Origin of the sequence: Enterobacter sp. IF2SW-B1, from assembly GCF_001743375.1 — a bacterium.
GTDB classification, from domain to species: Bacteria; Pseudomonadota; Gammaproteobacteria; order Enterobacterales; family Enterobacteriaceae; genus Enterobacter; species Enterobacter bugandensis.
Window position 1 is genome coordinate 115,344 of record NZ_MJAA01000004.1, and the last position, 115,088, is coordinate 230,431.

Here is a 115,088-nt window from a genome sequence, read left to right on the forward strand (position 1 = left end):
GTCGGGGCACTGATCATCACGTCGCTGCTGATTATCCCTGCCGCCACGGCGCGCCGTTTTGCACGTACGCCAGAGCAAATGGCCGGTATCGCGGTGATTATCGGGATGATTGCCGTCACGGGCGGGTTAACCTTTTCGGCGTTTTATGACACGCCAGCCGGACCGTCGGTGGTCTTGAGCGCGGCGGTGTTGTTTGTTTTCAGTATGATGAAAAAGACCGCGCAGTAGTGAGCATGTCCCCGGTGGCGCTTCGCTTACCGGGGCTACCATTTATCGCTACTTACGGCATCGCGGGCGGCGTAATACCGAAATGATTCCACGCCCGCACCGTCGCCATACGACCACGTGGGGTACGCTGTAAGAAGCCCTGCTGGATCAGATACGGCTCCAGCACATCTTCAATCGTCTCACGCTCTTCGCCAATTGCCGCCGCCAGGTTATCCAGCCCGACCGGCCCGCCAAAGAACTTGTCCAGCACCGCCAGCAGCAGTTTGCGATCCATATAGTCAAAGCCTTCAGCATCGACGTTCAGCATATCCAGCGCCTGAGCGGCGATCTCGGCGGAAATCGAACCATCGTGCTTCACTTCAGCAAAGTCACGCACGCGGCGCAGCAGGCGGTTGGCAATACGCGGCGTACCGCGGGAACGCTTCGCCACTTCATATGCCCCCTCTTCGCTCATATCCAGCCCCATGTAGCGCGCGCTGCGCCCCACGATATGCTGAAGATCGGGTACCTGATAAAACTCCAGACGCTGAACGATGCCAAAGCGGTCGCGCAGCGGAGAGGTTAGCGACCCGGCGCGCGTCGTGGCGCCAATCAGGGTAAACGGCGGCAGATCGATTTTGATGGAGCGCGCGGCCGGGCCTTCGCCGATCATAATATCCAGCTGGTAATCTTCCATCGCCGGATAGAGCACTTCCTCTACCACCGGTGACAGGCGGTGGATCTCATCGATAAACAGCACGTCATGCGGTTCAAGGTTGGTCAGCATCGCCGCCAGATCGCCCGCTTTCTCCAGCACCGGGCCGGAGGTGGTACGCAGGTTGACGCCCATTTCATTGGCGACGATATTCGCCAGGGTAGTTTTACCTAACCCCGGCGGGCCAAAAATCAGCAGGTGATCGAGCGCATCGCCGCGCAGCTTTGCCGCCTGGATGAAAATCTCCATCTGGGAACGTACCTGCGGCTGGCCGATGTACTCATCAAGCAGCTTCGGGCGGATCGCACGATCCACCACGTCTTCTGCCTGAAGGGTGCCTGCCGATACCAGGCGGTCTGCTTCAATCATCCTTTACCTCACAATGCAGCGCGCAGCGCTTCACGAATCAGAGTTTCACTGCTGGCGTCCGGTTTGGCAATTTTGCTCACCATCCGGCTGGCCTCCTGAGGTTTATAGCCCAGCGCCACCAGCGCGGCAACCGCTTCCTGCTCGGCGTCATCATCAGAGGCAGGCGCACCCGGAGCAGTCAGAACCAAATCGGCAGCCGGAGTGAACAGATCGCCGTGCAGACCTTTAAAGCGGTCTTTCATCTCAACAATCAGACGCTCTGCGGTTTTCTTACCAATGCCCGGAAGCTTAACCAGCGCCGCGGGATCTTCGCGCTCAACGGCATTCACAAACTGCGGAGCGGACATGCCGGACAAAATCGCCAGCGCCAGCTTAGGCCCCACACCGTTGGTTTTAATCAGCTCGCGAAACAGGGTGCGTTCCTGCTTGTTGTTAAAGCCGTACAGCAGCTGAGCGTCTTCACGCACCACAAACTGGGTAAAGACAATCGCCTCTTTGCCCGCGTCCGGCAGCTCGTAGAAACAGGTCATCGGCATATGGACTTCATAGCCCACGCCACCCACTTCCAGCAGCACTAACGGGGGTTGTTTTTCAATGATGATGCCTCTGAGTCTGCCTATCACGTGACGCTCCTGCGTTCTGGGAGAAATTAACTGCCGACATAATAAAAAAAGGCTGGATGTTTATCCAGCCTGATTTCTGATTATCGTAACCTGCCTCGCGCCAGATTGAGCCGCGACTCGCTCATTTGCATCGCGTTCTGGCTGACGTGGCAGTGGGTAATTGCAATCGCCAGCGCATCGGCGGCGTCGGCCTGCGGGTTCGCGGGAAGCTTCAGCAGGGTGCGCACCATGTGCTGCACCTGGCTCTTCTCCGCACTACCGATGCCCACCACCGTCTGCTTGACCTGCCTTGCCGCGTATTCGAATACCGGCAAATCCTGGTTCACCGCAGCCACGATGGCCACCCCACGCGCCTGACCGAGCTTCAGCGCCGAATCCGCGTTCTTCGCCATAAAGACCTGCTCAATGGCGAAATAGTCTGGCTGAAACTGGGTGATGATCTCCGATACGCCCGCATAAATAAGCTTGAGGCGCGACGGCAGATCGTCCACTTTGGTGCGAATGCATCCACTGCCGAGGTAGGTTAGCTGGCGTCCCACCTGACGGATAACGCCATACCCGGTGACGCGTGAGCCGGGGTCAATCCCGAGGATAATCGACATCACGCGTCTCCCGTAAACGGTTTACAGGCTCTCATCAGAGAGTCGCTGCAACCTCATCAGAGATTTCACCGTTGTGGTACACTTCCTGCACGTCGTCGCAGTCTTCCAGCATGTCGATCAGACGCAGCAGTTTCGGTGCGGTTTCTGCATCCATATCCGCTTTGGTGGACGGAATCATGGAGACTTCAGCGTTGTCCGCTTTCAGGCCCGCAGCTTCCAGCGCATCGCGCACGGCACCCATCTCTTCCCACGCGGTGTAGACGTCAATGGCACCATCATCGTAGGTCACCACGTCTTCCGCACCCGCTTCCAGCGCCGCTTCCATGATCGCATCTTCGTCGCCTTTCTCGAAAGAGATGACGCCTTTTTTGCTGAACAGGTAAGCTACGGAGCCGTCAGTGCCCAGGTTGCCGCCGGTTTTGGTGAACGCGTGGCGCACTTCCGCAACGGTACGGTTACGGTTGTCAGACAGGCATTCAACCATCACCGCAGTACCGCCAGGGCCGTAACCTTCATAAATGATGGTTTCCATGTTCGCGTCTTCATCACCGCCCACGCCGCGTGCGATAGCACGGTTCAGGGTGTCACGCGTCATGTTGTTAGACAGCGCTTTATCTACCGCCGCGCGCAGGCGTGGGTTAGAAGCCGGGTCGCCGCCGCCCAGACGCGCTGCTGTCACCAGCTCGCGAATGATTTTGGTAAAGATCTTACCGCGCTTGGCATCCTGTGCCGCTTTACGGTGTTTGGTGTTGGCCCACTTACTATGACCTGCCATAAAAAGTTCTCCAAAAATCGCGCCTTCTCAGGCCGCGTTAATTACAAATTCTTCAATCGCCTGCCGGTTGCTCCACGACTTGGTCAGTGCGGCGGCATCCGCCGCGTTCACCCAGCGGTAGTTCAGGTGTTCGGTAAACACGATCTCCCGCTCATGGGGGAGCGCGAGACAGAACCATGACTCCGTGTTGCGCTCAATGCCCGGCGCATAGCGATGACGTAAATGGCTAAAAATTTCAAACTCCACCGTGCGCTGACAGTCCTTCAGGGTCAGTTGCTCATGAGCAACGTCAATGGCGACCTCTTCCTTTACTTCACGCGCGGCGGCCTGCGGCGCGGTCTCCCCCTCTTCCAGGCTGCCGGTAACCGACTGCCAGAAATCAGGATCGTCGCGCCGCTGCAACATCAGCACCCGCTTCGTGTCTTCTGCATAAATGACCACCAGGACAGAAACGGGAAGCTTATATGCCATATCAGTTTTTCTCTTCCTTCTTCACCACTTCAATGCCCAGCTCGGCCAGCGCTGCCGGGTTGGCAAAGCTTGGCGCTTCGGTCATCAGACACGCTGCGGCAGTGGTTTTCGGGAAGGCGATAACGTCACGAATGTTATCGGTGCCGGTCAGCAGCATGGTCAGACGGTCGAGACCGAAGGCCAGACCCGCGTGCGGCGGTGTGCCGTACTTCAGGGCGTCCAGCAGGAAGCCAAACTTCTCGCGCTGTTCCTGCTCGTTAATACCCAGAATGCCGAACACGGTCTGCTGCATTTCACCGCTGTGAATACGCACGGAACCGCCGCCCACTTCATAGCCGTTGATAACCATGTCATAAGCGTTTGCCACTGCCTCTTCCGGCGCCGCTTTCAGCTCTGCCGCCGTCATCTCTTTTGGCGAGGTGAACGGGTGGTGCATCGCGGTCAGGCCGCCTTCACCGTCGTCTTCAAACATCGGGAAGTCGATAACCCACAGTGGCGCCCATTTGCTTTCGTCGGTCAGGTTCAGGTCTTTGCCGAGCTTCAGACGCAGCGCGCCCATCGCATCCGCAACGACTTTCTTGTTGTCTGCGCCGAAGAAGATCATGTCGCCGTCCTGCGCACCGGTGCGCTCAAGGATCGCTTCCACGATGTCCGCGTTCAGGAATTTCGCCACCGGGCTGGTGATCCCTTCCAGACCTTTCGCACGCTCGGTCACTTTAATATAGGCCAGACCTTTCGCGCCGTAGATCTTAATAAAGTTGCCGTAGTCATCAATCTGCTTACGGCTCAGCGCCGCGCCGCCCGGTACGCGCAGGGCAGCCACGCGGCCTTTCGGATCGTTAGCCGGTCCCGCGAATACCGCGAACTCAACGGATTTCACCAGGTCAGCCACGTCCACCAGCTCCATCGGGTTACGCAGGTCTGGTTTGTCGGAGCCGTAGCGACGTTCCGCTTCGGCGAAGGTCATGATCGGGAAATCGCCCAGCTCAACGCCCTTCACGTCATTCCACAGGCTACGCACCAGCGCTTCCATCACTTCACGCACCTGTTCGGCGGTCATGAAGGAAGTTTCAACATCGATCTGGGTAAATTCTGGCTGACGATCAGCGCGCAGGTCTTCGTCGCGGAAGCACTTAACGATTTGATAATAGCGGTCGAAGCCGGACATCATCAGCAGCTGTTTGAAGAGCTGCGGTGACTGCGGCAGCGCGTAGAATTTGCCTTTATGAACGCGGGATGGCACCAGGTAATCGCGCGCGCCTTCCGGCGTGGCTTTGGTCAGCATCGGGGTTTCAATATCGAGGAAACCGTGGTCATCCATAAAGCGACGCACCAGGCTGGTGATTTTCGCACGGGTTTTCAGGCGCTGAGCCATTTCCGGACGACGCAGATCCAGGTAGCGGTATTTCAGACGCGCTTCTTCAGTGTTGACGTGGTTGGAGTCCAGCGGCAGCGCTTCGGCACGGTTGATGATAACCAGATCGGACGCCAGCACTTCGATAGCGCCCGTCGCCATGTCTGCGTTAACGTTTTTCTCGTCACGCGCACGCACGGTGCCGGTGACCTGAATGCAGAACTCATTACGCAGCTCAGAGGCCAGCTTCAGCGCATCTGCGCGATCCGGGTCGAAGAACACCTGAACGATACCTTCACGGTCGCGCATATCGATGAAGATAAGGCTACCAAGATCACGACGACGGTTGACCCAACCACACAGGGTGACCTGCTGTCCGACGTGGGACTGACGCAGCTGCCCGCAATATTCTGTACGCATGAGATATCCCTTAATTAGCCGCAGGCTAAATGTCGCCTGGTATGCAGGCTACTATGTCGCAGCTTTCTGTATGTCACAACTGGATGAAAAAAGGCGGCTATTATACTGGAAATTCCGCCGGACGATAAGAGCGAACCACCGCCAGACGGTCGTTTGCTGCACTCTTATTGCGCATTCTCACAAAAATTAACAAAATTATCCGACCGATAACAGGTCATCACGTCGTAAGGTGTTACGGAAGTGATTAATTTACCTGGAGTGACGATGTTAACACTTGATGCCCGCAAAACCGCGCTTGTTGTGATTGATTTACAGGAAGGGATCCTGCCCTTCGCCGGTGGCCCACACGCAGCGGATGAAGTCGTCAGCCGCGCCGCTCGCCTGGCCGAGAAGTGCCGCGCCATCGGTGCCCCTGTGGTCATGGTGCGCGTAGGCTGGTCCGCTGATTTCGCCGAGGCGTTAAAACAGCCCGTTGATGCCCAGGCGCCCGCGCATACCCTGCCGGAAAACTGGTGGACGTACCCGGTGTCGCTGGGCAAACGCGACAGCGATATCGAAGTGACTAAACGCCAGTGGGGCGCGTTCTACGGGACCGACCTTGAGCTGCAGCTTCGCCGCCGCGGTATCGACACCATTATTCTGTGCGGCATATCCACCAACATCGGCGTGGAATCGACAGCCCGTAACGCCTGGGAACTGGGCTTTAATCTGGTGATTGCTGAAGATGCCTGCAGCGCGGCTTCCGCCGAACAGCATCAGGGCAGCATGACCCATATCTTCCCGCGCATCGGACGCGTGCGCAGCACGGATGAGATTTTAAGCGCGCTATGATGTACGTGGGCCTGCCCCAGTGGTCGCACCCGAAATGGGTGCGCCTGGGCATTACCAGCCTTGAAGAGTATGCCCGACACTTTAACTGCGTCGAGGGTAACACCACGCTGTATGCGCTGCCCAAAGCCGAGATAGTCGAACGCTGGCGGGAGCAAACGACGGACGATTTCCGTTTCTGCTTTAAGTTTCCGGCGACCATTTCCCACCAGGCCGCGCTGCGCAACTGCGGGGACTTAACGGAAGAATTTTTCACGCGCATGTCGCCGCTGGCGAACCGAATTGGACAATACTGGCTCCAGCTTCCCGCCACGTTTGGCCCGCGCGATCTGCCCGCCCTGTGGCAGTTCCTGGATGCCCTGCCCCGCGAATTCACCTACGGCGTGGAAGTCCGACATCAGGACTTCTTTGCGAAAGGCGAAGCCGAAAAAGCGCTCAACCGGGGCCTGCTGGATCGTTCCGTTAACCGGGTGATCCTCGACAGTCGTCCGGTGCACAGCGCGGTACCGCATAACGAGGCCATCGTTGATGCTCAGCGTAAAAAACCGAAAGTGCCGGTCCACGCCATCGTGACCGCACAGAACCCGATGGTCAGGTTCATCGGCAGCGACAATATGCAGCAAAATCAGGCGATGTTCGCCGTCTGGCTGCAAAAACTCGCGAGCTGGGAGCACACCACCACGCCGTACCTCTTTTTGCACACGCCGGATATTGCTCAGGCGCCCGAACTGGTCGATGCTCTGTGGCAGGCCTTGCAGGCAGCGGTGCCGTCCGTGGGCAGCGTCCCTTCCATCCCACAACAATCTTCTCTTTTCTGATATCACCCCCTATCATAGTGAAGTGCCATCTGCCAAAAAACAGGGAGTTTGTATGGTCAGCGCGCTGTATGCGGTGTTAGGTGCATTACTGCTGATTAAATTTTCGTTTGATGTTGTGCGCCTCAGGATGCAGTACCGCGTCTCTTATGGCGACGGCGGTTTCTCCGAACTGCAAAGCGCTATTCGCATTCACGGTAATGCGGTGGAATACATCCCCGTTGCTCTCATCCTGCTGCTGTTTATGGAGATGAATGGCGCGGAAACCTGGATGGTGCATATTTGTGGCCTGATGCTTATTGCCGGCCGGTTAATGCATTATTACGGCTTTCACCACCGTTTATTCCGCTGGCGTCGTTCCGGCATGAGCGCTACCTGGTGTTCGCTTTTGCTGATGGTGCTGGCTAACCTGTGGTATATGCCGTGGGAGTTGGTTTTCTCCCTCCATTAGCGCACAATACGCCACTTTATTTTTCCCGGATTTTTACGTTATGTCAGATCGCGACACGCTTTTTTCCGCGCCTATCGCCAGCCTGGGCGACTGGACCTTCGATGAACGGGTAGCCGAAGTCTTCCCGGATATGATCCAGCGCTCTGTTCCCGGTTATTCCAATATTATCTCTATGATCGGTATGCTGGCTGAGCGCTTCGTTCAACCCGGTACGCAGGTCTATGACCTGGGCTGCTCGCTCGGCGCGGCAACGCTGTCGGTACGTCGTAACATTCATCACGATGGCTGCCGAATCATTGCCGTCGATAACTCCCCGGCCATGGTGGAACGCTGCCGTCGCCATATTGACGCGTACAAAGCGCCCGTTCCGGTGGACGTGGTGGAAGGCGATATCCGCGAGATCGAGATTAACAACGCCTCGATGGTAGTGCTGAATTTTACCCTGCAGTTCCTGGTGCCTGAAGACCGCCAGCTGCTGCTGGACAAAATTTACCAGGGGCTGAATCCCGGCGGCGCGCTGGTGCTTTCTGAGAAATTCAGCTTTGAGGATGCCAAAGTAGGCGAGCTGCTGTTCAACATGCACCACGATTTCAAACGGGCGAACGGCTACAGCGAGCTGGAGATCAGCCAGAAGCGCAGCATGCTGGAAAACGTGATGCTGACGGACTCCGTGGAAACCCATAAAGCGCGCCTGCACAAAGCCGGTTTTGAGCACAGCGAACTGTGGTTCCAGTGCTTTAACTTTGGCTCTCTGGTGGCGCTAAAAGCCGGGGATGCCGCATGATTGAATTCAGCAACTTTTATCAGCTGATTGCTAAAAACCATCTTTCCCACTGGCTGGAGACCCTGCCGGCGCAGATTGCCGCCTGGCAGCGCGATCAGCAGCACGGCCTGTTAAAGCAGTGGTCAAATGCCGTGGAGTATCTGCCGGAGCTGACGCCGCATCGTCTGGATTTACTGCACAGCGTGACGGCGGAAAGCGCAGAGCCGCTCCCTGCCGGGCAGATCAACCGCATCGAAACGCTGATGCGTAATTTAATGCCGTGGCGCAAAGGGCCGTTCTCGCTGTACGGCGTGAACATCAATACCGAGTGGCGCTCAGACTGGAAGTGGGATCGCGTACTGCCGCACCTTTCCGACCTGACCGGGCGCACCATTCTGGACGTAGGCTGCGGCAGCGGTTACCACATGTGGCGCATGATTGGCGCGGGAGCCCATCTGGCGGTCGGCATCGACCCGATGCAGCTCTTCCTGTGCCAGTTTGAGGCGGTGCGAAAACTGCTCGGCAACGACCAGCGCGCTCACCTGCTGCCGCTGGGCATAGAGCAGCTCCCTGCCCTGAAAGCGTTCGATACCGTCTTCTCGATGGGCGTGCTGTATCATCGTCGTTCCCCGCTTGAACACCTGTGGCAGCTCAAAGATCAGCTGGTCAGCGGCGGCGAGCTGGTGCTGGAAACGCTGGTGATTGAAGGCGATGAGCATGCGGTTCTGGTGCCGGGCGATCGCTACGCGCAGATGCGCAACGTTTACTTCATCCCGTCCGCGCTGGCGCTGAAAAACTGGCTGGAGAAATGCGGATTTGTGGATGTGCGCATTGCCGATGTTTGCGTAACGTCTATCGAAGAGCAGCGCCGCACCGACTGGATGATCACCGAATCGCTGGAGCAGTTCCTCGACCCGGCCGACCACAGCAAAACCGTTGAAGGCTATCCTGCACCGATGCGTGCGGTGTTGATTGCGACCAAGCCGTAGTTTTTCCCTCTCCCCTGTGGGGTGAGGGGATAAAAAAAGGCCCCTGTTGAAATTGCAGGGGCCTGGTACAAGCAAGCATCATATTGGGCGACATGATGCGCGGTAAAAATCGGTACGTTGCTACACGTGATGACGCTCAATCAGCGACTTCATTTCCGCAACCGACTCTCCCTCTACGCCGTAGCGAGAATATTCATCCGCTTCAGCATCCGTCGACATTGACAGCCCTGTATTGCGATAACGCATGGGTGAAGGTATCCATTTCCCCGCAGAGCTGTGAAGCTCTTCCACCCCGGCGTTTAAAAACCGTTCCAGATTGCTGGCACGGACTCCCGCACCCGCCATTATTATTGGAACACCGGAATGTGCTTTTAGTTCCGTAATTAATTGCAGACCTTTTTCCGCCGAAGACTGCTGTCCCGATGTCAGGACGCGCGCCACGCCAAGTTCGGCAAGCGTATCAAATGCTTGCAGGGGATCTTTGCACATATCAAACGCACGATGAAAGGTGACGGCCATTCCTTTCGCGGCGTCCATCACCTTACGCATCCGCGGCAGGTCGACGTGACCATCTTCATCAAGCAGGCCGGTCACCAGCCCCGGGAAGCCCAGGTCACGAACCAGCGCGATATCTTCAAGCATGGCACTGAACTCGCCCGCCGTGTAACAAAAATCGCCGCCGCGAGGCCGAATAATCGGGTGGACCGGGATGGTGACGGCCTGGCGGGCAGACTTCAACACGCCGTATGAAGGCGTTAACCCCCCTTCTTTCGGGGCGGCGCATAGCTCAATACGGTCAGCTCCCATCTGTTGCGCCGTTACGGCACACGCCACGCTGTAACAACAAATCTCCAGCAGCGCCATCTGCTTCTCCTTAAAATCAGCTTAACGCGCCATCATGGCACGCCTCTCGTTTCGTGTCTCAGCGACGAATCACAACTCTCAGGCTTCGCTGGCAACGATCTGCTCAATGGTCCAGGGATGAAATTTCACGGTCACCTGCCCGTCCGTCACGGCCAGCGTCGGGTTAGGCAGACGCTCGCGCTCGCCTTTGGGTGAACTCGTCTTCACAAAAATCCCCGGCTTGCTTAACCCGTCATCTGACAGCAGGGCCAGGGCGCGCGCGTTCAACGTTTCCGGCTCACCCGGCAGGACGATTTCGATATGCTCCCAGCCTTCGTGCGGATAGCGTTTCTCGCCCGGCCACGGCAGTTCAACCACGGTGAACTGCCAGTGCGCCACGTTCACCGGCTCATGCAGTTTGAACAGGCAAATGGGGCGTCCATTGATGATGTTCTCAGAGAGCAACTCGCCGCACTGTTCAAACCCGCGACGCCAGCGCTCGGCGGTGGCATTCTGGTGGCAGCGCAAGGAAATGTGATCCGCCGCAAGCGGCACGATATCCAGACCAAGACGGGTGGCAAGTTCTGTGAACGCCTTTGTGAAGCGCGGTAAATCTGCGGAAATATCATGCAGTTCGTCAATGGATTGCCAGTTCGCCATAAGTCAGTCTCTTTTCGTGTCGCAAAGCCGCTAATTTACTCCGTTGCCCCGTTTTGACCAACCGCAGAATCCGGCTTTTTATGACTGCATGGTTATGCACGCTTTCTTAGCCTGGATTCTGAGCAATCTTCGGGCCCCGCAATGCTGACGCCAGAAGGCATTTGCAGTATACTCCCGCCCTAAATTCTTTAACTGGCGCGGGCGGTTGTAAGCCCGCATCAAAAACGTAAGGTATCCAGGTGAATATTCAGGCTCTTCTCTCCGAAAAAGTCAGTCAGGCACTGATTGCCGCAGGTGCACCTGCGGATTGCGAACCGCAGGTTCGTCAGTCAGCAAAAGTACAGTTTGGCGACTATCAGGCTAATGGCGTGATGGCAGTGGCTAAAAAACTGGGCATGCCGCCGCGACAGCTCGCTGAGCAGGTACTGACGCATCTGGATCTCTCCGGCATTGCCAGCAAAACCGAAATTGCTGGTCCGGGCTTTATCAATATTTTCCTTGAGCCTGCGTTCCTGGCGAGCCACGTTGACGCGGCGCTGAAGTCTGACCGTCTGGGCGTTTCCCAGCCGGAAGCGCAGACCGTGGTGGTCGACTACTCTGCCCCGAACGTGGCGAAGGAGATGCACGTAGGCCACCTGCGCTCCACCATCATCGGTGACGCCGCGGTACGCACCCTTGAGTACCTCGGTCACAAGGTGATCCGCGCGAACCACGTAGGCGACTGGGGTACCCAGTTCGGCATGCTGATTGCTTACCTGGAAAAACAGCAGCAGGAAAACGCGGGTGAAATGGCGCTGGCGGACCTGGAAGGGTTCTACCGCGAAGCCAAAAAGCACTATGACGAAGACGAAGCCTTTGCCGAGCGCGCACGCAGCTACGTGGTGAAGCTGCAGGGCGGGGATCAATACTTCCTCGAGATGTGGCGCAAGCTGGTTGACATCACCATGTCCCAGAACCAGCTTACCTATAACCGTCTGAACGTGACCCTGACTCGCGACGACGTGATGGGTGAAAGCCTGTATAACCCGATGCTGCCAGGCATTGTGGCGGACCTGAAGGCCAAAAACCTGGCGGTGGAGAGCGAAGGCGCAACGGTAGTGTTCCTTGATGAGTACAAAAACAAGGAAGGCGAACCGATGGGCGTGATTATCCAGAAAAAGGATGGCGGCTATCTCTACACCACCACGGACATCGCGTGTGCGAAATACCGTTACGAAACCCTGCACGCCGACCGCGTGCTGTACTACATCGACTCCCGTCAGCACCAGCACCTGATGCAGGCGTGGACTATCGTGCGTAAAGCCGGTTACGTGCCGGACTGCGTGCCGCTGGAACACCACATGTTCGGTATGATGCTGGGTAAAGACGGCAAGCCGTTCAAAACCCGCGCGGGCGGTACCGTGAAGCTTTCCGATCTGCTGGACGAAGCGCTGGAGCGCGCCCGTCGCCTGGTGGCAGAGAAGAACCCGGACATGCCTGCTGACGAACTGGAAAAACTGGCCAACGCCGTCGGTATCGGCGCGGTGAAATACGCGGATCTTTCCAAGAACCGCACCACCGACTACATCTTCGACTGGGATAACATGCTGGCGTTTGAAGGCAACACGGCGCCGTACATGCAGTACGCCTATACCCGCGTGCTCTCCGTGTTCCGCAAGGCGAACATTGATGAAAGCGTGCTGGCGAATGCGACAGTGACCATCACGGAAGATCGTGAAGCACAGCTGGCGGCGCGTCTGCTGCAGTTCGAAGAGACGCTGACGGTTGTCGCGCGTGACGGCACGCCGCACGTGATGTGTGCTTACCTGTACGATCTGGCGGGTCTGTTCTCCGGCTTCTACGAGCACTGCCCTATTCTGTCTGCAGAAAATGAATCGGTGCGTAACAGCCGCCTGAAGCTGGCTCAGCTGACGGCGAAGACCTTGAAGCTGGGTCTGGATACCCTGGGTATCGAAACCGTAGAACGTATGTAAAAAAGAAACCCGGCAAACGCCGGGTTTTTTATTATCAGAAGTATTTCCGCAAATACTCTGTCAGACAGAGAATCGCCATCGCCTGTCCATACGGCATCGACGTCAGCGGGATCTGGCGATAAAACTCAAGATCGCTGCCCATGCCCGTACCGAACGATGTTTGCAGCAACTCCCCTTCCGGCGAGATATTTTTCACGATGCCGCGAATCGCTTTTTCAGCAACGTCAGCATATTCAGGCTCAACATAGCGCTTCCGCACCGCTTTCAGGATCCCGTAAGCAAACCCTGCCGTGGCGGATGCCTCCAGGTACGAGTTCGGATCGTCCAGCAGCGTATGCCACAACCCGCTTTCGTCCTGACATTTTGCCAGCGCGGCAACCTGCGCCTTCAGCACCTGCACCAGATAACGGCGCACGGCGTTGTTTTCAGGCAGATCAACCAGTTCGAGGAAGTCGGGGATCACGATGGTGAGCCAGCTGTTGCCGCGCGCCCAGCGGGCCCGGGCAAAGTTATGATTGCCGTCGTAGCTCCAGCCGTGGAACCACAGCCCCGTCTCCCGGTCCATCAGGTTCTGCACGTGCAGCAGGAACTGATAGATCGCCTCCTCTACGTACTCCGGCTTATTCAGCAGCCTGCCGATTTTCGCCAGCGGCAGCACCGTCATCATCAGCGTGTCGTCCCACATCTGCTGATGATTCTCTTCCGCCAGCGTGATGTGCTGCATGCCGCCGTGTTCGGTGCGTGGCATTTCAGTCATCGCCCACTCCGCCCAGCTTTCCAGCCACGGCAGCCAGGCCGGTTTTTTGCTCTCTTCGTAGCGATAGGCCAGCGTCAGGAACGGCGACATCGTATTGACGTTTTTGGTGGTGGCGCCTTCCGCAAAGCGGTCGGCAAACCAGCTGTCGATAATGTTGCGCATCCCTTCGTCACCGGTCTGGCAGTAGTACTGCCAGATGCCATACAGGCCGACGCCGTGCGTCCACTCCCATCCGGCCCAGCCTTTGGTGTCGATCACACGCCCGTCGTCCAGCCGCAGCAAAAATTCACCCGTTTTATCGTGGATATTGACCAGATTGTGCGTCACTTTTTGAATCAGCGATTTCAGCTCGTCCCGGGCGATAAAGCGCTCTGGCTGACGCAATAGCGGGCTATGTTTGACAGGCCAAACTTTCATCATCTTAACCTCTGTTGTATGTCGAATTGAGTACCGCGCGATCCTTCAGCGAAGATGCCGCTGGCTTATTGCGATTCAGATAACCGATGTTGTTATTGCCCCAAAGTGACTCATAAGGCATACCGGCCAGCATCTCGACGGTGGCGCGGGCGTGTGGCGTCGCTGACTCCGGCATCGCATGACCACACTCACGCATTTTCGCGGTCTCCTCGCGCAGCGTGCGGTGGGTCTGCAAATTAAGCCTGAAGCGCAGGGAAACGAGGAAACCGCAGAACAGCACCAGGATGGTGCCCACGCTCAGGATCAGCAGAATGGTGTGGCTCACTTCCGCAGGCTGTACCTTCTGACCGCTGACAAAGCCGGACATTTGCATCACGATGCCTACCAGCATCACCGCACCGGCCTGTGACGCCTTACGGGTCAGGGTCATGATGCCAGCGAAAATCCCTTCCCGGCGCTGGCCGGTGATCGCTTCATCCACGTCAGCAATGTAGGTATAGGTATTCCATGGCACGTAGTTAATACCGCCGCGACCCAGCCCAGCCACCGCAGAGATCAGCAACAGCAGAGCGTAGACGTCGCTCAGACCGGCGTAATAGAGCATGGCGTAAGAGAGAGACGCCAGGCCAAACAGCACCACCACCATGCGGTAGGACGGCGCAGGTCCGAAGCGAATACACAGCGGGATCATCCCGATCACGGCGAGGAACTGGAAGATAGCCATCGTGCCCAGCAGGTTGGACGCCATTGACGCTTCCTGCATCAGCACAAACACCACGTAGTAGGTGAAGACTGCGTTAAATACGTCCTGTGCGATGTAGCCGCCGAGGTACATGCCAAGATGCTGGCGGAAAATCTTGATGCGCAGCGTAGAGCTTAATTCGACAAACAGACGATTGATGCTTTGCCCCAGCGTCAGTTTCTTCTTCTCTTCTTCGGCACGCAGCGCCGCTTCAGACCACTCCTCACGCGGGCGCTCCCAGGTAAAGAACCAGACAAAGGTCAGCATCAGGGCGCACAGCACGGAGAAAACCAGGCTTGCGTAAAAGAATGAGACGGCATTGTCTTTACCGAAGTGGGTGAGCAGGATCCCCGGCAGGAAGGAGGCCAGAATCGCTGACATCTGCGCCATAGAAATACGCGCCCCGGAGAACTTGGTTTTCTGTTTGAAGTCGTCGGTCATTTCCGGCACCAGCGTCTCGTAAGGCACCAGAATCATGGTGTAGACAATATCAAACACCAGATAGGTCAGCAGGTAGTACCAGAAATTCATGTCCCCTACCCACATCAACGAGTAGCTGAACACGCACGGAATGCCTAGCAGGATAAAGAACTTACGGCGACCAAAGCGCTTTCCAGGCCAGGTCGTACCGAAGTTATCCGTCAAAAAGCCCATTAACGGGCTGACAACAGCATCCAGCACCCTCGCAGCGGCAAAGATGAAGGTTGCTTCAATCGGTGTGAGTCCACAGAAGGTGGTATAAAAATACAAAAGCCAGGCCGCCGTCAGGGCGGTCGTACCAGCCCCGAGAAAATCGCCTGCCCCGTAAGCAAGATAATTTGCGAGTCCAATTTTACGTGTTTTCATTGCCGTCAACCCTAAGCAAATTTGGGAGACTCCCTGCAAGTAAGGCTCATCGGGGAGTTTTTACACGGCTACAGTAAATGCAACGACGTCCTGATACCTTTCTGTTTCTGCCATCACGGGCAGGGTAAATGGCAAAAATGCAAAGAGTCGCGTCACGCGTGTCACTAATTTATAAAACAGCGTTTCTGTTGCATCAAAAGGCGAGGTCAATTTTGCGAGGCAGCCATCAGAATTGACTGATGGCTGGTGACAAAGGCAGGCAGCTAGCGGTAGTTGACGATGACAGAATTGCTCTGCACCTTCAGCGCCGGGATCAAACGTCCTCCGCCCGGCACTTCCCAGATAAAACGTAAAGGTTCAATGGCCGGCACGCCGTTGAACGCCTGCGTTGTGCCATTTTCGCCGTCGATTTCCGTGCAGCGGGTCTGTGAGCAGAGACGCACCCGCAGTCCGGCTGGCGTTGGGCCAATGAGCCTGTAGTTCCACACCACCATCCCCATCTGACCAGAAACCGTTTCAGAGGGCGACAGCGGATTAGAAGACATGGCGACACCCCGGTTGCTGAGGGTCACGCCCATGCTGCTTGCCTGCCAGGTCCCTTCCCCGGCAGCCTGAGCCGCCAGCGGGAAGAGCAAAATCCATAGCCATTTCATTATTTTCCTCCAATCGTTGCCGTCATGCGGATATGGCGGTTATCCGACAACTCCAGATTCGACAGCACAACAAGCTGATTCAGGCTGCGGCGCAGGAAGCGCGACAGCAGCGGACGCAGCGCGTGGTTGACCAGCAGCACCGGCGGCGCGCCCAGCATCTCCTGACGCGCCAGCGCCTCCTGAGTTTGCTCCAGCAGGCGATCCGCCAGGCCAGGCTCGAGGCCGCCGCCGCCCTGCAGGGCCTGCAGCAGCAGGCGTTCAAGCGGTGTATCAAGGCCAATCACCTGGACTTCGCCGGTTCCCGGGAACCACTGCTGGGTGATCGCACGCCCCAGCGCCACGCGCACCACCGCCGTCAGCTCGTGCGGATCGCTCTGCAGCGGCGCATGCTCGGCAAGGGTTTCCAGGATGGTACGCATATCGCGGATCGGCACTTTTTCCTCAAGCAGGTTTTGCAGCACCTTGTGCAGCGTAGTTAACGTCAGCACGCCCGGCACCAGGTCTTCCGTCAGCTTCGGCATCTCCTGCGTCACGCGATCGAGAAGCTGCTGCGCTTCCTGACGGCCAAACAGCTCGGCCGAGAATTGCCCAATCAGATGATTAAGGTGGGTTGCCACCACGGTACTGGCTTCGACAACCGTATAACCCTGAATTTGCGCCTGCTCTTTCAGCGCGCTTTCAATCCAGATTGCCGACAGGCCAAAGGCCGGATCGACGGTCTGCTCGCCCGGCAGCGTGCCTGCTGCAGTGCCAGGGTTAATCGCCAGCCAGCGTCCCGGGTAAGCATCGCCGCTGCCAATTTCAACACCCTTCATCAGAATACGATAGCGCGCAGGCGGCAGGTCCATATTGTCCTTGATATGCACCACCGGCGGCAGGAAGCCCATGTCCTGGGCGAATTTTTTACGGATGCTGCGGATGCGGCCGAGCAGCTCGCCATCCTGCTGGAAATCCACCATCGGGATCAGGCGATACCCCACTTCCATTCCCAGGGAATCTTCCAGTTGAACGTCGTTCCAGGTCGCTTCTACGGCCTGGGTGTTCTCCGGCATTTTCACCGGAACCGGTTCCGCAGCCGGCCTGGTCTCACGACCACGCATCCACCAGGCCAGCCCCAGCAGCCCCGCCGTAAACAGCAGGAACACGAGGTTTGGCATCCCCGGCACCAGCCCGAGCAGCCCGAGCACCGCAGCCGCCAGCAGCATCACGCGTGGGTTACTGAAGAGCTGGCCCACCATCTGCTCGCCAACGTCCTGATCGGTACTGACGCGGGTCACGATAACGCCCGCCGCAGTGGAGATAACCAGCGCCGGGATCTGTGCGACCAGACCGTCACCAATGGTCAGCAGCGTATAGCTTTCCGCCGCGTGGCCCATGTCCATCCCGTGCTGCAGTACCCCCACCAGCAGGCCGCCGACCACGTTAATCACCATGATCAGGATGCCCGCGATGGCATCACCGCGCACAAACTTACTTGCACCGTCCATGGAGCCGTAGAAGTCCGCTTCCTGGGTCACTTCCGCGCGGCGCTTTTTCGCTTCATCTTCGGCGATAAGCCCGGCGTTCAGATCGGCGTCGATCGCCATCTGCTTGCCCGGCATCCCGTCCAGCACAAAGCGCGCGCCCACTTCCGCAATACGCCCCGCACCTTTGGTGATAACCATAAAGTTGATGATCACGAGGATAACGAACACCACGATCCCGATAGCGAAGTTCCCGCCCACCAGGAAGTGGCCGAAGGCCTCGACCACCTTACCCGCCGCTGCCGCGCCGGTGTGGCCCTCCATCAGGATGATACGCGTGGAGGCCACGTTCAGCGCCAGCCGCAGCAAGGTGGTAAACAGCAGAATGGTCGGGAACGCGGCGAACTCCAGCGTGCGCTGGGTGAACATCGCCACCAGCAGTACCATAATGGACAGCGCAATATTGAAGGTGAAAAGCAGATCGAGGATGAATGCCGGGAGCGGCAGTACCATCATCGACAGAATTAACAGGATGAGGATCGGCCCGGCAAGGATCTGCCATTGGGTCGATTTCAGGTTGCCGGGCAGGCGCAACATTGCCACCAGATTAGCCATCAGTGTCCTTCTCGTTCATAAAATCCAGCGCGGCAGGCACCGGAAGGTTCTCAGGTTTGACAGGCCGTTGACCGCCGGCCAGACGCCAGCGCTTCAACTGCCATACCCAGGCCAGCACTTCCGCCACCGCGGCGTAGAGCTGACCTGGGATCTGTTGTCCGATATCCGCGTGGCGGTAGAGGGCTCGCGCCAGCGGAGGCGCTTCCAGGATCGGCACGCGGTTTTCGGTACCAATTTCCCTGATGCGCAATGCAATCAGCCCCGCCCCTTTTGCCACCACTTTCGGCGCGCTCATTTTGTTTTCGTCATAGCGCAGCGCCACGGAATAGTGCGTCGGGTTGGTGACGATGACGTCCGCCTTCGGCACATCTTCCATCATGCGGCGACGGGCTGCGGCACGCTGCATCTGCCGGATGCGCCCCTTCACGTGCGGGTCACCTTCCATCTGCTTATATTCGTCGCGGATGTCCTGACGTGACATTCGCAGTTTCTTGAAGTGGGAATAGAGCTGGAAGATAACGTCAAAACCCACCATCGGAATAATGCTGAGCACCACCAGCAGCGCGCAAAGCCCAACCAGGTTCAGCGCATTGCTCATCGCGGTGAGGGGCGACTCGCTGATAAGGCGCATCATTTCGGGCCAGTGGTACCAGAGGAAAAACCCTGCAGAACTGCCCATCAGCACCGATTTGAGAATAGCCTTGAGCAGCTCGGCCCCGGTCTGCGCCGAGAACATTTTCGCAATGCCCGGCAGCGGGTTCAGTTTTGAAAATTTAGGTTGCAGCGATTTTCCGCTAAAAACCAGCCCGCCCAGCATCACCGGGGAGACCAGCGCCACCAGCACCACGCCGGTAATCAGGGGCAGTAGCGCAACCATGGCCCCTTTTATCAGCTGAATAATCTGGCTGAGGATCAGATTCGGGTCGTTGACCATGCTGTGGTCAAAACGTAAGCCGGTCGAGAGCATCCCCGCCAGCTTGCGGGCGAGCGACTCCCCGCCCCACCAGATAATGCACACGCCTACGATCAGGATCAGCAGGGAGGTCAATTCTCGGGATCGGGGGATCTGCCCTTCCTCACGCGCCTTTTCTAGTCGGTGGGGTGTGGGGGCTTCCGTTTTGTCGTCGTTCTCTTCTGCCACAGTGCATGCTCAGCCCATTACGTCACGGGTATCATGCCAGCGCAGCGGAAATCCAATGGCGGGAAAAGCCCGTTTATTCGGGCTCTTTTCGGTGATTTTGTCGTAAACCGCCTCAGGCGGCGTAACCCCCCTGAGGCGGAATGGACAATCAGAAGCCGAGGCTGTCCAGCAGGTCGTCCACCTGATCCTGGCTTGCCACGACGCCCGCCTTGCTGGCGTCGAGCTGCGGACCATTGAGCAGGCTTTCGTTCTCGCGTTTTGGACGGGCAGCCGGTTCCGGGATGTTCTCCAGCAGCACCATCAGCAGCTGGCGCTCAATCTCCTGAATCACATCCATCATGCGCTTGATGACCTGACCGGTCAGATCCTGGAAATCCTGCGCCATCATAATGTCCAGCAACTGGGCGTTGGTGAAGCTAGTGTGGCCCGGCACATCCCCCAGGAACTGACGGGTGTCGGTGACCAGCTCGCGGGCATCTGCCAGCTCGATGGGGTTCTCAAACCACTCATCCCAGCGTTGGGTCAGGGCTTTCGCGCCCTTTTCCATCGCATCCTGATGCGGCTGTGAGGCTTCAACGCTGTTCAGCGCACGCTCAGCTGCCTGAGCGGTCATCTGCACAACGTAGTCCAGACGGTCGCGAGCGTCCGGGATCGCTTCCGCCGCTTCGGCAATGGCCTGATCCAGCCCCAGTTCACGCAGGCTGTCACGCAGCATGCGCGTCAGGCTGCCGATGCGGACGATGATGTCGCTCGGCGAGTGTTCTTCAACGGGTTTCATTGCAGGTTGCATCATCACCAACACCTCACATGCCGAGTTTCTCGAAGATCTTACCGAGCTTCTCTTCCAGGGTCGCTGCGGTGAATGGCTTCACCACGTAGCCGCTTGCGCCCGCCTGTGCAGCGGCAATGATGTTCTCTTTTTTCGCTTCTGCAGTGACCATCAGCACCGGCATAGACGCCATGCCCGCGTCCGCACGAATGGTTTTCAGTAGCTCCAGACCGTCCATGTTCGGCATGTTCCAGTCGGAGATGACAAAACCAAACCCGCCAGCCTGCAGTTTGTTCAGCGCATCCACGCCGTCTTCTGCTTCTTCAACGTTGTTGAAGCCCAGCTCTTTCAGCAGGTTGCGCACAATGCGACGCATGGTGGAAAAGTCATCCACAACCAAAAACTTAAGCTCTTTATCCGCCATAAAATAATACTCCTGAGTCAAATACGTATTGCCTGTCCGGCACTGATTTTCGCCAGCATCTGCTGGCTTACCTGGCTAAGATCGACCACTTCGCTCACGCCACCCATATTGATGGCCTCGCGCGGCATGCCGAACACCACACAACTTGCTTCATTCTGCGCAATCGTCCAGGCGCCAGCCTGGTGCATTGCAAGCATTCCGGCGGCACCGTCGTTGCCCATCCCCGTCAGGATCACCCCAACGGCGTTGCGCCCCGCATGTTTCGCCACCGAATGAAACAGCACATCCACCGACGGACGGTGCCGGTTAACCGGCGGTCCGTCATGAATTTTGATTTGATAGTTAGCGCCGCTGCGCGCCAGCTCCATATGCTTGTCCCCCGGCGCGATATAGGCATGTCCCGGCAGCACGCGCTCGCCGTCTTCCGCCTCTTTCACGCTGATCTGGCACAGCTTGTTCAGACGTTCGGCGAAGGAGCGGGTAAAGCCAGGCGGCATATGCTGCGTGATCAGAATACCCGGACTTGAAAGCGGCAATGGCTGGAGTACATGGCGAATTGCCTCTGTTCCTCCGGTTGACGCCCCAATAACCAGCAGTTTTTCCGAGCTGAGTAACGGTCCGGCCTTCAGAGTTGCCGGCGCGGCCATCGGCTTGTGGGCCGCGAGCTTCGCGCGCGAGGCGGTGCGAATTTTCTCGGCGATCATCTCGCTGTACGCCAGCATCCCCTCGCGAATGCCGAGCTGCGGTTTGGTGACAAAATCCACCGCCCCCAGCTCCAGCGCGCGCAGGGTGATTTCCGATCCTTTCCCGGTCAGGGAGGAGACCATCACCACCGGCATGGGACGCAGGCGCATCAATTTCTCAAGGAAATCTATGCCATCCATGCGCGGCATCTCGACATCCAGCGTTAGCACGTCGGGGTTATATTTTTTAATTAAATCCCGCGCTACCAGCGGATCCGGCGCAGTGGCCACCATCTCCATGTCGCTGTGGCTATTGATGATTTCAGTCATGATCTGACGCATCAGCGCTGAATCATCGACAGACAATACCCTGATTTTACTCATGCTTTTTCCTTACTCAGCGCATATACCGTTTGCCCACGCAGGCTAAACTCACGCGCGAGGTTGCTGAAGTTTTCCGAGTGCCCGGCAAACAGTAAACCGTCAGGCTTGAGCAACGGAACAAACCGACGCAGAATGTCCTGTTGCGTCGTTTTATCAAAATAGATCATGACGTTACGGCAAAAAATGGCGTCGAAAGGCCCCGGCACGTTGTACTGCTTATCGAGCAGGTTAACGGGCGCGAATTCGACGCAGTTCGCCAGCTCCTGGCGTACGCGAACCAGGCCTTCATGCGGGCCCGTGCCACGCATGAAGTAACGCTGCAGCTGCTGCGGCGACAGCGTTTTCAGCTCGTCCTGGCGATACACGCCGTTACGCGCCTTCTCCAGCACTTCTGTATCGATATCGCTGGCGTAGACCTTCCAGCGTCCCGGCGCCATGCCCAGCGTATCGGCAAGGGTGATCGCCAGCGAGTACGGCTCTTCGCCCGTTGAGGCGGCCGCACTCCATACGCGATACTCCCCGGTGCGACGGCGCGCGTGCTCGGCCAGAACCGGAAAGTGGTGGGCTTCACGGAAAAAGGCCGTCAGGTTGGTCGTGAGTGAGTTAATAAAAGCCTGCCACTCCGCGCTGTTCTGGTTCGCTTCGAGCATGCTCAGATAGCGGCCAAAATCATCCAGCCCCAGCGTACGCAAGCGCCGCACCAGTCGGTTGTAGACCATGTCCCGCTTATGATCCGCAAGCACGATCCCCGCACGCTGGTAGATTAACTGACATATCCGACGAAAATGCGCGTCGGACAGCGCGAGGCGCTGTGTCATCTGCAACAATAATGACGTTTGCCCAGGGGGCATTGGTGATGTCATAGCGCCTTCTTAATTACATTCAGGATACAACTGGCACGGCCTGCGACCGCCCGACTTCTGTTACTGCTTCAACGTGCTCTTTCACATTAAATACCGCGACCAGCCCGGTGAGACGATCCGCCTGGCTGGCCAGCTGATCGGTTGCCGCTGCCGCTTCCTCAACTAACGAGGCATTCTGTTGCGTCACCTGATCCATCTGGCTGACGGCCTGAGCCACCTGCTCTATCCCGCGACGCTGTTCGTCCGACGCCGAGGCAATTTCGCCCATGATGTCGTTAACCCGCGTCACGGAGGTGACGATCTCGTGCATGGTATGCGCCGCCGTATCCACCAGGGCAGACCCCTGCTGGACGCGAGAGACCGACTCTTCAATGAGGGACTTAATCTCTTTCGCCGCGTTGGCGCTGCGGCTCGCCAGGTTTCGCACTTCACCAGCCACCACCGCAAACCCACGTCCCTGCTCGCCGGCGCGCGCCGCTTCCACGGCGGCGTTCAGCGCCAGGATGTTGGTCTGAAACGCAATACCGTCAATCACGCTGATGATGTCGCCGATCTTCTGCGAGCTGGCGGCAATCTCCTGCATGGTGCTGGCCACGTGAGAGGCCTGATCGCCCCCTCTCTTCGCCGTCAGCGCCGCCTGTTTTGACAGGTCAGACGCCTGGCGCGCGTTATCGGCGTTCTGGCTTACCGTCGCGGTCAGCTGTTCCATACTGGCCGCCGTCTGCGCCAGCGACGCCGCCTGCTGCTCGGTGCGGGACGAGAGATCGTTATTCCCCGCCGCAATCTCTGAGATCCCCGTATGCATGGCGTAACTGCCCTGACGCACGTCGGACACCGTTTCCCGCAGCGACCCCTGCATGGCCTTCAGGCTGGCAAAGATCGCCGAAATTTCGTTTTTGCCAAACACCGCCACCGGACGCGCCAGATCTCCCTTCGCAATACTGTCGAAGTGGCTGCTGATAATCGCCAGCGGCTGCACAATCATTCTGCGCGCCCAGAGCAGCGCCCCGCCGGTCAGCAGCCCCGCCAGAATCACAACGACGGCAAAGATAACGCCAGACATGTGATAGCTGGTGCGGCTTGCTTCACCGGCGCGCAGAACAGACTGATTGATATCCTGCTGCCATGCGTCAAAGCTGCCGTCAAACGCCGCCTGAGACGCCTGGACCGGAGCGGTCATGAAGTCCGAAAGCTGGTTGTTCTCAAGCCAGGTCGCCTGGTGGTCCAGATCGCTGTACCACTGCTCAAAGTTCTTTTTCATGGCCGCCTTCAGCGCTTTCTCTTTCTCGCCGTCGGCCGCCTGCGCCGTGAAGGCCTTAAACTGTGCGTCTGCCTGCTTCAGGCTGTCGCGCGCCGTTGCCATCAGCGCCTTAATGTCATCCGGCGGATAGCTGAGCGCGGTTAAGGTTCCTGCCTTGTTCAGCGCAGTGCTTGCCTGCAACAGCACGGCACGCGTTTGTGCCAGTGCGGAGCGCTGTTGATTACTCGCCTCAACGTCCTGCAAATTCTGATAGCCATCGCGAAACGCCCAAAAAGACAACCCGTTACTGCCAACCTGCAACACACCGCAAAGGATCAGAATCAAAAACAGTGTGGTCGAGATACGAATACGATTTAACATCCACGCTCCCATCAAGCGGCAAGCAGCCGCGGTTTAATTGTCAGTCAAAATGTTTCCCAGTTTTCATCTTGTCCGGTCGTTGCAGCACGCGTGCGGGTGACCGCCGTGTCGGCGGCTGGCGCGCGGTACGTAGCTTGCGCAGTGACCGTATTTCCAGCGAGTGAAGCGAGACGAAACGCCGAGACGGCCATCTTCAGACGGCTCGCCTGGTCTTCCAGTGCAGCGGCCGCCGCAGCGGACTCCTGCACCAGCGCGGCGTTTTGCTGTGTCACGCGGTCCATTTCCGATACCGCCAGGGCAACCTGGTCGATACCACGACTCTGCTCATCGGACGCAGAGGCGATTTCACCCATGATGTCCGTCACGCGGGTAACGGCATTCACGATGTCATTCATGGTCTCCCCGGCGCTTTCCACCAGCACGGAGCCGGTATCCACGCGGGAGACGGAGTCTTCAATCAGGGATTTAATCTCTTTTGCCGCGTTGGCGCTGCGGCTGGCAAGGTTGCGCACTTCCCCGGCCACCACCGCAAACCCGCGACCCTGTTCGCCCGCGCGCGCTGCTTCCACGGCGGCATTGAGCGCGAGGATGTTGGTCTGGAAGGCAATGCCGTCGATGACGCTGATGATGTCGGCGATTTTCTTCGAGCTGTCGGCGATTTCGTGCATGGTTTTCACCACGCCATCCACCACGCGACCGCCGCGCTGCGCGGTTTCGGAGGCGCTTTCCGCCAGCTGAGACGCCTGGCGGGCGTTATCGGCGTTCTGCTTCACGGTTGCGGTGAGCTGCTCCATGCTGGCGGCCGTCTCTTCCAGCGCCGACGCCTGCTGCTCGGTACGGGATGAGAGATCGTTATTCCCCATCGCGATTTCGCTGGTGCCGGTATAGATCGCCTCGGATCCGTTACGCACGTTAGCGACGGTCTCGATCAATGAACGCTGCATGTGGTCGACGCTGTTGGCCAGCTCGGTGATCTCGTTACGTCCGGAAACGGTCAGCGTTTTGGTCAGATCGCCGGAGGCAATCTCGCGAATATGGGCAATCACGCGGCCGAGAGGGTTCAGCAGGATGTGGCGAATGCCGTACCACACAGCAAACAGCACAATGACCAGCGCCAGGGCCAATACCGCCATCTGCCATTTCGCAAAGCGGTAGTCATTCTGGCTTTCAGTAAAGGCCGAGTGATACAGATCGCCGCTGGCCTTCGCATATTCCCCCAGCGCCGCGCCGAGTGCGTTTTGCATCCCCTGCGTCGGCTGTGCGAAGTAGGCATCCATGTTGCCGCTCTCCAGGAACTGGATCAGCTCCGTCAGCCCGGCATAGTAGGCGCTGTATTTTTCATCAATGTTCTGGCTCACCTGCGCCATAGCAGGCTGCGGTGCGATTTGCCTGAAGGCGGCGTAGTGTTTAGCCGCGTCGGCCAGCGTGGCCCGGGCATTTTTTAGCAGATCGGTTTTCGCGCTGCTCTGCTGATTGTTCGGATCCATCATCATGCGCGCGGACGAGCGGCTCAGGTTGATGCGCGTTTGCAGCATCAGATCCCACGTTGACGTGAGCTCACTCTGCTGCAGGCGGAGATCGTTCGAGGCGGCGAAGCTGTCCTGGTTCTGTTTTAACGACGAGAAAAAAAGCCCGCCGGAGATAAGCTGAAGTAGTGCGAAAATGACCAGCACCATCATTAGCATTGTGACAACGCGGATACGGTTCAACATACAACACCTTCTCATAGATTTATTAACGGTGTTATCGGCACAGGCCACAGGAACTTTACATTTGCGAAAGGGAAAAGCGCGGGGTTAAAACGCGACGTCAACAATCAGCGTATCGGTGTAGGTGCCGGCGGGCGGCGTGGCCTGACTGGTCAGAACTTTGGCGGTGTAGTTATAGGTACGCAGCAGGCCGTCGGCGCTGACCAGCGAGGAGGTCGCGCTGGTCCAGCGTTCGCTGCCGCTGCTGCCCCAGCGGTTAGTCGTGGCTTCTTTATAGATGTCATAACTCAGGGTGTTACTGCCGCTCACCATCCGGCGCACGTTATTCAGCGCGTTGGCACCATTGTTAATCCCGATGGTATAGGTACTGCCTTTGGTACAGGTGACGGCAATCGCCTGCGAGACCGTGGGGAAATTTTGCACCAGCGGCGCACTGCTAAAGTTGACGTCCGGCGTGGTCATGGCGCTGCAGTCGTTGGTGACGTTCATGTTAAGCAGAATGCTGGTCGTTGCGGTTCCCGACTGGGGAGATGTACACAGGCTTCCAAGACCGATGGCGCAGACGTTGTAGTTGATACTGAAGGTCAGCAGCACCTGGTAAGGCCCGGCGGTGACGTTTTGTCCGGCGACGGTGCGAAAATAGAGCGGTATGTTGTACCGTTTTGACCCGAGCAGCCCCAGCAGTGTGTTCCCGCTCCAGGTATAGGCTTTGCTTATCTGCACCTCGCTGCTGCTCGCGCACTGTGATAATCCGCACAGCCGGGTTGGGATCACGTCCGTGATGGCCGCGTTATCCGTACGCTTCATGGTGGCGCGGCTGTTGCCCGATACCGACGCTGCGGTGTAGTTCAGGGTCACCGAGTCGTTGGTCAGCACATTGAGCACAGCATCACACGCCACCACCAGCGTACCGGTGGTTTCCACCTCCCCGTTTCCGCTCAGCGCAAACGACGTGACGCTGCTGAACGACGCATTGACCGTGCTGACGGTACAGGCCGCCCAGCTGCCGCCGGAGAGCAGCAGCAGGAGCAACATCACCCAGCGCTTCATGGCCCCTCCCGGCAGACCAGCGGGCCGTAGGTTTGCAGCCTGTGGTCCGGGTTCGCGCCGATGGTCAGCGTTGCCCTGCAGCGTTTGCCTGTCGGCGTCGTGACGTCGAGCAGATTGACGTCGCTGAGGTTTTCCAGCCAGGCAATCCCGTCATATCCCACCACCGCATTGCTGCGCGAGGCGCGTCGAACCTGACTTCCCACCGGAATGGCCTCCCCCTGCGCGTCGTGCAGGATGACGCTCGCTACCCGCTCCTGTTCCATCGGGAAATCCACCAGATAACCGCTGTGGCGGCGGATCGCCACCCGCCGCTCGGTCTCTTTCAGCCGGGTGTCGGCAGGCAGGTTCAGGGTATTAATACTGTAGCTTGCCGGGTAATAGGCCGAGACGCCGCTCACCAGCAGATACCCGTTGCGGTTGGTTTTACCAACCGGCTGGTTTTCATAGCTGACGGGGACATCCGGCTGGCCATCGGTGCTGATGACCACAAACGCATCGTTGATTTTGTTTGCCGCAAACAGTTCGCCGTCCATCAGCACCAGGGAGCCCATCGCTTCGCTCCACCAGGTCATCATGCCCTTCTCGCCGTACCCGCCCCCCTGCAGCTCGATATTGTTATTGCGCCAGCCCACCGTTCCCTGCTGGTAGTTATTCGATCGCGACTGGTTCGCCCACGCCATATTCCAGCTGAAGCCGCCGTCGGAGGGCATCGAGTGGTTGTAGTTGATGCGCTGCGTGCTGCCTGCATCCGGGGTATTTTCCACGGTGAGCGCCGCGCTGTCGCGTTCGCCCAGCGGCACCTGGAATGACATCGCGACCGTCCAGTCGCCCCGCTGCTGGTCCCGGCTGGCGGCGAGGTAAATGCTGCTGGAGCCCCACAGATTTCGGCTCCAGGAGAGGTTAAGCAGCTCGGTTTTCTGGCTGTCAAAGCTCTCCACGCCGATCCAGGCCGCCCCGATGTTGCCATATTCCCCCAGGTTGAAGGTCAGGGAATATTGATCGGTATTGCGGCTAAAGCTGGCGATGGGGCGGTCATTTTCGTCGTACACCGTCGGCTGGTCATACAGGGCCAGGTTACCAAAGCCGCGATCGCGGCGGGTATGCTGGGTGGCGAGGCTGAACTCGCTGGTGCTGTACTGGTAGCCCCAGTTGATTTGCCCGCCGTCATCTCCGCGCATCCGGCTCTGGCTGTACGAGGTATTCACCACGCCAAAACGCCCCAGCTTGACCACCGTCCCCGCACCGGCGAGCGCCAGTTCCTCCGCGCCTTCGGCGTGCCCCTCCAGCGTCAGCCAGTCCGTCAGGCCGTAGCGATACGATCCGCTCCCCGCCGCCGGGCCGTAGTCAAAATTCTTAATGCCGTAGTTGCGCCGCAGGCTCCCCAGGGTAACGGCCCCATCGCTCAGCCCTTCTTTCAGCAGATCGCTGGTGACGTAAAACGGCAGCGTGGTACTCACCTGGCGCCCCAGCGCATCGGTGGTGACCAGCACCGCATCCCCGGCGCCGTTAATGTAGGGCAGGTTCGTCAGGGTGAACGGCCCGGGCTGCAGCTGCGTGGACCCGGAGCGGTAGCCGTTGATGAAGAGGTCGACCGAGGTCGGCACCGCCGCTTCACCTGAAAATTCCGGCAGCGGCCAGGTCACCAGGTCCGGACGCAGGGAGAAATCACGCCCATAGCTGATCCCGCCCATGCGGACGCTGCTGCTCCAGCTCAGGGCATCGCTGATGACATCCCCGGCGGTCCAGGTGGTGGCGTCCTCCTCGTTGGTCACCAGCAGGGTGGTGTCATAGCGGACATAGCCCTCCTGCTGACCGTCGTTGCCGGTGAAATTTTCGCGGGCGTAGCCGGTGGAGGAGAATGAACCGTTTTCATTGAAGTAGCGGAATTCATGCCAGAGCGAGGCCTGCCCGCCGACGTGCTCGGTATGGTTGGTATAAAAATCGTAATTGAGCAGCGCGCCTCTGCCATAGTGAGGCTTACTCTGCGTCGGCTGGCCGCCAAACGGGGTGACGCGGGAGGTTATCCACTCACGGGGCACGGTCAGCAGCAGACGCTGGGCGGGACTGTCGTACTCCACCCGCACCGCCGGAAGCGTGCTGAGATTGACGTCGCCGTTGGGCACATGTTCAGGCGGAAGCCCGGCGCGCAGCAAATCGGCGCTGGAGATATAGTAAGCGCCGTCGCGTTGCGTCACGGGAACCACCAGCCCGGTGTCGTAGTGGTTCAGTACCAGGGCGAGCTGGAAAACCGCCTCCCCGTTTATCGCCTGCGCTTGCGGCGGCGGCGGTAAGCTGTCATCACCCGGTTCGGCCCAGGTACTGGTACTCACGCAAAGCAGGATCATCATTGCGGGCTTCAGTTGACGGGCGTCGACTGCCATTGTGCATCCCTGGCATTAATCTGCGCGCTGATCTGGCTGGGCTGGCGGATCCCGGCCGGAATCGGCCAGCTGCGGGTGCTGCCCGGCAGCACATAGCCCAGCAGGCCATCCGCAATCATGCGCTTTTGTCCCCCCTGCTCCAGCGCCACCTGGCTGAGCCTGACGTGAACATCGCCCTGATTGCGCACTTCAATGGCAGGCTGGCCCGCCACCTGCGTGACGCGCCAGCTTAGGTTACGGGTATCCACGAGGGCATGATGCGCCCCCTCTTTTATTGTCGGTATCCCCTGTCCGTAAACGAACAGGGGTATGGAATAGCGCATCTGCAGTTTAAGGCCGATGGCGGGGTCGGCCTTCGCGTCCGGCTGGGGAATTTCATCCACGATAATGCGATAGGCTTGTTCAACGCCCATCGGAACGGTACCCTGTTTGATCAGGCGGATCAGCTGTTTACTGCCTTTGCCGATGGTGACGATGGGCGGGCTGGCGACCACGTCCTGCTGGGCGGTATAGCGCTCAAAGCCCCCCTCCTGCTTCCAGCGCACAATGCGCACCTGCATCGTTGTGGCACTGTTTCCCTGATTCTGGATCCACAATTCAGTCGCTTTGCTGTCGGCCGACAGCCACGGATCGATGGGCCATAACAGAATGGTCGCCGCCGCCTGCGCCTGTCCTGCCGCCATGGCGGTCACGCCCAACATACTCACCAGGTACCAATGCCTGAATAGTGGCTTCATCGAATGTTCTCCCTTTTTCACCATGACAAGGTCACGGTGAGCTGATCGGAATAGGTGCCTGCCGGGCTAAATCCCGTCAGCAGCGCTACGCCAAAAAGTGGTAGTGCAATATTGTTGCTGTTGGTGTAGGTCACCGGGATGGCCTGGTTGACCCCAATCTCACTGTTCGCCGCCAGTGAACTGCTGCTGTAAAGCCGGTAGCCCACCACGTCGGTGCCGCCTGAACGCGTCATGCGGCGCACCGAGGCGTAGTTTTGCCCGCCGTTGATGCTCATGCTCAGCGCCACGCCCGGCGTGCAGGCGATGGACAGCGCCCCGTTGGGCACAAAGCTGGTGCTGACCGAGGCACTCTCCACGCCGGTATGGGTTCCAAAATCCAGCGTCCCGAAGATCCCGCCGGTCCCCGTCGTGACAGAACATCCCGGCACGACGGTCGCGCTCACCTTAAACGACTGCGACGTCACAGCGCCGGCCCCGGAAACCAGGGTCAGCCCCAGCGCCAGCGCAAAAAAAGGCTGCACGATCCCCTCTGCGCAAGCGCGCAGACTTAAAAAGGAGGCCTTCATGGCTGGAGCTAGTAGGTGACGCTGACGTTGATCGTGTCGGTATAAGTGCCCGGCACCACCGTGACGCTGTTACCGCCGCCGGTGATGCGCCCGTAAAGGGTGTAGCTGTTGACCCCGCCCGCCGTCGACGCGACCGGCAGCGCCGCGTTGTTGGCGATGACGTTGTTAAATCCGCTGTCGCTGTACAGACTGTAAGCCACGCCCTGCGCCGCATTGGCGGTATTGATCAGATAGCGCGCAGGCGTGCCCGGCGTGCCGACCACGGTACCGGGTGCGGTGGAGTTAGTGTTGCCGGTGATCGCCACCGTATAGCTGGCGGTGGTGCACTGAATGGTGAACGTATTCCCGCCGCTGGCGCCGGTGAGCTGGGTGGTCAGCGTGGAAAACGTGGCGGGATGGGTACCAAAATCGAGTGTCCCGAAGTTAATACCGTTTTGCGTGGGCGATCCGTTAATCAGACACCCGTTTGTGAGGGTCAGCGTCGCACCGATGGTGCCGCTGCTGGTCACGGCCAGCGCAGGATGTACCGTTGTCGCCGCCAGTAACGCGCCAGCGCAGATTAAAAGGCGTTTTCTTTTCATTTTCCACCCTCCGGAAGTCAAACGCGTTCCCTTGCCACATTTTATTTATGCTGTTCAAGATGTTAGCCCCGCTTAAGGTTCCTCTGAGAGGGGTTAATGAGAATTTAGTTTACGGATATCGCTTCCACCACCCGCCCCAAAACGCATAATCCTTGTGTCCTATTGACTTAATATTCTTATAAATAACAATGAGTTAAAATTATTTAAGCCGCATTTTTATTTTTTCAGAAGAGAATATATCCCTTATAGTGTGATCACCATCACAATATATCGTTATGCCACCAACAACAAAATCAATAAAACTTAAAAACTTGTTGTAACCCCCTACGCTTTGCGTCAATTTATGTGCCGAATATTTTCCCGCGCAGTAATAAAAAATTTATATGTATCGGCGCGGGCGACATCTGATAGCGCATAGAGGGTCTTTTTTCGTGGCAAGTGCAAACAAACTTACACTCTTCATCGTGATATTCATGCTGGCGGGTATTCTTTCAGGGGCGGCAATTCACGAGTACGCATCTGCGGATGCCATCAAAGCCTGGTCGGATAATATTACCCTTCTGACCGATATTTTCCTCCGTCTGATCAAAATGGTTATTGCGCCGCTGGTCTTCAGCACGCTGACCGTAGGCATTATGAAGCTGGGAGAAACCTCCACCATAGGCCGGGTGGGCGGCAAAGCGATGGTATGGTTCATCAGTTCATCCGTGCTTTCTATTCTGGTTGGACTGTTTATCGTCACACTGGAGCGTCCGGGAAGCGGCCTGAACCTGACTATTCCAACCGAGGCGGTGGATACCGGTCTGGCCGTGGGCGGGATGACGCTGAAGGCGTTCCTGTCTCACACCATTCCTACCAGCATCGCGGGGGCGATGTCGAACAATGAGATCCTGCAGATAGTGGTGTTCTCGATGTTCTTCGGCATCGGCGGCGCGTCGCTGGGGCAGAAATTCAACGCGCCGCTGGTGGCCGCACTGGATGTGGTTTCCCATATCATGCTGAAGGTAACGGGTTACGTGATGTACGTTGCGCCGCTGGCCATCTTCGCGGCGATCTCCTCCGTCATTGCCACGCAGGGTCTGGGCATCCTGTTGAACTACGCCTCCTTTATTGGCGGCTACTACGTTGCCATTCTTCTCACCTGCATGGTGCTGCTGGCCGTGGGTTACATGGTGCTGAAAAAAGAGGTGTTTCGCCTGGTCAGCATGCTGAAAGATCCGGTGCTGGTCGCATTCACCACCAGCAGTTCTGAAGCGGCCTACCCTAAAACGCTGGAGCAGCTGGAGCGCTTTGGCTGCTCGCGCAATATCGCCTCTTTCGTTCTGCCGATTGGCTACTCCTTCAACCTCGTGGGGTCGATGGTGTACTGCTCGTTCGCCTCGATGTTTATTGCGCAGGCGTACAACATTCACCTGAGCTTCTCTGAGGTGACGGTGCTGATGTTAACCCTGATGCTGGCGTCGAAAGGCATTGCGGGCGTGCCGCGTTCTTCGCTGGTGGTGCTGGCCGCAACGATCCCGAGCTTTAACATTCCGGTGGCGGGGATCCTGCTGCTGATGGGGATCGACCACTTCCTGGATATGGGGCGTTCCGCGATTAACGTGCTGGGGAACGGGATTGCGACGGCGATGCTCTCGCAGAATGAAGGTGCGCGGGAAGCTGAAGCTGAGCTGGTAAAGCAGGAAGCATAATGGCATGAAAAAGCCGGGTGGCGTCAGCGTCACCCGGCTTTGTTTTATGCTACATGATTCGCCGCGATATCCAGCAGCGCCATCTCTTCGCTGTTCAGCAGCTTTTCGATGTTCACCAGAATCAGCATACGCTCGCCGAGCGCCCCCAGGCCGGTCAGGTATTCGGTCGACAGCGTGACCGCAAACTCCGGCGCAGGACGAATCTGGTCAGAGGTCAGGGAAAGCACGTCAGATACGCCATCCACCACGATACCCACCACGCGCTGTCCCAGGTTCAGGACGATCACCACGGTGTTGTCGTTGTAGTCAACGTCGCCCTGGCTGAACTTCACGCGCAGATCCACGATTGGCACAATCACGCCGCGCAGGTTGGTGACGCCTTTAATAAACGCTGGCGTGTTAGCGATGCGGGTAACCTGGTCGTAACCACGAATTTCCTGCACTTTCAGGATATCGATGCCGTACTCCTCATCGCCCAAAGTGAATACCAGGAACTCCTGCCCTGATGGCTCGCCCGCCAGTTTCGTTACATTACTCATACCGGTCATGTTATTACCTTCTACTTAATCAGGCGGCTGTGTACGCCACACGTTGTTCACGATTTAATCCCTGAAGCGCCGACACGTCGACGATCAGCGCCACGCTACCATCCCCCAGAATGGTGGCAGCAGAAATACCCGGCACCTTGCGGTAGTTGCTTTCGAGGTTCTTCACCACCACCTGGTGCTGACCAATCAGCTGATCGACCAGCAGCGCGTAGCGACGGCCCGCGCTTTGCAGGATCACCACGATACCCTGCGTGGCCTCGGTCTTCGCCCCGTCCACTTCGAACACTTTCCACAGCTCAACCAGCGGCAGGTACTCACCGCGCACTTCGAGAACGCGCTCGCCGCCTGCCAGCGGATGCAGATCTTCTTCACGCGGCTGGAGGGATTCCATCACCGCGTTCAGCGGCAGAATGAAGACTTCGTCCGCGACTTTGACCGACATGCCGTCGAGGATCGCCAGCGTCAGCGGGAGCAGGATGCGGATGGTGGTGCCGGAGCCCTGTTTAGACTGGATCTCAACGTGGCCGCCCATCTCCTGAATGTTACGTTTCACCACGTCCATGCCGACGCCGCGTCCGGAAACGTCCGTCACCTGCTCGGCGGTCGAGAAGCCCGGCGCGAAGATCAGCATGCCCACTTCTTCGTCGGTCATGTTTTCATTCACCGCCATCCCCTGTGAAATGGCTTTCGCCAGGATGCGCTCGCGGTTAAGGCCCGCGCCGTCGTCGGTCACTTCGATGCAGATGTTCCCGCCCTGATGTTCCGCAGAGAGGATCAGATTCCCGACCGGAGATTTCCCGGCGGCAATGCGGTTTTCCGGCAGTTCAATACCGTGGTCGAGGCTGTTACGCACCAGGTGCGTTAACGGGTCGATGATGCGCTCGATCAGGCTCTTATCCAGCTCCGTTGAGCTGCCCATCAGGGTCAGTTCAATCTGCTTATTCAGCTTGCTGGCAAGGTCGCGCACCAGGCGCGGGAAGCGGCTGAAGACATATTCCATCGGCATCATGCGGATGGACATCACCGATTCCTGCAGGTCGCGGGCGTTACGCTGCAGCTGGCCCATGCTGGTGATCAGATCGCCGTGCGTGACCGGGTCCAGTTCGTTAGAACGCTGCGCCAGCATGGACTGGGTGATCACCAGTTCGCCAACCAGGTTAATCAGCTGGTCAACCTTCTCAACGGCAACGCGAATGCTGGTGGACTCACTGGAGCGCGCGGCCGGTTTTTCACCACGGCCAGGCGCCGCGGCCTCTTTTGGCACCGCCTTCAGCACCGGGGCCGCTGGGGCCACAGCCGGTGCGGCGGCCTGGGCAACGACGGCAACCTCTTCTTCTGCAGCCGGAGCTGCTACCGCGGCGGCTTCCGTTTCGAAGGCGATCTGGTCGGCTTCAATGACAAAGCACAGCACCGCCACGATATCGTCCTGACTGATACCGTCATCGAGGGTCGCCGCGAGGCTGTCTTTGCCTTTCACTACGTTACTTAATTTCGCCAGGTTACCCAGCTCTTCTTCCAGCAGGTTAACTTCGCTCTCTTTCAGGCGTGACAGCACAACGCGCAGCTTGCCCGCTTGCGCGGCGGCTGGCGCGGCCTCTTCAGCAGCAACCGCATCGACAACGCTCAGCTTTGCCGCAGGGACAACGGCTGCAGCGACCTCACCTTTTGCTTCCAGGGCGAGCTGGCGCAGCGCATTGCAGATGTATTCAAAGCTGGCGGCATCAGGCTCTGCCGAACTTTTATAGGCGTCGAGCTGTTCCTGCATAATATCTTTGGTTTCCAAAAACAGGTTGATAATGTCGGTATTGAGCTGCATCTCACCGCGTCGTGCTTCATCAAGCAGGTTTTCCATTAAATGGGTCGTTTCCTGCAGGATGGTAAATCCAAACGTTCCGGCTCCGCCTTTAATAGAATGCGCCGCGCGGAAGATGGCATTGAGCTGCTCGGAGTCCGGTGCTTCGGGCACCAGATCGAGCAAATGTTGCTCCATATCCGCCAACAGTTCGTCGGCTTCATCAAAGAATGTCTGGTAAAAATCGCTAATATCCATGCTCACGCTATCACCTCGGATTGGCTGGTGGCGATGTTGGAACGGCAGCCGCAGGGACGGCCCCAGGCTGTTTTAAATCGTCCAGTGACTCATTCTGACTTTCGGCGTTTTCGTGCAGGATGGCCTGCTCCGCCTGCTGGTTCAGCACTAAAAGACTGATACGACGGTTGATGGCGTCATCCGGCCCGCGGTCGGAGACCCGCATGGTTGCTGCCATGCCGACCACGCGCAGTACCTTGCCATCATCAAGCCCACCTGCCACCAGCTCGCGACGCGAGGCGTTGGCACGATCGGCAGAAAGCTCCCAGTTGCTGTATCCCTTTTCCCCACTGGCGTACGGGAAGTCATCCGTGTGGCCCGAAAGGCTGATTCGGTTAGGAATGCCGTTCAGCACCGGCGCAATGGCGCGTAAAATATCGCGCATGTACGGCTCAACTTCCGCACTCCCGGTTTTAAACATCGGGCGGTTCTGGCTGTCGATAATCTGAATACGCAGCCCTTCCTGGACCAGATCGATTTTCAGGTGCGGTCGCAGCGCGCGCAGTTTAGGATCCGCTTCAATCAGCTGGTCGAGATCGCCACGCAGTTTTTTCAGACGCGCCTGCTCCATCTTGCGTTTCAGCTCGTCGATGTTCGGCTCTTTTTTCACCTCACCCTTCTGCTGGGTGTAATCATCGCCGCCGCCGGGGATCGGGCTTTCGCTGTTAGAGATACGCGGCCCACCGGTCACCGCCGTCGCCAGCGGGGTACGGAAATATTCGGCAATCTGGATAAGCTCCTTCGGGCTGGAGATAGAGATCAGCCACATCACCAGAAAGAACGCCATCATTGCGGTCATAAAGTCGGCGTACGCGATTTTCCAGGAGCCGTGGGAACCGTGCCCGCCGCCCTTGTGCTTGCGTTTTTTGACAATGACGATCGGATGGGACTGGTTTTTCATGCGTCCTCAGTTGTCGTCTGTTGGTTTGGGTTTTTCACCGCGCGCACGTGTTCTTCAAGCTCGATAAACGACGGACGCTCGCTGGAGTAAAGCGTTTTACGGCCAAATTCAACCGCGATCGGTGGCGCGTAACCGTTGAGGTTAGAGAGCAGCGTGATCTTCACGCACTGCATCATTTTGGTGGTTTCCGCGCTTTTCTGGCGCAGCACGCTTGCCAGCGGAGAGATAAAACCATAAGCCAGCAAAATACCGAGGAAGGTGCCCACCATCGCATGGGCAATCAGCGCGCCCAGTTCAGCCGCCGGACGGTCCGCCGAGGCCAGGGCGTGTACCACCCCCATGACCGCCGCCACGATACCAAACGCCGGAAGGGAGTCGCCCACCAGCGCCAGGCTGTTGGCCGGCACTTCAGATTCGCTCTCGTGGGTTTCGATCTCTTCGTCCATCAGCGCTTCGATTTCGAAGGTATTCATGTTGCCACTGATGATGAGACGCAGGTAATCGACGATGAAATCCAGCATCATGGCGTCCGCCAGAATGCGCGGATAGCTGGCAAAAATTTCGCTCTCTTTCGGGTTTTCGATATCCCGTTCAAGCGAGAACATCCCCTGCTGACGCGACTTCGCCATCAGGCGATAGAGCAGCGCCAGCAGATCCATATACATGCTTTTGGTGTATTTCGAGCGACGGAACAGCAATGGAATTGCCTTCAACGTGCCCTTGATCGATTTACCGTTGTTGCCAACGATAAAAGCCCCTACCCCTGCGCCGCCGATGATAATAAGTTCAGCCGGTTGATAGAGTGCTCCAAGGTGCCCGCCGGTCATCATGTAACCGCCGAAAACTGTACCGAGAACTACCAGGTAACCTAATAAGATAAGCACGACATCATCCTTCCGCTAGTGACTATGGCAAGGACGTCCAGCTCGCAGCGTTTACCGTTTGCGGGGTAAAAAAAAGCAGCGGTAATGACTTACCGCTGCTGGAATCTTGCCCACACGTTCGGGTTAAACAGCTTGTTCGATCTGTTCATCCAGCAGTTGTGGAATAATATCGGCAGCATCCCGGGAAAGTTTACGTCTTTTTACTGCGCGGGACGGCGGCTGACATAAACTACAGGCGAAGCTGCCTGCAGGCTGATGAGCATGGGTAATAAAATTGCCGTCGCAGCAATTGCAGCGCGACAGTTCAAGCATTCCGCTCTCAACAAAACGCACCAGCGTCCATGCGCGGGTCAGCGCCAGCAGAGGGCCTTCTTCCTGCTGTGGGCATTGTTCAAGGTAAAGTTTGTACGCTTTGATCACGGCGTCTACGCCGCTACACAAACCGGTTTTGAGAAGATACTGCCAGGCATTACAGAACATGGAAGCGTGGATGTTCTGCTCCCAGGTCATAAACCAGTCCGTAGAAAACGGCAGCATGCCTTTCGGCGGGGGACTACCGCGTAACTCTTTATACAGTTTGATGAGGCGACCACGGCTCAGCTGAGTCTCGCTTTCCAGCATTTGTAAACGAGCACCCAGCGTAATCAGCTCCATGGCCAGCTGTATGTCACGCGCTTCCTGAACAATGCTTTTTTCGCTCATTGCTAGGCCCTTTTCTTACGGGCTGCGTCATCAGGCTGACTGATGTCGCTAAGCAAGCGAGTGGAGAGCAGGATACCGGTATGGATCTGTTGCAGATCGTCCACGCGGGATTCCTGCGTCAGACGCGTTATCGTCTGCGGATTATCAAAACGGAACTGGCACACCAGTTGATTCGTTTCCGCCAGTTTTACCATCTGCGGGAGGGTTAATCCACCCAGCATGGTTGCCATTTCTTCGTTAATACCCAGACGAAACATCGCGGACGCTTTGTCCTGACTAATTAAACGCTGCGCGAGCAGTAAATATGACAAATTGATGTCATAGATATGTTTTAGCAACTCGGATGTATGCATTGTTCCCATCCCGAATAACCAACTATTATTTTTATGCGGAAAGACCGCACCCCGTGATGTCGCCGGGAAATCACCCGGTATAAAAAAGAAAAGGCTAAATGCATAGTTGAATCTAGGTTTGTATTCATCCAAACGCGTAAGGGATGCAACGCGGTTACATCTCTTACAGGTTTTATCATTTCTTACAAATAACTAAGATTTTTCCTAATTCGACGCAAACTCTACTCGCCAGATTTGACACATACAATGCAGCCACCCTCAAATTTAAAAAAAATGTGATCCACGTCACACAATTTAAGTGAATGTTACCCATAAATCCATCAGTATGACTTCTAATTTGATCATTTTTTAAGCAATCGGCACTGTTTTGTATTCTTAATCGACGAATACTCATGCATAAGCTTGAGAATAAGTGGCACGCAATGTGCTTTTACCCGTGCGTGCAGTATCAGCAATCGTTTACATCACGTATGCGTCAGGGACACATTTTGATTACTTCGATAAAACATAGAGTTATGCATTTCTGGCAAAAAAATTGTTTCATTGCGTGATCATTCGAAATGCGTTTATAACTTTTTAGAACGATTTAATAGTGAAAGCGAGGATTTGTGTGACTTACGTTAAGTTGTTAATTTTTTTCATTTAGGCGCATTTATCAGTTATTCTTCTTATAAGAATAATTAATGAATAATTATGATAAGCTTCACACTAATGTCGTATTCAAGTCTTGCGAAACCAGGAAATTCGCGGTAATGGTGATGAAACGCTGTCTGTTAGACATCTAAGGAGTGCGCCATGAGTTACTCCCATCTTCTTGTTTCTGTTGCCGTTTCCCCCGAAAGCCACCAGCTTGTCGCCCGGGCCGTTTCCATCGCCCGGCCGCATAATGCGCGCATCAGCCTCATTACCCTCGCGGCCGAGCCCGAGATGTACAATCAACTGGCGGCCCCGATGCTGGAAGATATTCGTGAGGTTTTGCAGGAGGAAACGCAGCAGTTTCTGCGAGAGCTTGTCGAAAAAGCAGAGTACCCCATTGATGAAACCGTTATTGCGACGGGGGAACTGAATGCCCATATTCTTAATATGTGCCGCAAGCAGAATATTGATTTAGTGATTTGCGGGAACCATAACCACAGCTTTATATCGAGGGCTACCTGCGCGGCAAAATCTATTATCGCCTCAAGCCAGGTTGACGTGCTGTTAGTCCCGCTTGGGGGGGCTTAACCCCCCCAGAGGAATATCAGGCGAGTTTAGGGAAGGTCGCGATCTTTTTTTGCAGATCGCCTTCGTGACTTTGCGGGGCTATTTCGCGTAGATCCTGAATAAAACGCGCCTGCCAGTGATTTATATCGTTATTCCGGATCGTCTCCATCATTTCGGCATGGCGGGAAATTCGCTCCGTCAGCGGCATGGTCAGCGCGCGGTTGAGTGCATTTGCCACATCATCCCGATCGTAAGGGTTAACGAGCAGCGCTGAGGTCAGTTCGTTCGCTGCCCCGGCAAACTGGGAAAGCACCAGCACGCCCGGATCCGCCGGGTCCTGAGCCGCCACGTACTCTTTTGCCACCAGGTTCATCCCGTCACGCAACGGCGTAACCAGGCCAACGTCGGCGTAGCGGAAGACCTTCATCAGGATCTTACGGTCAAAATGCTGATTCAGATAAAAGAGCGGCGTCCAGCCCAGTTGGCCGTAGCGCCCGTTGATGCGCCCTGCTTCTGTCTCCAGCTGATGACGAATATCCTGATAGGCCTGCACTTCCCCGCGCGACGTTGGCGCGATCTGGGTATAGCGGATTTTACCGTGGTGCTGAGGGTATTTATCCAGCAGCGTTTCATACGCCAGGAAGCGTTCCGGCAACCCTTTGGAATAATCCAGACGCTCTACCGAGAAGATATTCTTCACGTGCTTGAGTTCATTCTTAAGCTGGGCCAGCTTCGGCGGCAGCGGGCCCGAGGCCTGTTCCGCAATTTCGTCGGGTTCAATACCAATCGGATAGACCTCGGTGTGGAAGGTTTTGCCCCACGCCGTATGGGTTTTGCCGCCGTTGGTTACCAGGCGCGTTTTGCCTGACACGGAGTCCAGGAACGCGAGACGGTCATTTTCGGTCTGGAAGCCCAGCAGGTCATAATCACACAGCGCCTCCAGCAGTTCTTCATGCGGCGGCAGCGCGGTGAAAATTTCCGGCGTCGGGAACGGAATATGCAGGAAGAAGCCAATCCGGTTATTGACTCCCCTTTTACGCAGCTCTCTGGCGAAGGGGAGCAGATGATAATCGTGGATCCATAAAATATCGTCTTCCTCAATTAAAGGCAGCAGTTTATCCGCCAGCAGCGCATTCACCCGCGAGTAGCCCTCGAAGGATTCACGCTGGAATTTCACCAGGTCAAGACGATAGTGAAACGCAGGCCACAGGACCGCATTGGAGAACTGCGAGTAATACTCGTCATAGTCTTTCTCTTTGAGCGCAAATGATGCCCACGTAATGTTCCCGCGCGTCACCTTTTTAAGCGGTTTCTCTTGTTCATTGATTTCACCGCTCCAGCCAAACCACAGCCCGCCAGCAGCTTTTAAGGCACCTAATACCCCTACCGCCAGGCCACCTGCACTGGCTTTTTTATCATCAGGCGGTGCAATTCGGTTAGAGACGACGACTAAGCGACCCATAATGGTTTCCCCCTTTGTTTTGCGCTATTTGTTGTTGTTGCTGGTTAGCGATATCAGAAATCCACTGCCAGACGGCATCGACATTCGCCAGACGCCATTCAGCGACAGTGTCACCAGGCCCCACCTTGACGGCGATCCCTCCGGCCTGTTTCACCACGCGAAAACCGGCCTCATCGGTCAGGTCATCGCCAAAAAATACCGGTGTACGTCCCTTAAATGGCGGTTCCGCCATAAACGCCGCAATAGCGGCCCCCTTATTGATGCCCTCAGGTTTTATCTCAACGACACACTTCCCCGGCTGCAGCGCGAGCTGCGGATGTGCATCGGCCACGCTGCGGGCAATCGCAAAGATCGCCGCTTCGTGATGCGGAGCCTGCCGATAGTGCAAGGCGAACGCCATGCCTTTCGCTTCCAGTTCCGTGCCCGGGAGCGACGCCAGCGCCGAGGAGAGTTCAGTATGTAACGCCTGAATTAAGGTATCGGGGAGTGATACAACATGCAGTTGATCATGGATATCGCGGCGCTCCGCTCCGTGTACACCGGCCAGCGGAAAGTGGTAAGGACTGGCGAGCACGTCCAGCTCGGCCATTGAGCGCCCTGAAATCAATGCCAATGCGCCCTCGTTCAGTCGAGAGAGCTGCTGCAAATTCTCTAGCACCGTATCCGGTACGACCACGTCGTCAGGATGCGGCTGGATCCCGGCGAGCGTCCCGTCGAGGTCAAAAAAGAAAGCATATTTTCCGGGCAGTACAGGCGGTGCGGTTAACAAGTCAGCCACCCTAATCCTCCTTACGGTTTACGAGAGGTAAACGCCTTTACCTCTTTCATAGCCATGTAAGTATAGACAGTGTGATGGGCCTCGCCATTTGACAACCGCCCCGCCAGCAAAACTGGCGAGGCGGTTCAGAGGTCAACTATGGTTATTAGTTGAGCAATAAAAAGTCAGCGCTGGGGTTACACGGTACGCTTCGCTTTTTGCTTGTAACGGTCGAAAATCACGGCTGCCAGCAGGATCAGGCCGCGCACGACGTACTGAGAGAACGGCGAAATATTCAACAGGTTCATGGCGTTTTCCACCGTGCCCAAAATCAGGATACCGGCCACCACATATGAGATTTTTCCGATGCCTCCCTTGAGGGAAACGCCCCCTAAAACGCACGCCGAGATGACGATCAGCTCATAACCGATAGACGTCATTGGCTGGCCGCTGGTCATACGCGACGCCAGAATAATCCCCGCCGCGGCGGAGACCAGCCCGGAGAGCACGAAGATAATAATCTTGGTGCGTACAACCGGCACCCCTGCCAGACGGGCCGCTTCTTCATTGCCGCCGATCGCCAGCGTATTACGGCCAAAGGTGGTGCGGTTCAGCAGGAAGCCGAACAGGATCAGGCAGGCCACGGTGAGCCAGATAGGCGCAGGCAGGCCCAGCCAGTTGGCGTAGCCCAGCGTAAAGAAGCGCTCGTCTTCAATCCCTACCGCTTTACCGTCGGAGATGATATAGGCCAGACCGCGGACTATCTGCATCGTTGCAAGCGTGGTAATCAGGGCATTAATCTTCAGGCGTGCGATAACAAAACCGTTCACCAGGCCGCTGATCACGCCGAGCAACAGACCGGCAAAAACGCCAATCCACAGGCTTTCCGTCATATTGATCACCACCGCCGTGGTGACGCCCGCGCAGGCGATAACCGAGGCCACCGACAGGTCGAAATCACCGGAGGCCAGACAGAAGAGCATGCCGCAGGCCACCATGCCGGACATGGAAATCGCCAGTCCCAGCCCTTTCATATTAATGAAGGTGGCAAAATTAGGGACGAAGATTGCACAGGCGATGAAGAGTGCGGCAAAGACCACCAGCATGCCGTACTGATCCCAGATGCGTCCAAAACTAAAAGCCGACTTCGGCGCTCCGGATGTAGTAACAGAGGACATCATTAACTCCTTACTCAGGCGACAGCCTGGCTGACTTTAGGCATGGCGAGGTTCAACGCCTGTTGTTCATTCGCCTGTTCATGAAGTAATTCACCGGCGATTTCGCCTTCGCGCATCACTACAATGCGGTCAGCAACGCCAAGCACCTCAGGCAGATCGCTGGAGGCGAACAGCACCGCCACGCCGCGTTTTGCCAGTTCATATATCACGTTGTAAATCTCGTGTTTTGCGCCCACATCGATACCGCGCGTCGGCTCGTCCAGCAAAATGACCTTCATATCCTCCGACAGCCAGCGGCCTAAAATGGCCTTCTGCTGGTTTCCTCCTGACAGATTCATAATCAGCTGTTCCGGGCCCGGCGTTTTGATATTCAGCGAGCGAATATGATGGTCGGCGTTGCTCGACTCCCAGCCGTCGTTAATCAGGCAACCCGCGCGGATAAATTTACGCCGGGCGGAAATGTTGATGTTGTCGCGCACCGAATGCACCGGAATGATCCCCTCCGCCTTGCGGTCTTCCGGGCAGAGCATCATCCCGGCCCCGATTGCGTGGGCGGGTTTCTGGATATCCACCTGCTCGCCGTCAATGGAGACCTGCCCTGCGGTAATGCGTGTACCGCCGAACAGCCCTTTCATCAGCTCGCTGCGTCCCGCCCCAACAAGGCCAAACAGACCGACGATCTCACCGCTGCGTACGGATAACGAAACCGGCGTTCGCACGCCCGGCGCTTTGACGTTGTCCAGACGCAGACGCTCGGGGCCGTACTCGCGCGGTTTCCAGTGATAGATATCGCCCAGATCGCGCCCGACCATCGCCTGAACAAGCTGATCATGGTTAACCTGCTGCATATCGGTAAAGGTGCGCACATAGCGCCCATCCTTAAATACGGTGATGGCATCGCTCAGGGCAAATATCTCCTCCATGCGGTGCGACACGTACAAAATGGTGCGGCCTTCCTGCCGCAGCTCGCGGATCACGCGGAACAGGTTTTCGATTTCACGCGCGGAAAGCGAACTGGTAGGTTCATCAAAGGCAATAACCCTGGCGTTACGCGCCAGCGCCTTGGCAATTTCAACCATCTGCCACTGGCCGATGGAGAGGTATTTCAGCGGGGTCTGGGGATCGACGTCCAGACCAAGATGCTTAAGCTGCAGCCCCGCTTCATAATTAAGTAGCGAACGATTCACCACGCCGCTTTTGTGCGGAAGCTGGCCTAAATAGATATTTTCGGCCACGGTCATCTCAGGGATGAGGTGCAGTTCCTGATAGATAATGGCGACACCGGCGTTGAGCGCCGCCGTGGTATCGGCAAAGGCCACCTCTTCACCGCGAATGGCCAGCGTGCCGGTTGTTGGCGCGTAGTTGCCGCTGAGGATTTTTAGCAGCGTGGATTTCCCCGCTCCGTTTTCCCCCATCAGGGCATGAACCTGGCCGGCATAGCAGTCGAAGCTGATATCGGTCAGCGCGTTAACACCGGGAAACGTTTTCCCGATGCCGCGAAAAGAGAGATACGGATTAGACTGTTGCATAACGACTCCGTGATTCCTGTAGTGTGTACGTCTGGCCCCTTACGGCGAGTAAGGGGCACAATCACAGCGTATTACTTACCGCCCAGTCCCTTTTTCGCCAGTTCCTCTTTGAAGTTGTCGCGGGTAATCAGCACCACGTCGGTCACTTCGGTAAATTTCGGCGGTTCAGCCCCTTTGGTTACCCAGTTGTAGAGCATTTCACTGGATTTGTAGCCGTGAACGTCCGGGCTTGGCAGCAGAGAGCCGTAGAAGCCGGTGGCCTGCGCTTTGGACAGCTCGCTCACCGCATCCACGCCGTTGATGCCGATCCCGATAACGTCAGGCGCCTTGAAGCCCTGACCTTCCGTCGCGCGCACGCCGCCCAGCACGGTGTTGTCGTTCATGCCGACCACCAGCCAGTGCTTCACTTCCGGGTGCTGGACCAGCATAGAGTTCGCCGCGTCAAAGGCGCCCGGGATGTCGTTAGATTTGGTTGGCACTTTATAGATCTGTTTTTCAGGGAAGCCGGCCGCTTTCAGCGCGTCCATTGAACCGGTCGTACGACGACGCGCCGTGTCCAGCTCGTCTGCGGTGATGGCCATGACGGCGGTCTCTTTCACATCCCAGCCGCGTTTCTGCATCTCTTTATAAAGCTCCTGCCCCTGACGTTCCCCAATTTTGGTCGCCGCCATCATGACCAGCGGAACGCTGTCCATCGGTTTGCCTTTGGCGTTAACGAACTGATCGTCAACCGCAATAACCTTCATGTCGTAACCGCGGGCTTTCGCCGCGATGGCCGAACCGAGCTTTGGATCCGGCGTGCAGATCACAAAACCTTTCGCGCCGCTGGCCGCCAGGCTGTCGATGGCGTTCAGGGTTTTTTCACCGTCCGGCACGGCGATTTTAATCACTTCAAAACCTAAATCTTTTCCGGCTTTATCAGCGAATTTCCATTCGGTCTGGAACCAGGGTTCTTCCGGCTGTTTTACCAAAAAACCGAGTTTTAAATTCTCAGCGATAGCGGATTGTGACATAACGGCAGCCAGACCGATGGCCGCCAGCGCTTTAGTAAATTTGTGCATGGTAAACTCCAGCTTTAGCATTCTTTTCTGTAGGGAAGATTTGCGTGCTTCTTATTTAATCGGACTTAAAACAAGGCATTAGCGCTTACCTCGTCATAAGCGTTATTGCTGGTGATAGTTTTAGCGGGAAATTAATCATCCATAAGAGAGCCCCATCACACCGCAGAATTACAGTAATTGCGTACATAAATTCAGCGAAAAATGACATAAAAAAGGCAGGAATTGTCTGACAAATGAAAGCTGGGTAAGCAGAATTATCCATAAGATTAGCTAAGAAATCCCTGATGCCTTACGGCGGATGTCGCTGCGGCTCTCCCCTGACGGGGATCCATGCTTTTCATCAAAAAAACGAACGCATCATGAAAAGGCGTTATTCCGTTAAAATTGACTTAGCGCAAATTCAGCAACGCATCATATATTTGAAATGAATAATCTGTATTTATTTTTCTTACAGAGCAATATTCCGGCTAAATGTTCACGAAAGTAAATCAGTATCCCTCGAAAGACACTTAGCTTTTAATATCAAGAGGTTAAGAAAATCCCCTTTGATGACTATATATTTGTATTTTTGTACTATATTAAACTTTGTAATGTATGGTAAACACAGCCTAATTAAGAGTTTTCTTAATCATAAGACAAAGGTATGCTTATTTATATCGAACACAGGAAGTGAATTTTCGATCGATTTTAGTCACTGCAAAAATTGCAATTCTGTTTTTCTTCGTATTTGCCTGGCTGTCAGGTTAAGCAGCGGACATCACGTCCCACAGTCTATAAGGATATGAGTATGGCTACCCAAACGATGATGCAAAAACTTAACGCGCAGATGAACCTTGAGTTCTACGCCTCGAACCTGCACCTTCACTTAAGTGCATGGTGTTCTGAAAAAAGTCTCACGGGCTCTGCCACGTTCTTTCGTTCACAGGCACAAAGCAACGTCACCCATATGATGCGCGTCTTTAACTTCCTGAAGGCCGCGGGGGCTAACCCGGTTGTTAAAGCCCTTGATGGGATCAACGAAAACTACTCTTCTCTGGAAGAACTGTTCCAGAAAACTCTGGAAGAACATGAGCAGCGCTGTACGACGCTCAACAAGCTGGCCGATGAAGCCAGAGCACAGCATGACATCATCACTCTTAAATTTTTACGCGATATGGATAAAGAACAGCAGCAGGACGGTATGCTGCTGAAAACGCTGGCGGATGAGATCCACAATGCGCGCCAGGCCGGTTTACGCCCGGAGCAAGCCGACCGCCACCTGCTCGATCTTGTGACGGTGCAGCACCACTAAGCGTTTAACCTGCCTTGGCCCTGGTTCAGGGGGGCAGGTTCCTTCTTATTTCCCCAACCCTCTGCTTTTGCTGAAATTTAACAAATCAGATCTCGCTCTCAACGATTAACCTTACAAAATGTAATTATTTATTTAATTACATAATCATTGACGAGGGAAAAGCATGATCACCATTGAGTTTGTTGTCATTCTCCTCTGCCTGCTGACGGGAACACGTTTCGGCGGCATGGGGCTTGGGTTAATCAGCGGTATTGGCCTTTTTATTTTGTGTTTTGTCTTTGGGCTCCAGCCCGGCAAGCCTCCGGTTGACGTCATGTTAACCATTCTCGCGGTGATAGGCTGTGCCGCTACCCTGCAGACCGCGGGTGGCCTCAACGTCATGATGCAGTTTGCTGAACGCCTGCTGCGCAAACACCCGCAGCACATCACGCTTCTCGCCCCTTTTACCACCTGGATGCTGACCTTTCTGTGCGGCACCGGGCACGTGGTCTACACCATGTTCCCCATCATTGCGGATATCGCCCTGAAAAAAGGGATCCGCCCGGAACGCCCAATGGCGGTGGCATCGGTGGCATCCCAGATGGCGATCACCGCGTCTCCGGTTTCCGTCGCCGTTGTGTCGCTGGTCTCCATCCTGGCCGCACAGCATGGGATTGGGCACGCCTGGGGGATCCTGGAAATCCTCGCCGTATCGGTTCCCGCTTCGCTTTTCGGCGTCGCGATCGCGGCCCTGTGGAGTTTACGTCGGGGGAAAGATTTAGCTGATGACGGGGAGTTTCAGGAGAAACTGAAAGATCCCAAACAGCGCGAGTTTATCTATGGCGGCACGGAGACGTTAATGAACCAGCGTTTTCCGAAGCAGGCCTACTGGTCGACATGGATTTTCTTTGCCGGTATTGCGGTGGTAGTCCTGCTCGGGGCTTTCCCCGAACTGCGCCCGTCCTTCGAGCTGAAAGGTAAAATGACGGCCCTGTCGATGAACCTCGTCATTCAGATGATGATGCTCATCGCCGGTGCCGTGATGCTGATGGCCTGCAAGGTCAATGCCTCAGCCATCTCAAACGGTGCGGTATTCAAGGCCGGTATGGTGGCGATCTTCTCGGTGTTCGGGGTGGCGTGGATGAGCGATACCTTTTTCCAGGCGCATCTCGATGAGTTAAAGCTGGCGCTGGAAGGGGTGGTGAAAAGCCATCCGTGGACGTATGCCATCGTGCTTTTCCTGGTGTCGAAGCTGGTAAACAGCCAGGCGGCGGCCCTGACGGCCGTGGCGCCGATGGGATTGATGTTGGGCATCGATCCAAAAATGCTGATCGCCTTCTTCCCGGCGTCCTACGGCTATTTTGTTCTGCCGACCTACCCGAGTGATTTAGCCTGCATCGGCTTTGACCGCTCGGGAACAACCCGCATCGGCAAATTCATCATTAACCACAGCTTTATTCTGCCGGGGCTAATTGGCGTGAGCTGCGCCTGCGCGGCGAGCTACCTGTTGGTCCAGACCTTCTTTTAACGTTTTCAACGGGCGACACGCGCGGTCGCCCGTTCGCGTTTTAATGAGACTCGCCCTGCGGCGTAAAGCGCAGTTCAATCAGCGCGATGGCTTTCTGGATCGCGCGAAGCGTCACCGGGTCGGCAGCCGCGGGATGGCTGGCAAAATCGATGTTTTTCAGCTGCGTGGACATCTTCTCGCGCACTTCAACCGGTGCAATAACGTCCAGAACATCAAGAATTTGCTTGATAACCAACTGACAGGCGACAACGTCAGAGACCAGTTCCTGATCGGCGCTCAGGTTTTGTGACATGGGGCTTTCTCCTTATTCAAAGGCCGCCATAGTATCAAAACGTGGCCCGTGACATCTGCCCTTCATTGCCGCAGGACACAAAAAAACCCGCCGAAGCAGGTTTTTTTTATCAGAACATGGCGCCAGGCGGCACGTCTTTAAAAGTGCGGCAGTAATTGGCCCACATACTTTTCAGGATTTTGCGCAGTTTCATTGTGATGCTCCATTAACTTGTTATACAACTTTATAGTCAATGTGCCTATAATATGACCATCGTCACAAAAATCAATATTTTTGTGACGTATATCACAATTTAAACTGCGCAGTGCGCATTAACCCACGATACTGCGAACAAAATCCTCGATCGCCTTATCCTGGCAATTTTCAAAGAAGCACTGCTGGAAACGCGGGCCGGAAACAGCGGTCTTCACCAGCTCAGGATCGATGGCGCGCAGCGAGTCAAGATAGTTATCTTTTACCACGGCCGCTTTTACCTGGTTCAGAATACCGGCGTTACGCACCTGCGGCTCTTTACGCTCTGGAGGATAACCCTCCCCTTTTCGGCCGGTAAACGCCTTTTCAAAGATAAAGCGAACGTTTAGCTCCGCTCCCCAGCCAAACCCTTTGGCAAAAGGCAGCGAGAGCGCATTGCCGTTATTGATTTGCGCGAAGAGAAACGCGTCTGCGGGATCGATGCAGTAGCCGCATATCACGCCAGGGTGGATGTTTAACGACATCAGCGCCCCCTGCCCGGTGCCGCAGCCGGTGACCACAAAATCCACCGCTTTCGCATTCAGCAAAATGCTCGCCATAATGCCCAGGTGGATGTAGGTCAGGTGATGATCGTTTTCGTCGCTCATACCCACGTTGTAAACCGGGAACCCTTTTTCATCGGCTACCGTTTTCAGCTCTTTTAATATGACTGGGTTTTTAGCCGCCTGGCTGTTTTCCATCATCAGTGCAATTTTCATCGTGTCTCTCCAGAATGCGCTGCGGGCGCTCCCCGCCATGGATACCTGTTCCCGTTCATTCTGGCATCAAATAAACAGACTTTCAAAGTAATTGAAATGCAGTTTTAAAAACTAAATGCACGCTCACAATTTTGTGAAGGGGAGGATCTACGCCGTCCGTTGCAAAGAGTGAGGGTAGATCGTCCGGCTATTCCTGGCATTGCAGCGGGCATCTGCGGGTACGATAACGTATTTCCATCCACTCAGAGCGAACCATGAAAAGAGCCATCGTAGTCGCTACAGTCCTGCTGCTCGCGGGATGCAGCGTTAAACGCCAGGCGGAAATCAGCAGCCTCGACGCGCCGAACGGCATTGTCCGCCTCGACTATGGCCAGGCCGTGCTGCAAAACGCCTGGTCCGATGAATATGTTAATAACGGTACCGCGGTAAAAGCCTGTCAGAACATGGGCTATGCCACCGCCTCTGCCTACGGGCAGCCGGTCAAAACCTGTACCCTGACAAGCGGCTCTTTGTGCCTGAACGAGAGCGTTACTATCCAGTATAAGTGCATGGGGTATGCCGTTAACCCTAAGGCAAATAATCCCTGGTATTAATCAAAGCTGCCAGCGTTTGCTGGCGCTTTATTTAACTAAGAACAAAATAATTCGCATTAATAAAAAATAAATATCGCCAATGCGTTTTATTCCCATTCGTATTTTAAACGAACAAATATTTAATTTTACGTTTTGCAAATAATTAAATAACAAATTATAGTGTCGCTCATTATGAACCCGTAATAATAATCCGGAGCGCCACCATGCTGAAAACTGAAATGATCGACAAGCTCAATGCACAAATGAACCTTGAGCTCTATTCATCCCTTCTCTACCAGCAGATGAGCGCCTGGTGCAGCTATCACAGCTTTGAAGGTGCGGCCGCGTTTCTGCGTCGTCACGCCCAGGAAGAGATGACCCACATGCAGCGCCTGTTTGATTATCTGACCGATACGGGCAGCCTGCCGTGCATCGAGAACGTGGCATCGCCTTTTGCTGAATATAATTCTCTCGACGAACTGTTCCGCGCCACCTACGAGCACGAACAGCTGATCACCCAGAAAATTAACGAACTGGTTCATGCGGCAATGATCGGCCAGGATTATCCAACCTTTAATTTCCTGCAGTGGTACGTTGCGGAACAACACGAAGAAGAGAAGCTGTTTAAATCCGTGCTGGATAAATTATCCCTGGTAGGTAAATCCGGCGAAGGACTTTACTTTATTGATAAAGAACTGTCGACTCTCGATACGCAGAATTAATATCAGCGCGGTGCCGGTTTCCGGCGCCGCGTTAATTTACCTTTCCCGTGCATTAAAACACGCATTTTATTCCCCGTACGCCTTATTTACGTCACGCCTGACCGTCGCGCCACTCAGGATGGGCAGTAGCGCAGTACGTAAACCTTTCATTACACGTCTTGTAACGGTGGTTTGACGAATTACCGCTTTTGCCTTACTCTGCGCCGCAGATTTTGTTGCGGTTAAGCGTCGTTGTAGAGGAAAGCGTGAAGAACAGAACCCTGGGAAGTATTTTTATCGTCGCCGGAACGACGATTGGCGCAGGAATGCTGGCAATGCCTCTGGCTGCCGCGGGAGTGGGATTTGGGATGACCCTGCTGCTGCTTGGCACGCTCTGGGCATTAATGTGCTATACCGCACTGCTGCTGCTTGAGGTTTACCAGCATGTGCCCGCCGATACCGGGCTGGGTTCGCTGGCGGCGCGCTACCTGGGACGCTACGGCCAGTGGATCACCGGCTTTAGCATGATGTTCCTGATGTATGCCCTCACGGCCGCGTATATCAGCGGTGCCGGGGAGCTAATCGCCTCCAGCGTCAACGACTGGTTTGGCTCTGACATTACCCCTGCAACGGGGGCTATCTTCTTTGCGCTTATTGGCGGCGGCGTGGTCTGCGTGGGCACATCGCTGGTCGATCTCTTTAACCGTTTTCTGTTCAGCGCCAAAATTCTGTTTCTGGTTGTCATGCTGGCGCTGCTGGCACCACACGTGCACAAGGTGAACCTGCTGACGCTGCCGCTGGAGCAAGGGCTGGCGCTTTCCGCCATCCCGGTCATTTTCACCTCGTTTGGCTTCCACGGCAGCGTGCCGAGCATCGTCAGCTATATGAACGGTGATGTCCGCAAGCTGCGTCGTGTGTTTGTTATCGGCAGCGCCATTCCGCTGATCGCCTACATTTTCTGGCAGCTGGTGACGCTGGGTAGCATTGACTCTTCAACCTTCGTCGGGCTGATGGCGCAGCACGCTGGCCTGAACGGTTTTCTGTTGTCGCTACGCGAGGTGGTCACCTCGCCGCACGTGGAGCTGGCGGTTCACCTGTTTGCCGACCTGGCGCTCGCGACCTCGTTCCTGGGCGTAGCGCTCGGCCTGTTCGATTACCTGGCCGACCTGTTCCAGCGTCGCAATACTGCCGCCGGACGGTTACAGACAGGAGCCATTACCTTCCTGCCGCCGCTGGCGTTTGCGCTGTTTTACCCTCGCGGGTTTGTGATGGCGCTGGGCTACGCGGGGGTGGCGCTCTCTGTCCTGGCCCTGCTGCTCCCTTCCCTGCTGGCGTGGAAAAGCCGTCAGCAGCATCCTCAGCAAGGATATCGCGTCGCGGGGGGAAAACCGCTGCTGTGCGTTGTGTTTGGCTGTGGGGTAATGATTATTCTGGTGCAGGTGTTGATTGCAGCCGGGATGCTGCCGGAAGTGGGTTAAAGATAAAAGGGGCTATCATCAGCCCCTTTTTTTATCAGTGCAGGCAGCAGCTCTTAAACTTCTTCCCGCTGCCGCAAGGACACGGATCGTTACGCCCCACTTTCGTGCCGTTCACGACAGGCTTCTTCGCTTCCGGCTGCTGCGGGTTCTCCACCCAGTAGTTGTATAAGCGCAGGGCCGCAGGCTGGATGCTTTCGATGCTGGCGATATACTCCTCTTCGGACAGTTCATCCAGCTTCTCGCTGTTCTCTTCCGTTCCGTGCAGGGCAATCACGTCGAGATCGGCCTTCAGGGCTTCCGGCAAGGCTGACCAGTCCGTCAGCGCCACGCCGCGCATGTAGCCATAGCACCACTCTTCGACCACGGTGTAACTCTCACCGTCAACGTCGTTATAGCCGAACAGCGGCTCAAACTGATCCGGGTATTCACTCAGGCGCTCGGCAATATCGTTCATATGCTTAAAGCAGAGATCGATAAAACGGTTCATCTCGCGATCGTTTTTCCAGCGCGGGATGTACTTCTCCCCGCCCCACACCGCCACCAGCCAGGCATCTGGCTCAACGACAACAGGGCCGGAAAGCACTGCAGTAAGCATGCCGTCCAGTTCGGACACGTCAATTACGGACGCATCGTCATGACCGTAAGACATTAATGTCTCTTCCAGCCACGCCATTTCGCTTTCATTTAATGGACCTTCCGTCATCGCGGACACTCCTGATAAAAAAGGAAAGGATCCTACCACAGATCGCACGCCTGCCCTGGCTGAAGTTTAGGTCTTTATTGCTGCAAAAGTGTGCAAATCGTGACCGTTGCACAACTTATGGGCTTTATTGTTAACGATGTGTGATCTCCGCTGTAAATTCTTCTCCTGGCGCAGGGCGGGATAACGCGGCGCTCTATACTCAAACATGTCATAACCCCGTCAAGGGGTTAACCATTCTGGCAACGTTTTTGCTTGCTGTTCTTCGCGCGACGCTGCGCATGGAAACCTCGCCGTATCACGCAGGATGCCGTTCGTTTAGTGCATTTTGTTCTTGCTCGTGTTTTTGGATTGGCTGCGCCCTGGGCGTTCAGGCTTACGCCGTGGTGCAAAAACCTCTTTGCTAAGGACCATAATAATGTCGCTGAAATTTATCAAAACGCCTGTTTCTCTTGTGCTGGCCGGTTGTCTGGTAACGGCATTTTCCGCCCGGGCAGATATCGTGATCGGTGTCGCCGGACCGTTCACGGGCCCTAATGCCACCTACGGCGATCAGTACTGGCACGGCGCAACGCAGGCCGCCGAAGACATTAACGCCGCAGGCGGTATTAACGGTGAGAAGATCAAACTGGTTCAGGGAGATGACGCCTGCGAGCCTAAGCAGGCGGTGGCCGTCGCCAACCGCTTAGTCGACCAGGATAAGGTCAACGCCGTAGTCGGCCACTTCTGCTCCTCTTCCACCATGCCCGCCTCCGAGGTGTATAGCGACGCGGGCATCATCGCGATTACTCCCGGCTCAACTAACCCGCAGATCACCGAACGCGGCATGAGCGACATGTTCCGCATGTGCGGCCGCGACGACCAGCAGGGTCAGGTCGCCAGTGACTTCATCATCGACAAGCTGAAAGCCAAACGCGTGGTCATCATTCACGATAAAGACACCTATGGACAAGGGCTGGCAGACGCCACCAAAGCGGCGCTGGCGAAGCGCGGGGTCAAGGATGTGATGTATGAAGGTTTATCCCGCGGTGAAAAAGACTTTAACGCGCTGGTGACGAAGATCGGCGCGCAAAAACCGGACGTGGTGTTCTTCGGCGGCTGTCACCCGGAAGCTGGCCCGCTGGTTCGCCAGATGCGTGAACAGGGGGTGCAGGCGAAATTCTTCTCCGGCGACTGCATTGTCAACGAAGAGATGGTGACGGCAGCGGGCGGCCCGCAATATACCAACGGCATTTACATGACCTTTGGTAAAGATCCGCGCCTGATCCCGGACGGTAAAGCGGTTATCGACAAATTCCGCGCCGGTAAATTCGAGCCGGAAGGTTATACCCTCTACTCCTATGCCTCCGTACAGGCCATTGCCGCAGCCTTCAAGGCCACCGGCGGCAAAGATTCCGCGAAAGCCAGCGAGTGGCTGAAAGCCAATTCCGTCGACACGGTGATGGGCAAAAAATCCTGGGACAGCAAAGGCGACCTGAAAGTGTCTGACTACGTGGTTTACCAGTGGGACGACAAGGGAAAATATAAGGAAGTGCAGTAACGGGACGGAGTCACGCTCAACGTCGGCGGGCTTGCCCGTCGGCGCGTAATAAACATCAGGCTGCGCGCCTCGCGCAGCCTATAAAACGAGCGCGCTAAGATGAGTACATTCTTCCTGCAGCAGTTAGTCAATGGCTTAACGCTGGGCTCCGTCTACGGCCTGATCGCCATCGGCTACACCATGGTGTACGGCATTATCGGGATGATCAATTTCGCCCACGGCGAAGTGTATATGATTTCCGCCTATCTCTGCGCCATTGGTCTGGCGCTGCTCTCTTTCTTCGGGCTTGAGTCCTTCCCCCTGCTGATTCTGGGTACGCTGGTGTTCACCATCGCGGTAACTGGCGTGTACGGCTGGACTATCGAGCGTATCGCCTACAGGCCGCTGCGCAACTCCACGCGCCTGGCGCCGCTTATCTCCGCCATCGGGATGTCGCTTATCCTGCAAAACTACGCCCAGCTGAGCCAGGGCCCGCGCCAGCAAGGGGTGCCGACCATGCTCGACGGCGTGATTCGACTGCATCTTGGCGACGGGTTCGTGCAGATAACCTACACCAAAGTGTTTATTCTGCTCGCCTCGTTTGCCGGCATGCTGGTGCTTACGTGGATAATCAACCATACCCGGCTGGGGCGGATGTGCCGCGCGGTACAGCAGGATCGCAAAATGGCCTCTATTTTGGGGATCAACACCGACCGGATTATCTCCCTGGTCTTTGTTATCGGCGCGGCGATGGCCGGCCTGGCGGGCGTACTCATCACCATGAATTACGGCACCTTTGATTTCTACGTCGGGTTTGTGATTGGCATTAAGGCCTTTACGGCGGCGGTGCTCGGCGGTATCGGTTCCCTGCCCGGCGCCATGCTCGGTGGCCTTATCCTGGGCGTCGCAGAAGCCCAGTTCTCGGGCATGGTGAACTCGGATTATAAAGATGTCTTCTCGTTTGGCCTGCTGGTCATGATCCTGATTTTCCGGCCCCAGGGTCTGCTCGGGCGTCCGGTTGTGGCCAAAGTGTGAGGAAGAGAATGATGACATCGCACGGTTTTTCTCTCAAGCGCTGCGTTCTGGACGCGATTTTTTCCGGGCTGATTGCGCTGATTATCTTCGGCCCGATTGCTGGCGTGGTGCTGGACGGGTACAGCTTTAACTTTGCCGGACAACGGCTGGCCTGGATGGTCGGCATTGTAATGCTGGGGCGTTTTCTCTTGAGCGCTTTTTTGGGTACCGCCGCGGGCGCTCGTTTCCAGGCGCGCTTCGAAGCCGATAACGCGGGCGTCTATGTTAGGTCTCCGGACTACAAAAGCCGCATGCGCTGGATTATTCCTCTGGTGATTGCGCTTGCGGTTTGCTTCCCGTTTGTCGCCACCAAGTATGTGCTGACCGTCGCCATTCTCGGGCTGATCTACGTGCTTCTCGGTCTGGGGCTGAACATCGTCGTGGGGCTGGCCGGCCTGCTGGACCTGGGGTACGTCGCCTTCTACGCGATTGGCGCGTACGGTCTGGCGCTGGGGTATCAGTATCTGGGGTTAGGCTTCTGGAGCATGCTGCCGCTGGCGGCAATCATGGCCGCCGCCGCCGGTGCCCTGCTCGGCTTTCCGGTACTGCGCATGCACGGCGACTATCTGGCGATCGTCACCCTCGGGTTCGGGGAGATCATTCGCCTGATCCTGAACAACTGGCCGACCTTCACGGGGGGGCCAAACGGCGTGTCAGCTCCTCCCCCCACCTTTTTCGGCCTGGAATTTGGACGACGCGCGAAAGAAGGCGGCGTGCCTTTTCACGAGTTTTTCCACCTGACCTACAACCCGAACATGAAGTTTATCTTTATCTATACCGTACTGTTTCTGGTGGTGATGCTGGTGCTCTACGTCAAACACCGCCTGACGCGGATGCCGATTGGCCGGGCGTGGGAAGCCCTGCGAGAAGACGAAATTGCCTGCCGCTCGATGGGGTTGAATCATGTCCTGGTGAAGCTCTCCGCCTTTACGCTGGGCGCGTCGACCGCGGGGATTGCCGGGGTGTTCTTCGCAACCTATCAGGGGTTTGTGAATCCGACCTCCTTTACCTTCTTTGAATCCGCGCTGATCCTCGCCATCGTGGTGCTGGGCGGCATGGGCTCGACGCTTGGCGTGGTGCTGGCCGCCTTCGTGCTGACGGTAACGCCGGAGCTGCTGCGCAGTTTTGCGGAGTACCGCGTCCTGCTGTTTGGCATGCTGATGGTGGTGATGATGATCTGGCGTCCACGCGGCCTGATCCGCATTAACCGCAGCGGGTTTGCCGTGCGTAAGGGCGTGGCGCCATGAACGGGACGATATTGCGCGTGGAACATTTGATGATGCACTTCGGTGGGATTAAGGCGCTTAACGATGTAAATCTGGACGTGCAGCGCGGCTCCATTACCGCCCTTATCGGGCCAAACGGAGCGGGAAAAACAACCGTGTTTAACTGCCTGACGGGTTTCTATAAGGCCTCCGGCGGCAATATTTTATTTTCTACCCGCACTAAAACGACCAACGTTATTCAGGTCCTCGGACAAAAATTCCAGCCGGGCGACTGGATTAACCCCGCGCAGTTCGGGCAGCGCCTGTTCTACAAAATGTTTGGCGGAACGCACCTGGTAAACCGCGCCGGTCTAGCGCGCACCTTTCAGAACATCCGCCTTTTTCGCGAGATGTCTGTCGTGGAAAACCTGCTGGTTGCGCAGCATATGCGCGTTAACCGCAATCTGCTCGCCGGGATCTTAAACACGCCGGCATATCGGCGGGCGGAAAGCGATGCCCTGGACAGGGCCTTCTACTGGCTGGAGGTGGTGGACCTGGTGGAGTGCGCCAATCGCCTGGCGGGAGAGATGTCGTACGGGCAGCAGCGGCGTCTGGAGATCGCGCGGGCAATGTGTACCGGGCCCGAGATGATCTGTCTGGATGAGCCCGCCGCCGGGCTTAACCCGGTCGAAACGCATAAGCTGAGCAGCATTATTCGTTTCCTGCGCGATCGTCATGACATCACGGTCTTACTAATTGAACATGATATGGGGATGGTGATGGAGATTTCGGACGACATTATCGTGCTCGACCACGGCGATGTTATTGCCAGAGGGAAGCCCGAACAGATCCAGCATGATGAAAAAGTGATTGCTGCCTACCTGGGCACGGACGAAAGCGAGGTGACCCTATGACCGAACCGCTGCTGGCATTTCGCGAGGTGGATGTGTTCTACGGTGCCATTCAGGCGCTGAAGCAGGTCTCCCTGGAGGTCAATAAAGGTGAGACCGTGGCGCTGATTGGCGCGAACGGCGCGGGTAAATCGACACTGCTGATGTCTATCTTTGGCCAGCCGCGCATCCGGAGCGGGCAGATTCTGTTCAGTGGTGACGACATCAGCCATCAATCCACCCACTACGTCGCCTCCGGCGGCATTGCGCAGGCGCCTGAAGGCCGGCGTGTCTTCCCGGATATGACCGTCGAAGAGAACCTGCTGATGGGAACCATCCCCATCGGCAACCGGTTTGCGGCTGAAGATATGCAAACCATGTTCGACCTGTTCCCTCGCCTCAAGGAGAGGCGCAAGCAGCGCGCGATGACCATGTCCGGCGGGGAACAGCAGATGCTGGCGATCGCCCGGGCGCTGATGAGCCGTCCCAGGCTGCTGTTGCTGGATGAACCGAGCCTGGGCTTAGCGCCGATAGTGGTGAAACAGATCTTCCAGACGCTGCGCGAGCTGGCCCGCAACGGCATGACCATTTTTCTGGTGGAGCAGAATGCGCACCATGCGTTGAAGCTTTCCGACCGCGGATATGTGATGGTTAACGGGCAGATCCGGTTGAGCGGCAGCGGCGAGGAGCTGCTGGGAAATCAGGAGGTGAGGAAGGCGTATTTGGGTGGATATTAAAACGCCCGCGATAGCGGGCATAAAGATGCCGTATGGATTAACCAAACACCATTATACAAACAGATAGTGGTTTAATTCCGATCACCCTTATTTACAAAAAACTGCAACTTACAGGCGTAATGTTTCCCTTGTTAACCATTAGTTCTATAAGGGATTAAATTATGTGGAGTGCCCATAAAGCCGCAGTTTACGCCCGCCAGCATGCGGGCGAGCATAGCCAGAAAAGATGTGCAGAATTTGTTTCAAAAGCGATTCGCGCTGGCGGTGCTAATCTGCAGAACACACATTATGCTAAGGATATGAAAAGCAATTTGATTTTGGCTGGCTTCCATCAGATTTACGGCGAGCCTGTTGAGGGTGACGTGGCAGTGATTCAGCCTACAGCCCACCACCCCTATGGCCATGCATGCATCTATGGCGGGAACGGCATCTGGTACTCTGATTTTGTTCAGCGAACAATGTATCCGGGAAAAGAATACCGGGAAGTAAAGCCAGCGTATGCAATATACAGGCATGACTAACATGAAAAAAATAATTCTTGCTGCCCTGCTTCTGCCCACTCTCGTATCAGCTGCACAGAAGCTACCCCCTGAGGCATCCGCCGCCCTTCAGTTTAATAAGTGGTACATCTCGCAGATTCTTAGCGGGAAAGAGCCAATAAAAAACTATGAAGCGCTGAGCCGATACGTTACCCGCGAAACAATCAGCAAACTCAAAGCCATGGATAAGCTGGATCCGGATGAATATGACGTGCCTGACGTCGATATGTTCATAAAGGCCCAGGGATATGATGATGACTGGGGCATCGTCAGTGCGCGGGCATTAGATTACGATGCCGCATGCATGCAGGTGTATATATCATTCGGCAAAAAGCGGGATCACACCGTGATTGACTGCATGGTCAAAGAAAATGGCGCATGGAAAGTTCAGTCCGTGGCAAGCGTGAATATTTCTGACAACCTGAGCGCAGAATGATATCGGCGATATGACAGGGGTCCTGATGCAATGCATCTTCGCGAATCCCTGTCGTATCGCCGACAAATACACCTTCGCTCTGGATAACTGAATAATAACAATGATGCAAGAAAGTGGATTTCAGGCACAAAAAAACCACCTTTCGGTGGTTTCACGACACTGCTTATTGCTTTGATTATTCTTTGTTTCCCATGGTACCCGGAGTGGGACTTGAACCCACACAGCGCGAACGCCGAGGGATTTTAAATCCCTTGTGTCTACCGATTCCACCATCCGGGCTCGGGAAGAAAGTGGAGGCGCGTTCCGGAGTCGAACCGGACTAGACGGATTTGCAATCCGCTACATAACCGCTTTGCTAACGCGCCGTAAAACTTTTCTAACTGACACCCGCTATTGCGCATGTCTTTAATCTGGAGCGGGAAACGAGACTCGAACTCGCGACCCCGACCTTGGCAAGGTCGTGCTCTACCAACTGAGCTATTCCCGCATGTTATCAAGTTAACTGCTAACCACTTGATTTCATTATCGTCCGGCTTGCTGTGCCGCCGTTCGATGCGTTGCATTCTACTGATATGACGTGATGAGTCAACGTTATTTTTTGCTTGTCTGGATTGTTTGCTGAAAATTACGGCGAAACGATCACTGATCAAGCAAATCCCCGCGCGCAGCGTTCAAATATTGCAGCATTGACCACAGCGTCAGCACTGCCGCCACCCACAGGAGGCCAATCCCCGCCCACTCAACCCAGGCGTTTGGACGCCAGAGCATCCACACCAGCGAGGCCATCTGCGCGGTGGTTTTCACTTTACCAATCCAGGATACCGCGACGCTGCTGCGTTTCCCCAGCTCCGCCATCCACTCACGCAGCGCAGAGATGATGATCTCACGGCCAATCATAGTCGCGGCGGGCAGCGTCACCCACCAGGTATGATAGTGCTCAGCCACCAGCACCATCGCGATCGCGACCATCACTTTATCCGCTACCGGATCGAGAAAGGCGCCGAAACGGGTACTCTGGTTCCAGCGGCGCGCCAGATAGCCATCAAACCAGTCAGTTACCGCTGCAATAAGGAAGATCAATGCGCAGGCGAACGGTGCCCAGACGACCGGCAGGTAAAACGCCAGCACAAAGAACGGAATGAGTACAACACGAAAGAGAGTGAGCAACGTAGGGATATTATATTGCATAGTGACGGTAACTATTTGTTGTCAGTAAAATTTAGCTCTATGTTGCTACAGAGCCCTCAATGTTTCAACGAGTAGTAGATCTTTTCTGCCAGCCCTTGCGAAATACCCGGCACTTTTGCAATTTCCTCCATACTGGCGTTGAGTAATCCTTGCAATCCGCCCATATACTTCAGCAGCATCTGGCGGCGTTTTGGCCCAACGCCCTCAATAGTCTCAAGCGTGCTCGTGTTTTTGACCTTCGCCCGTTTTTTGCGGTGGCCGCTGATGGCATGGTCGTGCGACTCATCGCGAATATGCTGGATGACGTGCAGCGCCGGGGAGTCCGGCGGCAGGCTGAAGCCCTCACCTTCCGGCTCAAAAAACAGCGTTTCCAGACCGGCCTTACGATCGGCCCCTTTTGCCACGCCTAACAGCAGCGGATGGTTTTTGTCCCACTCAACGTCGAGCGACTCGAATACCGCTTTCGCCTGACCTAGCTGCCCTTTCCCACCGTCGATAAGAATCACGTCCGGGATCTTGCTCTCTTCAATCGCTTTACCGTAGCGACGGCGCAGCACCTGATTCATGGCAGCATAGTCGTCACCCGGCGTGATGCCGGTGATGTTATAGCGGCGATACTCGGCGCGCAGCGGGCCGTTGGCGTCAAATACCACGCAGGACGCCACCGTCTGCTCACCCATCGTATGGCTGATATCGAAACATTCCATTCGCTTCACTTCCGGCAACTTCAGGAGCGTCGCCAGCGCGGTTAGACGCTGGCTAACCGTCGATTGCTGGGACAGTTTAGTGGTGAGCGCCGTCGCCGCGTTGGTCCGCGCCAGCTTCAGATAGCGTGCACGGTCGCCGCGCGGTTTGGTTTGAACATTGACCCGACGCCCGGCCAGTTCGGAAAGCGAATCGGCCAGCAGGGTTTTGTCATCAAGGCTAAAATCGAGCAGGATCTCCGAGGGCAGCGTACGCATCTGGCTGCCCTGAAGATAAAACTGGCCAACAAAGGTTTCCACCACTTCACCCAGCTCAGTGCCGCCAGGCACCTTCGGGAAATAGCTGCGGCTGCCGAGCACTTTGCCCTGGCGAATAAACAGCACATGCACGCAGGCCATGCCGGCGTCGAAGGCCACGCCAATAACGTCGAGATCGTCGCCGGTATTTGAGACAAACTGTTTCTCAGTGACTCTGCGCACCGCCTGGATCTGGTCGCGGATCCGCGCAGCCTCTTCGAACTCAAGCGCGGCGCTGGCTTTTTCCATTCTGCCGATCAGCTGGGTTAAAACCTGATCGTCTTTGCCAGCTAAGAACAGGCGTACGTATTCTACCTGCTGCGCATACTCGTCTTCACTGACCAACCCGGCAACACAGGGGCCAAGGCAACGCCCAATCTGGTACTGTAAACACGGGCGCGAGCGGTTGCGGTAGACGCTGTTTTCACACTGGCGGATCGGGAAGATTTTTTGCAGCAGCGCCAGCGTCTCCCGCACGGCATAGCCATTCGGGAAGGGGCCGAAATATTCCCCTTTCGCGTGTTTTGCGCCGCGGTGCATCGCCAGACGCGGATGGGTGTCACCACTCAGAAAAATAAACGGATAGGATTTGTCGTCCCGCAGCAGCACGTTATAGCGCGGCTGGTAGAGCTTAATATAGTTGTGCTCAAGCAGCAGCGCTTCCGTCTCGGTATGCGTCACGGTGACATCAATATTCTGAATGAGTGAGACCAGCGCTTCGGTCTTACGGGAGGCAAGGTTACTGCGGAAATAGCTGGAAAGACGCTTTTTAAGATCTTTGGCCTTCCCCACATAGATAACCGTACCGCCAGCGTCATACATCCGATAGACGCCTGGCTGGCTGGTTACGGTTTTCAGAAATGCTTTTGAATCGAATACATCACTCACTGACTTAACAACGTCTCCGCGTTACATAAACCGTGCCGGATGGCCAGATGAGTCAGTTCAACATCACCATGAATGTTCAGTTTACTGAACATACGATAACGATAGCTGTTGACCGTTTTTGGGCTGAGATTCAGCTGCTCTGAGATCTCATTCACTTTCTGACCCTTGGTGATCATCAGCATAATCTGCAATTCACGCTCAGACAAACTGGCAAACGGTGATTCCGTTTTCTCGGGTTCGATCTGGCTCAGCGCCATCTGCTGCGCAATGTCGGAGGCAATGTAACGCTGCCCGGCAAATACAGAACGGATAGCATTGACGACCTCCTGCGGTGCGGCGCCTTTGCTCAGGTAACCGGCTGCCCCCGCCTGCATCACCTTCGCGGGAAGCGGATTTTCAGTATGCACGGTCAGCATGATGACTTTTGTATCAACAAAGGTACGCGCGATTTTGCGTGTTGCCTCAAGGCCACCGATACCGGGCATATTCATATCCATCAGCACCACATCGGCCGAGTTTGTGCGGCACCATTTTACGGCATCTTCCCCACAGCACGCCTCACCGGCAACTTTAATACCTTTAATATCTTCAAGAATGCGTCGTATCCCTGCGCGCACCAGTTCGTGGTCATCAACAAGAAGGACGTTGATCAAAGGAAATGTCTCCAGAATAGGGATAACGCTACTGAGTGATAATTTGGCTTATATTAACGGTTTTCATCACAAGATTAAAACGTTAAAAAATCGGCTATTCGATTTTGCTCTCGTTTTTGGAAATTAGCCTGTACAGTCCATGGAAAGAGAGCCCTTGCCATCAGAGCTTTTGCGGCTATTTTTAAGCATCTGTATTCAAAAAGTTACAAAAAGCTTGCACGCTTTCCTTGCGGAAAAACTGTTCTCAATTTTTGTAACAATAATTAACGGCAAGTAAACCTGGCGCAAACAATTAATAGCTGTACCAGAGCATCAGTTTACCGGCTGGCTCTGTTTACGCAAATAAACACTGGCGTAAAAGTACGAAAAACAACCGCTGCATTTTTTGCTGCAGCTTGTGGTATACTCCGCCGCCTTGACTTTCGTCGTCGCGCTTTAGCGCCGTTTAATAATGAGGAAAATAAATGAGCACACCTGAATTTGCCACTGCCGAGAATAACCAGGAACTGGCACAGGAAGTAAACTGCCTGAAAGCGCTGCTAACGCTGATGCTACAGGCGATGGGCCAGGCTGATGCTGGTCGTGTGATCATTAAAATGGAAAAACAAATCGCGCAGATGGAAGACCAGGCGGAATCGGCCGTATTTGCTAACACCGTTAAGCAAATCAAACAAGCGTACCGCCAGTAACAAAAAACGGCTGGATGCAGTGCATTCAGCCGTCCACTCGTCTGTCACGCAGAACGTACTCTCTAATCAGATCAGTCCTGTAGCCGCCGCATAACAGGCAATCTGCGTCTTGTTTGGCGCATTAAATTTTTTCTGCATATTCTTCTGATGGAAGTTAACCGTATTCTCTGAAATAGAGAGAATGATCGCTATTTCCGCCGACGTCTTACCTTCCGCGGTCCATTTCAAAATTTCTCGTTCGCGTTTGCTGAATTTCATCTCAGGCGGCATAACCATCTTATCTTCAAAACGCAGCAGCGCTGTTAATGCCATTTGCACCAGCATCTGCAGCCGCAGCTCTATTTCCTCGCCGGCAAACGGTCCTTCCTGCGCGCGAGTACGGGAAACAGAGAGGAAGCCGAGCGCATGATTAGGCAGCATCAGACACTGCGTTATTCCCGAACGTAGACCGAAGTCCTGCGCGCTACGCCATAATTCCTGAGCATCCGCAAATAATTCGTCCGTCCAGGGTAAATGCCCCTGAATGAAATTCTCCGGCTTTAGCACCGGATCGATGGTGAAATAGTTCTCTGATTGATATTGCGCCAGCCACTGTTGCGGATAAGTGGCATGCACAGCAATTTTAGGCCGCGTAAACGGCACCGGATGGCGCACACAGAGTGCGTAATAATCGAATTCCAGCGCCTGAGTTTGTCGCTGAAGTTCATGATATACCTCGGCGGCACAGGTCAATTCCTGAAACCGCAGGGAGCAATCCCGTCGCCAGGTGAAAAAGTCTGAATCCTTCATACTTACTAAAAGAAGCCTCTGAAAAGATAATCATTATTATGGTGAATATAACCTAACACATAAAACTTATTTCTAACTACAAAATATCGGCACTAGCACAATTAACTGTGCTATGGATAAGGATTATTCTGTTCGGGTGGAATAAAAGAACACCGTTTAAGGCGAAGAGCGAGAATAATTTGCTCCAGAAGAACTTTCTGGAGCAAATGAGTACATAAATGCTACTGCATAAGGAATTTTTCCAGGAACTGACGGGTTCGCGGCTGCTGGGGGTTAGCAAATAAGCTTTTCGCCGGTCCCTGCTCCACAATCCGCCCCTGGTCCATAAAGATGGCTCTGTCCGCCACGTCGCGCGCAAAACTCATTTCATGGGTCACGATAACCATCGTGCGTTTTTCCTGCGCCAGCTGGCGGATGGTGTTCAGCACCTCACCCACCAGTTCGGGATCGAGCGCGGAGGTCGGTTCATCAAACAGGATCACGTCAGGGCGCATCGCCAGCGCGCGCGCGATGGCCACGCGCTGCTGCTGCCCGCCCGACAGGCGGCGCGGATAGCTGGTCTCTTTCCCTGCCAGCCCGACTTTGGCGAGCAACTCGCGGGCGCGTGCCGTCGCTTCCTCTTTGGGTTCACCTTTTACAATGACCGGTCCTTCAATAATATTTTCCAGCACCGTGCGGTGCGGGAATAGATTGAAGCTCTGGAACACAAAGCCAATATGCTGACGCAGGCGGCGAATCAACCCTTTCTGCTGGCTGATGGATTTACCGGTATCAATCGTTATCTCCCCTACCCGAATGGTGCCCCCTTCCGGCTGCTCAAGCAGGTTGATACTACGCAGCAGCGTGGTTTTCCCCGACCCGCTCGGGCCAATAATCGCCACGACTTCGCCCTGCTCAACTTCCAGGTCGATGCCGTGGAGCACCGTTTGCCCGTGGAATTTTTTCACCAGGTTTTTGACGTCAATTGCACTCATTTTGGATCACGCTCCTGGCGGTTAAGCTGGTTTTCAAAGTAGTTTTGCAGAGCAGACAACACCGTCGCCATCACCCAGTAGATCAGCGAGGCGGCCAGATACATGGTGAAAACTTCAAGGGTGCGCGAGGTAATGAGCTGCGCCTGACGGAACAGCTCCGGCACCTGGATGGTTGCCGCCAGAGAGGTATCTTTTACCAGGCTGATGAAGCTGTTGCTCAGCGGCGGAAGCGCTACCCGCGCCGCCTGCGGCAGAATGGCGCGTCGCAGCGTCTGCCACGGCGTCATCCCGATACTGGCCGCCGCTTCCCACTGGCCTTTATCAATCGACGAGATAGCCGCGCGCAGGGTTTCGGAGGTATAGGCCGCCGTGTTAAGCGACAGGCCAATCATCGCCGCCGGGATCGGATCGAGCTCGATGCCGAACTGCGGTAAACCGTAGTAGATCATAAAGAGCTGAGCGATAAGCGGCGTACCGCGAAACACGGAAATATAAAAGCGCGCCAGCCAGCGTACCGGCAGGATGGGCGACATGCGCATTAAGGCCAGTACAAAGCCCAGCACAAGACCGAAGAACATCCCGCCGATACTGAGCTGTAGCGTGAATACCGCACCTTTCAGTAGGAATGGCAGGGAATCAATAACCAGTTGAATACTTTCTTGCATTATTATTTTTCGACCTGATTTTTAGACATGAGGATGATAAGCAAACAGCGCGGGCGCCCCGCCGGTGTGCACAAATAAAATCGGCCCTTCATCCTTAAAGCGTTTCTGCGCAATGCCATCGATAAGCCCGGCCATCGCTTTACCCGTATAGACCGGATCGAGCAGCATACCTTCAAGGCGCGCCAGCAGCTTAACGGCTTCCATCCCCTCTTCATTAGGCGTGCCGTAGCCCGGCGCAAAATAGTCATCCCAGAGCAAGATCTCGGCCCTGGCCTTCAGCTCCAACTGCTCTGCCACCGCCTGTTGCAGCGCTACTACTTTTGGCTTCTGGTCCGCGACGCTGCGGGAAACCGTCACGCCAATCAGCTCGACATCCGGCAGAAGCTGTTCCAGCCCCACCGCCAGCCCGGCATGCGTGCCCGCGCTTCCGGAGGCGACAACGACAGACGAGAGGCTAACGGCGCCCTCGCACTGCTGGGCGATTTCCAGCGCACTTTCCACATAGCCCAGCGCGCCCAGCGCGTTCGAACCGCCGACGGGAATAACGTAGGGGCGGAAACCCTGCGCTTCCAGACGCGTCGCCAGATCGTCGAGCTGCGCGGTCGGGTCGGTCAACGCATCCACCATCTCCACCTGCACGTTGAACAGGTCTAAAAGCAGACGGTTACCGTTGGACAGATAGTTTTCCGCCCGCGTGCCAATCGGGTTTTCCAGCAGAGCCACGCAGTGAAGCCCGAGTTTTGCCGCCACGGCGGCCGTCTGACGAACATGGTTGGACTGAATGGCCCCGGCAGTAATAAGCGTATCCGCGCCTTCGCGCAGCGCGTCAGCCGCCAGAAACTCCAGCTTGCGCAGCTTATTGCCCCCCATCGCCATCGGCGTCACGTCATCGCGCTTAATAAAAATATCGCGTCCCAGGTAATCAGAAAATCGCGGCAGGTACTCCAGCGGCGTCGGCGCGCCGATAAACTCCAGACGGGGAAAGCGCGTTAAATTCTGTAGTGACATGGACTCTCCGGTAACTCAGACAAAATGTGATATTTTTCATTATGCACGCAGACGCGTAAGAAATAAAAAAGGCGCTTTTAAAAGCGCCTTTTTCCAGGTCACCGACTTATTTGGTGACGTCGGCCCCGAACCACTTCTCAGACAGCGCCTTCAGGCTGCCGTCTTTCTGCATGTCAGCAATCGCGGAATCAATGGCTTTCACCAGATCCTCGTTGCCTTTACGGACGGCCACGCCGGATTCCTGACGAGAGAACGCATCACCCGCTACTGCCAGGGTATTGTTGGTTTTCTTCACCAGATCCAAAGCGGCCAGACGGTCAACCAGAATGGCGTCGATACGGCCTACGCGCAGGTCCTGATATTTCGTCGGGTCATCATCATAGGTGCGGATGTCCACGCCCTGAACGTTCTGGCGCAGCCACTCTTCGTAGTTAGTTCCCAGACCGACGCCGACTTTTTTGCCTTTCAGATCGGCAGCGGATTTAATGGAGCCTTCGTTACCTTTCTTCACCAGCGCCTGAATACCTGACACGGTGTACGGCGTGGAGAAGTCATACTTCTTCTTACGCTCGTCAGAAATGGTCACCTGGTTAATCACCACGTCAATACGTTTTGAATCCAGCGACGCCAGCATACCGTCCCATTTGGTCGGTTTCAGGGAGGCTTTAACGCCGAGGTGCTTCGCCAGTTCTTCTGCAAATTCCACTTCAAAACCGGTCAGCTTGCCGTCATCGCCCTGGAAACTGAAGGGAGGATAGGTTCCTTCCAGCCCGACCAGCAGCGTACCGCGCTCTTTTACTTTATTCAGCAGGTTTTCTGCGGCGAACGTTTTCACGCTCATGCCCGCAACCAGCGCGACGGCCATAACACCCATCAGCGCCTGACGACCCAGAAGTGCAAATTTCATAAATACCCCGATATAGTGGAATTTTTACGTAGTGTAGAGAAATCGCCTGCAACGTCAAAGGCGACTGCGCTACATCTTATTCTTTTTTAATATATATCAGAAGTTGTTCCGGCGAGCGCTTTCTGCTTCGCGGAACCCGGCATTTGCACCTTATATTGCGCATACTTGCGCAGCGCAATACGGTAGTTGTTGGTGCTGGTTGCAGGCAGCCACGGCTCCAGATTTTCATCCAGGTAACCGGTCTTCAGCAGATCGCGAGAGATATTGTTAACGCTCAGATGCTGCCCAAGACGGCGCAGGCGAACCACATATTCGCGCACGGTGCCGTGGCTCATCTCCGTTTGTTCAAACAGGAATTGTTTGAAGCCGATGATATCGAAGAAGTCGCTTTGCTCTTTGCAATGGAGATCGCCACAGAAACGGCAAAGCGCCACCCACTCTTTTTGCTCTTCGAGCCACGCGGCTTCATCCATTAACGTGTCGAGGCGAGAGATAGCGATTTTATTCACGATCTCGCCGCGGCGAACCAGCGTGATACGATCGAGTAATTTGTTACAGTGGGCGCAATGCGTCTGGCTGTGTTTAAAGTCTTTCAGGTAGCGGCTTAAAGGCCGTCTTTTAGATTGCTGCACCGTCATGATAACTCCTGGTTGTCAATACGTTGTGCGGCATTTTTCGGGTGATTGGATCACCTATAACTTACCCAGTTTGGTTCGTAAGCGTTTAATGGCCTGGCTGTGCAGCTGGCTAACCCGCGACTCCCCCACCTCCAGAACCGCGCCAATCTCTTTGAGATTAAGCTCTTCCTGGTAATAAAGGGTCAACACCAGCTGTTCGCGCTCGGGCAGAGCTTCAATCGCTTCCATTACGCGCTGGCGTAAATTCCCTTCCATTAAATGGTGTAACGGGTTTTCCTGCTGGTGCTCGTCCGTCACCAGCTCGATGCTATCGCCATGCTCTTCGCGCCACTCGTCATAGGAGAAGAGTTGGCTATTATTGGTATCGAGCAACATCTGACGATACTCTTCAACAGCAATACCAAGACGTTCCGCCACTTCGGTTTCCGTTGCGTTGCGTCCCAGTTCCTGTTCCAGCTGTCCCATCGCATGCGCCACTTCGCGCGCGTTGCGGCGAACGCTGCGCGGCACCCAGTCGCGGCTGCGCAGCTCGTCCAGCATCGCACCACGAATACGCTGAACTGCGTAAGTCGTAAATGCCGTTCCTTGCAGAGCGTCGTATCGGTCAACTGCATTCAATAACCCGATACCGCCCGCCTGTAGCAGATCGTCAAGTTCCACGCTCGCCGGCAAACGCACCTGGAGGCGCAATGCTTCGTGACGCACCAGCGGGACATAACGCTGCCACAGCGAGTGTTTATCCATTACACCTTCAGCGGTATAGAGTGAATTCACGATAAACAGCCCTGCGTTAGTTGAGTTATCGGCATGATTATCCGATTCTGCAGGGCGTTCAATTGGATGAAAAAGGGGGATAAAGTGAGGTTATTCTGAGGTTGCCCACAGCAGGGGCAACTTTTCTGACTAAATTAACAGTTGTAACAATGAAAGATCGTCGCCCAATTTGACGCTATCTATATGTTGATAAAAGAGCTTTCCGGCTTCCTGATTATGCTGGCTCAGAGAGTGGAAGCTGTAAATAACGTCAATAATATTGTCTTGTTCAATTTTCCCCGCCGCGATGGCCTGACCGGCAAGCAGCGATTTGAGAAAATAGAACTCCGCAACGATTAAATAAAGATTATTCAACATGCTGCGGCCATTGCTCTGCGGGAAGCCCTGCTCCCAGAGCTTGTATTTAAAAAAGTTCTTAAACAGGTGATCGTTTGCCGCTATGTAACCGCCCGCTACATCGCGCCAGACGGACTCGATGTTTTCCATGACCTTTTCTGCCGAAACGGTGTCATCGACAGATTCAAACTGTTTATAAAGCTGATCAAAATAACGGTTTAATACGGCGCCACCGCGGGCCGTCGCTTTCTTCGTAAAGTAGCTTTGGATGAGCGAGATTAACGCGAATTTCAGGCTGTAGTTCTGATTAAACCCGCCTAACTCCGTCTTGATTTTACCGCTCACCAGCTCGTTCACCAGCGAAAAATAAACCGTTTCGAGCATGCTGATATTCTCTTCCAGGTTTTCGAGCTTTTCAGCCACCATGAGGAATTTCACCACGGCATAAACTTGTTCTTCAACGCTCACCGCCTCAACGCTGAAGAGGTTCTGGCAGAAGAGATTGATGACCTTAATCTTCAAATCCATCGCTGGCGCATTATTCACGTCCTGCTGAACGCTGATGGATTCCATCATCGACATCGATGCCCGATCGTTCAACAGCAGACGGGTCACTTCCGGACACGAGAGATTAAGTGATTTTTCAATTTCATTTTTATAGACCCGGTTTGTCCGCGGGAACGTCGAACAGGTCGGGCTTAAGGCCTGAGCGCCCATGGCGCTATGAATAGAACAGAGCTTTTCCGTATCCATAAACGGGCAGTTTTTACTTTCCGTATGGAAAATCACTTCGCCCCAGTTGCCGTACTGTTTTTTTGTGACTTTTATCGCCGTTTTCGCAGTGTGACGAATGGCGGCATTTTTACTGTTCAGATAGCGGTTAACGGAGGATTTATCAAACGCAATGGTCCAGCCCTGACAACAATGTTCACGGCATTCCCCACCGACACAGGAAAAATCTGCGACCAGTTTAGGCTGGGTAATAACGATCTGTTTCACGGGCGGATCCTCAAAATTCAGAGACAAAAAAACCCCGCCGAAGCGGGGTTTGATGCGTAAAATTAACGCAGCAGAGACAGAACGGTCTGTGGAACCTGGTTTGCCTGGGACAGAACAGAAGTACCAGCCTGCTGCAGGATCTGCGCGCGAGACATGTTGGAAACTTCAGTTGCGTAGTCAGCGTCCTGGATACGGGACTGAGCAGCAGACAGGTTGTTAGAGGTGTTGTTCAGGTTGTTGATTGCAGAAGTGAAGCGGTTCTGCACAGCACCCAGACCGGAACGAGCGGTATCAACTTTAGCGATAGCTTTGTCAATGGTGTCCAGATCGGTCGCAGTCATTGCTTTCAGGTCGATAGCGTTCACGCCCAGAGTCGTGGTGTCAGCTTTAGCACCGCTCAGGTCCAGATCGATGGTGTCGCCGTCGTTCACGCCAACCTGAATTTTAACCACACCAGCAGTACCTGCAGAACCGTCCAGCAGTTTGATGCCGTTGAAGTCAGTTTTGCTGGCAACACGGTTGATTTCAGCCAGACGAGCGGTAACTTCATCCTGCAGAGAAGCCAGGTCAGACGTGCTGTTGGTGCCGTTGCTTGCCTGAACAGCCAGTTCACGAACGCGCTGCAGGTTGTTGTTGATTTCGTTCAGGGAACCTTCAGCAGTCTGCGCCATGGAGATACCGTCGTTGGCGTTACGTGCTGCCTGAGTCATGCCTTTGATCTGAGCGGTCATGCGGTTTGCAATCGCCTGGCCAGCGGCATCATCTTTCGCGCTGTTGATACGCAGACCTGAAGACAGACGCTCAATAGCAGTGCCCAGAGAAGACTGAGATTTGTTCAGGTTGTTCTGAGTAGTCAGGGACAACAGGTTAGTATTGATAACTGCCATAATTTTCTTTCCTTCAAAAATTGGGTTTTAGGTCCGGTGCCTAACACTCACAGCGTCTCTCACCGTCAACAAGGTTATCGACGGGTCCCGAAAAGACTTTAGAATCAATTTCGAAAAAATTATAACTCAATGATTATTAATGGTTTTATTTTTAAAAAATCAATTAAGGTTCATCATAAGGTTATTATTTACGGCTTTTTATTACGCGGAATATGCCAAAAAAGGCACACACTTATCTGTGTTATTGACGCACTAAAAATCGTCCCAAAGAGCAATCGTTTCATTTAACGCGCCAGGACATGCCTATTCTTTGGATTATTTTTTTCTCACCATCGTAAACTTTTACTATTCGAGGCCGATAAGAGTCCTGAACTACTTTCGTATTTAAGGAAAATATGCATGGCTACTATCAGTAACCTCGGGATAGGTTCTGCAGGACTCGGGGAATTATATAATCAGTTGGATGCAGCAGAACGAACCAAGCTGACGACGATTACTACCCAGCAATCAACGTATAACGCACAGTTAAGCGCGTACGGCAAGCTGCAGAGTGCCATGACCTCGCTGCAGACTGCGACCGCTGCGCTGGGTAAAGCGACCACATGGAACTCAACCGCCGTAAGCAGCACCAACACGGCCTTTACGGCAACCACGACCGCAGACGCATCCGTCGGCTCTTATGTGGTTAATGTCAACCAGGTGGCAAAAGCACAGGCGCTCACGACGGGCTCCTATGCCACCAACACGGAGCTGCTGGGCGATACGACCGGCACGACGCGTAAAATTACGATTACCCAGCCGGGGACAAAAACGCCTTTAGAGGTGAACCTGGCCGATGGCGATACGTCGCTTGCCGGGATCGCGAGCGCGATTAATAAAGCGAACGGCAACGTCACCGCCAGCGTAATCAAGGCGAAAGATGGCGATTACCGCCTGATGCTCTCCTCGAAAACCACCGGTACGGATGGCGAGATGACCATCAGCGTCACCGGGGACGACAAGCTGCAAAGCGTAATCGGCTACGACTCAACCGCCAAAACCGGCGCGCTGGCGGTAAATACCGCGGCCCAGAACGCGATTATCGTTGTGAACGACATCAAGATTGAGCGTCAATCGAACACCATTTCCGATGCGCTGCCGGGGATGACCTTCACCGTGAAGGCAGAAAGTAAAGCGGATGAAATGCTGGAAGTGACGCGCGCCACGGATGCAAACCAAAAAGCCGTAACGGACTGGGTAACCGCGTATAACTCGCTGCAGTCCACCATTAACAGCCTCACCAAATATGTGCCGGTCGACGCAGGTTCTGGCAGCCAGTCCACCAGCAACGGCGCGCTGGTGGGTGATGCAAACGTGCGCGGGATCCAGTCTCAGCTGCGCGGTCTGCTGACCGAAGTTCAGGCTGGCTCCGTTCAGATCATGGCTCAGTTGGGGATTACCCAGGATCCGGTGAAAGGTGCAGACGGTACGGTCGGTAACCTTAAAGTGGATTCCGATAAGCTGAAAAAAGCGCTGACCGACAACCCGACCGCCGTACAGCAGTACTTTATCGGTGACGGAAAGAAAACCGGTCTGGCGACCCAGATGAACAACACGCTGACCACCATGCTCAGCACCAGCACCGGCAGCGCGGGCGTGATCCAGAACGCGAAAGACGGTATCAACAAAACGCTGAAAACCCTGGGCGAACGTTACGACTCTATGGAAGCCTCTATTGATGCCACCATGGCGCGTTACAAAGCGCAGTTCACCAGCCTGGACGTATTAGTCACCAAAATGACCAGTACGGCCAACTATCTGACCCAACAGTTCTCACAAAAATAGTCGTAGCCTTCAGGAGTGGATATGTATAAGACCTCTGGTGTTCAATCCTATCAGCAGATAGGAGTAGAAAGCGCAGTTATGAATGCCAGTCCACACCAGCTGATTGTCATGTTGTTCGACGGGGCGCATAGCGCCCTCGTCCGCGCGCGTTTGTTCATGGAAGCCGGACAAATTCGTGAAAAAGGCGAAGCGTTATCGAAAGCCATTAACATCATCGACAACGGTTTAAAAGCAGGACTGAACATGGAGGTTGAGAGCGAGCTGTCCAGTAATCTTGCCTCCTTGTACGAATATATGGTTCGACGTTTATTACTGGCGAACGTCAGTAATGACGTAGACGCAATTGTTGAAGTCGAGGGTTTATTAAACAACATTGCGGATGCGTGGAAGCAAATCGGCCCCAATGCGTCCTCTATTTCAGGATAATTTTGATGAATAATCCCAGCGCAGCGCTTAGCCACTGGCAGGCGTTACATGCTCAGAGCATTGCTATGCTAAATCTCGCACATTCTGGTCAATGGGATGCGCTTATTGAGCAGGAAATGCATTACGTTCAACTGGTGGAAAGGATTTCGCAAACGCCCATCATGTCATGCCCCCCGGCTCAGGTTGAGCAAGCGCGTGCGCTGCTGGAGATGATCCTCGACAATGAGAATACGTTAAAGGCGCTGCTGAAAGTGCGGATGGACGAACTGCGTAATCTCATCGATCAGACCGGCAAACAGCAATCCATCACCTCTACCTATGGAAAGCTGTCAGGGAATATTCTTTATCCAGAAAGTGTTACCCGCGACACACAATTATGATTTCTTCATCCATACTCCAGAAGTCTGCCATATGGCTTCTGGAGCACGGACGATGAAAAACCCCACCCTGTTACAATGCTTTCACTGGTATTACCCCGCTGGCGGTGAATTGTGGCGAGAAGTCACGGCGTTAGCCCCCAATCTTAATGAAATCGGCATCAACATGATCTGGCTGCCGCCCGCGTATAAAGGGGCTTCCGGCGGATATTCGGTTGGCTATGACTCTTACGATCTGTTTGACCTCGGCGAGTTTGACCAGAAAGGCAGTATCGCCACGAAATACGGTGACAAAGCGCAGCTGCTGGAAGCCATCGACGCCCTCAAAAGCAACGAGATTGCCGTCCTGCTGGATGTGGTGGTGAACCACAAAATGGGGGCAGATGAGAAAGAGCCTGTCCGCGTGCAGCGCGTGAACGAACAGGACCGTACACAAATTGATGATGAAATTATCGAGTGTGAGGCCTGGACTCGCTACACCTTCCCTGCCCGCGCCGGGCAATATTCGCAATTTATCTGGGATTACAAATGCTTCAGCGGCGTCGACCATATTGAAAACCCGGATGAAGACGGGATCTTTAAAATCGTCAACGACTACACCGGCGAAGGCTGGAATGACCAGGTCGATGATGAGATGGGTAACTTCGATTACCTGATGGGCGAAAACATCGACTTTCGCAATCACGCCGTCACCGAGGAGATCAAATACTGGGCCCGCTGGGTCATGGAACAGACGCACTGCGACGGTTTTCGTCTGGACGCCGTCAAGCATATTCCCGCCTGGTTTTACAAAGAGTGGATTGAGCACGTCCAGGAAGTCGCCGAACAGCCGTTGTTTATCGTGGCGGAATACTGGTCTCATGAGGTGGATAAACTTCAGGCCTATATTGACCAGGTCGACGGTAAAACCATGCTGTTTGATGCCCCCCTGCAGATGAAATTCCACGAAGCGTCACGTCAGGGACGAGATTACGACATGAGCCAGATCTTCACCGGTACGCTGGTGGAGGCCGACCCGTTCCATGCGGTGACCCTCGTCGCAAACCATGACACCCAGCCTTTGCAGGCGCTGGAAGCCCCGGTCGAAGCCTGGTTTAAACCGCTGGCGTACGCGCTGATCCTGCTGCGGGAAAACGGCGTGCCGAGCGTCTTCTATCCGGATCTGTTCGGCGCAAGCTATGACGATACGGGAGGGGACGGTGAAACATACCATATTGATATGCCGGTGATTGAGCAGCTTCACGAGCTGATCCTCGCCCGCCAGCGCTTTGCCCACGGCGTGCAGACGCTGTTTTTTGACCATCCTAACTGCATCGCCTTCAGCCGCAGCGGCACGGAAGACGATCCCGGCTGCGTGGTGGTGATGTCGAACGGCGACGACGGCGAGAAGGTAATTTGCCTGGGGGAAAACTACGGCAACAAAACGTGGCGTGATTTTCTCGGCAATCGTGAAGAAACGGTCACCACGGCGGCGGATGGCGAAGGCACCTTTACCTGTAAAGGGGGAAGCGTCAGCGTGTGGGTGATTGAGGATGCGTTGTAGAACGGGAAACGTGCGGCCTGATGCCCTCACCCCGTCCCTCTCCCACAGGGAGAGGGCGCAAACACCAAAAACGGCAACGAGGTTGCCGTTTTGCTTTTACCCTTAGGGCAGTTTACTCTCCAGCGGATTCTTGCTCAGGTAATCCGCACATTCCACCGTTGGGCGGTCAACCTTCTGCAGCTCCATCCCGTCATATTCAAGCGTAGCGCCGTCGCGTTCCAGCGGATAGATATCCAGCTTGCGTGTGACGTTATAATAGCTGTCTGAACGCAGCATGATCTTACCCGGTACGGCAATCACACGCTGCCACTGGCGGCAGTCCAGCGTATCGCCCTCCTCCGTCACCACCAGGGTGGCAATCGCTTCAGGGCTGACCAGACTGCTCTGCGGCCCTTTCGACTGCCAGTATCCCGCCAGGTTCGCCGGGACGGGATGTTTGATCACGTCATTATAGTTATCGACCTGAACGCACCCGGTCAGTGCCAGCAGCGCGCCAGCAATTGCTATTTTTTTCATCATCTTTCCTGCATTCGAAGAAAAAAATATTGTGGCATTAAAGCGCTGAGGCTGCCAGCGAAGATCGAGGGGGCTTAAACCTGCATCCCCATCACTTCCTGATACGCCGACACCAGCTTGTTACGCACCTGGATCCCCATCTGCAGGGAAACCGAGGCTTTTTGCAAATCGGTCATCACATCATTGAGCGCCACGCCCGGCTCGCCGAGGGTGAACTTCTCCGCCTGCGTACGCGCAGCGGTCTGGGTATCGCTGATACGGTCAAGAGCGGCATGCAGTTGCCCCGCAAAGCTGATGGTCGGCTGCTGTTCTGCCACATTCTGATTACGGGCCGTCATCGCCGTTGCCTGCAACTGACTGATGACCCCCTCAATGCCCTGTATAGCCATGACTCTCCCCTGGATGGTTTTTTACGCGGTCAAGACTAACAGCTTGTCAATAAGATAATGGCGGTAAATAGCGTGAAAAAACCAGGTTATTTGACGCATAGAAAATCCGGAATCGTCAAATAATGGCAGGGCCATCAATATGGAACTTTTGTCGTGTTTGCCGACCCGGGAGTCAGTTTTGTTTCTCTACACGAATAACGTAAACCACCAGGATTTAAGAGGTGCGCAATGAGTGCAACAGCATCGACAGCGCCACAAAATAAATCACTCGAGTGGATGAACCGCCTTCGCGCGAATCCTAAAATCCCGTTGATCGTGGCAGGCGCTGCCGCAATTGCGATCCTTGTAGCGATGGTTTTATGGGCGAAAAGCCCTGATTACCGCACGCTCTACAGCAACCTTTCCGATCAGGATGGCGGCGCCATCGTCACCCAGCTTACCCAGATGAACATCCCGTATCGCTTTGCCGATAATGGCGGTGCGCTTGAGGTACCGGCGGATAAAGTGCACGAGCTTCGTCTGCGCCTGGCACAGCAGGGCCTGCCAAAGGGCGGCGCGGTCGGCTTTGAACTGCTGGACCAGGAAAAATTCGGCATCAGCCAGTTCAGCGAGCAAGTGAACTACCAGCGTGCGCTGGAAGGCGAGCTGGCCCGCACCATTGAAACGTTAGGCCCGGTAAAGAGTGCCCGCGTGCACCTGGCAATGCCTAAACCCTCTTTATTTGTTCGTGAACAGAAATCCCCTTCAGCTTCCGTTACCGTGAACCTCGAACCCGGCCGCGCGCTGGACGAAGGGCAAATCAGCGCGGTAACGCATCTCGTCTCCAGCGCCGTCGCCGGCCTGCCGCCGGGTAACGTGACGCTGGTGGATCAAAGCGGACACCTGCTGACGCAATCCAATACCGCCGGGCGTGACCTCAACGACGCGCAGCTGAAATACGCCGCCGACGTTGAAAGCCGTCTCCAGCGCCGTATCGAAGCGATCCTCGGCCCGGTGGTGGGTAACAGCAATGTGCACGCCCAGGTGACCGCGCAGATTGACTTCTCTAATAAAGAACAAACCGAAGAGCAATACAGCCCGAACGGCGATGCGGCTCAGGCGGTAATGCGTTCACGCCAGATCAACTCCAGCGAACAGATCGGCGGGGCCTACCCTGGCGGCGTGCCGGGCGCGCTCTCTAACCAGCCAGCACCGGCAAACGCGGCGCCGATTTCCACGCCGCCGGCCAACCAGCAGAACGGTCAGCAAAATAATCAGCAGACCACCTCAACGACCAATAACACCGGTCCGCGCTCCAGCAGCCGTAACGAAACCACGAACTATGAAGTGGACCGGACGATCCGCCACACTAAGCTGAACGTGGGCGATATTCAGCGTCTTTCCGTTGCGGTGGTGGTGAACTACAAAACCCTGCCGGACGGCAAACCGTTGCCGTTAACCGCCGAGCAGATGAAGCAGATTGAAAACCTGACCCGCGAAGCGATGGGCTACTCCGAGAAGCGCGGCGATACCCTCAACGTCGTGAACTCTCCGTTTAACTCGGTTGAAGAGACCGGCGGTGAACTGCCGTTCTGGCAACAGCAGGCGTTTATCGACCAGCTGATGTCCGCAGGCCGCTGGCTGCTGGTGCTGATTGTCGCGTGGCTGCTGTGGCGTAAGGGCGTTCGTCCTCAGCTCCAGCGTCGTGCGGAAGCCGAAAAAGCGGCGCGCGAGCAGATGAATACGCGTCAGGAAACGGAAGAAGCGGTTGAAGTTCGCCTCAGCAAAGATGAACAGATGCAGCAGCGTCGTGCTAACCAGCGCATGGGCGCTGAGGTGATGAGCCAGCGCATTCGCGAAATGTCAGATAACGATCCGCGCGTCGTGGCGCTGGTCATCCGCCAGTGGATGGGTAACGAACATGAGTAATACGCTTACGGGCACCGATAAAAGCGTCATCCTGCTGATGACCATTGGCGAAGATCGCGCGGCAGAGGTGTTTAAACACCTCTCCCAGCGAGAAGTGCAAATTCTCAGTGCGGCGATGGCCAACGTGCGTCAAATCTCCAACAAACAGCTGACCGAAGTGCTGTCAGAGTTTGAACAGGAAGCCGAACAGTTTGCCGCGCTGAACGTCAACGCCAACGACTACCTGCGCTCCGTGCTGGTCAAGGCGCTGGGCGAAGAGCGTGCCGCCAGCCTGCTGGAAGACATTCTGGAAACCCGCGATACCGCCAGCGGTATCGAAACGCTCAACTTTATGGAGCCGCAGAGTGCCGCCGACCTGATTCGCGACGAGCACCCGCAGATTATCGCCACCATTCTGGTTCACCTCAAACGTGGCCAGGCGGCGGATATTCTGGCCCTGTTCGAAGAGCGCCTGCGTCACGACGTGATGCTGCGTATCGCGACCTTCGGCGGCGTTCAGCCGGCCGCGCTGGCGGAGCTGACCGAAGTGCTAAACAACCTGCTCGACGGCCAGAACCTCAAGCGCAGCAAAATGGGCGGCGTGAGAACGGCGGCGGAAATTATCAACCTGATGAAAACGCAGCAGGAAGAAGCCGTCATTTCGGCGGTTCGCGAATTCGACGGCGAGCTGGCGCAGAAAATCATCGACGAGATGTTCCTGTTCGAAAACCTCGTCGAAGTGGACGACCGCAGCATCCAGCGCCTGCTCCAGGAAGTGGATTCCGAGTCGCTGCTTATCGCCCTCAAAGGCGCCGAGCAGCCACTGCGCGAGAAGTTCCTGCGCAACATGTCCCAGCGTGCGGCCGATATCCTGCGCGACGACCTTGCCAACCGTGGCCCGGTGCGTCTGTCTCAGGTGGAAAACGAACAGAAAGCCATCCTGCTTATCGTTCGTCGTCTGGCGGAAACCGGCGAGATGGTGATTGGCAGCGGAGACGACACCTATGTCTAATGAGCTGTCGTGGAAGCGTTGGACGCCGGACGATCTGGCCCCTCCCCTTGCCGAATTCACGCCCGCGGTGGTCTCGCCCGCAGAGCCCGACGCGGACGTTGAACAGCCCGAGCTGAGCGAAGAGGAGCAGCAAGCGCAGATGCTGGCGCAGCTGCAAATGCAGGCGCACGAGCAGGGCTATAACGCCGGTCTGAACGAAGGCCGCCAGAAGGGGCACGATCTGGGGTACCAGGAAGGCCTGGCGAAAGGGTTAGAGCACGGCATCGATCAGGCGCGCCAGCAGCAGGCGCCGATCCATGCCCGCATGCAGCAGCTGGTCAGCGAGTTCCAGCACACGCTGGACGCGCTGGACAGCGTGATTGCCTCGCGTCTGATGCAGATGGCGCTGGAGGCGGCGCGTCAGGTTATCGGCCAGACGCCCGTGGTGGATAACACCGCGCTGATCAAACAAATTCAGGGTCTGCTTCAGCAGGAACCGCTGTTCAGCGGCAAACCGCAGCTGCGCGTCCACCCGGACGATCTGCAGCGCGTTGAAGAGAGCCTTGGCGCAACGCTTAGCCTGCACGGCTGGCGTCTGCGCGGCGACCCATCCTTACACCACGGCGGATGCAAAGTCTCTGCCGATGAAGGCGACCTGGATGCCAGCGTCGCCACCCGCTGGCAGGAACTGTGTCGCCTGGCGGCACCGGGAGTCGTCTGATGACCGCACGCCTTACCCGCTGGCTCACCACGCTCGACAACTTTGAGACGAAGATGGCGCAACTGCCATCTGTTCGTCGTTATGGGCGACTGACGCGCGCCACCGGTCTGGTACTGGAGGCCACCGGCCTGCAGCTTCCCCTGGGTGCGACCTGCGTCATTGAGCGTCAGGATGGGCAGGAAACGCGTGAAGTGGAAAGCGAAGTGGTCGGGTTTAACGGCCAGCGCCTGTTCCTGATGCCGCTTGAAGAGGTGGAAGGCATTCTGCCCGGCGCGCGCGTTTACGCCAAAAACATCAGCGGCGACGGGCTGCAAAGCGGGAAACAGCTGCCGCTTGGCCCTGCCCTGCTCGGCCGCGTGCTGGACGGCAGCGGGAAGCCGCTGGATGGCCTGCCCGCGCCGGACACCACCGAAACCGGCGCGCTGATTACCCAGCCGTTCAACCCCCTGCAGCGTACCCCTATTGAGCACGTGCTGGATACCGGCGTGCGTCCGATTAACGCCCTGCTCACCGTAGGGCGCGGACAGCGCATGGGCCTGTTCGCCGGTTCCGGCGTCGGGAAATCCGTCCTGCTCGGCATGATGGCGCGCTATACCCAGGCCGACGTGATTGTCGTGGGGCTGATCGGCGAGCGTGGTCGCGAAGTAAAAGACTTTATTGAAAACATTCTGGGTGCGGAAGGCCGCGCCCGCTCGGTGGTGATCGCCGCGCCGGCGGACGTGTCGCCGCTGCTGCGTATGCAGGGTGCCGCCTACGCCACCCGTATCGCCGAAGATTTTCGTGACCGCGGCAAGCACGTGCTGCTGATCATGGACTCCCTCACCCGCTACGCGATGGCGCAGCGTGAAATTGCGCTGGCCATCGGCGAGCCGCCGGCCACCAAAGGCTATCCGCCTTCGGTCTTCGCCAAACTTCCGGCGCTGGTAGAGCGTGCGGGGAACGGTATCAGCGGCGGCGGCTCCATCACCGCGTTCTATACGGTGCTGACCGAGGGCGACGACCAGCAGGACCCTATTGCCGACTCCGCGCGCGCGATCCTGGACGGCCATATCGTGCTGTCGCGCCGCCTGGCCGAAGCCGGGCACTACCCGGCGATTGATATTGAAGCGTCCATCAGCCGTGCGATGACGGCATTGATTACCGAGAAGCACTACGCCCGCGTGCGTAACTTCAAACAACTGCTTTCCAGCTTCCAGCGCAACCGCGATCTGGTCAGCGTGGGGGCGTATGCCAAAGGCAGCGACCCGATGCTCGACAAGGCGATTAGCCTGTGGCCGCAGCTGGAGGCGTTTTTACAACAGGGCATTTTTGAGCGTGCCGACTGGGAAGATTCAATCCAGGCGCTGGAGCTGATTTTCCCGCAGGTGTAACACAGGTGGAGGGCGAAGGTCATGGCGCAAAACAGCGCGTTATCAACGCTGAAAGATCTGGCTGAAAAAGAAGTTGATGATGCCGCATTGCAGCTTGGCGCAATGCGACGCGGGTGCCAGCAGGCTGAAGAACAGTTGAAGATGTTAATCGACTATCAGCATGAATATCGCACCAACCTCAATACCGATATGACGCAGGGCATTGGCAGCCAGCGCTGGATTAACTATCAGCAGTTTATCCAGACGCTCGAGAAGGCGATAGAGCAGCACCGCCAGCAGCTAAACCAGTGGACCCAAAAAGTCGATACCGCGCTGAATTTCTGGCGCGAGAAAAAACAGCGGCTGCAGGCCTGGCAGACCTTACAGGACCGGCAGATAGCAGCCTCGACCCTGGCGGAAAACCGCCTGGATCAGAAGAAAATGGATGAGTTTGCCCAGCGCGCATCAATGAGGAAACCGGAATGATCACACTGCAACAACTGCTGATGAGCGACAGCGACCCGTCAGGCGGGATGCAAACAGGGAAAGGCACCGAGGGTGCACAGGACTTTCTCTCCCTGCTGGCGGGCGCCCTGACGGACGCAACGGGCAAGGGCAACGATGCGCCGCTCACCCTGGCGGATCTGAAAGCCGCCGGCAGCAAGCTGTCGAAGGTCGCGCAGGAGGCCAAAGGCGATACCGCTCTGCAGGCCAAAATTACCGACCTGCTCTCGCGTCAGCCTGCGCTGAATGGCGTTGAAACGTCGGAGTCCGCGCCGCTTGAAACGTTGGTCTCCGGGCTGGTACCGCTGTCAAAGAGCGACGCGCTTAAGACGCTCACTGCGGCCAACGGTAAAGATGACGCTAAAACCGAGCTGAGCGAAGAAGAGCTGGCGGGGCTAAGCGCGCTGATGGCGATGCTGCCGCACCAGCAGACGACCGCCTCTCGTGCGGCAGGCAGCGACGGCGTTCACGCCACCTCGGCGCTGAGTTCAGCAACGCTTTCGCAAAACGGTGCGGGACAGCCGCCGTCCCTGAACGCGCCTGCGGGAAGCCATGATAAAGCGCAGCTTTCTGCGTCCTATCAGAGCCAGGCGAAGAACAACGGTCCGGATCTCGCCGCCAACGCGCCAGCCACACCGGTCGTGGCCGCAGCCACTGAGAAGCAGGACTTCGCCAGCGCCTCCTCGTCATCTTCGCCGACCGCTACCCTGGCGCCGATTATCTCCAGCCATGCGGCCAGCCAGCCTGCCGCAACCGTTGCCACCGCCCCGGTGCTAAGCCAGCCTCTGGGCACACATGAATGGCAGCAGTCCCTGAGCCAGCACATCACCCTGTTCACTAAGCAGGGCCAGCAGACGGCGGAGCTGCGCCTGCACCCGGAGGATCTGGGCCAGGTGCAAATCTCGCTGAAGCTGGACGATAACCAGGCACAGCTGCAGATGGTCTCTGCGCACAGCCACGTACGCGCGGCGCTGGAAGCCGCGCTGCCGGTCCTGCGGACCTCGCTGGCGGAAAACGGCATTCAGCTTTCTCAAAGCAGCGTCAGCAGCGAGAGCTTTGCCGGGCAACAGCAGTCTTCATCCCAGCAGCACCATGCTTCACGCCCGGGCCAGCACGGCGGTTTTAATGAAGAGAGCGATGAGCTCCTGCCGACCCCTGCCGCCCTGCAATCCGCGGCGCGCGGTAACGGTGCCGTAGACATCTTCGCCTAAACGCCAGAGGTAGCGTGATTATCCCCGTCTTTTCCACGCTTTGACGACGGCAGGACACGGGATAATCACCTTATTAAGCTGTACCGAAACAGGAAGCTCGTATCAGATGACAGACTCCGCTATCACCAAAAAAAGCAAGCGTTCCATCTGGATCCCGCTGCTGGTGTTGATCACGCTCGCCGCCTGCGCTACCGCGGGCTATAGTTACTGGCGTATGCAGCAGGAACCTTCAACCGCTGCGGCCAAAGCCGAACCTGCCCCACCGCCGGCGCCGGTCTTTTTCCCTCTGGACACCTTCACCGTTAACCTCGGTGATGCGGATCGCGTGCTGTATGTCGGTATTACGCTGCGCCTGAAGGACGAAGCAACCCGCGCGCGCCTGAACGATTATCTGCCGGAAGTGCGTAGCCGCCTTCTCCTGCTGTTTTCTCGTCAGGACGCCTCCGCGCTGGCTACCGACGTGGGTAAGCAAAAGCTGGTCGACGCCATCAAGCAGACGCTGGCCACCCCGCTGGTAAACGGTCAACCTAAGCAGGAAGTCACTGACGTTCTGTACACAGCCTTTATTCTGCGGTAACGACATGGGCGACAGTATTCTTTCTCAGGCAGAAATCGACGCGCTGCTTAACGGCGACAGCGATAAGAGTGACGACCCGCAACCGGGTCTCACCGGCGACGATAATATTCGTCCTTACGATCCCAATACCCAGCGTCGCGTGGTACGTGAACGTCTGCAGGCGCTGGAGATCATTAACGAACGTTTTGCACGTCAGTTCCGTATGGGGCTGTTTAACCTGCTGCGTCGTAGCCCGGATATCACGGTCGGTGCGATCCGCATCCAGCCGTATCATGAGTTTGCCCGCAACCTGCCGGTGCCAACCAACCTTAACCTGATTCATCTGAAGCCGCTTCGCGGCACCGGTCTGGTGGTGTTTTCCCCAAGCCTGGTGTTCATCGCGGTGGATAACCTGTTCGGCGGCGACGGGCGTTTTCCGACCAAAGTGGAAGGTCGTGAATTTACCCACACCGAGCAGCGCGTCATTAACCGCATGCTGAAGCTGGCGCTGGAATCCTACAGCGACGCGTGGAAAGCGATTAACCCGCTGGAAGTGGAGTACGTCCGTTCTGAGATGCAGGTGAAATTTACCAATATCACCACCTCCCCGAACGATATCGTCGTCAATACGCCGTTCCACGTGGAGATCGGTAACCTGACCGGTGAGTTCAATATCTGCCTGCCGTTCAGCATGATTGAACCGCTGCGCGAGCTGCTGGTTAACCCGCCGCTGGAGAACTCACGCAACGAAGATCAGAACTGGCGTGAAAACCTGGTGCGCCAGGTGCAGCACTCGCAGCTGGAGCTGGTGGCGAACTTTGCCGACATTTCGATGCGGTTATCCCAGATCCTGAAATTACAACCCGGCGACGTTTTGCCGATAGACAAACCCGACCGCATTATTGCCCACGTAGATGGTGTCCCCGTACTTACAAGCCAGTACGGCACGATTAACGGTCAGTATGCGTTACGCGTTGAGCACTTGATCAACCCGATTTTGAATTCGCTGAATGAGGAACAGCCCAAATGAGTGACATGAACAATCCGTCCGATGAAAACAGCGGAGCACTGGACGATCTGTGGGCTGACGCGTTAAACGAGCAAAAAACGACTCCGACAAAAAGCGCGGCGGACGCGGTATTCCAGCAGTTAGGCGGCGGCGACGTCAGCGGCACGCTGCAGGACATCGACCTGATTATGGACATCCCGGTTAAGCTGACCGTTGAACTGGGACGCACCCGGATGACCATTAAAGAGCTGCTGCGCCTCACGCAGGGTTCAGTTGTGGCCCTTGACGGCCTGGCCGGCGAGCCGCTGGATATTCTGATCAACGGTTATCTGATTGCCCAGGGTGAAGTGGTGGTGGTTGCCGATAAATACGGCGTGCGCATCACCGACATCATCACCCCGTCTGAACGCATGCGTCGTCTGAGCCGTTAAGCATGAAAACCCAGGCAACAATATCACAGCCTTCCGCCGTTCCCGGCTCCCCGCTGCTCCAGGTGAGCGGGGCGCTGTTCGGTATTATTGCCTTTATTCTGATCGCCGCCTGGCTGGCAAAGCGTTTTGGCCTGGCGGGTAAAACGGCCGGCACCCGCGGCCTGAAGGTCAGCGCCAGCACGACGCTTGGGCCGCGCGAACGCGTGGTCATCGTCGATGTGGAAGATGCGCGTCTGGTTCTGGGCGTAACCGGCTCAAACATCAACGTATTACATAAACTGCCGCCCGCCCCGGTCACGGTGGACGAGCGCGCACAACCCCCTGCGGATTTTCAGTCCGTCATGAAGAGTTTGCTTAAGCGTTCCGGGAGAACCTGATGCGCCGTTTGTTATCCCTGACGCTTGCGGGCGTTGGCCTGTTTGCTCCTGCGGTTTATGCGCAGCTGCCCGGTCTGGTTTCCACGCCGATTGCGGGTGGCGGCCAGAGCTGGTCGCTCCCGGTTCAGACGCTGGTCTTCATCACCTCGCTGACCTTTATTCCGGCCATTCTGCTGATGATGACCAGCTTTACCCGCATCATCATCGTTTTTGGTCTGCTGCGAAACGCGCTGGGCACCCCTTCGGCGCCGCCAAACCAGGTGCTTCTGGGGCTGGCGCTGTTTTTGACCTTTTTCATCATGTCGCCGGTGATCGATAAGATTTATACCGACGCCTACCAGCCGTTCAGCGAAGATAAAATTTCGATGCAGGAGGCGCTGGAAAAAGGCGCGCAGCCGCTGCGAGAATTTATGCTGCGCCAGACGCGCGAGGCGGACCTGGCCCTCTTCGCCCGCCTGTCCAACACCGGCGAGCTGCAGGGGCCGGAAGCGGTACCGATGCGCATTCTGCTGCCGGCCTATGTCACCAGCGAGCTGAAAACCGCGTTCCAGATTGGCTTTACCATCTTTATCCCGTTCCTGATTATCGACCTGGTGATCGCCAGCGTCCTGATGGCGCTCGGGATGATGATGGTGCCGCCCGCCACCATTGCCCTGCCCTTTAAGATCATGCTTTTTGTGCTGGTCGACGGCTGGCAGCTGCTGGTCAGCTCGCTGGCGCAAAGTTTTTACAGTTAAGGAACGGCAATGACACCCGAATCGGTCATGATGATGGGCACGGAAGCGATGAAAGTCGCGATTGCCGTTGCCGCGCCGCTGCTGCTAGTCGCGCTGGTTACCGGCCTGATTATCAGTATTCTTCAGGCCGCCACGCAGATTAACGAAATGACGCTGTCGTTTATCCCGAAAATCATCGCCGTATTCGTGGCGATTATCGTGGCCGGGCCGTGGATGCTGAACCTGCTGCTGGACTATATGCGCAACCTGTTTACCAATCTGCCGTACATCATCGGCTGACCTGACGATGCTGCACTTCACCAGCGACCAGTGGGTTCAGTGGCTCGGCGTCTATTTCTGGCCGATGCTGCGCATTCTGGCGCTGATCTCCACCGCCCCCATTCTCAGCGAGAAATCGATCCCCAAGCGCGTTAAGGTGGGGCTGGGCATTATCATCACCATTATCGTCGCCCCTTCCCTGCCACCCGTGAATATTCCCATCTTCTCGGCTAACGCGGTATGGGTCGCTTTACAGCAGGTGATGATTGGCGTCGCCGTGGGCTTTACCATGCAGCTCGCCTTCGCCGCCGTGCGCACGGCCGGTGAGTTGATTGGCCTGCAGATGGGGCTATCGTTCGCCACGTTTGTCGATCCCGGCAGCCATCTCAACATGCCGGTGCTGGCGCGCATCATCGATCTGCTCGCCATGCTGCTGTTTCTGTCGCTCAACGGTCATCTGTGGCTCATCTCCATGCTGGTGGATACTTTCCATACGCTGCCGATCGGTGATAACCCGGTCAACAGCAATGCCTTCCTCGCGCTGACCCGCGCGGCGGGGCTGATCTTCCTCAACGGTCTGATGCTGGCTCTGCCGATCATCACCCTGCTGCTCACCGTCAACCTGGCATTAGGCTTACTGAACAGAATGGCACCGCAGCTCTCGGTGTTTGTGATTGGTTTTCCGCTAACGTTGACGGTCGGAATTTTATTAATGTCATTACTGATGCCACTTATCGCCCCCTTCTGTGAACATTTATTCGGCGAGATATTCAATCTGTTAGCGGATATTGTCAGCGAATTGCCACGTAAATAATAGTCCTCACGATCGCTATTGTCTTTCTGAGGATATTCCTAAAATAAAACGCGAAAAACATCTTCCAGGATATATCTGACGCGGTTTAAATGTTTCTAACCACCTCACAATACTTAATATTTACTTTACTTTAAGAAGATTCCTGGCAAATTATACGTAACTTTACGGGATAGTGAGTCCGCCTGAAAGTCTTTGTCATGCTCACAGGTTTATTATTTTTTTCCATCCCGTATGGCTGTTTTGAGCTCTCAGGCAGATGGTGAATTATCGTTACGCATTGAGTGAGGGTATGCCATGTCAACGATCATTATGGATTTATGCAGCTACACCCGGCTAGGGTTAACCGGGTACCTGGCAAGCAGAGGGGTAAGAAAGAGAGACATCAACGATGCACACACCGTTGAAGAACTCGCAGCCGCTTGTGACGAACTCAAACCAGGCGTGGTGTTTATTAATGAGGACTGTTTTATTCACGATCCAGCCAACAGTCAGCACATTAAGCAAATCATTAATCAGCATCCAAAAACCCTGTTTATTGTTTTTATGGCGATCGCGAATATCCATTTCGATGAGTATTTGTTGGTCCGTAAAAATTTATTGATCAGTTCTAAGTCGATTAAACCCGAGTCGCTGGATGACATTCTGGGTGATTATTTGAATAAAGAAGTTAAAAATGTAGGAGCGGTTAACTTACCCACCCTTTCATTAAGCAGGACTGAATCAAGTATGCTGCGAATGTGGATGGCTGGACAAGGAACTATTCAGATCTCTGACCAGATGAATATTAAAGCGAAAACCGTTTCGTCACACAAAGGAAATATTAAAAGGAAAATTAAAACGCATAATAAGCAAGTGATCTATCACGTGGTACGTCTGACCGATAATGTGACGAACGGGATTTTCGTCAATATGCGTTAGTGGCTTAAACCCCTTTGCACCCTACCTTTGATCTCTGGCCTGGCCAGAGATTTTTGCTTTTGCGGACGTGGTCGGGCACGCGCAATGCCACCCGACGCCGTACTACTCGGCTTTCTCAACAAAAATGCCGTCCGGATGCCCCAGTTCGTTAAAAAACCAGATGCCGAGCGGGTAGTCTTCCAGTGAGACCAGGTACATTGTGCCTTCACTAAACTCTTCAATTGCCAGCACCACCCCCGGGCGGCGCGGCCCACCGTCCGTTTTAACGGTTACCCGATCGTTGACCTTCATACATTCCTCCTCTGGTTTTGAGCCAGTGTAGAACAAAACGCAAAAACACACATCGCCGCACGGCGTGAATGGCGTTTTTATACACAGTCTATACTTACCGTGGACACGGTTTAATGAGGAGCCCCGTAATGAAGACCGATAAAGAGTACAGCGACACCATCAAACGCGAGGTCGAGGTGGATGTCGATGCCCTGCTGGCCGCCATCAATGAGATCAGTGAGTCAGAAGTCCGCCGCACGAACGATGGTTCGGACCACGTCATTGTTAACGGGAGGGATTATCACACCTACCGCGAGCTGGCGGAGGCCTTCGAGCTGGATATTCATGACTTTAGCGTGTCTGAAGCAAATCGTTAGCACGAAAAAAATCCCGGTCATGGGGATGGCCGGGATCAAAACTTGCTTATGCAAGAAGCACTTGAAAATTCGTTACACCAGGAAATCTGATGTACAAACAACACTATCCCCAACGATTTTGCATGACAAGCATATATTCTTACGGCGAATATAATATTTTTAACATAATCGTTTTGGTTATGAGCAACAACATACGCCGAATGCGGGTTTGGCTGGATCGGTTCTTCTCAATCCGGTTTAAGCCCATATATTTTTTTAGGAATATTCTTAGATTAAGGCTCATTCGTTTTCGGGAGTTACTATGCTTTCACTCCGGGGTCCCCTGCTGATTTTTTCCGATCTGGATGGATCGCTGCTGGATATTCATACCTATGAGTGGCAGCCCGCGATGCCGTGGCTGGATAAACTGCAGGATAACCAGGTACCGGTGATTCTTTGCAGCAGCAAGAGCGCAGCAGAGATGCTGGATATTCAGCAGGATCTGGGTCTGGAAGGGTTACCGTTTATCGCTGAGAACGGCGCGGTGATTCAGCCTGACGTGCGCTGGGAAATGGGTCAGCGCCACATCAACGGCATGACGCACCGGGAGATTCGTCCGCTTATTGAGCAAATCCGCCAGCAGGCGGGCTTCAAATTCACCACCTTTGACGACGTGGACGAACGCGTCATTAGCGAATGGACGGGGGTGACCCGCTACCGGGCGGCGCTTGCCCGCAAGCATGACGCCTCCGTCACGCTCATCTGGCGTGATTCCGACGAAGCCATGGCCCGGTTTGAAGCGGCGCTGGCGCAACGCGGGCTGAAATGCCTGCAGGGTGCCCGTTTCTGGCATATTCTCGATGCCGGCTGCGGTAAGGACGTTGCGGCTAACTGGCTAATCGCGCAGTACCGTGAACGGGAAAATATTGAACCCACGACCCTGGGGCTCGGCGATGGGCCGAACGACGCGCCGCTGCTGGACAGCGTGGACTTCGCGGTGGTGATTAAGGGGATAAACCGGCAGGGTATTACGTTACGGGACGATAACCCCCGCCGGGTTTATCACACCCGGCAGGCGGGACCGCTCGGCTGGCAGGAGGGGCTGGATCACTTTTTGTCATGATCGTGCCAGACAACCCGGTTACGTCCGTCCTGTTTAGCTTTATATAACCGGGCATCCGCCACGGACTGCAGCTGTTCGAAATCGTAATTTTCGTTTTCCCGGGCGCTGCTGACGCCGAGTGACGCGCTGATGCGCAGGGTCGTACTCTTCTTCACCAGAATCTCCTTGCTGTTGATTCGGCAGCGAATACGCTCCGCGACGCCTCTCGCCTCCTCAAGACCGAGCCCCGGCAGGACGATACAAAACTCTTCCCCGCCCACGCGTCCTGCCACGTCGTTTTTACGCAATGCGCTGGAAATCAGCCCTGCCGAGTGGGAAAGCACCTTATCACCGGCCTGGTGACCGAACCGATCGTTGACGCTTTTAAAATGGTCGAGGTCTAACTGAATGACCGAGAACGGCAACGACTGTTGATGACACTTCTTCGCCAGCAGTTTCGCGCGTTCGAACAGCGCGCCACGATTATTCAGGCGGGTTAGCGGGTCGTGCCAGGCCTGCCACTTGAGCGAGTGCTGCAGCGTATACATATTGCTGACCATCCGGCGGATCACCAGCCACGAAATCAGCAGCATCGCGGTAAAGAGTGCCCACAGTAATGCCAGTACGATACTGATGCTGCCGAAGTCGCCCTGTACCCCTTCCTGCAGAGTATGGACACGCAAAACCAGGCCATCAAAATGATCGAGCCGCTGCCAGCTGATGAAACGGCTGCCGAGGCGGATGCCACCACCAGTATCGTGCTCGATCGCCTGCGCTATCTGCGCGAGTTCGCGTTCATCGAAATGGTTCACCTGTTTATCTGTCTTTTCAGAGGAGGCAATCATATTGAGCCGGGAGTCGTACAGCTGATACTCCCCCTCCGTACGGTCGTCCGTCGCCTCTGCCAGCAGGCGTTGCATCGTATTCAGCGAGAAATCCATCGCCACCACGCCATACCAGTAGTGATTGAAATAAATGGGGACGCTGGCAGTGATCGTTCGCTCGTCACCGGTCCAGGATGACGGCGTGGAGATAAACCAGCGCACCGCGCGGGAGCGATTGTTACGTTCCGACTGCTGGGTAAACCAGGACTGCGTGACCAGGTGATAATAGCGGGGGATAATATCGCTCGCCTCTGTTAGCGTGTCCGTCGAAAGATAAAACCCGGCGCGTGAAACGTAGATCACCCGCGATTCACTATGCCTGCTCGACGTCGCCAGCCTGAGCAGATAACCCACTTCAAGCGCGGCTGAAATTTCATTGCTGATGCGTTCAGCGTCCCGGTTCAGAATCGACGTTTTTTCAACAAACGCATCCGAGACGCCGTTAATCGGAAGTGTGCGATTTCTGTCAACGAGGAGCTGCCAGGTGGGACGCATGCGTAATGCGTTAAAGTGCGATACTGCATCGTGCAAAACATTGAAGGCCAGCGGCGTCTGTAGCGCATCGCGCATGCTCTGGCGAAATAACAGCATTTTATCCACGCTGTACTGCAGCTGCCTGTCCAGCGAGCTGGCCACGGTTTCCAGGTGGTTGCGCTGGCTGGAGATATACGCCTCTTCGAGGACCACCACTTCACGCCAGGTCAGGAGGGTTGAAAACACCAGAACAGTGATAAAACAGAGGTTAACAATCAAACCCGGATTGCTACGCTTATGCAGCCATTGCAGAAAAGATCGTCTTACAACAAAGGTATCGCGCTGCACACACACTCCCTGATTACTGCCTTACACCCGGTACTTCAGTTAAAAACGCCCGGCAAAGCCGGGCGTTATGTGATTAAGCCTGATCGTGCTTGCGCTGGCCGTCACCCGGCTGAAGCTCATCTTCACGAAAGGCTTCCTGCTTAATGCTGTAGCCATCATGCCACCGACATTCCACCATTCCGCTGGAATACCCGGTGACAATCATGCGCGGGCCGCCCTTCTTAGGCTTAACTTCATCACTGACCAAAAAGACCATACCTGCCTCCTGTATCAGGGTGAAACTGTTTCAATTTAGACGAGGAATGGTCTTTTTGCACCCTGCGACGGGTAACAATTAGTGCGCCGTACCGCGCATTTTTTCGATCAGTTTCACCGCCGCCACCACGATAGCGCCAACGATAAAGCCCAGCACCAGATTAAGCAGCGTGGGCAGAATCGCTGCCACCACGCTCCCCTGCGCCGAGGCGAAATGTTCGATGGCATGGTGCAGCGGCGCTATGCCGTGGACCACAATGCCGCCGCCCACGAGGAACATCGCCAGGGTCCCCACCACGGACAAGCTCTTCATCAGCCACGGCGCCAGCGTCAGTAAGCCTTTGCCGATGCCTTTAGCCACCGCGCTGGATTTCTCCTCCAGCCAGTAGCCGATATCATCCAGCTTCACGATCAGCCCGACCAGGCCGTAAACGCCCACCGTGACCAGAATGGCGATCCCGGAGAGGATCAACACCTGATTCAGCAGCGGCGCATCGGAGACGATGCCCAGCGTAATGGCGACAATTTCAGCCGACAGAATAAAGTCGGTGCGAATGGCGCCTTTGATTTTATCGCGCTCGAAAACTTTCGGATCCTGCGCGGCAAGCGCTTCAAGGCGCTGCTGGCGCGCCTCCGGGGTATCCTTCTGCTTGCGAGAGCTCAAAGAGTGCAGGACCTTCTCCACGCCTTCGAAGCACAAGAATGCCCCGCCAATCATCAGCAGCGGCGTGATGGCCCAGGGGATGAATGCGCTGATCAGCAGCGCCAGCGGCACCAGGATCACTTTGTTCAGAAACGAGCCTTTTGCCACACCCCACACCACAGGCAGCTCACGGTTAGCCCGTACTCCGCTCACCTGTTGGGCGTTAAGCGAGAGATCGTCCCCCAGCACCCCTGCGGTTTTCTTCGCCGCCAGTTTCCCCATCACGGAAATATCATCCAGTAAGGTGGCAATATCATCCAGCAATGTTAATAAGCTACTTCCTGCCAAAATGGTGATCCTTCTTTTTTTGGTAATTAAGTGAATAGTATGGAGCAAAAGCGCAATCGCGGAAACAGGCAGCTTTCGTCAACAAAAAATTCACATCAACTACACAATTAAAGGGCTCGCCAGCGCGATAGTTTTCGCGTTTACTATCAGCGACCTTTTTATTTCGTCGTGAGGGATTATGCGTTTCCGGCAACTGCTTCCGCTTATCGGAGCACTTTTTTCGCTGTATATCATCTGGGGTTCAACCTATTTTGTCATTCGCATCGGCGTGGAAAGCTGGCCGCCGCTGATGATGGCGGGCATTCGCTTCCTCTCGGCGGGTGTGCTGCTGCTGGCCTTCCTGCTGCTGCGCGGGCATAAGCTTCCACCGCTCCGCCCAATGCTGAACGCCGCCCTGATAGGCCTGCTGCTGCTGGCGGTGGGGAATGGCTTTGTGACCATTGCCGAGCACCAGAACGTACCGTCAGGGATCGCCGCCGTGGTCGTTGCCACCGTACCGCTGTTTACCCTCTGCTTCAGCCGTCTTTTCGGCATCCGCACCCGCAAGCTGGAGTGGCTGGGGATTGGCATCGGCCTTGCCGGCATTATTCTGCTTAACAGCGGCGGTAACCTGAGCGGGAATCCGTGGGGCGCAGTGATTATCCTTATCGGCTCGATGAGCTGGGCGTTTGGTTCCGTATACGGTTCGCGTATCGAACTTCCGACCGGCATGATGGCGGGGGCAATAGAGATGCTTGCGGCTGGGATTGTGCTGCTGCTGGCCTCAGCCCTGACGGGAGAGGAGCTGACGACCCTGCCGCCGTTGTCGGGCTTCCTGGCGGTAGGCTATCTGGCGCTGTTTGGCTCCATCATCGCCATCAACGCCTATATGTTCCTGATCCGTAACGTCTCACCGGCGGTTGCCACCAGCTATGCCTACGTCAACCCGGTCGTGGCCGTGCTGCTCGGCACCGGGCTTGGCGGTGAAACGCTCTCTCCGGTTGAGTGGTTAGCTTTAGGGGTGATTGTTTTTGCCGTCGTGCTGGTGACCTTAGGCAAATATTTGCTGCCAGCAAAGCCCGTGGTTACGCCTTGCGAGGTGGAGAAACCGTAAGCGCGTGGATCCCCTGGGTGTCGATCTGCGCGGCCTGGCCGCCGCCGCAGATCCACTCTTCCAGCCGTTCGCTCAGATCGGCATCGTTCAGCTTTAACCGTCCTCTCAGCGCACACTCCCAGACGATCAGCACTCGCCAGCCCTGCGCGACAAGCGTGGCGAGATCCCGCGCGTCTCGCTCAACGTTCTTGCCAATCTTCTCCAGCCAGAAATCGGTGCGCGTCGCCGGGACTTTAAACAGGTAGCAGTCGTGATGATGCCAGAAACAGCCGTGGGTGAAGATAATGCACCGATACGCGTCAATGACGAAATCCGGGCGACCCGCAAGCGCGGGATCCTGCACACGAAAGTCGAAGCCCGCCTGCGTCAGCAGCCCGGCCAGACGCTTTTCAATCGCGGTGTCACGCGTGCCGATGGCACGCATGTTTTTGCTGCGCGTGGCCTTATCGTGAACGTCCGTCATTGACGGCCTCACCCTGGCGGAGCGCCACCGCCTGTCTGATGCGCGGGGCCAGCAGTTTTGCCACCGCCGCGAACGCGGGCACCACCACCGAGTTACCAAACTGACGGTAAGCCTGAGTGTCCGAAACCGGAATGCGGAAGCGGTAGCCCTGTGGCGTTTCAAAGCCCATCAGTCGGGCGCACTCCCGCGGCGTGAGGCGCCGCGGACGGTGACGCTGGTTTTGCGGATCGTCGAAATCTTTCTCGCCCAGCGCTTTATCCCAGCCTCTGTCGATCAGGATTTCCGCGCCGTCTTTGTAGTAGCGAGCGGACAGCGTGCGGGTCACGCTGTGCGGATCGTTTGGGTTCACCATGCCAAACCCGAAGCCGTTGCCTTTGGCCTGATGCTTTTTGGCATAGCGGTAGAGGTATTTCCACAGGATCGGGGTAAGGATAAATTTCGCGTCGACCACCGGCTCCAGCAGGTCGGCAATCGTTGGACGACGCTCGGGGTATAAGGAGGGAATATCCCGCAGGGTGAAATCCCCCTTCAGATTGAGATCGCGGCGGAAACCGACGAGCACAATGCGTTCGCGATGCTGGGGCAGGAAATGTTTCCCGTCGATAATTTTCGGGTCATCCGCGCCCATGTCCCCGGAATCAGCCACGTCATAGCCCAGCTCGTCCAGCGTTTGCATGATAATGCGGAAGGTCTTTCCACCGTCGTGGCTTTTTAAGTTCTTGACGTTTTCCAGCACGAATATGGCCGGGCGACGGGCGTCAATGATTCGAGCCACATCGAAAAACAGCGTTCCCTGCGTATCGCAGGCAAAACCGTGGGCACGCCCGAGGGCATTCTTTTTGGAGACGCCGGCCAGCGAGAAAGGCTGGCACGGGAAGCCCGCCAGCAGCACGTCATGCGCCGGAATCGTCTGGCGAATGTGCTCGGCGGCTTGTTCATCCGTGACGCCGCTTTTATGGCTCAGGGTAACGTCGCGGATATCGGCGTTGAAATGATGTTCATGCGGATCGCAGTACCAGTTCGCTTTATAGGTGCGTACCGCATGTTTGTTCCACTCGCTGGTAAACACGCACTGACCGCCGATAGCTTCAAAGCCGTGCCGGATGCCACCGATGCCGGCAAACAGATCGATAAAGCGGAAGGCATAGTTCGGGTGCGCGGCAGACGGCCGCGGAAGCAGGTCTTGCAGATAACGAAACTCGCTTTCGCTCAGGCGGCGCCCTGCCCGATCGCTGGTCAGCAGTCGCTTAAGGATGGCCGGGCTCCAGTGGCTCTCGCCGTGCGCCACCAGCTGGTTTGCCAGCGTTTTAGCGTCATAAATATCCAGCAGCTGGCGCAGTAATGCCTGCACCGTTGCCGTTGACTTCTCAGCCTGCTCTGGCGCGGGCTCTGTCACTGATCGATTTTCCTGCATTCTTTTAACCGGGCAATAAAGACTGGAAACAGATTACCACAGTTCACTTTCGCAAACTGCGACGGAAGCGGTGTTGAATCTGGCTATCCAGCCCGATGCAGTCGCCCTGTAATTCGGCACTGAGTTTCGCCATAAACTGAATCAGAAAATCGGCGTTGTGCTGCGCGAGCTCGCGCCCGACGTCGGTTTGCATTGTATCAGGCAAGCGCAGCAGCTTGGTCTGAAAATGATCGAGCGCAAACGCCCGGTCATCAAGCGGGCGCGCGTCGGCAAACGGATCGTCCGCGTCAAAAAGCGGTACGCCCAGCGCGCCTGACACGGCAAACACGCGCGCCAGGCCAATCGCCCCCAGCGCCTCCAGACGATCTGCATCCTGGACAATTTTGGCCTCAATCGTGTACGGCGTCAGGCCGGCGCTGAAACTGTGCGCCTCGATGGCGTGCTCCACGGCGGCATAGCGATCGGACGGGAAGTCAGGGAAATCGCGGTGCAGAATGTCCCGCGTTCTGCGCGCAGCCAGACGCGACGACTGGCTGCGTTCAGGATGATTTTTCGGCAGGCTAACGATGTCGTGAAAATAGCAGGCGGTCAGGATCGTCAGCGGGTCGACGTGGTGATGAACCATGATTTTCTGCGCCGTCAGCCAGACGCGACGGAAGTGTGAAATATCGTGCGCGGTGTCGTCGGTCGCGTGATGTTCATCAAGCCAGGATTCAAAGCGCTGCTGCCACTGTATGAGTTCCATCATCCTTTCCTGTTACGAAAATGGGCACTGAATTATAACATAGCTAAATAAAATAAATTAAAAAATAGAACCCCGAAATACTTAACAATAATTACCCGCAATACTTTCAAGCGATTAATTCATTTGAAAAATAAAGAGATTTTTGGAAATATTTTGTAATATTTTCACTGGTTTAATTACATTTATTTCTGAACCAAATTCACGAGCCATAGAATAGTATCAAACACGTAATTACGGAGGGTGATTACATATATTCATATAAATTATCTTTAAAGGGAATATATAATGAAAAGAAAAGTTCTGGCAATTCTTGTACCCGCATTATTAATGGCTGGCGCGGCAAACGCGGCTGAAATGTATAACAAAGACGGCAATAAAGTTGACCTGTACGGCAAGGTTGACGCGCGTCATACCTTCTCCGACAACGCGGGCGACGACGGCGACGAAACCTACGTGCAGATTGGTTTCAAAGGCGAAACACAGATTACCCGCGATCTGGTCGGTTACGGTCAGTGGGAATATAAAACCTACGCAAATGATACCGAAGACGCCGGGGATACCTCTTTCAACCGTCTGGCCTATGCGGGCCTGAAATATGGCGAATACGGTTCATTTGATTATGGCCGTAATTACGGCGTCGTGTATGACGTTGAAGCCTGGACCGATATGCTGCCGGTATTTGGTGGCGATTCCTACACCTGGACTGACAACTATATGGTTGGCCGTACCAACGGTGTTGCGACCTACCGTAATAATGATTTCTTCGGTCTGGTTGATGGCCTGAACTTCGCGCTGCAGTATCAGGGTGCTAACGAAGGCGCAAACGCTAACGAAGATCAGGAAGGCACCAAAAACGGTCACGACGACGTACGCTTCCAGAACGGCGACGGCTTCGGTATGTCTACCACCTATGACTTCGACTTCGGTCTGACGCTGGGTGCGGCGTATTCTTCCTCTGACCGTACCAACGATCAGGTTGCTTATGGTGCGGGCAACTATAACCGCTTCAGCAAATACGCAGGCGGTGACCGTGCAGACGCATGGACCGTTGGAGCAAAATATGATGCTCAAGGCGTCTACCTGGCGATGATGTACGCGGAAACCCGCAACATGACGCCGTACGGCAGCGACGGCATCGCCAACAAAACGCAGAACTTTGAAGCCGTAGCGCAATACCAGTTTGACTTCGGTCTGCGTCCATCCCTGGCGTGGGTCTATTCCAAAGGCATCGATCTGGGCGGTAACGATTATCACCCACGCAATGGCTATGACTATGTAGACCAGGATCTGGTTAACTACATCGACCTGGGCATGACCTACAACTTCAACAAGAACTTCTCCACCTACGTTGATTATAAAATCAACCTGCTGGACGAAGATGACGCCTTCTACAATGACAACGGTATTGCAACCGATGACATTGTTGGCATCGGCATGATCTACCAGTTCTGATCCCTGAAAATACTAAAGCCCGCATTTGCGGGCTTTTTTGTTTCAAGGGACACTATTTTACGGCGCTTCCTGCAGCGCCACGCGGATAAACCCGTTATTCTGCGCCAGCAGCTCATGGGCTTTCCACGCATCAAGGCCTGTCAGCACCATCAATACCGCGGTTTTACAGTGATGGTTACAGCTCTCCAGCGCGGCTTTTGCCTGCGCCCGGGTGCATCCCCCCGCCTCCATCACGATGGCGATCTGCCGTTCGGCCCATTTGGTATTGCTTGCCTCAAGATCCACGCGCAGGTTGCTGTAAACGCGCCCGGTGCGAACGGCCAGCGCGGTGGTAATCATCGAGAGGATCATTTTTTGCGCGATCCCCGCCCTGGTATTGCGATACCCGGCAACCACATCAGCCCCAAGCTCTGGGGCAATTACCATGCTTGCCAGCTGTGCTGCTTCACTTTGTGCATCACCGGTGATGACCGCAACCGGCGCTCCCAACGACCACGCATGCCGCATTGCCCCCCAGACCCACGGCGTTTTTCCGCTGACGGTCACGGCAAGCATCATATCGTGCTCATCAAATTTAATGGCCTGCAGGTCAGCCACCCCGCGCTCGTAGCTCCCATCCCCCTCTTCTGCCGTCACGGCAATTACCGGCGTTTTACCCGGCGCATACTCATCTGCAGCCTGTTGTGCGATGCAGCCTGACGGGCCCGCGCCGACAATCACCAGACGGCCGCCGTGGTTGAGCGCCGAGGCGGCGTTATCCACCGCGCGGGCGATTGTCGTTAAGCAGGGGGTTATTGCAGCAGAAATGCGTGCATCTTCCTCGTGGATAACCTTCAGCATGTCCAGCGTGGACAATCTATCTATATTCATCGTGCTGGCGTGCCGTCTTTCCTTGACTGAACCGGTAAGCGTAATGCTCATAAACAGCCTCCTTATTATGAGTACCCACACACTATAAAGTGTTTTATATAGATGACCTGCGAGTGAGGTCACGAAAAGAAGAGTAAATCGACGCTTTTACATGGCTTTAAGAAAAGCCCATCATCAGCGATAATCACTCCCTTTCTTAATCATCGCGGAGTGTTGATGAGCGATCTGCAGCCTTTCCCTCTGACGCGCAAGCGCCCCATGAAACTGTACACGCTGGTCACGTTGATGGTGTCCGCGATTATCGCCTCGGTGTTGCTGGTAGTTTTTGCGCTCTATTCCGTGCAGATCACCCGGGCGACCCGCGATGATGTAAAAGATACCGCTCTGGGCATCGCCCGCACGCTGGCCGACAGCCCGGAGATCCAGCGCGGCCTGATGCAGTCGCCGCAGGCCGACATCATTCAGCCCATCGCCAAAGCCGTCACCCAACGCAACGATCTGCTGCTTACCGTGGTGACCGACATGCGGGGGATTCGCTACTCGCACCCGAACGAGGCGCTCATCGGCCTGCATTTTATCGGCAACGATCTGGAACCCGCGCTGGAAGGCAAAGAGAATGTCTCAGTTAACCGTGGTGCCCTCGCCGAGGCGCTTCGCGTTTTCACGCCGGTCTATGACAGCCAGCACGATCAGATCGGGGTCGTCGTGGTCGGGATCTCCCTCAAAAAGGTGGAAGACCAGATAGCCCGCGGGCGGCTCAACGCGCTCTGGACGATTTTGTTCAGCATCTTTATGAGTTCGATGGCGATTTGGGGTCTGGTACGAGTGCTGAAGCGCATTCTTTTCGGGCTCGAACCCTATGAAATCTCCGCCCTGTTCGAACAGCGCCAGGCGATGCTGCAGTCGCTTCGCGAAGGGGTGCTGGCCGTCGACATTCACGGCCGCGTGACGATGATTAACCACGCTGCCAGAGAGATATTACTTCTTCCCTCCGGCAAGCAGACCGAAAACACCAGCGAGCCGCTGCTGGCAAGCCTGCGTGAGGTATCGAAAACCGGGGTTGCGCGTCAGGATCAGGAGATCAGCTGCAACGGACGACTGCTGCTCTGCAACATGGTGCCGGTCAAAAGCCAGAATCGGGTGATCGGTGCTATCAGCACCTTCCGCGATAAAACGGAAATCAGCCAGCTGATGCAGCGTATTGATGGCATGGTCAACTACGTCGACGCCCTGCGCAGCCACACGCACGAGTTTATGAATAAACTGCATGTGATCCTGGGCCTGTTGCACATGAAGCGCTACGACAAGCTGGAGGAGTACATCATCCAGACGGCGCATAATTACCAGACGGACATTGGCACGATCCAGAGCAAGGTAAAGTCCCCGGTCGTTGCCGGGTTCCTGCTGGGTAAAATCAACCGGGCGAAAGAGGCCGGCGTCACCCTGACCCTGGCGGATGAAAGCCTGATACCGGATACCGCCAGTGAAGAGCAGGTTGCGGTGCTGATCACCGCGCTGGGTAACTTAATCGAAAACGCGCTCGACGCGATGGCAGGACAGCAGGAAGGCGAGATTGGCCTGCTGCTGCATTATCAGAATGGCTGGCTCAGCTGCGAAGTCAGCGACGACGGCCCCGGCATTGATCCCACTCAGCTGGAGGCTATTTTTACTAAGGGGTTCTCAACAAAAGGTGAAAACCGCGGCGTTGGGCTGTTCCTTGCTCGCCAGCAGATCCAGAACCTGGGCGGCGATATTACCGTCGAGTCTGAGCCTGGCGTATTTACCCAATTTTTTGTTCACATCCCCTGGGATAGCGAGAGGAATATCGCGTGATAAATGTATTAATTGTCGATGATGACGCCATGGTAGCCGACCTCAACCGTCTGTACGTCAACCGTGTTGAAGGCTTCAGCTGCTGCGGCGTCGCCTCCACGCTCAATCAGGCCAGGGCCTTTATCAATAACCCCAGCCAGCCTGTCGATCTGGTGCTGCTGGACGTCTACATGCAGCAGGATAACGGGCTGGATCTGCTGCCCGATATTCGCGCGTCAGGCCGCCCGATTGATGTGATTATGATCTCCTCGGCCGCCGATGCCGCCACGATCCAGACCTCCATCCACTACGGCGTGGTGGATTATCTGATAAAACCGTTCCAGTTCCCGCGCTTTGAAGAGGCGCTGAATGGCTGGAAGGCAAAGCACAGCCTGATGGGCTCGCACCAGTATTACGAGCAGGCGGACGTCGACAGACTGATCCACGGCGGCGCGCCGGAGCTGGCGGACACTAAAAAATTGCCGAAGGGGTTAACGCCGCAAACGCTGCGCACGATTTGCCAGTGGATTGATGGCCACCCGGAGACGGAATTTTCCACCGACGATCTGGCTAACGCAGTCAATATCTCCCGCGTCTCCTGCCGTAAGTACCTGATTTGGCTTGCGCAGATCAACATTTTGTTCACCAGCATTCACTACGGCGCCACCGGGCGTCCGGTGTATCGCTACCGCTTACAGCCGGAACAGATCGGGCTGCTCAAACAGTACTGCCAATAACGCGGTAGCTCTCATCCAGAAGGGTAAAACGGAAGTGGTGCATCGAGGAGATCACCACTTCTTTTGTTTTGGTCACAAAGATAGCTTCAATATCGGGGCGCGCGCGCAGGGCGGCACAGCCCTTTTCTACCCCCATGCCGTACATCAGCGTGGTCCAGATGTCGCCGTCAATGGAGTCTTTTGAAATGATAGTGACGCTCTCCAGCTCGTTGTCGAGCGGATACCCGGTGCGCGGATCGAGAATATGGTGATAGCGCTTGCCGTTCTGCTCGAAGTAGCGCTCGTACGTTCCCGAGGTCACCACGGAGAGGTTCTCCACCGTCATCGCACCGATAAGCGCGTCACCGGCAAACGGTTTTTTTAGCCCCACGCTCCAGCCACCTTCCGGCGAGCCTAACGTCTGGATGTTTCCGCCGAGGTTGATCAGCCCCAGCTCAGCGCCCTCTTTGCGCAGGTAGTCCCGCACCCGGTCGGCGATATAGCCTTTGGCGATGGCCCCCAGATCAATCTCCATCCCCGATCTGGTCAGAAACACGCTGGTCTGCGCCTCATCAAGGATGACCTCCTCGGCCCGGGTTATCGCCAGCAGGGACGCAATGTCATCGGCAGGCGGAACGCTGTCTCCCTGAAAGCCAATCTTCCAGCGCTTCACCAGCGGGCCGATCGCCAGGTTAAACGCGCTGTCTTTTAGCAGGCTTGCCGCTTTGGCACAGCGGATCAGTTCAAACACCGGACGACTGACAGCAACCGGATGCTGGCCCGCCGCATGGTTGATGTCCATCACCTGGGAATGCGCCCGGTTAACGGTGAGGAGATCTTCGTACTGTTTGATCAGGCGGAAAACGCGGGACGCGAGGGCTTCGTCATGGGAGAAGAGCTTCAGGAGAATGGGCGAGCCCATCAGAACGGCGGAGTAGCTGTAAACGCGATGGCTATCAGGCATTGCATATGTCCTCAGATGTAGCCCCGGCAGGCACCGCGCCGCCGGGGAGACAGGAGCCTTACGTTCTTTTTGAGCGCATCGCCGCCTGATGTCCTGCAAGGGTACCAAAAATAATGATATCCGCCACCGCGTTACCGCCGATACGGTTGCCGCCGTGGATCCCCCCGACCACTTCACCCGCCGCAAACGCCCCCGGCAGTACGTTGTGGTTGCTGTCCAGCACGCAGGTTTCGGTGTTGATGGTCACGCCGCCCATGGTGTGGTGCACGCCTGGCGCAATCTGAATAGCGTAGAAAGGCCCTTCGTTGATAGGCGCACGCAGCGCGGTGGTACGACCAAAATCGTCATCGTGCTGTTTTTCAACGAAACCGTTGTAACGTTCCAGGGTCGCGAGGAAAGCGTGGTGATCCATACCGAGCGCTTCCGCCAGCGCTTTTGGCGAGCTGGCGCTGGTCACGAAGCCTTTCGCAATATACTCATCCGCGGCTTTGTTTTTGGCACGTACGTGCTCGTCAAAGACGATGTACGCGTATTTCTCCGGCAGCGCGATGATTGACGCCGAGACTTTATCGCGGGTCGACATTTCGTTGTAGAAGCGCTCCCCTTTCTGGTTGACCAGAATCGCCCCGCCCCCACGGATGGATTCGGAAATCAGGTACGAGGTGTTCTGCTCAACGGTTGGGTGAATTTGGATTTCGCCCATATCCACGGTGCCCGCCCCGATGCGCTCCAGCAGCGCGATACCGCCGCCGGTTGCCCCTTTGTGGTTGGTGGTGACGAACCCTTCCAGATCCGGACGGTATTTGACGACCATCTGGCTGTTGGCGCTGAAGCCGCCCGTCGCCACGATCACGCTTTTCGCTGCCACGGTGACGGTTTCGTTCTCTTCGGTGGTCAGACGTACGCCGGTCACTTCACCGTTCTCGAAGATAATGTCGCTGACGGAGGTATCCAGCATCACCTCGATGTTGCGTTTGTTGACGTTACGCACCAGGCCGCTGATCAGGTAGCCCCCCACCGCAGAGCCGTCTTTTGGACGGTGAGTACGGTCGATGCTCATCCCACCGGTGGTGGTGATGTCGTTCAGCATGATGCCGCGCGTTGCCAGCCACTCGATCGCCTGCGGCGCGTTCTCGACAAAGCGGCGCAGCAGTTCAGGGTTGTTCTTGTTGCCGCCGCCTTTCAGGCTTTCCTGGTAGAACAGCTCTTTGCTGTCCTGAATGCCCTTCACGCGCTGGAAGCGGGTTTCAGCGGCATTCATACCGGCAGAGGCTTTAATGGTGTTGCCGCCGATGGTCGGCATCTTCTCAACAATCAGCACGCTCGCGCCTTCGTCGTGAGCCTGAATCGCCGCCGCCAGACCGGCGCCGCCGCTGCCGACAACAACCACGTCCACGCTGCGGGTTTCGTTCGGGTCCACGCCCTCTTCCGCTGCCAGCGCTTTGCTGGATTTCAGCATCGCTTTAGAGACCGCTTTCTTCACCGCTTCACTCTGGCTGGTTGCACCGGTGATGGCATCCACGTGCGGGGTATTGGCGTCCAGAATGCGGGTACGGATCTCTTCAAAGCTGGTGACGAACTCAACGTCATCGCTCGGGCCAGAGGCCAGCTCGATGTCCGCAATGCGGTCGGTTTCCAGACTGACGTTAATCACCAGCTCGTTCGCGTCGTCCTGCACCTTCTCGGTGAACATGCCCGGTTTGAATTTCGATTCGCCCATGCTCATGTCGCGGATCATCGCTTCCACCAGCGAGAAGCGCCACAGGGGTTCAGGAATGCTCAGTTCCTCGCGTTTGGTGCTGTCCATAAACAGCTCAAGGCTTTCACCCGCCGCGATGCGGTCGGTCCAGTCCGGGTAGGCAATGGTAGCGCGGCCAACGGCAATCAGGTCGTAACCGTGGTCCAGCGCTTCATTCACGTCTGACGCATTCACCACGCCGCCCACGCCCATCACCGGAACCTGCGCCAGGGTTTCAGAGCGCATCGCACAGTATTTTTCGATCAGCGGCGTCGGGTCCTGGGTGTCGACAATGGACGGACGCAGGGTCGCGCCGACGGAGAAGTGCAGGTAGTCCACGCCGCGCGCCGCCAGTTTTTCCAGCAGGTACATGGTGTCTTCAAAGCGGATGCCCGGCACTTCCAGCTCTTCAGGGGAGAAACGGTAGCCAATAATAAACGCGTCGTCCGCGTACTGGCGCACCATTTTGTGGGTGATGTCCAGCACCGCCAGCGGGAACTTCGCGCGATTGTCGCGGCTGCCGCCCCACTCGTCGTCGCGCTGGTTAGAGTTTGGAGAGTAGAACTGCTGAATCAGGTAGGTGTTCGCCCCGTGGATTTCCACGCCGTCAAAACCGGCCTGGATGGCGCGGCGCACGGCTTCACCAAACTTGCCGATCATGCCTTCCACTTCTTCGGCGGTCAGGGCAACCGGCGTTGCGGCACCGTCACGCGGCGCGGCCACGGCGCTTGGACCAACCGGGGTACGGCCACCGATAAGTTTCGGATCAACCATGCGGCCACCGTGGTAGATCTGCAGCAGGGCCTTAGATCCTTTGGATTTAATGGCCTCGGCGATTTTCGCCAGCCCGGCGATTTTCTCGTCGTTATCAATACCAATTGCCCCCGGGAAGGCAAGGCCGAGATCGTCGACGAAGCAGCACTCCACGATGATGGTGCCAATGCTGCCGGAACGGGCCCGATAGTACTCCACCAGCTCGCTGGTGACGGTGCCGTCATAATAGCCGGTACAGGTGGTCATAGGGGCCATTAACAAACGGTTTTTCAGTTCAGTGCCATTCGGTAATGTGAAGGGGCTAAGAATGCGTTCGTTAGTGCTCATAATAGAAACTCCAAACTTTTAAAAATTGAGAATTCGTTATCGGATTGATTTTTTATTTCGTCGTTTTTTGCCGATGTCATGATATTAATATAATGATTTTTTTAGTTTCTAAAGTTATTACGTTAGTTAAAAAACTATTTAATCCCTGTGATAACACTAATAATACATTGGTGTTAGCGATTGTCATTCATGCATTCACAATATTTTAAAATACGTTAAATAAAAAATGGTAAAACCATTTCACCATAAACCAAAAACACCCTTTAAAATCAATTGAATAGACGTTATTAAAATTTCGAATTGTTACAGAAATGATAAAATAAACCCGCAAAAAAGATAATAACCACATACGCCAGAGTGGTTATTAATAAAAGCATAAAAATAACGCTGCAATTCTGTTTTTTTGATCTCGATCAATAGTCATGGCATTTAAAAGCGCAATATAAAAACATCATCATTTTTTAATTTAACGCACACAAAAAAGCGTTAAATCGCTATTACTGAAAATACAAAAACGCACCTTTAATAACTAAAAAAAGCAAAGAAACTTAAGAAAGCAATTTTGACTTTTCAGTGCGACCGAATTTTTGACAACTTAAGACGTGAAACTATGAATACAAAAACTGCTGTAACGCCCCCTGTGGCGAACCAGGCATCAAATGGAAACGCAAAACGTCTGCTGATGATGGCACTGCCCGTCATCGTCGCCGTACTGCTGCTGTTTGTTCCGGTACCGGAAGGACTGCCTCCTTACGCGTGGCACTACTTCGCCATCTTCGTCGGCGTGATCGTCGGTCTTATCTTCGAACCCCTGCCGGGCGCGGTGATCGGCCTGACCGGCGTGGTCGCCATTGCCCTGTGCAGCCAGTGGGTGCTGTTCAGCCCTGAACAGCTGGCTGACCCGAAATTCAAGCTGGCGGGCGCCTCCTTTAAGTGGGCAGTGAGCGGGTTTGGTAACTCCACCGTCTGGCTGATTTTCGGTGCCTTTATGTTCGCCGCAGGCTATGACAAAACCCGCTTCGGCCGCCGTCTGGCGCTGATTCTGGTGAAGTACCTTGGCCGTCGCAGCCTGACGCTCGGTTACGCGATTACGTTTGCGGACCTGCTGCTGGCACCGTTCACTCCGTCCAACACCGCGCGCAGCGGTGGGACCATCTACCCGATCATCGCTAACCTGCCGCCGCTGTACGGTTCAAAACCCAACGACCCAAGCGCGCGTAAGATAGGTTCGTACCTGATGTGGGTGGCGATCACCGCGGCCTGTATCACCAGCTCAATGTTCCTCTCCGCCCTTGCGCCGAACCTGCTGGCCCTGGCGCTGGTGAAAAGTACGGTTGGGATCGACATCTCCTGGGGGACCTGGTTCCTGGCCTTCCTGCCGCTGGGCATCCTGCTGATCCTGACCATGCCGCTGCTGGCCTACTGGTTCTACCCGCCAGAAGTGAAGGTGAACAACGAAGTGCCGCTGTGGGCGACCCGTGAACTGGAAAAACTGGGCAAACTGTCCCGCAATGAGATCCTTCTGCTGGTGTTCGTATGCTGCGCGCTGCTGATGTGGATCTTCGCCGCCGCGTGGATTGAACCCGCGATGGCGGCCCTGCTCATCGTCGGCCTGATGCTGTGGACCGGCGTGCTGGAGTGGAACGATATCACCGGCAACAAAGCGGCGTGGAACACCTTCGTCTGGTTCGCCACCCTGGTGGCGCTGGCGGATGGCCTCTCCTCTACCGGCTTTATCAGCTGGTTAGGTAAAGAAGGCGGCCTGCTGATGAGCGGTATCTCTCCGGGCGTGGCGACCATCGTCCTGCTGCTGGCGTTCTACCTGCTGCACTACCTGTTTGCCAGCACCACCGCGCACACCACGGCGCTGCTGCCAGCGATGCTGACCATCGCCTCCACCATTCCGGGCATGAATATGGAAGTGTTCGTTCTGCTGATGGTGACCTCGCTGGGCGTGATGGGGATTATCACCCCGTACGGTACCGGTCCAAGCCCGATTTACTACGGTAGTGGCTACCTGCCAACCAAAGACTACTGGCGCCTCGGCACCATCTTCGGTGCCATCTTCCTGGCGGCCCTGCTGCTGATTGGCTATCCGTGGATGTCCATGATGTTCTGATTCCTGACCGCCGGACTTCTCCTCCGGCGGTTTTATTTTTGTGGAGCAATACGCTATGTCAAACAAACCGTTTATCTACCAGAACCCCTTCCCTCTTGCGCATGACGACACCGAATACTACCTGCTGACCAAAGAGCACGTTTCCGTTGCCGAGTTCGAAGGCCAGGAAATCCTGAAAGTGGAGCCGGAAGCGCTGACCCTGCTGGCGCAGCAGGCCTTCCACGACGCCGCATTTATGCTGCGTCCTTCCCACCAGAAGCAGGTTGCCGCCATCCTCAACGACCCGGAAGCCAGCCAGAACGACAAGTACGTTGCCCTGCAGTTCCTGCGCAACTCCGAGATCACGGCCAAGGGCGTGCTGCCCACCTGCCAGGATACCGGCACCGCAATCATCATGGGTAAAAAAGGCCAGCGCGTCTGGACCGGCGGCGGTGACGAAGCGGCCCTGAGCCAGGGCGTGTATAACACCTACATTGAAGACAACCTGCGCTACTCGCAGAATGCGGCACTGGATATGTATAAAGAGGTGAATACCGGCACTAACCTGCCCGCACAGATTGACCTCTACAGCGTCGACGGGGACGAATACAAATTCCTGTGCATGGCGAAAGGCGGCGGCTCTGCCAACAAAACCTATCTCTACCAGGAAACCAAAGCGCTGATTACCCCGGCGAAGCTGAAAAACTACCTGGTTGAGAAGATGCGTACCCTGGGGACCGCAGCCTGCCCGCCGTACCATATCGCGTTTGTTATCGGCGGCACCTCAGCGGAAGCCACGCTGAAAACCGTGAAGCTCGCCTCCACCCGCTACTACGACGCGCTGCCAACCGAAGGCAACGAGCACGGCCAGGCGTTCCGCGACGTTCAGCTCGAACAGGAACTGCTCCAGGAAGCACAGAACCTCGGCCTCGGCGCGCAGTTCGGCGGGAAATACTTCGCCCACGATATCCGCGTGATCCGCCTGCCACGCCACGGTGCCTCCTGCCCAATCGGCATGGGGGTCTCCTGCTCCGCCGACCGTAACATCAAGGCGAAAATCAACCGCGACGGGATCTGGATTGAGAAGCTTGAGCACAACCCGGGTCAGTATATTCCTGAATCCCTGCGCCAGCAGGGCGAAGGCGACGTGGTGAGCATCAACCTGAACAAGCCGATGAACGAGATCCTTGCCCAGCTTTCCGCGCATCCGGTCTCTACCCGCCTGTCGCTGAACGGCACCATTATCGTGGCGCGCGACATTGCCCACGCGAAGCTTAAAGAGCTGCTGGATAACGGCGAAGCGCTGCCGCAGTACGTCAAAGATCATCCGATTTACTACGCGGGCCCGGCAAAAACCCCGGAAGGCTACGCGTCTGGCTCACTCGGCCCGACCACGGCGGGACGCATGGACTCGTATGTTGACCTGCTGCAATCCCACGGCGCGAGCATGATCATGCTCGCGAAAGGCAACCGCAGCCAGCAGGTGACCGACGCCTGCCATAAGCACGGCGGCTTCTACCTGGGCAGCATCGGCGGCCCGGCGGCGGTGCTGGCGCAAAACAGCATCAAGAGCCTGGAGTGTGTGGCCTATCCTGAGTTGGGTATGGAAGCGATCTGGAAAATTGAGGTGGAGAACTTCCCGGCGTTTATTCTGGTGGATGATAAAGGCAACGACTTCTTCCAGCAGATCCAGAACAAGCAGTGCAAAGGCTGTTCACAGCGCTGAGATTTTCCATATCGCCAGCAGCAGCGACAGCAACTCGTTAATTAACTCCTGCTGTCGCTGCCCTGTATGGAGAATAGTTTTCTTATTCTCCATACACACCATACAAACGCTTTTTCTTCATTTTAGTTTTTCAATATATGCTAACGCCGCATGCTATTGTCGAACAACGGCCTGATAATTAAGATAATTACCGTCGTCGGTAATCACACGATAGGCTACCGTTTCTCCCGGCAAGAGTGGCTTATCAGGCAAAATCACCTTTTCCGCCCGTGGCGAAACCATAATATTGGTCAGCGGCCTTTGCCCGGGTATTTCCACGTTGAGGCTGATATTCCAGGGCGTCGGGTTAGTAATGATTAACCGCGTATCCTGAGCGCTGAACTGAAGCGTCTGATACTGAAGAGCATCAGGATCGCCGATGTCGGCAGGACGAATAAAGACCTTCATCCTTAAGCGTAACGGCAGAATTAACTTTTGCGCGTTCTGCCGGGTCCGCTCGCTCTCAGGCTGGATCTGGAAAATATTCAGCCAAAAGACGCTTTCCCGATCGTTCGGCAGCCCCTGACGTGCCGTAAGCAGCAAACGCAACGAACGAATCTCCTTCGGCAACATTTTGAAAACCGGAGGAGTAGACACAATCGGCGTGCTGACTTTGTCCGGCGGCACCAGCGGATCGCCCGTGTCCGTCCAGACCTGAATTATGGCTGGCGTTTCACCATCGTTAGAGAGATTCAGCGACTGGGCCATTTCGCCAGCGCTGAAAATCACACGAGTCCGATCGACGTTAACCACGGCATAGGCCTCAGCGATGAGGCACGTCATCAGCAAGCCTGCCAGAGCAAGCCTACTGGAAATTAACAACGACTTGTAATTGCGCATTAACCGTACCTGGCGTCACAGTTTGCCCACTGAGGGCCTCTAATGATGCGGTAAAATCACCGGTATAGGTGTTTACCGCCCCCGTCGACGTCAGGCTGGTAAGATCCTGATACGCATACCAGCCGCGCGAGTTTCCCGTGCCGGTTATGCTCCTGTCGGGTAACAAATTGATTGCCGTCCCACTCCGGTTAAGGATTTTTATACCCACGCCAGAAGCCACGCCGCTGTTACCGTAATGCGAATCCAGTAGCCAGGTTAGACCCCCACCGCTGGTCACCAGCCCCAGCCCTTGCGCAGCACTGACAGCAACGGGCTGGTTGACTAAAAAGCCCATGGCCACGTTTGCCTTGCTGGCCGTGGACGTGGCGGTACCGGAAACCGCGCCTGACTCGCACTCGAGGCTGACCGAGAACGGAGCCTGACTGGTACCTCCGGCCTGCAACGCGGCGGAGCTGACGGTGGGTAAAAGCACAACGGCGGGATAGTCTTTAACCTGACATAGTGCACCACGGACGTAGGTCACGGCATTGTAGGTACTCCATGCGCCGGGCCAGTTTGTATACCAGCCATAATAATAAATCGCGCTATCCTGGCCCACCACGATTGAATTTGATGCCAGCCCGGGGCCTTTAAAGGCTATATAGCCTCGCGGTTGGGTATAGGCATCTTTATAGTAATTGCTGGCGTTAAGATAATAGGTGGTGGATGAAATCTTATACATTTCATACAGCACATTGCTGAATGCGCTGGCTGGAATGTAAATATAGGTTCCATCCTGATACCAGTCTGCCGAGGTGATTTGTCTTTGCTTCCAGTAGCGGCTGTAATATTCCCCAGTGCTGAGATTGGTCATTCTTACCGCGACGTTTTTTGCGACATCATAATACGCACCCTCAATTTCAGCGGAGGCATACATGCCGGTATAGGCATTATCGCCGTTGGTGGCATACATTTCATATAAACTTCCGGCGTCAGACAGGGCGCAGCGGAACAGAATTTGATTACTGGCATAGGTTTTATTAGTCGCTGCCGTTAAAAAATTGCCCACCGCGCTGGCAAGCAACGTTCCCGACGGCTGAAAGTTAGTGCCGCTGTTGATACTGATTACCGCCGGCAGCCCAATATTGCCATGGCAGGTATCACATGCACCCGACCAGTCGGCGGCAGTATACCCTGCCGCGATGGCCATGCTGGAGAGTGATGACGTGCTGGTCACCCTGATGCAGTTTGCCCACGCGGGCTGGCTTATCAGCAAAAACAGCCCCAGCACCAGAAAATGTTTTAACCTGTCCTGCATTTTAATTTTCCTTTTCACATATCTGGCTCAGGTAAACCAACGGCTCTGCGTTTCGCCCGGTAATTTGATACGGCACACGGCAGCGCTGGTCGCGCTCTTTGCCCCATTTCACGCGCAACACACCGGAGGCTTCCGGGACGCGGGCATAAATTTGGCCACCCTGCCCCACCATGCCAATCAATGTTCCCTCGGTATCCCGCACCTCCGCCCCCATTGGCGGTAGTTCTCCGTCACGGGTACTGAGAGTAATGAGAACGGCTTTGCCTTTCAGCGTGGCAAAGTCCACCCGGACCACTGCCCCCGCATAGGGCACGACGCGCTGACTTCCACCTTTCAGTTCGGCATCCGCCATCATAGTGCGCGAGTCCAGGCTGACGTTGTTGCTACGGTAAGGGGAAAGCGACGGCAGAATGGCGTAGCCAAACGCGTCAATAGTCGCCCCCTGTCCGTTCTGCACGCGCGCCCCCTGGGCACCATCGGCGTGTACCAGTGCGAACGTGTCGCTGGTATACGGCCCGAGCGTTAATCCTCCCGGATGTAGCACCAGTGTTCCGGATGCACCAAGCCCTGCCTGCCGGTAGTTATCCCCCTGGTCATAGCTGGCCTGTACGGACCCCACGCGGGTATTTTCCTGAACGTTTCCACCAAACGTCGTGGCGTTACCGCTGCTCCCATCCCGATAACGTTCATATCCGCCGTACACGGAGTACGATCTGTCACGACCGTCCCCTGCCGTGCCGGTTAGCGATACGGTCGAGGAGCGACTGGCGCGCGACTGGTTGTAGTTGTAAGCCACCGACGCCAGGTTGCTGCCCCAGTCCAGGGGGACCGACACGTTGAAGGAGACGGTATTTTCGGTGTATTTCTCTTTCGAACTGTCATCAACCGGCTCGCGAGTACTAGTATAAAAGCGTCCGTAGTCCCAGCTCGTCCGTTGTCTGGCTACGTTCATCCCATAGCTAATTCGTCGCCACTGATTGCTGTAGCCCAGCTGCAGCTGGGTCATACGCGACTGATTGCTATAGTAATCCGCCGTGCTGGCACTCAAATTAAGTACCCCCCAGCTTCCCATCGGCTGGCTGACCGTCGCCGTCAGTCGATTGCGCTGATGCAGGGTATCTGAATAGTACTCCGTACCGCTTTTCTGCTGGCGGCGAACGCCCAGCACATCCTCCAGATCGCGATAACCACTCGTCGAATAGCGGTATGCGGCAAGCACGAGGTTAGTGCCTGCCGTAAACGTCTTGCTGTAGCTGATTTCTGCACGCCATCCCTGCTGCCGGTCATCATTTTCAACCAGGGCATCAGACCAGGTGGCATTCAGACCAATTGCACCGATTTCAGTCGCCAGCACGCCCCCTGCCAGAAAAGCCGTGTAGTCCTTTGCCACGCGCAGGCCGAGGTTGCTGGTGACTTCATTGCTCAGCCCTCGCTGTAACACGCCTTCCAGGAAGGTGTTTTCAATACTGTAGTACTGACGAACGCGTCCGAATGAGAGGCCGTATTGCCAGTTGCCCGGACGCACGGAATCAGGCACAGCGGAATAAGGCACGGTAAAACGGGATGTTTTTCCGCTGGCCTCAATGACCTCAACTTCAAGATCCCCCTGACTGCGGGTGTTGTATAAGTCGTTGATAACGAAGGGTCCAGGCGGAACGTTGGTTTCATAAATGACGTTATTTAGCTGCTTAATCACCACGTGTGCGCTGCTGGATGCAACGCCCCTGACTTCCGGAGCATAGCCCCTCTTCCCCTGCGGCCACATGCGTTCATCGGTTGCCAGTTTCACCCCATTGAACGAGAGGCTGCCAAAGAGGCTGCTGTCGGTATAGTTATCCCCCAGCGCCAGCACGCTATCGATCGGTTCGATGGGACGCTGTACCCAGGTTCGAACCGCGTTATAACTCGAATCGCTTCCACTTATGCTGCTGTCCGCATAGCGCAGATTTCCCTGATGTCGAACCTGCCACAGCCCAAGGTTGGTTCCGGCATTGATGCCGCTCCACAAATAGTGATAGCGGTAGCGAGTGTCTGTATTTTCCGTGAACGTGTAGCGGGTGTTATGCCGCAAAAAGATCGCCGCCATCCCCGCGTCCCATTCACTTACCGGAATATAGCCGCGAGGCGTACGCTGGAGTTCCGTCATCGGAATAGCCAGCTGAAGGCGCAGTGAGGCCTGGTCAAACAGCCAGGTTGCATGTTCAGCCCACTCACTCAAAAGGCGACACGCTGTCCCCTCATCGCGGTCTGCTGCTTTCAGTTTTGCGGCCTGCATGAGCGATTTGCCCAGACAAGGTTCAGGATCGCGACCATCTGCTTTAGCGCGGAAGACGATCTTTTCTTCGCTTTTCACCAGCGTATTGTTGACGTATACATCCACCAGATAACGTCCGGGTGCGACCTGATGCCGGTTAAACTGCTCCAGATCCATGCCCCAGGACGAGCCCTGCAGCAGTGAAGAGTCAAAAACATATTCTTTCGCCTCCACCAGCCCCGTGCAGCTCAACGAGATACACAGCGCCAGCAGATTGCGACGAAACTCAGGGGTACGAGACAGGGTAGTGCCCATTGATCCGTGCTCCCTGATCGTTAACAAGCCATACCCTGACCGTACCGTTTCCCACGGTTTTGGTTTTCCAGTTGTTAAACCAAAACGTTTGACGATCGAAAGGCGCTACCGTATCAGCTGTGAGGGTATGCTTTTTCCCCCCCGCCTCAGCCTCAATGAGGGTTAATGACGCATACCACGGCTGCGGGTTCTCTATGGAAATCCCATATCCCTTTTGCGCATCGAAAGTGGTGTTGACCCGCAGCCCGTTCAGCTGATTTTTTGGGGAGCCAATGCCAGCTGGCCGGTAAATCACTTTTACCCGGGTACGTAGCATGACCAGCATTCTGTTCTGCCCTTTTTCACTCTCGAGATTCGAGGGTGGGACCTGGAGCGCATTGAACCAGTACAGGGATTCCCGATCCTGCGGTAAATCGCGCGCGCCGGTATGGGTCACGCGGATAACTTGTCCCGCTTTCGCCTGGATTCGAAACACGGGAGGGGTCGTCAGAAAAGGGATTTTCGCGCCCTCAGCCGGAGTCGCGTTAACATTACCTTCGTCAAACCAGGTTTGAATCACGTAAGGAATGTCATCATTATTCTTGAGCTGCACGTCAACGGACGAGGCCCCGGCAGGATAAATAATCCGGCTGCCCAGTATCGTGACGCTTGCGGATGCGGTGTTTGCCAGCATCAGTACACATATCAAATAAGTCAGGTACTGAGCGATACGCTGAAGATGTGCGCTT

At 55.8% G+C, this 115,088-nt stretch carries 114 protein-coding genes, 3 tRNA genes and 1 pseudogene (2 of these 118 cut by a window edge); 48 read left to right on the forward strand and 70 right to left on the reverse strand.

Translation table 11 applies throughout. The features are described 5' to 3' along the window. A protein-coding gene (gene znuB, locus A6013_RS10525; protein ID WP_069733028.1) for a zinc ABC transporter permease subunit ZnuB crosses the window boundary here: on the forward strand, window positions 1-228 show its final stretch. 558 nt of this gene lie to the left of the window's left edge; 228 of the gene's 786 nt are visible here — the last part of the coding sequence; the start codon falls outside the window, past its left edge; the stop codon is at window positions 226-228. A gap of 52 nt (window positions 229-280) precedes the next feature. Here the strand turns inward: znuB and ruvB are convergent, their stop codons facing one another. The 6 genes from ruvB to aspS form a co-directional block, all read right to left on the reverse strand. Then, complete coding sequence (gene ruvB, locus A6013_RS10530; protein ID WP_028013623.1) at window positions 281-1,291, reverse strand: Holliday junction branch migration DNA helicase RuvB; 1,011 nt, start codon at window positions 1,289-1,291, stop codon at window positions 281-283. 8 nt (window positions 1,292-1,299) lie between these two features. Next, window positions 1,300-1,914, reverse strand: a complete 615-nt coding sequence (ruvA, locus tag A6013_RS10535) for a Holliday junction branch migration protein RuvA (protein ID WP_028013624.1) — start codon at window positions 1,912-1,914, stop codon at window positions 1,300-1,302. Between the two features lie 80 nt (window positions 1,915-1,994). After that, on the reverse strand, window positions 1,995-2,516 hold the full coding sequence (ruvC, locus tag A6013_RS10540) for a crossover junction endodeoxyribonuclease RuvC (protein WP_003859749.1): 522 nt from the start codon (window positions 2,514-2,516) through the stop codon (window positions 1,995-1,997). Between the two features lie 34 nt (window positions 2,517-2,550). Continuing rightward, window positions 2,551-3,291 (reverse strand): YebC/PmpR family DNA-binding transcriptional regulator, encoded by a 741-nt coding sequence (locus tag A6013_RS10545; RefSeq protein WP_003859747.1) that lies wholly within the window; start codon window positions 3,289-3,291, stop codon window positions 2,551-2,553. Window positions 3,292-3,318: 27 nt separating this feature from the next. Further along, a complete protein-coding gene (gene nudB / locus A6013_RS10550) occupies window positions 3,319-3,762 on the reverse strand; it encodes a dihydroneopterin triphosphate diphosphatase (protein ID WP_028013626.1) in 444 nt (147 codons plus the stop codon). A 1-nt stretch (window position 3,763) separates the two neighbouring features. After that, on the reverse strand, window positions 3,764-5,536 hold the full coding sequence (aspS, locus tag A6013_RS10555) for an aspartate--tRNA ligase (RefSeq protein ID WP_028013627.1): 1,773 nt from the start codon (window positions 5,534-5,536) through the stop codon (window positions 3,764-3,766). Window positions 5,537-5,800: 264 nt separating this feature from the next. On the opposite strand from aspS, the gene A6013_RS10560 reads away from it, so the two are divergent. The 5 genes from A6013_RS10560 to cmoB are packed head-to-tail and all read left to right on the forward strand — an operon-like array spanning window position 5,801 to window position 9,382. After that, complete coding sequence (locus tag A6013_RS10560; RefSeq protein ID WP_028013628.1) at window positions 5,801-6,367, forward strand: hydrolase; 567 nt, start codon at window positions 5,801-5,803, stop codon at window positions 6,365-6,367. Then, window positions 6,364-7,182: a DUF72 domain-containing protein gene (locus A6013_RS10565; protein ID WP_048956525.1), complete on the forward strand. Its 819-nt coding sequence runs from the start codon at window positions 6,364-6,366 to the stop codon at window positions 7,180-7,182. The genes A6013_RS10560 and A6013_RS10565 overlap by 4 nt, the downstream gene beginning before the upstream one ends. Window positions 7,183-7,234: 52 nt before the next feature. Then, window positions 7,235-7,630, forward strand: coding sequence for an MAPEG family protein (locus A6013_RS10570; RefSeq protein WP_028013630.1), 396 nt, complete (start codon window positions 7,235-7,237; stop codon window positions 7,628-7,630). Between the two features lie 40 nt (window positions 7,631-7,670). Then, on the forward strand, window positions 7,671-8,414 hold the full coding sequence (gene cmoA / locus A6013_RS10575) for a carboxy-S-adenosyl-L-methionine synthase CmoA (protein ID WP_045260318.1): 744 nt from the start codon (window positions 7,671-7,673) through the stop codon (window positions 8,412-8,414). After that, entirely contained in the window at window positions 8,411-9,382 is a 972-nt protein-coding gene (cmoB, locus tag A6013_RS10580) for a tRNA 5-methoxyuridine(34)/uridine 5-oxyacetic acid(34) synthase CmoB (RefSeq protein ID WP_028013632.1), read from the forward strand. The genes cmoA and cmoB overlap by 4 nt, the downstream gene beginning before the upstream one ends. 120 nt (window positions 9,383-9,502) lie before the next feature. Here the strand turns inward: cmoB and cutC are convergent, their stop codons facing one another. After that, on the reverse strand, window positions 9,503-10,246 hold the full coding sequence (gene cutC, locus A6013_RS10585) for a copper homeostasis protein CutC (protein WP_028013633.1): 744 nt from the start codon (window positions 10,244-10,246) through the stop codon (window positions 9,503-9,505). 78 nt (window positions 10,247-10,324) lie between these two features. Next, on the reverse strand, window positions 10,325-10,885 hold the full coding sequence (locus A6013_RS10590) for a VOC family protein (RefSeq protein ID WP_045631220.1): 561 nt from the start codon (window positions 10,883-10,885) through the stop codon (window positions 10,325-10,327). 239 nt (window positions 10,886-11,124) lie between these two features. On the opposite strand from A6013_RS10590, the gene argS reads away from it, so the two are divergent. Next, entirely contained in the window at window positions 11,125-12,858 is a 1,734-nt protein-coding gene (gene argS, locus A6013_RS10595; protein ID WP_069733029.1) for an arginine--tRNA ligase, read from the forward strand. Between the two features lie 34 nt (window positions 12,859-12,892). Here argS and A6013_RS10600 read toward each other — a convergent pair whose 3' ends face one another. From A6013_RS10600 to A6013_RS10675, 16 genes are all read right to left on the reverse strand, one after another. Beyond that, window positions 12,893-14,032, reverse strand: coding sequence for a glycoside hydrolase family 105 protein (locus A6013_RS10600; protein ID WP_069733104.1), 1,140 nt, complete (start codon window positions 14,030-14,032; stop codon window positions 12,893-12,895). A 4-nt stretch (window positions 14,033-14,036) separates the two neighbouring features. Continuing rightward, window positions 14,037-15,620 (reverse strand): MFS transporter, encoded by a 1,584-nt coding sequence (locus A6013_RS10605; protein ID WP_048956518.1) that lies wholly within the window; start codon window positions 15,618-15,620, stop codon window positions 14,037-14,039. Window positions 15,621-15,883: 263 nt separating this feature from the next. Then, on the reverse strand, window positions 15,884-16,276 hold the full coding sequence (locus A6013_RS10610) for a flagellar protein FlhE (protein WP_028013640.1): 393 nt from the start codon (window positions 16,274-16,276) through the stop codon (window positions 15,884-15,886). After that, window positions 16,273-18,351, reverse strand: coding sequence for a flagellar biosynthesis protein FlhA (flhA, locus tag A6013_RS10615; protein ID WP_069733030.1), 2,079 nt, complete (start codon window positions 18,349-18,351; stop codon window positions 16,273-16,275). The genes A6013_RS10610 and flhA overlap by 4 nt, the downstream gene beginning before the upstream one ends. After that, window positions 18,344-19,492: a flagellar biosynthesis protein FlhB gene (gene flhB, locus A6013_RS10620; RefSeq protein ID WP_041909432.1), complete on the reverse strand. Its 1,149-nt coding sequence runs from the start codon at window positions 19,490-19,492 to the stop codon at window positions 18,344-18,346. The genes flhA and flhB overlap by 8 nt, the downstream gene beginning before the upstream one ends. Window positions 19,493-19,640: 148 nt before the next feature. Further along, window positions 19,641-20,285, reverse strand: coding sequence for a protein phosphatase CheZ (gene cheZ / locus A6013_RS10625; protein WP_028013643.1), 645 nt, complete (start codon window positions 20,283-20,285; stop codon window positions 19,641-19,643). Window positions 20,286-20,295: 10 nt separating this feature from the next. Further along, window positions 20,296-20,685: a chemotaxis response regulator CheY gene (cheY, locus tag A6013_RS10630; protein ID WP_008500431.1), complete on the reverse strand. Its 390-nt coding sequence runs from the start codon at window positions 20,683-20,685 to the stop codon at window positions 20,296-20,298. Between the two features lie 17 nt (window positions 20,686-20,702). After that, window positions 20,703-21,752 (reverse strand): chemotaxis response regulator protein-glutamate methylesterase, encoded by a 1,050-nt coding sequence (locus tag A6013_RS10635; RefSeq protein ID WP_014884341.1) that lies wholly within the window; start codon window positions 21,750-21,752, stop codon window positions 20,703-20,705. Next, window positions 21,749-22,615 (reverse strand): protein-glutamate O-methyltransferase CheR, encoded by an 867-nt coding sequence (cheR, locus tag A6013_RS10640; RefSeq protein WP_014884342.1) that lies wholly within the window; start codon window positions 22,613-22,615, stop codon window positions 21,749-21,751. Before cheR ends, A6013_RS10635 begins: the two co-directional genes overlap by 4 nt. A 19-nt stretch (window positions 22,616-22,634) precedes the next feature. Beyond that, window positions 22,635-24,236, reverse strand: coding sequence for a methyl-accepting chemotaxis protein IV (gene tap, locus A6013_RS10645; protein ID WP_041909430.1), 1,602 nt, complete (start codon window positions 24,234-24,236; stop codon window positions 22,635-22,637). Between the two features lie 44 nt (window positions 24,237-24,280). After that, window positions 24,281-25,948, reverse strand: coding sequence for a methyl-accepting chemotaxis protein II (gene tar / locus A6013_RS10650; protein WP_047367823.1), 1,668 nt, complete (start codon window positions 25,946-25,948; stop codon window positions 24,281-24,283). 84 nt (window positions 25,949-26,032) lie between these two features. Then, complete coding sequence (locus tag A6013_RS10655) at window positions 26,033-26,995, reverse strand: spore coat U domain-containing protein (RefSeq protein WP_069733031.1); 963 nt, start codon at window positions 26,993-26,995, stop codon at window positions 26,033-26,035. Further along, window positions 26,992-29,376: a fimbria/pilus outer membrane usher protein gene (locus A6013_RS10660; protein WP_045260326.1), complete on the reverse strand. Its 2,385-nt coding sequence runs from the start codon at window positions 29,374-29,376 to the stop codon at window positions 26,992-26,994. The genes A6013_RS10655 and A6013_RS10660 overlap by 4 nt, the downstream gene beginning before the upstream one ends. Next, window positions 29,352-30,113: a molecular chaperone gene (locus A6013_RS10665; protein ID WP_045260435.1), complete on the reverse strand. Its 762-nt coding sequence runs from the start codon at window positions 30,111-30,113 to the stop codon at window positions 29,352-29,354. The genes A6013_RS10660 and A6013_RS10665 overlap by 25 nt, the downstream gene beginning before the upstream one ends. A gap of 17 nt (window positions 30,114-30,130) precedes the next feature. Continuing rightward, window positions 30,131-30,679 carry a spore coat U domain-containing protein gene (locus tag A6013_RS10670; RefSeq protein WP_069733032.1) on the reverse strand — a complete coding sequence of 183 codons (549 nt, stop codon included), beginning with the start codon at window positions 30,677-30,679 and terminating at the stop codon, window positions 30,131-30,133. Window positions 30,680-30,687: 8 nt separating this feature from the next. Further along, the gene (locus A6013_RS10675) at window positions 30,688-31,260 is read right to left on the reverse strand and encodes a spore coat protein U domain-containing protein (RefSeq protein ID WP_028013650.1); all 573 of its coding nucleotides are present in this window, start codon (window positions 31,258-31,260) and stop codon (window positions 30,688-30,690) included. A 431-nt stretch (window positions 31,261-31,691) separates the two neighbouring features. On the opposite strand from A6013_RS10675, the gene A6013_RS10680 reads away from it, so the two are divergent. Continuing rightward, on the forward strand, window positions 31,692-32,951 hold the full coding sequence (locus tag A6013_RS10680) for a dicarboxylate/amino acid:cation symporter (protein ID WP_028013651.1): 1,260 nt from the start codon (window positions 31,692-31,694) through the stop codon (window positions 32,949-32,951). A 44-nt stretch (window positions 32,952-32,995) separates the two neighbouring features. Here the strand turns inward: A6013_RS10680 and cheW are convergent, their stop codons facing one another. From cheW to flhD, 6 genes are all read right to left on the reverse strand, one after another. Beyond that, window positions 32,996-33,499, reverse strand: coding sequence for a chemotaxis protein CheW (gene cheW, locus A6013_RS10685; RefSeq protein WP_014884351.1), 504 nt, complete (start codon window positions 33,497-33,499; stop codon window positions 32,996-32,998). A gap of 19 nt (window positions 33,500-33,518) precedes the next feature. Continuing rightward, complete coding sequence (gene cheA / locus A6013_RS10690; RefSeq protein ID WP_028013652.1) at window positions 33,519-35,555, reverse strand: chemotaxis protein CheA; 2,037 nt, start codon at window positions 35,553-35,555, stop codon at window positions 33,519-33,521. Window positions 35,556-35,559: 4 nt separating this feature from the next. Further along, window positions 35,560-36,489 (reverse strand): flagellar motor protein MotB, encoded by a 930-nt coding sequence (gene motB / locus A6013_RS10695; RefSeq protein WP_028013653.1) that lies wholly within the window; start codon window positions 36,487-36,489, stop codon window positions 35,560-35,562. Further along, window positions 36,486-37,373: a flagellar motor stator protein MotA gene (gene motA / locus A6013_RS10700; protein ID WP_008500417.1), complete on the reverse strand. Its 888-nt coding sequence runs from the start codon at window positions 37,371-37,373 to the stop codon at window positions 36,486-36,488. Before motA ends, motB begins: the two co-directional genes overlap by 4 nt. Before the next feature lie 123 nt (window positions 37,374-37,496). Continuing rightward, window positions 37,497-38,075, reverse strand: coding sequence for a flagellar transcriptional regulator FlhC (flhC, locus tag A6013_RS10705; RefSeq protein WP_013096051.1), 579 nt, complete (start codon window positions 38,073-38,075; stop codon window positions 37,497-37,499). Window positions 38,076-38,077: 2 nt separating this feature from the next. Beyond that, window positions 38,078-38,428: a flagellar transcriptional regulator FlhD gene (gene flhD / locus A6013_RS10710; RefSeq protein WP_028013654.1), complete on the reverse strand. Its 351-nt coding sequence runs from the start codon at window positions 38,426-38,428 to the stop codon at window positions 38,078-38,080. A gap of 795 nt (window positions 38,429-39,223) precedes the next feature. On the opposite strand from flhD, the gene uspC reads away from it, so the two are divergent. Further along, window positions 39,224-39,652 (forward strand): universal stress protein UspC, encoded by a 429-nt coding sequence (uspC, locus tag A6013_RS10715; RefSeq protein ID WP_063437716.1) that lies wholly within the window; start codon window positions 39,224-39,226, stop codon window positions 39,650-39,652. A gap of 16 nt (window positions 39,653-39,668) precedes the next feature. On the opposite strand, the gene otsA is transcribed toward uspC, so the two are convergent. The 5 genes from otsA to araF form a co-directional block, all read right to left on the reverse strand. After that, entirely contained in the window at window positions 39,669-41,093 is a 1,425-nt protein-coding gene (gene otsA / locus A6013_RS10720) for an alpha,alpha-trehalose-phosphate synthase (RefSeq protein ID WP_028013656.1), read from the reverse strand. Further along, the gene (otsB, locus tag A6013_RS10725) at window positions 41,068-41,871 is read right to left on the reverse strand and encodes a trehalose-phosphatase (protein WP_069733033.1); all 804 of its coding nucleotides are present in this window, start codon (window positions 41,869-41,871) and stop codon (window positions 41,068-41,070) included. Before otsB ends, otsA begins: the two co-directional genes overlap by 26 nt. 176 nt (window positions 41,872-42,047) lie before the next feature. Continuing rightward, window positions 42,048-43,028 carry an arabinose ABC transporter permease AraH gene (araH, locus tag A6013_RS10730; RefSeq protein ID WP_032644894.1) on the reverse strand — a complete coding sequence of 327 codons (981 nt, stop codon included), beginning with the start codon at window positions 43,026-43,028 and terminating at the stop codon, window positions 42,048-42,050. A 14-nt stretch (window positions 43,029-43,042) separates the two neighbouring features. Then, a complete protein-coding gene (araG, locus tag A6013_RS10735) occupies window positions 43,043-44,557 on the reverse strand; it encodes an L-arabinose ABC transporter ATP-binding protein AraG (protein WP_069733034.1) in 1,515 nt (504 codons plus the stop codon). Between the two features lie 71 nt (window positions 44,558-44,628). Further along, window positions 44,629-45,618, reverse strand: a complete 990-nt coding sequence (araF, locus tag A6013_RS10740) for an arabinose ABC transporter substrate-binding protein AraF (RefSeq protein ID WP_008500409.1) — start codon at window positions 45,616-45,618, stop codon at window positions 44,629-44,631. 787 nt (window positions 45,619-46,405) lie between these two features. On the opposite strand from araF, the gene A6013_RS10745 reads away from it, so the two are divergent. Beyond that, window positions 46,406-46,909 (forward strand): non-heme ferritin-like protein, encoded by a 504-nt coding sequence (locus A6013_RS10745; RefSeq protein ID WP_028013660.1) that lies wholly within the window; start codon window positions 46,406-46,408, stop codon window positions 46,907-46,909. A gap of 163 nt (window positions 46,910-47,072) precedes the next feature. Then, window positions 47,073-48,416, forward strand: a complete 1,344-nt coding sequence (locus tag A6013_RS10750; protein WP_047367826.1) for an anaerobic C4-dicarboxylate transporter — start codon at window positions 47,073-47,075, stop codon at window positions 48,414-48,416. 40 nt (window positions 48,417-48,456) lie between these two features. On the opposite strand, the gene A6013_RS10755 is transcribed toward A6013_RS10750, so the two are convergent. The 3 genes from A6013_RS10755 to A6013_RS10760 form a co-directional block, all read right to left on the reverse strand. Further along, complete coding sequence (locus tag A6013_RS10755; protein WP_008500405.1) at window positions 48,457-48,708, reverse strand: DUF2766 family protein; 252 nt, start codon at window positions 48,706-48,708, stop codon at window positions 48,457-48,459. Between the two features lie 109 nt (window positions 48,709-48,817). Next, window positions 48,818-48,901, reverse strand: a complete 84-nt coding sequence (gene azuC / locus A6013_RS26785) for a stress response protein AzuC (RefSeq protein WP_014884364.1) — start codon at window positions 48,899-48,901, stop codon at window positions 48,818-48,820. A 118-nt stretch (window positions 48,902-49,019) separates the two neighbouring features. After that, window positions 49,020-49,658 (reverse strand): RpiB/LacA/LacB family sugar-phosphate isomerase, encoded by a 639-nt coding sequence (locus A6013_RS10760; protein WP_028013662.1) that lies wholly within the window; start codon window positions 49,656-49,658, stop codon window positions 49,020-49,022. Between the two features lie 254 nt (window positions 49,659-49,912). Between A6013_RS10760 and yecR the strand changes: the two genes are divergently transcribed. The 3 genes from yecR (at window position 49,913) to tyrP (ending at window position 52,409) form a co-directional block, all read left to right on the forward strand. Then, on the forward strand, window positions 49,913-50,251 hold the full coding sequence (gene yecR / locus A6013_RS10765; RefSeq protein WP_069733035.1) for a YecR family lipoprotein: 339 nt from the start codon (window positions 49,913-49,915) through the stop codon (window positions 50,249-50,251). Window positions 50,252-50,454: 203 nt separating this feature from the next. Continuing rightward, entirely contained in the window at window positions 50,455-50,952 is a 498-nt protein-coding gene (gene ftnA, locus A6013_RS10770) for a non-heme ferritin (protein WP_069733036.1), read from the forward strand. Between the two features lie 245 nt (window positions 50,953-51,197). Further along, window positions 51,198-52,409: a tyrosine transporter TyrP gene (gene tyrP, locus A6013_RS10775; protein ID WP_041909407.1), complete on the forward strand. Its 1,212-nt coding sequence runs from the start codon at window positions 51,198-51,200 to the stop codon at window positions 52,407-52,409. A 34-nt stretch (window positions 52,410-52,443) separates the two neighbouring features. On the opposite strand, the gene A6013_RS10780 is transcribed toward tyrP, so the two are convergent. Further along, window positions 52,444-53,112, reverse strand: coding sequence for a YecA family protein (locus tag A6013_RS10780; protein WP_028013666.1), 669 nt, complete (start codon window positions 53,110-53,112; stop codon window positions 52,444-52,446). Window positions 53,113-53,527: 415 nt separating this feature from the next. Between A6013_RS10780 and A6013_RS10785 the strand changes: the two genes are divergently transcribed. From A6013_RS10785 to A6013_RS10815, 7 genes are all read left to right on the forward strand, one after another. After that, complete coding sequence (locus tag A6013_RS10785; RefSeq protein WP_069733037.1) at window positions 53,528-54,649, forward strand: branched-chain amino acid ABC transporter substrate-binding protein; 1,122 nt, start codon at window positions 53,528-53,530, stop codon at window positions 54,647-54,649. 99 nt (window positions 54,650-54,748) lie between these two features. Continuing rightward, on the forward strand, window positions 54,749-55,663 hold the full coding sequence (locus A6013_RS10790) for a branched-chain amino acid ABC transporter permease (RefSeq protein WP_028013668.1): 915 nt from the start codon (window positions 54,749-54,751) through the stop codon (window positions 55,661-55,663). Window positions 55,664-55,674: 11 nt separating this feature from the next. Continuing rightward, window positions 55,675-56,949, forward strand: coding sequence for a high-affinity branched-chain amino acid ABC transporter permease LivM (gene livM / locus A6013_RS10795; RefSeq protein ID WP_069733038.1), 1,275 nt, complete (start codon window positions 55,675-55,677; stop codon window positions 56,947-56,949). Beyond that, window positions 56,946-57,821, forward strand: coding sequence for an ATP-binding cassette domain-containing protein (locus tag A6013_RS10800; RefSeq protein ID WP_045260336.1), 876 nt, complete (start codon window positions 56,946-56,948; stop codon window positions 57,819-57,821). Before livM ends, A6013_RS10800 begins: the two co-directional genes overlap by 4 nt. Beyond that, window positions 57,818-58,534 (forward strand): ABC transporter ATP-binding protein, encoded by a 717-nt coding sequence (locus A6013_RS10805; RefSeq protein ID WP_048956505.1) that lies wholly within the window; start codon window positions 57,818-57,820, stop codon window positions 58,532-58,534. Before A6013_RS10800 ends, A6013_RS10805 begins: the two co-directional genes overlap by 4 nt. Window positions 58,535-58,695: 161 nt before the next feature. After that, window positions 58,696-59,055, forward strand: a complete 360-nt coding sequence (locus A6013_RS10810; protein ID WP_069733039.1) for a hypothetical protein — start codon at window positions 58,696-58,698, stop codon at window positions 59,053-59,055. A gap of 1 nt (window position 59,056) precedes the next feature. Then, window positions 59,057-59,509: a DUF3828 domain-containing protein gene (locus A6013_RS10815; protein ID WP_028013673.1), complete on the forward strand. Its 453-nt coding sequence runs from the start codon at window positions 59,057-59,059 to the stop codon at window positions 59,507-59,509. A gap of 192 nt (window positions 59,510-59,701) precedes the next feature. Here A6013_RS10815 and A6013_RS10820 read toward each other — a convergent pair. The 6 genes from A6013_RS10820 to uvrY all read right to left on the reverse strand — a co-directional run bounded on the left by A6013_RS10820 (window position 59,702) and on the right by uvrY (window position 63,239). After that, window positions 59,702-59,788, reverse strand: a tRNA-Leu gene (locus A6013_RS10820). Window positions 59,789-59,800: 12 nt separating this feature from the next. After that, window positions 59,801-59,874: transfer RNA gene (locus A6013_RS10825), tRNA-Cys, on the reverse strand. A gap of 46 nt (window positions 59,875-59,920) precedes the next feature. Beyond that, a tRNA-Gly gene (locus A6013_RS10830) sits at window positions 59,921-59,996 on the reverse strand. A 152-nt stretch (window positions 59,997-60,148) separates the two neighbouring features. Beyond that, entirely contained in the window at window positions 60,149-60,697 is a 549-nt protein-coding gene (pgsA, locus tag A6013_RS10835) for a CDP-diacylglycerol--glycerol-3-phosphate 3-phosphatidyltransferase (RefSeq protein ID WP_041909393.1), read from the reverse strand. A 56-nt stretch (window positions 60,698-60,753) separates the two neighbouring features. After that, complete coding sequence (gene uvrC, locus A6013_RS10840; RefSeq protein ID WP_069733040.1) at window positions 60,754-62,586, reverse strand: excinuclease ABC subunit UvrC; 1,833 nt, start codon at window positions 62,584-62,586, stop codon at window positions 60,754-60,756. After that, entirely contained in the window at window positions 62,583-63,239 is a 657-nt protein-coding gene (gene uvrY, locus A6013_RS10845) for a UvrY/SirA/GacA family response regulator transcription factor (protein WP_013096026.1), read from the reverse strand. The genes uvrC and uvrY overlap by 4 nt, the downstream gene beginning before the upstream one ends. Window positions 63,240-63,703: 464 nt before the next feature. Between uvrY and A6013_RS10850 the strand changes: the two genes are divergently transcribed. Further along, complete coding sequence (locus tag A6013_RS10850; protein WP_014832453.1) at window positions 63,704-63,928, forward strand: DUF2594 family protein; 225 nt, start codon at window positions 63,704-63,706, stop codon at window positions 63,926-63,928. Window positions 63,929-63,994: 66 nt separating this feature from the next. Here A6013_RS10850 and sdiA read toward each other — a convergent pair whose 3' ends face one another. From sdiA to A6013_RS10895, 9 genes are all read right to left on the reverse strand, one after another. Next, entirely contained in the window at window positions 63,995-64,717 is a 723-nt protein-coding gene (sdiA, locus tag A6013_RS10855; RefSeq protein WP_069733041.1) for a transcriptional regulator SdiA, read from the reverse strand. A 221-nt stretch (window positions 64,718-64,938) separates the two neighbouring features. Beyond that, window positions 64,939-65,691, reverse strand: a complete 753-nt coding sequence (gene tcyN / locus A6013_RS10860; RefSeq protein WP_069733042.1) for an L-cystine ABC transporter ATP-binding protein TcyN — start codon at window positions 65,689-65,691, stop codon at window positions 64,939-64,941. Continuing rightward, the gene (gene tcyL / locus A6013_RS10865) at window positions 65,688-66,356 is read right to left on the reverse strand and encodes a cystine ABC transporter permease (protein ID WP_028013677.1); all 669 of its coding nucleotides are present in this window, start codon (window positions 66,354-66,356) and stop codon (window positions 65,688-65,690) included. Before tcyL ends, tcyN begins: the two co-directional genes overlap by 4 nt. 21 nt (window positions 66,357-66,377) lie before the next feature. Beyond that, entirely contained in the window at window positions 66,378-67,364 is a 987-nt protein-coding gene (gene dcyD, locus A6013_RS10870) for a D-cysteine desulfhydrase (RefSeq protein WP_069733043.1), read from the reverse strand. A gap of 106 nt (window positions 67,365-67,470) precedes the next feature. Continuing rightward, entirely contained in the window at window positions 67,471-68,271 is an 801-nt protein-coding gene (gene tcyJ / locus A6013_RS10875; RefSeq protein ID WP_028013679.1) for a cystine ABC transporter substrate-binding protein, read from the reverse strand. Window positions 68,272-68,357: 86 nt separating this feature from the next. After that, window positions 68,358-68,909, reverse strand: a complete 552-nt coding sequence (gene fliZ, locus A6013_RS10880; RefSeq protein WP_045631537.1) for a flagella biosynthesis regulatory protein FliZ — start codon at window positions 68,907-68,909, stop codon at window positions 68,358-68,360. A 54-nt stretch (window positions 68,910-68,963) separates the two neighbouring features. Next, window positions 68,964-69,683: an RNA polymerase sigma factor FliA gene (locus tag A6013_RS10885; protein WP_014170714.1), complete on the reverse strand. Its 720-nt coding sequence runs from the start codon at window positions 69,681-69,683 to the stop codon at window positions 68,964-68,966. 129 nt (window positions 69,684-69,812) lie between these two features. Next, window positions 69,813-71,018, reverse strand: coding sequence for a flagellin lysine-N-methylase (gene fliB, locus A6013_RS10890; protein ID WP_063437723.1), 1,206 nt, complete (start codon window positions 71,016-71,018; stop codon window positions 69,813-69,815). Between the two features lie 62 nt (window positions 71,019-71,080). Then, a complete protein-coding gene (locus tag A6013_RS10895) occupies window positions 71,081-71,905 on the reverse strand; it encodes a flagellin (RefSeq protein ID WP_047362882.1) in 825 nt (274 codons plus the stop codon). Between the two features lie 399 nt (window positions 71,906-72,304). Here A6013_RS10895 and fliD point away from each other — a divergent pair, with 399 nt between their 5' ends. Genes fliD through amyA form a run of 4 tightly spaced genes read left to right on the forward strand, consistent with a single transcriptional unit; the run spans window position 72,305 to window position 76,075 of the window. Beyond that, the gene (fliD, locus tag A6013_RS10900) at window positions 72,305-73,729 is read left to right on the forward strand and encodes a flagellar filament capping protein FliD (protein WP_069733044.1); all 1,425 of its coding nucleotides are present in this window, start codon (window positions 72,305-72,307) and stop codon (window positions 73,727-73,729) included. Between the two features lie 21 nt (window positions 73,730-73,750). Continuing rightward, window positions 73,751-74,155 carry a flagellar export chaperone FliS gene (gene fliS, locus A6013_RS10905; protein WP_045260346.1) on the forward strand — a complete coding sequence of 135 codons (405 nt, stop codon included), beginning with the start codon at window positions 73,751-73,753 and terminating at the stop codon, window positions 74,153-74,155. Window positions 74,156-74,160: 5 nt separating this feature from the next. Continuing rightward, window positions 74,161-74,535 carry a flagella biosynthesis regulatory protein FliT gene (gene fliT / locus A6013_RS10910; RefSeq protein WP_045260347.1) on the forward strand — a complete coding sequence of 125 codons (375 nt, stop codon included), beginning with the start codon at window positions 74,161-74,163 and terminating at the stop codon, window positions 74,533-74,535. Between the two features lie 52 nt (window positions 74,536-74,587). Next, window positions 74,588-76,075 carry an alpha-amylase gene (amyA, locus tag A6013_RS10915; protein ID WP_069733045.1) on the forward strand — a complete coding sequence of 496 codons (1,488 nt, stop codon included), beginning with the start codon at window positions 74,588-74,590 and terminating at the stop codon, window positions 76,073-76,075. Window positions 76,076-76,177: 102 nt separating this feature from the next. Here amyA and yedD read toward each other — a convergent pair whose 3' ends face one another. Further along, window positions 76,178-76,591: a lipoprotein YedD gene (yedD, locus tag A6013_RS10920; RefSeq protein WP_069733046.1), complete on the reverse strand. Its 414-nt coding sequence runs from the start codon at window positions 76,589-76,591 to the stop codon at window positions 76,178-76,180. Window positions 76,592-76,665: 74 nt separating this feature from the next. Next, on the reverse strand, window positions 76,666-76,980 hold the full coding sequence (fliE, locus tag A6013_RS10925; RefSeq protein ID WP_013097729.1) for a flagellar hook-basal body complex protein FliE: 315 nt from the start codon (window positions 76,978-76,980) through the stop codon (window positions 76,666-76,668). Between the two features lie 228 nt (window positions 76,981-77,208). Here fliE and fliF point away from each other — a divergent pair, with 228 nt between their 5' ends. The 14 genes and pseudogenes from fliF (at window position 77,209) to rcsA (ending at window position 88,743) form a co-directional block, all read left to right on the forward strand. After that, the gene (fliF, locus tag A6013_RS10930) at window positions 77,209-78,888 is read left to right on the forward strand and encodes a flagellar basal-body MS-ring/collar protein FliF (RefSeq protein ID WP_069733047.1); all 1,680 of its coding nucleotides are present in this window, start codon (window positions 77,209-77,211) and stop codon (window positions 78,886-78,888) included. Then, window positions 78,881-79,879, forward strand: a complete 999-nt coding sequence (gene fliG / locus A6013_RS10935) for a flagellar motor switch protein FliG (protein ID WP_014832476.1) — start codon at window positions 78,881-78,883, stop codon at window positions 79,877-79,879. Before fliF ends, fliG begins: the two co-directional genes overlap by 8 nt. Then, a complete protein-coding gene (gene fliH, locus A6013_RS10940) occupies window positions 79,872-80,579 on the forward strand; it encodes a flagellar assembly protein FliH (protein WP_045260350.1) in 708 nt (235 codons plus the stop codon). The genes fliG and fliH overlap by 8 nt, the downstream gene beginning before the upstream one ends. Then, on the forward strand, window positions 80,579-81,949 hold the full coding sequence (gene fliI / locus A6013_RS10945; RefSeq protein WP_023330814.1) for a flagellar protein export ATPase FliI: 1,371 nt from the start codon (window positions 80,579-80,581) through the stop codon (window positions 81,947-81,949). The genes fliH and fliI overlap by 1 nt, the downstream gene beginning before the upstream one ends. Before the next feature lie 21 nt (window positions 81,950-81,970). After that, window positions 81,971-82,414 carry a flagellar export protein FliJ gene (gene fliJ / locus A6013_RS10950; protein ID WP_006811155.1) on the forward strand — a complete coding sequence of 148 codons (444 nt, stop codon included), beginning with the start codon at window positions 81,971-81,973 and terminating at the stop codon, window positions 82,412-82,414. Then, a complete protein-coding gene (fliK, locus tag A6013_RS10955; RefSeq protein ID WP_069733048.1) occupies window positions 82,411-83,643 on the forward strand; it encodes a flagellar hook length control protein FliK in 1,233 nt (410 codons plus the stop codon). Before fliJ ends, fliK begins: the two co-directional genes overlap by 4 nt. 106 nt (window positions 83,644-83,749) lie before the next feature. Further along, window positions 83,750-84,220: a flagellar basal body-associated protein FliL gene (fliL, locus tag A6013_RS10960; protein ID WP_021241388.1), complete on the forward strand. Its 471-nt coding sequence runs from the start codon at window positions 83,750-83,752 to the stop codon at window positions 84,218-84,220. Between the two features lie 4 nt (window positions 84,221-84,224). Then, on the forward strand, window positions 84,225-85,229 hold the full coding sequence (gene fliM, locus A6013_RS10965) for a flagellar motor switch protein FliM (RefSeq protein ID WP_028013703.1): 1,005 nt from the start codon (window positions 84,225-84,227) through the stop codon (window positions 85,227-85,229). Next, window positions 85,226-85,639, forward strand: a complete 414-nt coding sequence (fliN, locus tag A6013_RS10970) for a flagellar motor switch protein FliN (RefSeq protein ID WP_003859592.1) — start codon at window positions 85,226-85,228, stop codon at window positions 85,637-85,639. The genes fliM and fliN overlap by 4 nt, the downstream gene beginning before the upstream one ends. Window positions 85,640-85,641: 2 nt before the next feature. Next, complete coding sequence (fliO, locus tag A6013_RS10975) at window positions 85,642-86,016, forward strand: flagellar biosynthetic protein FliO (protein ID WP_048959248.1); 375 nt, start codon at window positions 85,642-85,644, stop codon at window positions 86,014-86,016. Beyond that, a complete protein-coding gene (fliP, locus tag A6013_RS10980) occupies window positions 86,016-86,753 on the forward strand; it encodes a flagellar type III secretion system pore protein FliP (protein WP_028013705.1) in 738 nt (245 codons plus the stop codon). The genes fliO and fliP overlap by 1 nt, the downstream gene beginning before the upstream one ends. Window positions 86,754-86,762: 9 nt before the next feature. Beyond that, window positions 86,763-87,032 (forward strand): flagellar biosynthesis protein FliQ, encoded by a 270-nt coding sequence (fliQ, locus tag A6013_RS10985; RefSeq protein WP_003859587.1) that lies wholly within the window; start codon window positions 86,763-86,765, stop codon window positions 87,030-87,032. A 7-nt stretch (window positions 87,033-87,039) separates the two neighbouring features. Further along, window positions 87,040-87,832 (forward strand): annotated as a pseudogene (gene fliR / locus A6013_RS10990) (flagellar biosynthetic protein FliR); the annotation flags it as partial. 287 nt (window positions 87,833-88,119) lie between these two features. After that, window positions 88,120-88,743 (forward strand): transcriptional regulator RcsA, encoded by a 624-nt coding sequence (rcsA, locus tag A6013_RS10995; protein ID WP_013097740.1) that lies wholly within the window; start codon window positions 88,120-88,122, stop codon window positions 88,741-88,743. A gap of 102 nt (window positions 88,744-88,845) precedes the next feature. Here the strand turns inward: rcsA and dsrB are convergent, their stop codons facing one another. Next, window positions 88,846-89,034 carry a protein DsrB gene (dsrB, locus tag A6013_RS11000; RefSeq protein WP_013097741.1) on the reverse strand — a complete coding sequence of 63 codons (189 nt, stop codon included), beginning with the start codon at window positions 89,032-89,034 and terminating at the stop codon, window positions 88,846-88,848. Window positions 89,035-89,162: 128 nt separating this feature from the next. Here dsrB and yodD point away from each other — a divergent pair, with 128 nt between their 5' ends. Then, window positions 89,163-89,390, forward strand: coding sequence for a YodD family peroxide/acid resistance protein (gene yodD / locus A6013_RS11005; protein WP_028013707.1), 228 nt, complete (start codon window positions 89,163-89,165; stop codon window positions 89,388-89,390). A gap of 301 nt (window positions 89,391-89,691) precedes the next feature. Next, complete coding sequence (locus A6013_RS11010; protein WP_045631638.1) at window positions 89,692-90,492, forward strand: mannosyl-3-phosphoglycerate phosphatase-related protein; 801 nt, start codon at window positions 89,692-89,694, stop codon at window positions 90,490-90,492. On the opposite strand, the gene dgcQ is transcribed toward A6013_RS11010, so the two are convergent. From dgcQ to A6013_RS11025, 3 genes are all read right to left on the reverse strand, one after another. Then, window positions 90,477-92,177: a cellulose biosynthesis regulator diguanylate cyclase DgcQ gene (gene dgcQ / locus A6013_RS11015; protein WP_069733049.1), complete on the reverse strand. Its 1,701-nt coding sequence runs from the start codon at window positions 92,175-92,177 to the stop codon at window positions 90,477-90,479. The genes A6013_RS11010 and dgcQ overlap by 16 nt on opposite strands. A 73-nt stretch (window positions 92,178-92,250) precedes the next feature. Next, window positions 92,251-92,433 (reverse strand): YodC family protein, encoded by a 183-nt coding sequence (locus tag A6013_RS11020; RefSeq protein ID WP_028013710.1) that lies wholly within the window; start codon window positions 92,431-92,433, stop codon window positions 92,251-92,253. 78 nt (window positions 92,434-92,511) lie between these two features. After that, on the reverse strand, window positions 92,512-93,426 hold the full coding sequence (locus A6013_RS11025) for a DUF808 domain-containing protein (protein WP_169804339.1): 915 nt from the start codon (window positions 93,424-93,426) through the stop codon (window positions 92,512-92,514). 175 nt (window positions 93,427-93,601) lie between these two features. On the opposite strand from A6013_RS11025, the gene yedA reads away from it, so the two are divergent. Further along, window positions 93,602-94,516, forward strand: coding sequence for a drug/metabolite exporter YedA (gene yedA / locus A6013_RS11030; protein WP_028013712.1), 915 nt, complete (start codon window positions 93,602-93,604; stop codon window positions 94,514-94,516). Here the strand turns inward: yedA and A6013_RS11035 are convergent. The 3 genes from A6013_RS11035 to A6013_RS11045 form a co-directional block, all read right to left on the reverse strand. Beyond that, window positions 94,488-94,979, reverse strand: coding sequence for a very short patch repair endonuclease (locus tag A6013_RS11035; protein ID WP_041909351.1), 492 nt, complete (start codon window positions 94,977-94,979; stop codon window positions 94,488-94,490). The two genes, yedA and A6013_RS11035, sit on opposite strands and share 29 nt — an antisense overlap. Then, window positions 94,960-96,375, reverse strand: a complete 1,416-nt coding sequence (locus tag A6013_RS11040) for a DNA cytosine methyltransferase (RefSeq protein ID WP_045260358.1) — start codon at window positions 96,373-96,375, stop codon at window positions 94,960-94,962. Before A6013_RS11040 ends, A6013_RS11035 begins: the two co-directional genes overlap by 20 nt. A gap of 61 nt (window positions 96,376-96,436) precedes the next feature. Continuing rightward, a complete protein-coding gene (locus A6013_RS11045; RefSeq protein WP_045260359.1) occupies window positions 96,437-97,138 on the reverse strand; it encodes a phosphohydrolase in 702 nt (233 codons plus the stop codon). 285 nt (window positions 97,139-97,423) lie between these two features. Between A6013_RS11045 and ompC the strand changes: the two genes are divergently transcribed. Then, window positions 97,424-98,590 carry a porin OmpC gene (gene ompC, locus A6013_RS11050; RefSeq protein WP_047367847.1) on the forward strand — a complete coding sequence of 389 codons (1,167 nt, stop codon included), beginning with the start codon at window positions 97,424-97,426 and terminating at the stop codon, window positions 98,588-98,590. A gap of 57 nt (window positions 98,591-98,647) precedes the next feature. On the opposite strand, the gene A6013_RS11055 is transcribed toward ompC, so the two are convergent. Continuing rightward, entirely contained in the window at window positions 98,648-99,511 is an 864-nt protein-coding gene (locus tag A6013_RS11055) for an N-acetylmuramic acid 6-phosphate etherase (RefSeq protein ID WP_069733050.1), read from the reverse strand. Window positions 99,512-99,676: 165 nt separating this feature from the next. Between A6013_RS11055 and A6013_RS11060 the strand changes: the two genes are divergently transcribed. Beyond that, the gene (locus A6013_RS11060) at window positions 99,677-101,293 is read left to right on the forward strand and encodes a sensor histidine kinase (protein ID WP_069733051.1); all 1,617 of its coding nucleotides are present in this window, start codon (window positions 99,677-99,679) and stop codon (window positions 101,291-101,293) included. Next, a complete protein-coding gene (gene dcuR, locus A6013_RS11065) occupies window positions 101,290-102,009 on the forward strand; it encodes a two-component system response regulator DcuR (RefSeq protein ID WP_028013719.1) in 720 nt (239 codons plus the stop codon). The genes A6013_RS11060 and dcuR overlap by 4 nt, the downstream gene beginning before the upstream one ends. Here the strand turns inward: dcuR and A6013_RS11070 are convergent. Further along, window positions 101,990-102,952, reverse strand: coding sequence for an FAD:protein FMN transferase (locus A6013_RS11070; protein WP_069733052.1), 963 nt, complete (start codon window positions 102,950-102,952; stop codon window positions 101,990-101,992). The two genes, dcuR and A6013_RS11070, sit on opposite strands and share 20 nt — an antisense overlap. Before the next feature lie 58 nt (window positions 102,953-103,010). Next, window positions 103,011-105,791, reverse strand: a complete 2,781-nt coding sequence (locus A6013_RS11075; RefSeq protein WP_060571682.1) for a flavocytochrome c — start codon at window positions 105,789-105,791, stop codon at window positions 103,011-103,013. Between the two features lie 610 nt (window positions 105,792-106,401). On the opposite strand from A6013_RS11075, the gene A6013_RS11080 reads away from it, so the two are divergent. Beyond that, a complete protein-coding gene (locus tag A6013_RS11080; RefSeq protein WP_023325580.1) occupies window positions 106,402-107,910 on the forward strand; it encodes an anion permease in 1,509 nt (502 codons plus the stop codon). Window positions 107,911-107,965: 55 nt separating this feature from the next. Further along, window positions 107,966-109,615, forward strand: a complete 1,650-nt coding sequence (gene fumA / locus A6013_RS11085) for a class I fumarate hydratase FumA (RefSeq protein WP_069733053.1) — start codon at window positions 107,966-107,968, stop codon at window positions 109,613-109,615. 153 nt (window positions 109,616-109,768) lie between these two features. Here the strand turns inward: fumA and A6013_RS11090 are convergent, their stop codons facing one another. The 4 genes in view from A6013_RS11090 to A6013_RS11105 are tightly spaced (at most 22 nt apart) and all read right to left on the reverse strand, a layout consistent with a single transcriptional unit that may run on beyond the window. Then, entirely contained in the window at window positions 109,769-110,437 is a 669-nt protein-coding gene (locus A6013_RS11090) for a fimbria/pilus periplasmic chaperone (protein WP_234424092.1), read from the reverse strand. Between the two features lie 22 nt (window positions 110,438-110,459). Next, complete coding sequence (stbD, locus tag A6013_RS11095) at window positions 110,460-111,791, reverse strand: fimbrial usher protein StbD (RefSeq protein WP_063154969.1); 1,332 nt, start codon at window positions 111,789-111,791, stop codon at window positions 110,460-110,462. A 1-nt stretch (window position 111,792) separates the two neighbouring features. Then, window positions 111,793-114,348 carry a fimbrial outer membrane usher protein gene (locus A6013_RS11100; protein WP_370738832.1) on the reverse strand — a complete coding sequence of 852 codons (2,556 nt, stop codon included), beginning with the start codon at window positions 114,346-114,348 and terminating at the stop codon, window positions 111,793-111,795. Continuing rightward, a protein-coding gene (locus tag A6013_RS11105; protein ID WP_049136347.1) for a fimbria/pilus periplasmic chaperone crosses the window boundary here: on the reverse strand, window positions 114,332-115,088 show its 3' portion. Its footprint extends 5 nt past the window's final position; the window shows 757 of its 762 coding nt (coding positions 6-762); the start codon falls outside the window, past its right edge; its stop codon occupies window positions 114,332-114,334. The genes A6013_RS11100 and A6013_RS11105 overlap by 17 nt, the downstream gene beginning before the upstream one ends.

Coding starts and splice junctions, on each gene's coding strand:
- ruvB (WP_028013623.1), bottom strand. CDS start 1,291: ATGATTGAAGCAGACCGCCTGGTATCGGCAGGCACCCTTCAGGCAGAA.
- ruvC (WP_003859749.1), bottom strand. CDS start 2,516: ATGTCGATTATCCTCGGGATTGACCCCGGCTCACGCGTCACCGGGTAT.
- A6013_RS10545 (WP_003859747.1), bottom strand. CDS start 3,291: ATGGCAGGTCATAGTAAGTGGGCCAACACCAAACACCGTAAAGCGGCA.
- nudB (WP_028013626.1), bottom strand. CDS start 3,762: ATGGCATATAAGCTTCCCGTTTCTGTCCTGGTGGTCATTTATGCAGAA.
- aspS (WP_028013627.1), bottom strand. CDS start 5,536: ATGCGTACAGAATATTGCGGGCAGCTGCGTCAGTCCCACGTCGGACAG.
- A6013_RS10560 (WP_028013628.1), top strand. CDS start 5,801: ATGTTAACACTTGATGCCCGCAAAACCGCGCTTGTTGTGATTGATTTA.
- A6013_RS10565 (WP_048956525.1), top strand. CDS start 6,364: ATGATGTACGTGGGCCTGCCCCAGTGGTCGCACCCGAAATGGGTGCGC.
- A6013_RS10570 (WP_028013630.1), top strand. CDS start 7,235: ATGGTCAGCGCGCTGTATGCGGTGTTAGGTGCATTACTGCTGATTAAA.
- cmoA (WP_045260318.1), top strand. CDS start 7,671: ATGTCAGATCGCGACACGCTTTTTTCCGCGCCTATCGCCAGCCTGGGC.
- cmoB (WP_028013632.1), top strand. CDS start 8,411: ATGATTGAATTCAGCAACTTTTATCAGCTGATTGCTAAAAACCATCTT.
- cutC (WP_028013633.1), bottom strand. CDS start 10,246: ATGGCGCTGCTGGAGATTTGTTGTTACAGCGTGGCGTGTGCCGTAACG.
- A6013_RS10590 (WP_045631220.1), bottom strand. CDS start 10,885: ATGGCGAACTGGCAATCCATTGACGAACTGCATGATATTTCCGCAGAT.
- A6013_RS10600 (WP_069733104.1), bottom strand. CDS start 14,032: ATGAAAGTTTGGCCTGTCAAACATAGCCCGCTATTGCGTCAGCCAGAG.
- A6013_RS10605 (WP_048956518.1), bottom strand. CDS start 15,620: ATGAAAACACGTAAAATTGGACTCGCAAATTATCTTGCTTACGGGGCA.
- flhA (WP_069733030.1), bottom strand. CDS start 18,351: ATGGCTAATCTGGTGGCAATGTTGCGCCTGCCCGGCAACCTGAAATCG.
- cheZ (WP_028013643.1), bottom strand. CDS start 20,285: ATGATGCAACCTGCAATGAAACCCGTTGAAGAACACTCGCCGAGCGAC.
- cheY (WP_008500431.1), bottom strand. CDS start 20,685: ATGGCGGATAAAGAGCTTAAGTTTTTGGTTGTGGATGACTTTTCCACC.
- A6013_RS10635 (WP_014884341.1), bottom strand. CDS start 21,752: ATGAGTAAAATCAGGGTATTGTCTGTCGATGATTCAGCGCTGATGCGT.
- cheR (WP_014884342.1), bottom strand. CDS start 22,615: ATGACATCACCAATGCCCCCTGGGCAAACGTCATTATTGTTGCAGATG.
- tap (WP_041909430.1), bottom strand. CDS start 24,236: ATGTTAAATCGTATTCGTATCTCGACCACACTGTTTTTGATTCTGATC.
- tar (WP_047367823.1), bottom strand. CDS start 25,948: ATGTTGAACCGTATCCGCGTTGTCACAATGCTAATGATGGTGCTGGTC.
- A6013_RS10655 (WP_069733031.1), bottom strand. CDS start 26,995: ATGAAGCGCTGGGTGATGTTGCTCCTGCTGCTGCTCTCCGGCGGCAGC.
- A6013_RS10660 (WP_045260326.1), bottom strand. CDS start 29,376: ATGGCAGTCGACGCCCGTCAACTGAAGCCCGCAATGATGATCCTGCTT.
- A6013_RS10665 (WP_045260435.1), bottom strand. CDS start 30,113: ATGAAGCCACTATTCAGGCATTGGTACCTGGTGAGTATGTTGGGCGTG.
- A6013_RS10670 (WP_069733032.1), bottom strand. CDS start 30,679: ATGAAGGCCTCCTTTTTAAGTCTGCGCGCTTGCGCAGAGGGGATCGTG.
- A6013_RS10675 (WP_028013650.1), bottom strand. CDS start 31,260: ATGAAAAGAAAACGCCTTTTAATCTGCGCTGGCGCGTTACTGGCGGCG.
- cheW (WP_014884351.1), bottom strand. CDS start 33,499: ATGACCGGTATGAGTAATGTAACGAAACTGGCGGGCGAGCCATCAGGG.
- motB (WP_028013653.1), bottom strand. CDS start 36,489: ATGAAAAACCAGTCCCATCCGATCGTCATTGTCAAAAAACGCAAGCAC.
- flhC (WP_013096051.1), bottom strand. CDS start 38,075: ATGAGCGAAAAAAGCATTGTTCAGGAAGCGCGTGACATACAGCTGGCC.
- flhD (WP_028013654.1), bottom strand. CDS start 38,428: ATGCATACATCCGAGTTGCTAAAACATATCTATGACATCAATTTGTCA.
- uspC (WP_063437716.1), top strand. CDS start 39,224: ATGAGTTACTCCCATCTTCTTGTTTCTGTTGCCGTTTCCCCCGAAAGC.
- otsA (WP_028013656.1), bottom strand. CDS start 41,093: ATGGGTCGCTTAGTCGTCGTCTCTAACCGAATTGCACCGCCTGATGAT.
- araH (WP_032644894.1), bottom strand. CDS start 43,028: ATGTCCTCTGTTACTACATCCGGAGCGCCGAAGTCGGCTTTTAGTTTT.
- araG (WP_069733034.1), bottom strand. CDS start 44,557: ATGCAACAGTCTAATCCGTATCTCTCTTTTCGCGGCATCGGGAAAACG.
- araF (WP_008500409.1), bottom strand. CDS start 45,618: ATGCACAAATTTACTAAAGCGCTGGCGGCCATCGGTCTGGCTGCCGTT.
- A6013_RS10745 (WP_028013660.1), top strand. CDS start 46,406: ATGGCTACCCAAACGATGATGCAAAAACTTAACGCGCAGATGAACCTT.
- A6013_RS10750 (WP_047367826.1), top strand. CDS start 47,073: ATGATCACCATTGAGTTTGTTGTCATTCTCCTCTGCCTGCTGACGGGA.
- A6013_RS10755 (WP_008500405.1), bottom strand. CDS start 48,708: ATGTCACAAAACCTGAGCGCCGATCAGGAACTGGTCTCTGACGTTGTC.
- azuC (WP_014884364.1), bottom strand. CDS start 48,901: ATGAAACTGCGCAAAATCCTGAAAAGTATGTGGGCCAATTACTGCCGC.
- A6013_RS10760 (WP_028013662.1), bottom strand. CDS start 49,658: ATGAAAATTGCACTGATGATGGAAAACAGCCAGGCGGCTAAAAACCCA.
- yecR (WP_069733035.1), top strand. CDS start 49,913: ATGAAAAGAGCCATCGTAGTCGCTACAGTCCTGCTGCTCGCGGGATGC.
- ftnA (WP_069733036.1), top strand. CDS start 50,455: ATGCTGAAAACTGAAATGATCGACAAGCTCAATGCACAAATGAACCTT.
- A6013_RS10780 (WP_028013666.1), bottom strand. CDS start 53,112: ATGACGGAAGGTCCATTAAATGAAAGCGAAATGGCGTGGCTGGAAGAG.
- A6013_RS10785 (WP_069733037.1), top strand. CDS start 53,528: ATGTCGCTGAAATTTATCAAAACGCCTGTTTCTCTTGTGCTGGCCGGT.
- A6013_RS10790 (WP_028013668.1), top strand. CDS start 54,749: ATGAGTACATTCTTCCTGCAGCAGTTAGTCAATGGCTTAACGCTGGGC.
- livM (WP_069733038.1), top strand. CDS start 55,675: ATGACATCGCACGGTTTTTCTCTCAAGCGCTGCGTTCTGGACGCGATT.
- A6013_RS10800 (WP_045260336.1), top strand. CDS start 56,946: ATGAACGGGACGATATTGCGCGTGGAACATTTGATGATGCACTTCGGT.
- A6013_RS10805 (WP_048956505.1), top strand. CDS start 57,818: ATGACCGAACCGCTGCTGGCATTTCGCGAGGTGGATGTGTTCTACGGT.
- A6013_RS10810 (WP_069733039.1), top strand. CDS start 58,696: ATGTGGAGTGCCCATAAAGCCGCAGTTTACGCCCGCCAGCATGCGGGC.
- A6013_RS10815 (WP_028013673.1), top strand. CDS start 59,057: ATGAAAAAAATAATTCTTGCTGCCCTGCTTCTGCCCACTCTCGTATCA.
- pgsA (WP_041909393.1), bottom strand. CDS start 60,697: ATGCAATATAATATCCCTACGTTGCTCACTCTCTTTCGTGTTGTACTC.
- A6013_RS10850 (WP_014832453.1), top strand. CDS start 63,704: ATGAGCACACCTGAATTTGCCACTGCCGAGAATAACCAGGAACTGGCA.
- sdiA (WP_069733041.1), bottom strand. CDS start 64,717: ATGAAGGATTCAGACTTTTTCACCTGGCGACGGGATTGCTCCCTGCGG.
- tcyN (WP_069733042.1), bottom strand. CDS start 65,691: ATGAGTGCAATTGACGTCAAAAACCTGGTGAAAAAATTCCACGGGCAA.
- tcyL (WP_028013677.1), bottom strand. CDS start 66,356: ATGCAAGAAAGTATTCAACTGGTTATTGATTCCCTGCCATTCCTACTG.
- dcyD (WP_069733043.1), bottom strand. CDS start 67,364: ATGTCACTACAGAATTTAACGCGCTTTCCCCGTCTGGAGTTTATCGGC.
- tcyJ (WP_028013679.1), bottom strand. CDS start 68,271: ATGAAATTTGCACTTCTGGGTCGTCAGGCGCTGATGGGTGTTATGGCC.
- fliZ (WP_045631537.1), bottom strand. CDS start 68,909: ATGACGGTGCAGCAATCTAAAAGACGGCCTTTAAGCCGCTACCTGAAA.
- A6013_RS10895 (WP_047362882.1), bottom strand. CDS start 71,905: ATGGCAGTTATCAATACTAACCTGTTGTCCCTGACTACTCAGAACAAC.
- fliD (WP_069733044.1), top strand. CDS start 72,305: ATGGCTACTATCAGTAACCTCGGGATAGGTTCTGCAGGACTCGGGGAA.
- fliS (WP_045260346.1), top strand. CDS start 73,751: ATGTATAAGACCTCTGGTGTTCAATCCTATCAGCAGATAGGAGTAGAA.
- fliT (WP_045260347.1), top strand. CDS start 74,161: ATGAATAATCCCAGCGCAGCGCTTAGCCACTGGCAGGCGTTACATGCT.
- amyA (WP_069733045.1), top strand. CDS start 74,588: ATGAAAAACCCCACCCTGTTACAATGCTTTCACTGGTATTACCCCGCT.
- yedD (WP_069733046.1), bottom strand. CDS start 76,591: ATGAAAAAAATAGCAATTGCTGGCGCGCTGCTGGCACTGACCGGGTGC.
- fliE (WP_013097729.1), bottom strand. CDS start 76,980: ATGGCTATACAGGGCATTGAGGGGGTCATCAGTCAGTTGCAGGCAACG.
- fliF (WP_069733047.1), top strand. CDS start 77,209: ATGAGTGCAACAGCATCGACAGCGCCACAAAATAAATCACTCGAGTGG.
- fliG (WP_014832476.1), top strand. CDS start 78,881: ATGAGTAATACGCTTACGGGCACCGATAAAAGCGTCATCCTGCTGATG.
- fliH (WP_045260350.1), top strand. CDS start 79,872: ATGTCTAATGAGCTGTCGTGGAAGCGTTGGACGCCGGACGATCTGGCC.
- fliI (WP_023330814.1), top strand. CDS start 80,579: ATGACCGCACGCCTTACCCGCTGGCTCACCACGCTCGACAACTTTGAG.
- fliJ (WP_006811155.1), top strand. CDS start 81,971: ATGGCGCAAAACAGCGCGTTATCAACGCTGAAAGATCTGGCTGAAAAA.
- fliK (WP_069733048.1), top strand. CDS start 82,411: ATGATCACACTGCAACAACTGCTGATGAGCGACAGCGACCCGTCAGGC.
- fliL (WP_021241388.1), top strand. CDS start 83,750: ATGACAGACTCCGCTATCACCAAAAAAAGCAAGCGTTCCATCTGGATC.
- fliM (WP_028013703.1), top strand. CDS start 84,225: ATGGGCGACAGTATTCTTTCTCAGGCAGAAATCGACGCGCTGCTTAAC.
- fliN (WP_003859592.1), top strand. CDS start 85,226: ATGAGTGACATGAACAATCCGTCCGATGAAAACAGCGGAGCACTGGAC.
- fliO (WP_048959248.1), top strand. CDS start 85,642: ATGAAAACCCAGGCAACAATATCACAGCCTTCCGCCGTTCCCGGCTCC.
- fliP (WP_028013705.1), top strand. CDS start 86,016: ATGCGCCGTTTGTTATCCCTGACGCTTGCGGGCGTTGGCCTGTTTGCT.
- fliQ (WP_003859587.1), top strand. CDS start 86,763: ATGACACCCGAATCGGTCATGATGATGGGCACGGAAGCGATGAAAGTC.
- rcsA (WP_013097740.1), top strand. CDS start 88,120: ATGTCAACGATCATTATGGATTTATGCAGCTACACCCGGCTAGGGTTA.
- dsrB (WP_013097741.1), bottom strand. CDS start 89,034: ATGAAGGTCAACGATCGGGTAACCGTTAAAACGGACGGTGGGCCGCGC.
- yodD (WP_028013707.1), top strand. CDS start 89,163: ATGAAGACCGATAAAGAGTACAGCGACACCATCAAACGCGAGGTCGAG.
- A6013_RS11010 (WP_045631638.1), top strand. CDS start 89,692: ATGCTTTCACTCCGGGGTCCCCTGCTGATTTTTTCCGATCTGGATGGA.
- A6013_RS11020 (WP_028013710.1), bottom strand. CDS start 92,433: ATGGTCTTTTTGGTCAGTGATGAAGTTAAGCCTAAGAAGGGCGGCCCG.
- yedA (WP_028013712.1), top strand. CDS start 93,602: ATGCGTTTCCGGCAACTGCTTCCGCTTATCGGAGCACTTTTTTCGCTG.
- A6013_RS11035 (WP_041909351.1), bottom strand. CDS start 94,979: ATGACGGACGTTCACGATAAGGCCACGCGCAGCAAAAACATGCGTGCC.
- A6013_RS11045 (WP_045260359.1), bottom strand. CDS start 97,138: ATGGAACTCATACAGTGGCAGCAGCGCTTTGAATCCTGGCTTGATGAA.
- ompC (WP_047367847.1), top strand. CDS start 97,424: ATGAAAAGAAAAGTTCTGGCAATTCTTGTACCCGCATTATTAATGGCT.
- A6013_RS11055 (WP_069733050.1), bottom strand. CDS start 99,511: ATGAGCATTACGCTTACCGGTTCAGTCAAGGAAAGACGGCACGCCAGC.
- A6013_RS11060 (WP_069733051.1), top strand. CDS start 99,677: ATGAGCGATCTGCAGCCTTTCCCTCTGACGCGCAAGCGCCCCATGAAA.
- A6013_RS11070 (WP_069733052.1), bottom strand. CDS start 102,952: ATGCCTGATAGCCATCGCGTTTACAGCTACTCCGCCGTTCTGATGGGC.
- A6013_RS11075 (WP_060571682.1), bottom strand. CDS start 105,791: ATGAGCACTAACGAACGCATTCTTAGCCCCTTCACATTACCGAATGGC.
- A6013_RS11080 (WP_023325580.1), top strand. CDS start 106,402: ATGAATACAAAAACTGCTGTAACGCCCCCTGTGGCGAACCAGGCATCA.
- fumA (WP_069733053.1), top strand. CDS start 107,966: ATGTCAAACAAACCGTTTATCTACCAGAACCCCTTCCCTCTTGCGCAT.
- A6013_RS11090 (WP_234424092.1), bottom strand. CDS start 110,437: ATGACGTGCCTCATCGCTGAGGCCTATGCCGTGGTTAACGTCGATCGG.
- stbD (WP_063154969.1), bottom strand. CDS start 111,791: ATGCAGGACAGGTTAAAACATTTTCTGGTGCTGGGGCTGTTTTTGCTG.